At 62.6% G+C, this 93,285-nt stretch carries 87 protein-coding genes and 1 tRNA gene (1 of these 88 cut by a window edge); 44 read left to right on the forward strand and 44 right to left on the reverse strand.

Translation table 11 applies throughout. The features are described from left to right. On the reverse strand, window positions 1-937 hold the start of the coding sequence (locus tag DRB19_RS05300; RefSeq protein WP_114184998.1) for a heavy metal translocating P-type ATPase. The gene continues 1,595 nt to the left of window position 1, outside the view; the window shows 937 of its 2,532 coding nt (coding positions 1-937); it begins with the start codon at window positions 935-937; its stop codon lies off the left edge, out of view. Window positions 938-1,113: 176 nt separating this feature from the next. Then, a complete protein-coding gene (locus DRB19_RS31460) occupies window positions 1,114-1,242 on the reverse strand; it encodes a hypothetical protein (RefSeq protein ID WP_276330600.1) in 129 nt (42 codons plus the stop codon). Between the two features lie 316 nt (window positions 1,243-1,558). On the opposite strand from DRB19_RS31460, the gene DRB19_RS05305 reads away from it, so the two are divergent. The 4 genes from DRB19_RS05305 (at window position 1,559) to DRB19_RS05315 (ending at window position 4,024) form a co-directional block, all read left to right on the forward strand. Then, window positions 1,559-2,371 (forward strand): endonuclease/exonuclease/phosphatase family protein, encoded by an 813-nt coding sequence (locus tag DRB19_RS05305; RefSeq protein ID WP_174799959.1) that lies wholly within the window; start codon window positions 1,559-1,561, stop codon window positions 2,369-2,371. A gap of 87 nt (window positions 2,372-2,458) precedes the next feature. Continuing rightward, entirely contained in the window at window positions 2,459-2,803 is a 345-nt protein-coding gene (locus tag DRB19_RS31035; RefSeq protein ID WP_245439286.1) for a glutathione S-transferase N-terminal domain-containing protein, read from the forward strand. After that, a complete protein-coding gene (locus DRB19_RS31040) occupies window positions 2,764-3,114 on the forward strand; it encodes a glutathione binding-like protein (RefSeq protein ID WP_245439287.1) in 351 nt (116 codons plus the stop codon). Before DRB19_RS31035 ends, DRB19_RS31040 begins: the two co-directional genes overlap by 40 nt. 112 nt (window positions 3,115-3,226) lie before the next feature. Next, complete coding sequence (locus DRB19_RS05315) at window positions 3,227-4,024, forward strand: glycosyltransferase family 2 protein (RefSeq protein WP_114184999.1); 798 nt, start codon at window positions 3,227-3,229, stop codon at window positions 4,022-4,024. A 249-nt stretch (window positions 4,025-4,273) separates the two neighbouring features. Here DRB19_RS05315 and DRB19_RS05320 read toward each other — a convergent pair whose 3' ends face one another. Next, window positions 4,274-4,627 (reverse strand): RidA family protein, encoded by a 354-nt coding sequence (locus DRB19_RS05320; RefSeq protein ID WP_114185000.1) that lies wholly within the window; start codon window positions 4,625-4,627, stop codon window positions 4,274-4,276. A gap of 199 nt (window positions 4,628-4,826) precedes the next feature. On the opposite strand from DRB19_RS05320, the gene DRB19_RS05325 reads away from it, so the two are divergent. The 3 genes from DRB19_RS05325 to DRB19_RS05335 all read left to right on the forward strand — a co-directional run bounded on the left by DRB19_RS05325 (window position 4,827) and on the right by DRB19_RS05335 (window position 6,282). Next, window positions 4,827-4,917: transfer RNA gene (locus DRB19_RS05325), tRNA-Ser, on the forward strand. 478 nt (window positions 4,918-5,395) lie between these two features. Then, window positions 5,396-6,040 carry a Crp/Fnr family transcriptional regulator gene (locus DRB19_RS05330; protein WP_114185001.1) on the forward strand — a complete coding sequence of 215 codons (645 nt, stop codon included), beginning with the start codon at window positions 5,396-5,398 and terminating at the stop codon, window positions 6,038-6,040. Next, window positions 6,037-6,282, forward strand: a complete 246-nt coding sequence (locus DRB19_RS05335) for a hypothetical protein (RefSeq protein ID WP_114185002.1) — start codon at window positions 6,037-6,039, stop codon at window positions 6,280-6,282. The genes DRB19_RS05330 and DRB19_RS05335 overlap by 4 nt, the downstream gene beginning before the upstream one ends. A 168-nt stretch (window positions 6,283-6,450) precedes the next feature. On the opposite strand, the gene DRB19_RS05340 is transcribed toward DRB19_RS05335, so the two are convergent. Further along, the gene (locus DRB19_RS05340) at window positions 6,451-6,762 is read right to left on the reverse strand and encodes a hypothetical protein (RefSeq protein ID WP_114185003.1); all 312 of its coding nucleotides are present in this window, start codon (window positions 6,760-6,762) and stop codon (window positions 6,451-6,453) included. A gap of 153 nt (window positions 6,763-6,915) precedes the next feature. After that, the gene (locus DRB19_RS05345) at window positions 6,916-7,191 is read right to left on the reverse strand and encodes a GNAT family N-acetyltransferase (protein ID WP_114185004.1); all 276 of its coding nucleotides are present in this window, start codon (window positions 7,189-7,191) and stop codon (window positions 6,916-6,918) included. 135 nt (window positions 7,192-7,326) lie between these two features. Here DRB19_RS05345 and gph point away from each other — a divergent pair, with 135 nt between their 5' ends. Then, complete coding sequence (gph, locus tag DRB19_RS05350) at window positions 7,327-8,016, forward strand: phosphoglycolate phosphatase (RefSeq protein WP_114185005.1); 690 nt, start codon at window positions 7,327-7,329, stop codon at window positions 8,014-8,016. 84 nt (window positions 8,017-8,100) lie between these two features. On the opposite strand, the gene DRB19_RS05355 is transcribed toward gph, so the two are convergent. The 4 genes from DRB19_RS05355 to DRB19_RS05370 form a co-directional block, all read right to left on the reverse strand. After that, window positions 8,101-9,174 (reverse strand): amidohydrolase family protein, encoded by a 1,074-nt coding sequence (locus DRB19_RS05355; RefSeq protein WP_114185006.1) that lies wholly within the window; start codon window positions 9,172-9,174, stop codon window positions 8,101-8,103. Window positions 9,175-9,247: 73 nt separating this feature from the next. Next, on the reverse strand, window positions 9,248-10,048 hold the full coding sequence (locus DRB19_RS05360; protein ID WP_114185007.1) for an ABC transporter permease: 801 nt from the start codon (window positions 10,046-10,048) through the stop codon (window positions 9,248-9,250). Window positions 10,049-10,066: 18 nt separating this feature from the next. Beyond that, window positions 10,067-10,879 (reverse strand): ABC transporter ATP-binding protein, encoded by an 813-nt coding sequence (locus DRB19_RS05365; protein ID WP_114185008.1) that lies wholly within the window; start codon window positions 10,877-10,879, stop codon window positions 10,067-10,069. Window positions 10,880-10,895: 16 nt separating this feature from the next. Beyond that, window positions 10,896-11,936, reverse strand: coding sequence for an ABC transporter substrate-binding protein (locus DRB19_RS05370; RefSeq protein ID WP_162815594.1), 1,041 nt, complete (start codon window positions 11,934-11,936; stop codon window positions 10,896-10,898). 367 nt (window positions 11,937-12,303) lie between these two features. Here DRB19_RS05370 and DRB19_RS05375 point away from each other — a divergent pair, with 367 nt between their 5' ends. Both DRB19_RS05375 and DRB19_RS05380 read left to right on the forward strand, forming a co-directional pair. Further along, complete coding sequence (locus tag DRB19_RS05375; protein WP_114185010.1) at window positions 12,304-13,011, forward strand: TetR/AcrR family transcriptional regulator; 708 nt, start codon at window positions 12,304-12,306, stop codon at window positions 13,009-13,011. Between the two features lie 194 nt (window positions 13,012-13,205). After that, window positions 13,206-13,652, forward strand: coding sequence for an OsmC family protein (locus tag DRB19_RS05380; protein ID WP_114185011.1), 447 nt, complete (start codon window positions 13,206-13,208; stop codon window positions 13,650-13,652). A gap of 18 nt (window positions 13,653-13,670) precedes the next feature. Here the strand turns inward: DRB19_RS05380 and DRB19_RS05385 are convergent, their stop codons facing one another. Next, the gene (locus DRB19_RS05385; protein ID WP_114185012.1) at window positions 13,671-14,150 is read right to left on the reverse strand and encodes an opioid growth factor receptor-related protein; all 480 of its coding nucleotides are present in this window, start codon (window positions 14,148-14,150) and stop codon (window positions 13,671-13,673) included. An 86-nt stretch (window positions 14,151-14,236) separates the two neighbouring features. Further along, window positions 14,237-14,410, reverse strand: coding sequence for a hypothetical protein (locus DRB19_RS29770; RefSeq protein ID WP_162815595.1), 174 nt, complete (start codon window positions 14,408-14,410; stop codon window positions 14,237-14,239). Between the two features lie 287 nt (window positions 14,411-14,697). Between DRB19_RS29770 and DRB19_RS05390 the strand changes: the two genes are divergently transcribed. Genes DRB19_RS05390 through DRB19_RS05410 form a run of 5 tightly spaced genes read left to right on the forward strand, consistent with a single transcriptional unit; the run spans window position 14,698 to window position 19,113 of the window. Continuing rightward, entirely contained in the window at window positions 14,698-15,504 is an 807-nt protein-coding gene (locus DRB19_RS05390; protein WP_114185013.1) for a cytochrome c oxidase subunit II, read from the forward strand. A 43-nt stretch (window positions 15,505-15,547) separates the two neighbouring features. Then, a complete protein-coding gene (gene ctaD, locus DRB19_RS05395) occupies window positions 15,548-17,326 on the forward strand; it encodes a cytochrome c oxidase subunit I (protein WP_114185014.1) in 1,779 nt (592 codons plus the stop codon). Then, complete coding sequence (locus tag DRB19_RS05400; RefSeq protein ID WP_114185015.1) at window positions 17,323-18,027, forward strand: cytochrome c oxidase subunit 3; 705 nt, start codon at window positions 17,323-17,325, stop codon at window positions 18,025-18,027. Before ctaD ends, DRB19_RS05400 begins: the two co-directional genes overlap by 4 nt. Before the next feature lie 16 nt (window positions 18,028-18,043). Then, a complete protein-coding gene (locus DRB19_RS05405; RefSeq protein ID WP_114185016.1) occupies window positions 18,044-18,766 on the forward strand; it encodes a heme-copper oxidase subunit III family protein in 723 nt (240 codons plus the stop codon). 11 nt (window positions 18,767-18,777) lie between these two features. Further along, on the forward strand, window positions 18,778-19,113 hold the full coding sequence (locus DRB19_RS05410) for a cytochrome C oxidase subunit IV family protein (protein WP_114185017.1): 336 nt from the start codon (window positions 18,778-18,780) through the stop codon (window positions 19,111-19,113). Window positions 19,114-19,173: 60 nt separating this feature from the next. On the opposite strand, the gene DRB19_RS05415 is transcribed toward DRB19_RS05410, so the two are convergent. Next, window positions 19,174-20,004 (reverse strand): DUF2189 domain-containing protein, encoded by an 831-nt coding sequence (locus DRB19_RS05415; protein ID WP_114185018.1) that lies wholly within the window; start codon window positions 20,002-20,004, stop codon window positions 19,174-19,176. Between the two features lie 274 nt (window positions 20,005-20,278). Here DRB19_RS05415 and DRB19_RS05420 point away from each other — a divergent pair, with 274 nt between their 5' ends. Continuing rightward, complete coding sequence (locus tag DRB19_RS05420) at window positions 20,279-21,694, forward strand: amidase (RefSeq protein WP_114185019.1); 1,416 nt, start codon at window positions 20,279-20,281, stop codon at window positions 21,692-21,694. A gap of 9 nt (window positions 21,695-21,703) precedes the next feature. Here the strand turns inward: DRB19_RS05420 and DRB19_RS05425 are convergent, their stop codons facing one another. Together DRB19_RS05425 and DRB19_RS05430 are read right to left on the reverse strand one after the other, a co-directional pair. After that, window positions 21,704-22,411, reverse strand: a complete 708-nt coding sequence (locus tag DRB19_RS05425; RefSeq protein WP_114185020.1) for a hypothetical protein — start codon at window positions 22,409-22,411, stop codon at window positions 21,704-21,706. Window positions 22,412-22,690: 279 nt separating this feature from the next. Then, window positions 22,691-23,425, reverse strand: coding sequence for a hypothetical protein (locus tag DRB19_RS05430; RefSeq protein ID WP_147021777.1), 735 nt, complete (start codon window positions 23,423-23,425; stop codon window positions 22,691-22,693). Between the two features lie 303 nt (window positions 23,426-23,728). Here DRB19_RS05430 and trhO point away from each other — a divergent pair, with 303 nt between their 5' ends. Further along, window positions 23,729-24,490 carry an oxygen-dependent tRNA uridine(34) hydroxylase TrhO gene (gene trhO / locus DRB19_RS05435; protein WP_114185022.1) on the forward strand — a complete coding sequence of 254 codons (762 nt, stop codon included), beginning with the start codon at window positions 23,729-23,731 and terminating at the stop codon, window positions 24,488-24,490. Further along, complete coding sequence (locus DRB19_RS05440) at window positions 24,483-24,704, forward strand: SlyX family protein (protein ID WP_114185023.1); 222 nt, start codon at window positions 24,483-24,485, stop codon at window positions 24,702-24,704. The genes trhO and DRB19_RS05440 overlap by 8 nt, the downstream gene beginning before the upstream one ends. Window positions 24,705-24,710: 6 nt before the next feature. Here DRB19_RS05440 and DRB19_RS05445 read toward each other — a convergent pair whose 3' ends face one another. The 3 genes from DRB19_RS05445 to DRB19_RS05455 form a co-directional block, all read right to left on the reverse strand. Further along, window positions 24,711-25,544, reverse strand: coding sequence for an ABC transporter permease (locus DRB19_RS05445; RefSeq protein WP_162815598.1), 834 nt, complete (start codon window positions 25,542-25,544; stop codon window positions 24,711-24,713). A gap of 5 nt (window positions 25,545-25,549) precedes the next feature. Then, window positions 25,550-26,497, reverse strand: coding sequence for an ABC transporter permease (locus tag DRB19_RS05450; protein ID WP_114185025.1), 948 nt, complete (start codon window positions 26,495-26,497; stop codon window positions 25,550-25,552). Window positions 26,498-26,713: 216 nt separating this feature from the next. Further along, complete coding sequence (locus DRB19_RS05455) at window positions 26,714-28,195, reverse strand: ABC transporter substrate-binding protein (RefSeq protein ID WP_114185077.1); 1,482 nt, start codon at window positions 28,193-28,195, stop codon at window positions 26,714-26,716. Between the two features lie 207 nt (window positions 28,196-28,402). On the opposite strand from DRB19_RS05455, the gene DRB19_RS05460 reads away from it, so the two are divergent. Beyond that, the gene (locus DRB19_RS05460; RefSeq protein WP_114185026.1) at window positions 28,403-28,615 is read left to right on the forward strand and encodes a DUF4287 domain-containing protein; all 213 of its coding nucleotides are present in this window, start codon (window positions 28,403-28,405) and stop codon (window positions 28,613-28,615) included. A gap of 92 nt (window positions 28,616-28,707) precedes the next feature. On the opposite strand, the gene DRB19_RS05465 is transcribed toward DRB19_RS05460, so the two are convergent. Genes DRB19_RS05465 through DRB19_RS05475 form a run of 3 tightly spaced genes read right to left on the reverse strand, consistent with a single transcriptional unit; the run spans window position 28,708 to window position 32,584 of the window. Further along, window positions 28,708-29,457: an SDR family oxidoreductase gene (locus DRB19_RS05465; protein WP_114185027.1), complete on the reverse strand. Its 750-nt coding sequence runs from the start codon at window positions 29,455-29,457 to the stop codon at window positions 28,708-28,710. Between the two features lie 31 nt (window positions 29,458-29,488). Next, window positions 29,489-30,961, reverse strand: coding sequence for an aldehyde dehydrogenase family protein (locus DRB19_RS05470; protein WP_245439288.1), 1,473 nt, complete (start codon window positions 30,959-30,961; stop codon window positions 29,489-29,491). A gap of 12 nt (window positions 30,962-30,973) precedes the next feature. Beyond that, the gene (locus tag DRB19_RS05475; RefSeq protein WP_114185028.1) at window positions 30,974-32,584 is read right to left on the reverse strand and encodes an ABC transporter ATP-binding protein; all 1,611 of its coding nucleotides are present in this window, start codon (window positions 32,582-32,584) and stop codon (window positions 30,974-30,976) included. 210 nt (window positions 32,585-32,794) lie between these two features. On the opposite strand from DRB19_RS05475, the gene DRB19_RS05480 reads away from it, so the two are divergent. Then, window positions 32,795-34,222, forward strand: coding sequence for a coniferyl aldehyde dehydrogenase (locus DRB19_RS05480; protein WP_114185079.1), 1,428 nt, complete (start codon window positions 32,795-32,797; stop codon window positions 34,220-34,222). Between the two features lie 3 nt (window positions 34,223-34,225). On the opposite strand, the gene DRB19_RS05485 is transcribed toward DRB19_RS05480, so the two are convergent. Beyond that, window positions 34,226-36,274: a sensor histidine kinase gene (locus tag DRB19_RS05485; protein ID WP_114185029.1), complete on the reverse strand. Its 2,049-nt coding sequence runs from the start codon at window positions 36,272-36,274 to the stop codon at window positions 34,226-34,228. A gap of 107 nt (window positions 36,275-36,381) precedes the next feature. Here DRB19_RS05485 and DRB19_RS05490 point away from each other — a divergent pair, with 107 nt between their 5' ends. Next, window positions 36,382-38,190 carry an ABC-F family ATP-binding cassette domain-containing protein gene (locus tag DRB19_RS05490; protein WP_114185030.1) on the forward strand — a complete coding sequence of 603 codons (1,809 nt, stop codon included), beginning with the start codon at window positions 36,382-36,384 and terminating at the stop codon, window positions 38,188-38,190. 203 nt (window positions 38,191-38,393) lie between these two features. Here the strand turns inward: DRB19_RS05490 and DRB19_RS05495 are convergent, their stop codons facing one another. Continuing rightward, a complete protein-coding gene (locus tag DRB19_RS05495) occupies window positions 38,394-39,125 on the reverse strand; it encodes a tellurite resistance TerB family protein (protein ID WP_114185031.1) in 732 nt (243 codons plus the stop codon). A 102-nt stretch (window positions 39,126-39,227) separates the two neighbouring features. Then, window positions 39,228-40,250 carry a fumarylacetoacetate hydrolase family protein gene (locus DRB19_RS05500; protein ID WP_114185032.1) on the reverse strand — a complete coding sequence of 341 codons (1,023 nt, stop codon included), beginning with the start codon at window positions 40,248-40,250 and terminating at the stop codon, window positions 39,228-39,230. Window positions 40,251-40,330: 80 nt separating this feature from the next. On the opposite strand from DRB19_RS05500, the gene DRB19_RS05505 reads away from it, so the two are divergent. The 4 genes from DRB19_RS05505 to DRB19_RS05520 all read left to right on the forward strand — a co-directional run bounded on the left by DRB19_RS05505 (window position 40,331) and on the right by DRB19_RS05520 (window position 44,542). Beyond that, window positions 40,331-41,419: a TRAP transporter substrate-binding protein gene (locus DRB19_RS05505; protein ID WP_162815599.1), complete on the forward strand. Its 1,089-nt coding sequence runs from the start codon at window positions 40,331-40,333 to the stop codon at window positions 41,417-41,419. Between the two features lie 160 nt (window positions 41,420-41,579). Continuing rightward, window positions 41,580-42,077: a MarR family winged helix-turn-helix transcriptional regulator gene (locus tag DRB19_RS05510; protein WP_114185034.1), complete on the forward strand. Its 498-nt coding sequence runs from the start codon at window positions 41,580-41,582 to the stop codon at window positions 42,075-42,077. Further along, complete coding sequence (maiA, locus tag DRB19_RS05515; protein WP_114185035.1) at window positions 42,074-42,700, forward strand: maleylacetoacetate isomerase; 627 nt, start codon at window positions 42,074-42,076, stop codon at window positions 42,698-42,700. Before DRB19_RS05510 ends, maiA begins: the two co-directional genes overlap by 4 nt. Before the next feature lie 567 nt (window positions 42,701-43,267). Beyond that, the gene (locus DRB19_RS05520; protein WP_114185036.1) at window positions 43,268-44,542 is read left to right on the forward strand and encodes a porin; all 1,275 of its coding nucleotides are present in this window, start codon (window positions 43,268-43,270) and stop codon (window positions 44,540-44,542) included. A gap of 147 nt (window positions 44,543-44,689) precedes the next feature. Here DRB19_RS05520 and DRB19_RS05525 read toward each other — a convergent pair whose 3' ends face one another. Together DRB19_RS05525 and DRB19_RS05530 are read right to left on the reverse strand one after the other, a co-directional pair. After that, window positions 44,690-45,571 carry an alpha/beta fold hydrolase gene (locus DRB19_RS05525; RefSeq protein ID WP_114185037.1) on the reverse strand — a complete coding sequence of 294 codons (882 nt, stop codon included), beginning with the start codon at window positions 45,569-45,571 and terminating at the stop codon, window positions 44,690-44,692. 39 nt (window positions 45,572-45,610) lie between these two features. After that, window positions 45,611-47,668: a lytic transglycosylase domain-containing protein gene (locus DRB19_RS05530; RefSeq protein ID WP_245439289.1), complete on the reverse strand. Its 2,058-nt coding sequence runs from the start codon at window positions 47,666-47,668 to the stop codon at window positions 45,611-45,613. Between the two features lie 186 nt (window positions 47,669-47,854). Here DRB19_RS05530 and dapA point away from each other — a divergent pair, with 186 nt between their 5' ends. Both dapA and smpB read left to right on the forward strand, forming a co-directional pair. Next, a complete protein-coding gene (gene dapA / locus DRB19_RS05535) occupies window positions 47,855-48,739 on the forward strand; it encodes a 4-hydroxy-tetrahydrodipicolinate synthase (protein ID WP_114185038.1) in 885 nt (294 codons plus the stop codon). Between the two features lie 5 nt (window positions 48,740-48,744). Further along, window positions 48,745-49,218 (forward strand): SsrA-binding protein SmpB, encoded by a 474-nt coding sequence (gene smpB, locus DRB19_RS05540; protein ID WP_114185039.1) that lies wholly within the window; start codon window positions 48,745-48,747, stop codon window positions 49,216-49,218. A gap of 140 nt (window positions 49,219-49,358) precedes the next feature. Here smpB and DRB19_RS05545 read toward each other — a convergent pair whose 3' ends face one another. The 9 genes from DRB19_RS05545 to rpoZ all read right to left on the reverse strand — a co-directional run bounded on the left by DRB19_RS05545 (window position 49,359) and on the right by rpoZ (window position 60,372). Further along, window positions 49,359-50,015 carry a LabA-like NYN domain-containing protein gene (locus DRB19_RS05545; RefSeq protein ID WP_114185040.1) on the reverse strand — a complete coding sequence of 219 codons (657 nt, stop codon included), beginning with the start codon at window positions 50,013-50,015 and terminating at the stop codon, window positions 49,359-49,361. 243 nt (window positions 50,016-50,258) lie between these two features. Beyond that, entirely contained in the window at window positions 50,259-50,843 is a 585-nt protein-coding gene (gene pyrE / locus DRB19_RS05550; protein WP_114185041.1) for an orotate phosphoribosyltransferase, read from the reverse strand. Window positions 50,844-50,928: 85 nt separating this feature from the next. Then, complete coding sequence (locus DRB19_RS05555; RefSeq protein WP_210207440.1) at window positions 50,929-52,047, reverse strand: NADH:flavin oxidoreductase/NADH oxidase; 1,119 nt, start codon at window positions 52,045-52,047, stop codon at window positions 50,929-50,931. A 236-nt stretch (window positions 52,048-52,283) separates the two neighbouring features. Next, a complete protein-coding gene (locus DRB19_RS05560) occupies window positions 52,284-53,411 on the reverse strand; it encodes a cache domain-containing protein (protein WP_147021865.1) in 1,128 nt (375 codons plus the stop codon). A 21-nt stretch (window positions 53,412-53,432) separates the two neighbouring features. Continuing rightward, a complete protein-coding gene (locus DRB19_RS05565) occupies window positions 53,433-55,406 on the reverse strand; it encodes a glycosyltransferase family 2 protein (RefSeq protein WP_114185043.1) in 1,974 nt (657 codons plus the stop codon). After that, window positions 55,407-56,612 (reverse strand): HlyD family secretion protein, encoded by a 1,206-nt coding sequence (locus DRB19_RS05570; protein WP_114185044.1) that lies wholly within the window; start codon window positions 56,610-56,612, stop codon window positions 55,407-55,409. Window positions 56,613-56,924: 312 nt separating this feature from the next. Beyond that, window positions 56,925-57,626: a gamma-glutamyl-gamma-aminobutyrate hydrolase family protein gene (locus tag DRB19_RS05575; RefSeq protein WP_114185045.1), complete on the reverse strand. Its 702-nt coding sequence runs from the start codon at window positions 57,624-57,626 to the stop codon at window positions 56,925-56,927. Window positions 57,627-57,632: 6 nt separating this feature from the next. Then, complete coding sequence (locus DRB19_RS05580) at window positions 57,633-59,792, reverse strand: RelA/SpoT family protein (protein WP_114185046.1); 2,160 nt, start codon at window positions 59,790-59,792, stop codon at window positions 57,633-57,635. A 172-nt stretch (window positions 59,793-59,964) separates the two neighbouring features. Then, window positions 59,965-60,372, reverse strand: coding sequence for a DNA-directed RNA polymerase subunit omega (gene rpoZ / locus DRB19_RS05585; RefSeq protein ID WP_114185047.1), 408 nt, complete (start codon window positions 60,370-60,372; stop codon window positions 59,965-59,967). A gap of 165 nt (window positions 60,373-60,537) precedes the next feature. Between rpoZ and fabD the strand changes: the two genes are divergently transcribed. From fabD to gmk, 7 genes are all read left to right on the forward strand, one after another. Then, entirely contained in the window at window positions 60,538-61,485 is a 948-nt protein-coding gene (gene fabD, locus DRB19_RS05590; RefSeq protein WP_114185048.1) for an ACP S-malonyltransferase, read from the forward strand. A 10-nt stretch (window positions 61,486-61,495) separates the two neighbouring features. Continuing rightward, entirely contained in the window at window positions 61,496-62,233 is a 738-nt protein-coding gene (gene fabG / locus DRB19_RS05595; protein ID WP_114185049.1) for a 3-oxoacyl-[acyl-carrier-protein] reductase, read from the forward strand. A gap of 235 nt (window positions 62,234-62,468) precedes the next feature. Next, on the forward strand, window positions 62,469-62,705 hold the full coding sequence (locus DRB19_RS05600; protein ID WP_114185050.1) for an acyl carrier protein: 237 nt from the start codon (window positions 62,469-62,471) through the stop codon (window positions 62,703-62,705). Between the two features lie 62 nt (window positions 62,706-62,767). Next, window positions 62,768-64,030: a beta-ketoacyl-ACP synthase II gene (gene fabF / locus DRB19_RS05605; protein ID WP_114185082.1), complete on the forward strand. Its 1,263-nt coding sequence runs from the start codon at window positions 62,768-62,770 to the stop codon at window positions 64,028-64,030. A 94-nt stretch (window positions 64,031-64,124) separates the two neighbouring features. Beyond that, the gene (gene mltG / locus DRB19_RS05610; RefSeq protein ID WP_114185051.1) at window positions 64,125-65,498 is read left to right on the forward strand and encodes an endolytic transglycosylase MltG; all 1,374 of its coding nucleotides are present in this window, start codon (window positions 64,125-64,127) and stop codon (window positions 65,496-65,498) included. Between the two features lie 185 nt (window positions 65,499-65,683). Then, the gene (locus tag DRB19_RS05615; RefSeq protein ID WP_114185083.1) at window positions 65,684-66,571 is read left to right on the forward strand and encodes a YicC/YloC family endoribonuclease; all 888 of its coding nucleotides are present in this window, start codon (window positions 65,684-65,686) and stop codon (window positions 66,569-66,571) included. After that, the gene (gene gmk, locus DRB19_RS05620) at window positions 66,571-67,224 is read left to right on the forward strand and encodes a guanylate kinase (protein ID WP_114185052.1); all 654 of its coding nucleotides are present in this window, start codon (window positions 66,571-66,573) and stop codon (window positions 67,222-67,224) included. The genes DRB19_RS05615 and gmk overlap by 1 nt, the downstream gene beginning before the upstream one ends. Window positions 67,225-67,273: 49 nt before the next feature. Here gmk and rsmA read toward each other — a convergent pair whose 3' ends face one another. From rsmA to lptF, 5 genes are read right to left on the reverse strand one after another with little or no spacing between them, the layout of a single operon-like run. Beyond that, window positions 67,274-68,128: a 16S rRNA (adenine(1518)-N(6)/adenine(1519)-N(6))-dimethyltransferase RsmA gene (rsmA, locus tag DRB19_RS05625; RefSeq protein ID WP_114185053.1), complete on the reverse strand. Its 855-nt coding sequence runs from the start codon at window positions 68,126-68,128 to the stop codon at window positions 67,274-67,276. Beyond that, on the reverse strand, window positions 68,125-69,147 hold the full coding sequence (gene pdxA / locus DRB19_RS05630) for a 4-hydroxythreonine-4-phosphate dehydrogenase PdxA (protein ID WP_114185054.1): 1,023 nt from the start codon (window positions 69,145-69,147) through the stop codon (window positions 68,125-68,127). The genes rsmA and pdxA overlap by 4 nt, the downstream gene beginning before the upstream one ends. Next, complete coding sequence (locus DRB19_RS05635; RefSeq protein WP_114185055.1) at window positions 69,144-71,690, reverse strand: LPS-assembly protein LptD; 2,547 nt, start codon at window positions 71,688-71,690, stop codon at window positions 69,144-69,146. Before DRB19_RS05635 ends, pdxA begins: the two co-directional genes overlap by 4 nt. Window positions 71,691-71,724: 34 nt before the next feature. Then, a complete protein-coding gene (gene lptG / locus DRB19_RS05640) occupies window positions 71,725-72,810 on the reverse strand; it encodes an LPS export ABC transporter permease LptG (protein ID WP_114185056.1) in 1,086 nt (361 codons plus the stop codon). A 2-nt stretch (window positions 72,811-72,812) separates the two neighbouring features. Continuing rightward, window positions 72,813-73,976: an LPS export ABC transporter permease LptF gene (gene lptF / locus DRB19_RS05645; RefSeq protein ID WP_114185057.1), complete on the reverse strand. Its 1,164-nt coding sequence runs from the start codon at window positions 73,974-73,976 to the stop codon at window positions 72,813-72,815. Between the two features lie 195 nt (window positions 73,977-74,171). Here lptF and DRB19_RS05650 point away from each other — a divergent pair, with 195 nt between their 5' ends. The 4 genes from DRB19_RS05650 to DRB19_RS05665 all read left to right on the forward strand — a co-directional run bounded on the left by DRB19_RS05650 (window position 74,172) and on the right by DRB19_RS05665 (window position 78,183). After that, window positions 74,172-75,665, forward strand: coding sequence for a leucyl aminopeptidase (locus DRB19_RS05650; protein ID WP_114185058.1), 1,494 nt, complete (start codon window positions 74,172-74,174; stop codon window positions 75,663-75,665). A 59-nt stretch (window positions 75,666-75,724) separates the two neighbouring features. After that, the gene (locus DRB19_RS05655) at window positions 75,725-76,177 is read left to right on the forward strand and encodes a DNA polymerase III subunit chi (RefSeq protein ID WP_114185059.1); all 453 of its coding nucleotides are present in this window, start codon (window positions 75,725-75,727) and stop codon (window positions 76,175-76,177) included. Between the two features lie 69 nt (window positions 76,178-76,246). Continuing rightward, a complete protein-coding gene (locus tag DRB19_RS05660) occupies window positions 76,247-77,797 on the forward strand; it encodes a S10 family peptidase (protein ID WP_114185060.1) in 1,551 nt (516 codons plus the stop codon). A 5-nt stretch (window positions 77,798-77,802) separates the two neighbouring features. Beyond that, a complete protein-coding gene (locus tag DRB19_RS05665) occupies window positions 77,803-78,183 on the forward strand; it encodes a hypothetical protein (RefSeq protein WP_114185084.1) in 381 nt (126 codons plus the stop codon). A 68-nt stretch (window positions 78,184-78,251) separates the two neighbouring features. Here the strand turns inward: DRB19_RS05665 and DRB19_RS05670 are convergent, their stop codons facing one another. Next, window positions 78,252-79,109, reverse strand: coding sequence for a lectin-like protein (locus DRB19_RS05670; RefSeq protein ID WP_114185061.1), 858 nt, complete (start codon window positions 79,107-79,109; stop codon window positions 78,252-78,254). Window positions 79,110-79,272: 163 nt separating this feature from the next. Beyond that, window positions 79,273-81,153: an ABC-F family ATP-binding cassette domain-containing protein gene (locus tag DRB19_RS05675; protein WP_114185062.1), complete on the reverse strand. Its 1,881-nt coding sequence runs from the start codon at window positions 81,151-81,153 to the stop codon at window positions 79,273-79,275. A gap of 389 nt (window positions 81,154-81,542) precedes the next feature. Between DRB19_RS05675 and DRB19_RS05680 the strand changes: the two genes are divergently transcribed. Beyond that, window positions 81,543-82,229: a Crp/Fnr family transcriptional regulator gene (locus tag DRB19_RS05680; protein ID WP_114185063.1), complete on the forward strand. Its 687-nt coding sequence runs from the start codon at window positions 81,543-81,545 to the stop codon at window positions 82,227-82,229. Between the two features lie 2 nt (window positions 82,230-82,231). Here DRB19_RS05680 and DRB19_RS05685 read toward each other — a convergent pair whose 3' ends face one another. Next, window positions 82,232-82,897 (reverse strand): TetR/AcrR family transcriptional regulator, encoded by a 666-nt coding sequence (locus DRB19_RS05685; protein WP_114185064.1) that lies wholly within the window; start codon window positions 82,895-82,897, stop codon window positions 82,232-82,234. Window positions 82,898-83,036: 139 nt separating this feature from the next. On the opposite strand from DRB19_RS05685, the gene DRB19_RS05690 reads away from it, so the two are divergent. Continuing rightward, complete coding sequence (locus tag DRB19_RS05690; RefSeq protein ID WP_114185065.1) at window positions 83,037-84,230, forward strand: HlyD family secretion protein; 1,194 nt, start codon at window positions 83,037-83,039, stop codon at window positions 84,228-84,230. A 15-nt stretch (window positions 84,231-84,245) separates the two neighbouring features. Then, the gene (locus DRB19_RS05695) at window positions 84,246-85,844 is read left to right on the forward strand and encodes a DHA2 family efflux MFS transporter permease subunit (RefSeq protein ID WP_114185066.1); all 1,599 of its coding nucleotides are present in this window, start codon (window positions 84,246-84,248) and stop codon (window positions 85,842-85,844) included. 79 nt (window positions 85,845-85,923) lie between these two features. Here the strand turns inward: DRB19_RS05695 and DRB19_RS05700 are convergent, their stop codons facing one another. Further along, window positions 85,924-88,008 carry a hybrid sensor histidine kinase/response regulator gene (locus DRB19_RS05700; protein ID WP_162815596.1) on the reverse strand — a complete coding sequence of 695 codons (2,085 nt, stop codon included), beginning with the start codon at window positions 88,006-88,008 and terminating at the stop codon, window positions 85,924-85,926. 333 nt (window positions 88,009-88,341) lie between these two features. On the opposite strand from DRB19_RS05700, the gene DRB19_RS05705 reads away from it, so the two are divergent. From DRB19_RS05705 to DRB19_RS05715, 3 genes are read left to right on the forward strand one after another with little or no spacing between them, the layout of a single operon-like run. Beyond that, window positions 88,342-89,508 (forward strand): ABC transporter ATP-binding protein, encoded by a 1,167-nt coding sequence (locus DRB19_RS05705; protein WP_114185068.1) that lies wholly within the window; start codon window positions 88,342-88,344, stop codon window positions 89,506-89,508. A gap of 3 nt (window positions 89,509-89,511) precedes the next feature. After that, window positions 89,512-90,417 (forward strand): ABC transporter permease, encoded by a 906-nt coding sequence (locus DRB19_RS05710; RefSeq protein ID WP_114185069.1) that lies wholly within the window; start codon window positions 89,512-89,514, stop codon window positions 90,415-90,417. After that, complete coding sequence (locus DRB19_RS05715; protein ID WP_114185070.1) at window positions 90,414-91,217, forward strand: ABC transporter permease; 804 nt, start codon at window positions 90,414-90,416, stop codon at window positions 91,215-91,217. The genes DRB19_RS05710 and DRB19_RS05715 overlap by 4 nt, the downstream gene beginning before the upstream one ends. Here the strand turns inward: DRB19_RS05715 and DRB19_RS05720 are convergent. Next, window positions 91,211-93,016 carry an AsmA family protein gene (locus DRB19_RS05720; RefSeq protein WP_162815597.1) on the reverse strand — a complete coding sequence of 602 codons (1,806 nt, stop codon included), beginning with the start codon at window positions 93,014-93,016 and terminating at the stop codon, window positions 91,211-91,213. The two genes, DRB19_RS05715 and DRB19_RS05720, sit on opposite strands and share 7 nt — an antisense overlap. Between the last annotated feature and the right edge of the window lie 269 nt (window positions 93,017-93,285).

The following is a 93,285-nucleotide window of genomic DNA, read 5'->3' on the forward strand; positions in this document are numbered from 1 at the left end:
TGGCCTGAAGGCCGAGGAGGTGCTTGATCGCCTCGGATGTGCGCCCTTTGGCCTTGGCCTCCAAATACCGCCCCAGCAGGATCAGCGTCACGATAACGGCGGCGGCCTCGTAATAGACGTTGGCCGTGCCCTGCGGGAGCAGGCCCGGCGCTAAGGTTGCCGCTACCGAGTAGCCATAGGCGGCGCCCGTGCCCATCACTACGAGAGAATCCATGTCAGGCGCCCGGCGGATCAGGGACGGGACGCCCTTCCTGAAAAAGCGAAGCCCCGGCCCGAAGAGGACGATCGTCGTGAGGGCGAATTGCAGGTACCAGCTCTCTTGGTGGCCCAGGGTGGCCTGCACCCAGTCATGGATTGCCGGGACGAAGTGGGAGCCCATTTCGAGCGCGAAGACGGGAAGCGTCAGGACAAGTGCGATCAGCAGGGAGCGCCAGAGACTTGAAGTCTCCGCCTCTCGCGCTGCTTGCTGACGATCCGCGTGATCGTCTCCCTGGCGGATCTCCTGGGCTTCGTACCCGGTCGTCTCGACGGCTGCGATCAGCCGGCGCACCGTGTCATGCCCGCCGAGGAAGCGCGCGGAGGCCCGTCCCGTGGCAAGGTTGACGCTGGCTTCGAGAACGCCTGGAACCCGCTTCAAGGCCTTTTCCACCCGCCCCACGCAGGAGGCGCAGGTCATGCCTTCGACGGCCAAATCGACTCTGTCGCTTTGGGGTTCGTAGCCGGCGCGACGGATGGCTTCGTCGACCGCTTCGGGGGCTGCACCGGGTTGCGCAAGAGCCACCGTTGCGCGCCCGGTCGCCAGATTGACGTTGGCGGAAGCGACGCCCTCGACGGACCGAATGGCTTTTTCCACTCGGGCGACGCAGGAGGCGCAGCTCATGCCCTCGATTGGAATGTCGAAGGCCGGTTCCGCATCGGGGCGCTTGTATTCAGCCATGACGAATCTCCTGATTCAACATACTGGCCGATGGTGTGATCCTTCCAATGATGGGAAGGTCAAGTCCTGAATACAAGCATTGGGACGCTGGCTCCCGCTGCCTTCATGGATGGCGGGACAGGGGATGCTCAGGCTGCGGTCGAACGGGAACGATGGGGATCGCTGGAGCGTGTAGTTCAGAGAACGACGAGTGAGACGTTTGCCACAAGCACGATCACGCCTAGGCCGAATTCCAGTCCGACCCAATCCAGGACGCGGGCGATGGTGTCCTCACCAGGACGTTTATAAGGAGCGTAATCAGTCATGTTGTTACGACTTGTGTTCGACTCAGGTACCAAGCTTAAGCATTTCCCTATTAAGGTAAATAAGTCGTTAGCCAAACAGTAATTTAGTCTTAGGTACTATATAACGTACAACAGGCAGACGAAGTCAATTCGAATTCCGTTCGGGATATGACGTAACGTTTTGGGGTAACGACCTGAGAGCGCGGGTGCCGGAACCTTGACCAATCCTGTGTCATTGATCCGGCATGTTCTCACCATGTCCGGGCACGAGGTTCTGACTTGTGCCGCTCGGACTGGCCGCATAACTGTAATCCGTTTCTCAAGCCGGTAATGACCTTTGAAGAACATCGATAAGCAGGGGCGGATCGTTCGAATCCTGACCTACAACGTGCACCGCTGGCTTGGGACGGACAGAAAGGTCTCGCCCGCCCGCATTGCCGATGTCATTGCGTCCTGCGAGCCTGATATCGTTGCATTGCAGGAGGTAAGGGCCGGACGCATCCATGCCGGAGCGTCGGACCAAGCCGTCATGGTGGCGTCCAAGCTTGGCATGGACCTGCATTTTCAGCCGACGATCCGCATGCTTGGCGAACAGTACGGGATCGCCATTCTGTCGCGTCATCCGTCCAATATCGTGAAGTCGGGGCGTCTGCCGACCCTTTCGACGCGACCGGCCTTTGAAAAGCGCTGCGCCTTGTGGGTTTCGGTCGATGTGGACGGGCATCGGGTTCAGGTGGTCAACGCTCACCTGTCCCTCCGTTCCGGCGAGCGTCGCACCCAGGCGGCCGCCCTGTTGGGACCGGACTGGATCGGTCACCCGGACTGCGCTGACCCGGCCGTGCTTCTCGGGGACTTCAACGCGCCGCCCTATTCGAGATCGTATCGCCTTCTGTCCGATCAGATGCGGGACGCGCAGGTGTCGAACCCTGCCGGGGAGCCCCAGTCGACTTTTCATACCCGAGCGCCGGTCCTTCGGCTCGACCATGTCTTCGTAACGAAGTCGGTTGAGGTGGTCGCCGCGGCGCCGGTCCGTAACACGCTCACCCGCGTCGCGTCGGACCACTTCCCCCTGTTGGCGGAACTACGCGTCCACAACACGACCGGCCTTGCCGCCTCCGAGGTGCTAACCCTCGAGGAGGAGCTGCTGTAACTCTTTTGCATTGATGCAAAGGCTCGATTTTCCCTGCACAAAAGCGAGCGTTGCCGCGTAATAATAATTATATTACGTTACGACAAATTGCAAAAGCTGGGGCGGCTACACAGGGGACAGGACACCTCCATAAAGCTTTACTATACCCCTGGGGCCGGCTCCCTCGCGTCGCGGATCGTCGCCTGCGAGGCCGGTCTTCAGATCGATTACGACAAGGTCGATCTGAAGAATCAGACTACTGCGTCAGGGTGCTCCTTCAGCAAGATCAATCCGAAAGGGGGCGTTCCGGCGCTGAGCCTCAACAATGGCGAAGTCCTGACCGAAGCGTCGGTGGTGGTGCAGTTCCTGGCTGACCAAGCGCCCCATGCCCAATTGATCCTTTGGCGGGCTCCATGGACAGGTACCGGGTCCAGGAATGGCTCAATTTCATAAGCACCAAGCTTCACGGCAGTTTCATGCCGCTGTGGAGGCCCGCCAGCTCCGCGGCCGAGAGGCAGTCGAGCATCGATAACCTGTATCGGTTGTTCGGTTATCTGGATGGGCATTTGGCGGACCGACCCTACCTCCTGGGCAAGCAGTTCACAGTTGCGGATGCCTATGGATTCACCGTCCTGAACTGGACGCATTTCCACCGGATCAGCCTCGCCAAACACCCCTGGCTTCTCGCCTACATGAAGCGCGTCGCCGCCCGGCCCGGCGTGAAGGAGGCAATGGGGGCGGAGGGCGTCAAAGCCCTGTGCTGAACGACCTTCGGGCGCGTGAACGGGCTGAGAGCCTGCCTCTTGGCGCGAAGCCGCAGCCCTTGCCACCAGCAGTCTGGACGGCTAGGGAGCCGTGGCGCGGCGCCCTGATCACATGCTTCCACTTTCTGTCTTCATCATCGCCAAGAACGAGGCCGACCGGATAGGGGAGACCATCCGCGCGGTCCGCGACCTGACCGACGATCTCATCGTGATCGATTCGGGCTCGACGGATGGGACGCAGGCGATTGCCGAGGAACTCGGAGCTCGCGTCATCTTCAACGAATGGCCCGGCTATGGTCCGCAGAAACGATTCGGAGAGGATCAGTGCCGCCATCCGTGGCTGCTCAACGTCGATGCGGACGAAGTCGTGCCCCCGAAGCTGGCGGTCGAAATCAGGGCCCTTTTCGCCGGGGGAGAGCCGCAGCGCCAGGCTTACCAGATAGGCATCGCGGAGATCTTTCCCGGAGAGGCGGCGCCTCATCCCTTGGCTTATACCCTTTGGCCGGTGCGGCTTTATCGCAAGGATCATGGCCGGTACTCGCCGTCTCTGGTCCATGATCGGGTCGATCTGCAACCAGGCACAAGGATCGGCAAGCTGAAGGCGGTCATTCACCACCGCTCCGTGCGCTCCCTTGGGGATCAGCTTGCCAAGCTCAACCGTTATTCCGATCAGCAGGCGGTGGATCTCGAAATCAGGCGCGTGTCCATTCCGACTTGGCGGGTGTTCTTCGAACTCCCTGCTGCGTTCATCAAGGCCTATATTGGGCGACGTCACGCCCTGCGAGGAACCTACGGCTTTCTTACGGCGATGAACTACGCGATCTCAAGACACCTGCGGCTCGCCAAGCACTATGAGAAAAAGCGCCTGAACGCTCTGAAAAACGGCGCGAGTCGGAAAGATCGAAGCTGAGCCACGCAAAGAGCCCGAAGCAGAGGCCGCCGAGCGTTAGGATAATCGACAGGAGGAGCCGCTCGACGGGACCGGCTGGCCATCCGGCGACATAATTTTCTCGAATCCGCTCCAGAGGACGTCCGGTCTTCGAAGCTGGGCGACGCTGACGAAAGTCTTGGTCCTGCATTCGGCTCTCCGTGAGAGTTTCTCAGGAAGCCAGACTAGGGCAACGCTTCGCAGCAGCGGCGTGCCGGGGCGCACAGCCCGTCAACAGGCGGCAATGACCTGGATTTCCAGGCGATACTTCGGGTCGGCGAGCTTCGCTTCCACGCAGACACGCGCCGGAGCTTGGCCGGGAACCACCCAGGCGTCCCAGACAGCATTCATCTCGCCGTATGCGGCCATATCGGCCAGCCATATAGTGGCGTGCAGGAGCCGGGACCTGTCGCTGCCAATCTCTCGAAGCGACTGATCGATCTGGTCGAGAATGTCTCTCGTCTGCTCGGAAACGCCCAGGTCCAGGCTCGTCTCGGGGACGTAACCGGAGAAATATGCGGTCTCACCAAGGATCACCAGATCGCTGTACCGGGCTGCAATGCCTATCCGATTGATTCCAGTCACGACGTAGGCCTCTCAAGCTAATGCGGAAGCAGACTGCTTAGCACATCGGCGCTCATGGTAACCGAGGTCGCGCCTATAGGCTCGGGCGGATATCGCCCAAATCCCGCTGATCTAACTACATTCTCCCGAGGCTTTGTTTCTGCCCAAGACCGAAACGGGATTGACCGTGAAACACTGACAGCCTAATTACTCCGCCACCGGAGACGTGGCCGAGCGGCTGAAGGCACTCGTTTGCTAAATGAGCATACCCCAAAAGGGTATCGAGGGTTCGAATCCCTCCGTCTCCGCCATTCAATTTCTCTACCGATATCAGTAGCTTAGCTTGGCGCCCGTCAGGCGTTTTTGTAGCTGCATCGCGGTAACGGCTCTGTAGCAGGGAGCTGTGGACATCACTTCTCGCTCAGCGACGTCCTGCAGCATAACGGGGCGGTACCCGGTTCATGCAGCGTCTTCTGCGAAAATGGTGCTTCGCGGCTTTGCCGGCAGGCGCAAAAACACCAGCAGCCTCATATGGATCGGCTGCCTATGTTTGCTCATGCGCCTGACATAGGTTAATTACAGATGTTTGTTCCAGTACTATAAGTATTTTATCGTCAGACATTAATCTTGGGCTCTGACAGCTGAGAGATGCGAGTGCTCCCGCCTAAATAAAGCGGGAGGGCTGCCGTAGCCAGAACTTCACATCCAGAAGAAAATCCACTCATCCGGAAGCTGGAGAGCATCTTCCCCCTCACAGATGACGAGCGGCAGGCGTTGAGAAACTTGCCAATGCAGATTGCAGTCATCAAGGAGGGGCAGGACGTCGTACGCGAGGGTGATCGTCCCTCTCGGTCCTGCCTGCTTTTGAGCGGCTTTGCCTGCGTGTACAAGGTTACCGGAGACGGCAAGCGCCAGATCGTGGGCTTCAGCATCCCAGGCGACATTCCCGACCTGCAGAGCCTGCACTTGAAGGTTCTGGACAACAGCGTCAGCACCCTCACCCCATGCCAAGTAGGGTTCATCACCCACGACGCGCTGCGCGACATCTGCGAGCGCTATCCCCGGATCACCGTCGCCTTCTGGCGCGAGACTCTCGTCGACGCCGCGATCTTTCGCGAGTGGGTGACGAATGTTGGACGCCGCGACGCCTATAGTCGAATAGCCCATGTCCTGTGCGAGATGCTGGTGCGCCTGAAGGCGATTGGCCTGGCCGAGGATCACGCTTGTGACCTGCCGATCACCCAGGTCGAGTTCGCCGATGCGGTCGGGGTCTCGACGGTTCACGTCAACCGGGTGCTTCAGGATATGCGGGCCGATGGCCTGATCGAGACGAAGGGCACGCAGGTGAGCGTTCCAGACCGGGAGAGGCTGAAGCATGTAGGTGATTTCGACCCGAGCTACCTTCACCTGGAACAAGATCAGGCCGCGGCATGACGCTCACCTTCCAGCCCGTGCGTGTTGTGACCGGCAGCGATGAAGAGGGCCTGCTGGTATTCGATGGGGAGCTGCGGCTTGCGGCGGTGCTGACTTACCTGAGCGAGCAGTACGACGGCATATCCGGCCATTGGTACCTGGAGGCCGGGTTTGGGCGTCTGGACAGGCCGGGCCACCCGACCTTCGCTGATCTGGAAGAAGCCCAGAGGTGGATCAATCAGCATTTGGCAAAGGAAGTCTAAGGGCCTTTCTGCCTAAAGGCGCCTCTTCCCGTCCCATAACCGCCTTCTGCGGAATCCTTAGAATTCGGCGCACCTCTTTGGAGACTCCATCCGCCGCGGTGATATTGCTGCTCGACGTAGATCCATGAGGACAGCAACCTTCCTCCGGGAACGTCTCAGCAGAAGGTCTCAGCGGGAAGCGGACATGCCGGCGGCTTCCGGGACCGGGCTCTTGGTGAGGGTCATCTTGTTCTCGGTGCGGTCGCACGAGACGGTCACGAAGCCGTCGGACGCATTGATCCGCACGGTCTGCAGATCGTCGCTGCTGACGAGAATGACGGGTTCCTCGTCCACTTCCTGCGATGCTTCGGCGATGATGGCCAGGCATTCGGTATAAGGCATCAGAGCCACCCGCGTGTTCGCCGTCTCAGCACGCGCGCCGGCGCTGGCCACGAGGACGCTCGAAACAACCATCAGCAGAATCGCGGATAGAGAACGCATCGACCTTTCCTCCTGGCAGCCAGACATCAACACAACCCGGCTCCTATGGCTGTGTTATGCCGCACATGAAGCAAACGTGCCGTTAGCGAAAGCCGTTCCTGCCGATGATGTCGCAGGACTATATGCACGTCGTTCGGCGACGGCCCCGGTCTCTCAGTCTACGAGGAGGGCGGCGTATTCCGGATGCCGGCTCGCATAGGCGGCCATGAAGGGACAGCGCGCATCCACCTTGCTGCCACGGTTGCGAAGGGTTTCGAAAACCCCCTCGGCCAGTTTCGAGCCAATCCCTTGTCCTGACAGCTCCTTGGGAACTTCCGTATGAGTCAATGCCACCTGGTCGCCGTCGACCCGGTAGTAGGCCACGGCGGTCTCGCCACCTAACGGGAGCTCGAAGCGCTGCGCTGCAGGATTGTCAACGACGTCGCTCATTGCGCGGTCTCCTCTCCAGTCACCGGCATAAAGTGGGGCTATCGGCTCTTCGGGCGCAAGAGGCGTCATGGCGTGCTCCAGCGTTTCGTCCAGCGCCAAGGTGACCCAGCCGCGCAAAAGCCCTAGATAAAATCCATGACATGCCCGGAAGCCATAATCTTCGATCTGGACGGAACCTTGGTGGACAGCGCGCGCGACCTGCAGGACGCAACGAACGTCGTCCTGGCCGAAGAGGGGCTGAGATCGGTTGGGCTCGATGAGATCAAGTCCATGGTCGGCGATGGAGTCGCCAAGCTCGTCGAGCGCGCGGTTGCCGCAGCGGGCGGCGATCCTGGGCGCCTCCCTGTCCTGCTTCCCCGTTTCCTTGCAGTCTATGAGGCCAACGCCTCCCGCCATACCGTCACATATGCAGGTGTGCCGGAGACGCTGGCGGGGTTAAGGCGTTTGGGTCTCAAGCTGGCGCTTGTGACGAACAAGCCCTTCACGGCCACGGTTGAAATTCTCGGCGCGCTCAGCCTCAGGTCCTTTTTCGAGGTCGTCATCGGAGGAGATGCCCTGGCCGAGCGTAAGCCCCATCCGGCCCCTGTTCTGCTTGCCCTGAAGCAGCTTGGCGTCGAGCCGGAGGCAGCGATCATGATCGGCGACAATTATCATGACGTGCAGGCGGCGCGCGAGGCCGGGGTTCGGGCCTTTGCGGTCACCTACGGCTATAGCCACAGGCCTCATGCGGAACTGGGTGCCGAACGTCTCATGGACACTATGGCGGAGCTCGTGCCGCTCATCGAAGCCGAGTTCGCCTTGGAAGTGGCCAGACAGCAGGCCTGAGCTTGCGCGATGGTTGAGTAACCCTCAAAACGATAAGGGCGCCTCCTCGAGAGGCGCCCTTCTCATGAGTTCATGCAGTCGAAGCTAGACATTGAGGCCCAGCAGCCGCGCCGCGTTGCCACCGGCAATCTGGCTGAGAGTCGTTTCGTCCATGCCCTCAACCCCGGCGATGTGACCGACCGGGTTGTACTCGGCCATGTCGTAGGGATAGTCGGTGCCCATCAGGATGTGGTCCGGACCGAACAGGTCGATCAGATAGGCGAGTTGGTGGTACGAGAACACGACCGTGTCGAGATAGACCTGCCTGAGATAGGTGGTCGGCGGCAGGGGAATATCCGCATGAGCGTCTTGGCGCGCGCCCCACGCATGGTCGATGCGGCCTGAATAGGACGGCAGGTATCCGCCGCCATGGACTGCCATCAAGTTCAGCTCGGGGAAGCGCGCGAGCGTCCCGGAGAAGATGAGCTTGTGCAGGGCGAGCGTCGTCTCGAACGGGTTGCCGATGATGTTGTTGAAGTAGAAATCCGTCAGGCGCTGGCCCTGGGTGAAGCCGTTCGGATGCATCATGATGAAGGCCCCGAGCTCTTCCGCCCTGGCGTAGAACGGGCGGAACTTCGGGTCCGAGAGCTCCTGGCCATCGACGTTGGTGAGGATCTGCACACCTTTCAGGCCAAGTTCGCCCATGATGTAGTCAAGCTCACGCACCGCGAGCTCCGGCTCCTGGAGCGTCACCGTGCCGAGGCCGACGAACCGGTCGGGCTTGCGTGAGCAGAACTCGGCCACGCCCTCGTTCGTGAGGCGATGTCCTGTCTCGGCGATCTTGGGGTCGATGGAGTAGTAGCACTGGGGCGGAGCCGGTGCGATCACCTGAACGTCAATTCCCATGGCGTCGAGATCGAGCAGGCGCTTATCGATCTGCGTCATGACGTTGGTGCGGTCTTGATCCTGGAGCTTGTTGATCTCCCGGGTTTGCTCGTTGGCGAAATGCGCAAGCGGAATCCGGCTGAGATCCACGTGCGGCCCTGCATGGGCGGCAGCCTGCGGCACGAAAATATGGGCATGGATGTCGATGGTGGTCGTCGAGGGGCGGCGCGCCCGTCCGTCCGCCGTGTGAATGCGAGCGGCGGTTCGGCCGTAGCGGTTCTTACTTTCGATCATAATACTCGTAGGCTCCGTTCGATGAGGCGAGAAGAAGAGGCAGGGTTGATTCAGGCGGTTGCTCAGCTTCCGGTCACGACCGCTCGCGCCAGAAGATGAATTTGCGGTCCGCCCATTCGAGGAGGAAGAAGCCCGCCGCGCCGATCGTCGCCAGGATGACGATGACCGCGAAGGCGCGATCGATCCGAAGCTGGAAGTTGTAGAGATTGAGCAGATAGCCCAGGCCTTCCTGCGACCCGACGAACTCGCCCACGATCGCGCCGATGACCGCGAAGGTGAAAGCGGCCTGGACGCCCGCGAAGATGATCGGCAATGCGTGCAGGAACGAGACCTTCCAGAAGATCTGCAAGGGCGTGGCCTTCAGGGAGCGCATCAGCTTGCGGGCATCGGACGGGACGGATTCCAGCCCCACCATCGTGTTGATCAGAACCGGGAAGAACGCGATCACCACCGCCATGACGATCTTCGACGTCTGACCGAAGCCGAACCAGGCGATGAAGAGCGGCGCGAAGACGATCTTGGGGATCGCCTGGAAGCCGACCACGAAGGGATAGGCCAAGCGCTTGGCGGAAGGCCAGACCGCAAGGGCGATGCCGATCCCCAGCCCGAGCAGCGTGCCGATGATGAAACCGATGATGATCTCGTTGAACGTAACGGCCAGGTGGCCTGGGAAGAAGGGCTGCTGCATCAGCGTGAAGAGGGCGACAGCCACTTTCGAGAAGGGCGGAAGAATGATCGGATTGACCAATCCCGTCAGGGGAAGAACCTCCCACAGGGCTAGGATGGCGATGCCGATCCCGATGGCACCCAGACGGAAATACCAGTCCTGGCGGCGCTGCGTGGTGTTGTCGGTCCACTGGTCGACGTGTTTCATGACAGGCTCCGATCCAGACTAGATGTGACGCCCGAGAAGGTTGCGTACTTCGAAAATGAGGTCGGCGAAGGCAGGGTCCTTCATGGTTTCGATCTCGCGGGGCCGGGGCAGGGTCACGTCCACGACGCCAGAAACCTTGCCGGGCCGTGGCGTCATCACCACCACCTTGTCGGACAGGAAGACCGCCTCGGTGATGTTATGTGTGACGAAGATGCACGTGATGCCGGCGGATTGGGTGATGCGCATCAGCTCCAGGTTCATCGCCTCGCGAGTGAACTCGTCGAGCGCGCCGAAAGGTTCGTCCATAAGCAGGATTTCGGGCTCATAGGTGAGCACCCTTGCAAGCGCGACGCGCTGCTGCATGCCGCCGGACAATTGCTTCGGATAAGCCTTGATGAAGTCCTTCAGGCCGACGGCTTCGATGACCGAGCGGGCCTTGTCCCGCACCGCCTTTGGATCCATGCCGTAGACTTCCGCCGGCAGCAGGACGTTCCCCTCGACCGTACGCCACGGCAGCAGCACCGCGGTCTGGAACATGAAGCCCATTCGCCGCGACGGTGACGTGATGGCTTCGCCGTAAAGCTCCGCCGTTCCGGACGTTGGCGGAAGCAGACCGGCGATGATGTTGAGCAGCGTCGATTTTCCGCAGCCGCTCGGCCCTACGAAGGAGACGAAGTCGCCCTTGCTGACCGTGATGTTGACGTCGCGAAGTGCCGTGACCGGCCCCTCGGGGAGGCTGAAGATCTTGGAGATCGACCGAGTGTTGATCACGGACCGATCGGAGGCTCCGGCGACCGGAGCCTCCACCAGTTGGAGTTTTGGATTCGGCATCAGCTGAAAGTCTCGTTCACTTGACGGTGTTGCGGTCGAAGTTGTTCATGTCTTTCAGAAGCGAGGAATCCAGCGCCTTCGTGAGATCGACATCACGGGGGAGGGCGCCTTCCTCTTCTTTGCCGGCGCGCAGGAAGTCGTGGTAGTTCTTGAAGCCTTCCGTGTAGTGCGCGCCGATCGGCTGACTCTTCAGCGATTCCGGCGGGGTGGTCAGGGTTTGAATTGCCTGCCAGCCGTACTTGATGAAGTTCTCGTTTTCGAACTCCTCCGGGCCAAGCTTCTTCGCCATGGTGAGCGCGCGGTTCGGGTCGGCCTTCACGTAGGCAATCCCCTTGGCCAAGGCGCGGCCGAAGCGAATGAGTTGATCGCGCTTTTTGTTCAGAACGTCGGCCGTGGTCGCGATGCCGTTGGCTGGGTAGAGCTGCGCATCCGGCGGAAGGATGACGCGCATCTGATGGCCCGCAGCCTCGATCGCCGCCACGTCGAACAAGCTTGACGAATAGGCGTTCACCTGGCCGCTTTGAAGCGCCTGGACGGTCAGCGCAGATCCTTCGCCGACGGGCAGGATCTTCGTATCGTTCTCTCCCAGACCGGCTTTGCGCAGAACCGCGCGAACGAGAGGCACTTCACCACCGGAAAGCTCGGACACGCCCACGCTGCGGCCCTTGAGGTCCGCAATCGTTTTGACGGGGCCGTTCGCGGGCGTCACGAGGGTGAAGATGTTGGCGTATTCATAGGAGAAGATCCAGCGCAGGTCGTTGCCCTGGGCCACCGCATTCAGGAAGGCGCCTGGGCTCGGCAGGGCCGCATCGGCATTTCCGGCGATGAGCTGGCGTAGGGCGGCGCTCGATCCATTGGCGACCTCGAACCGAACGTCGAGGTTTTCCTGTTTGAAATAGCCGAGCTCTTGGGCGATGTAGAATGGATGATATTGTAGAACGCTCTTCACCGGAAGCATCAAGGTGAACTTGTCCTGGGCGTTCGCTGCCATAGCCGGCAGCGTAAGAGCAGCCGCCGCAGCCAGAACCTTCAAGGTCGATCTCAATCTATTGAACATGACGTTCCTCTCCGTTTGGGGCGATATTTTATTTTTGTTGGAGGCATTTCCGACGCCGTCTGGATCGTCGCTCTCGGCCTCGGTGACGCGCCGGTTCATTTCGCGACCGACTATCTGCACCGATCATTCACTTGATGGTTTGATTTATCAAGTGAAAAATAGCATAGTTATCAAACGATAATGAATTGCAGAGGGAACAGAGGCAAGCACCATTGGGCAGCAGCTTTATGTGCAAGCCATTTCGTTGCAGATGATATATCGTCTGCTTGAGGTTCGGAGCCTTGGCTGCTTGGCTTCCGAACCGGAGAAGATATACGGGGCTGGAACCAGGGTTTGTGTCGCCGGGCCCGTCACCTGATGGACTATCATGAAGAAGACCACGACGCTTCCGTCTGCGACCGATGAACCGAAACGCCGGCGGCTGTCGCCCGATGAACGGCGACGGGAATTCATTCGCAAGGCCGTAGAACTCTTTTCCGAGGAAGGTTTCGACGGAGGCACCCGCGAACTCGCCCGCAAGCTCGGCGTCACGCAGCCGCTCCTCTACCGGTATTTCCCGAGCAAGGAAGAGCTGATCAACGAGGTCTACCGCGCGGTTTACATCGACCGATGGGACCCGGGCTGGGACACGCTCCTGGGCGACCGTTCACTGCCGATCCGACCAAGGCTCGAGAAGTTCTACCGTCTTTATACGGATGCGATTTTCACCCGTGAGTGGATGCGGATCTACCTGTTCTCCGGCCTCAAGGGGCTTGAGCTCAATCGGTGGTACGTGGCGATGGTGCAGGACAGGATTCTCGTCCGCATCATCGAGGAATACCGCTTCGAGGCCGGGTTGCCGGCTCAGGAGAGGCCGGCGCCAGCCGAGCTGGAGTTGGCGTGGGTGCTCCATAGCGGCATCTTCTATTACGGCGTGCGAAAATACATCTACGAATCCCCTGTTCATGAGGACAAGGACCGGGTCATCGCGACGGCTCTCGATGTATTCCTTGAGGGTATTTCCCGGGTCTTCGGGACGAACGTGAAGGTTCGGGCCGCTTATGCCCGTCCAAGCGCAGGGGCGTTTTCCCGTTAGGCCGCCCGACTTGCGACGGCGAAGCACACCGCAAGGGGGTGTTCTGTTCGGCCTGACTCCTGTGGTCATGATTGATCCGGCTGCGCGGCACGGCTTTCATTTGCAGCCGCCCCCCTTGAACATGATATGCAGTGGCGCACACCCTTGGGGGTCTGCGAAAGCGCGCCGATGCACGGTGCCGGGAAGGATGGGCAATGAAAGCTCGCGTTAAATTTGTCGATGGGATGACCTTTGTGGGAGAGGCCGGGAGCGGCCACGCAGTCGTGATGGACGGTGCGCCGGAATATGGCGGCCGCAACATCGGCATCCGACCCATGGAGATGCTGCTTATCGGCCTGGGCGGATGCACAGCCTTCGACGTGGTTCAAATCCTCCGCCGTGGGCGGGAGGACGTTACGGATTGCGTGGTGGAGGTCAGCGCGGAGCGAGCCGAGACGGACCCGAAGGTCTTCACGTCCATTCATATGGAATACAAGGTCGCTGGCCGGAATCTTGCCCCCGCCAAAGTGGAGCGGGCCATTCAGCTGTCGAAGGAAAAGTACTGCTCGGCATCGATCATGCTGGGGGCGGTGGCCACGATCACCCATTCCTGGACGGCGATCGACGATGCGGCGATGCCGGACCTCTTGGCGAAAGCATAACGGCCGCCAGGGTGCGGATCAGCGGTCCCCTGGCGGCTGCGGGTTCATCGCGGCAGCCCAGTAGCGAAGGTTATGCGGACTGATCGGCGATCCAGCGGCCCGGTGGCGCTCCAGAATGACATCATAAAATTTTTGGGCACGCTCCTGACCGGCAAGGAGCCTGAGGCTTTGCAGGATACGCGTGATCCGGAGATGGTTGTGGTCGCTCGAGGCGAGCCACCACTGCGTCGCGCCGTAGAACGCCAGCATGCGCTCGGCGGCGCGGCGGAGATTGACCTGAGCTTTTTCGTCCGCCCGAATGCCGCCGATCTCGTCCAATGTCAGAACAGGAGCGGACGGTTGAGCGGAACTGCGCGTCGGGAGCGGGAAGAGCCATTGGACGTAGTCGTGAACCTGCTCAAGCTTCTCGTCGGAGAAAGCCAGAACCTCATCGATGCTGCGGTTGCGGCCATCCGGCCCGGCACCGGCCAGATAAGCATGGAGTGGACCCGACTTCATTCATCCATCTTGTTTGGTTGACAAAAGCCCCGCCTGAGCGGGGCTTCCTTACAGGTACGAGCTTAGCCGGTCAGTCGGCCGCTGCTCTATTTAGCGCCGATTATTTCCTTCGCGGGTGCCTCGGCAGGGCTCTTCTGAGCGCCCTCTTTGGCTTCGCGCAGCATATTTCCGATAGTTTCCGACTGTTTCGTCTGCTGCTCCTTGGATGGGGCTGCCTTGGCTTTCTCGTCGGAGAGGAAAGACCTTCTGTCATGGCACATGGGAATCCTCCATCGGTGCTCATCAAGCCAACACCCTCGTCGCGAGAATCGTTCCGTCAAATGGGGGCTTTCCTCCACGAACGGCAGTGCGGCGACACAGGCGCGCCTCTCGGCCCCTCGATTGACAACTTGGCCGGTCGGGGGGATCATAAAAACGTTACAGCCGGCACTCGCACCGGCGCGAGCCTTCGCGGGCTCAAAAACACTGACGTGAACTAGAGACGGGGTCTAAGAAGAGTCGCCTTTTCATTCGTATCCGAAGCCTTGCGGCAGGGATGGAATAAGAGATGGCTATCGTACTCGCACTGGTTCTGGTCGCCGTTGGCTCGGTGTTGTTCCACCTTGTGAGCCCGTGGTGGTGGACGCCCATTGCCTCGAACTGGGGCTATATCGACGACACCCTTATCGTGACCTTCTGGATCACCGGCGCGGTTTTCGTCGCCGTGGTTCTGTTCATGGCCTATTGCGTCTTCCGCTTCCGACACAAGCCTGGGCAGCGGGCGCATTACGAGCCCGAGAACAAGCGGCTGGAATGGTGGCTGACGGTCGTGACGGGAGTCGGGGTCGCGGCGATGCTGGCGCCCGGGCTGGTGGTCTGGAACCAGTTCGTCACGGTGCCCGAGGACGCAACCGACGTGGAGATCGTGGGGCAACAGTGGCAGTGGAGCTACCGCCTCCCTGGGCCGGATGGCCGACTAGGCAAGTCCGATACCCGAAACATCACCCCTGAAAATCCTCTCGGCCTGAGCAAGGACGATCCCAACGCGCAGGACGATGTGGTCATCGAAGGCGCGGAATTACGGCTGCCGCTCGGCAAGCCGGTGAAGGCCTTGCTCCGCTCTATCGACGTTCTGCACGATTTCTATGTCCCGGAATTCCGCGCCAAAATGGATCTGGTTCCCGGGCAAATATCCTACTTCTGGCTCACGCCCACCCGAACCGGCACGTTCGAGGTTCTTTGTGCGGAGCTCTGCGGCGTAGGTCATCCGCAGATGCGCGGCACTGTCGTGGTCGAGACGGAGGTTGCTTACCAAAACTGGCTGAAGGAGCAGTCTCAACGCACCTTTGCGCGGCTGAACGCGCCGGAGAAATAGAGGACGGCCCAACACGAAAGGTCGCAAGGAGAGGAAGCGCGCAATGGTCGATGTTCCACTGGGCCCAGCCGGTCTTGTTCCACCGGCGGAAGTTGAAGACGTCGAACTCTATCATCCCCATAGCTGGGTCACGAAGTACGTCTTCAGCCAAGACGCCAAGGTCATCGCCATCCAGTACTCGGCCACCGCACTGGCGGTTGGTCTCATCGCCCTGGTCCTGTCGTGGCTGATGCGCCTCCAACTGGGATTTCCCGGTGTCTTTTCGTTCATCGATGCGAATGCCTATTACCAGTTCATCACCATGCACGGCATGATGATGGTGGTTTACGTGCTGACCGCCCTGTTCCTCGGCGGCTTCGGCAACTACCTCATCCCCCTGATGGTAGGGGCTAGGGACATGGTGTTTCCCTATGCCAATATGCTGAGCTTCTGGCTCTACCTGCTGGCCGTATTGGTGCTGGTCGCGAGCTTCTTTGCACCCGGCGGACCCACAGGTGCGGGTTGGACTCTCTATCCGCCGCAGGCCATCACGTCCGGCACGCCCGGGGGGCAGGATTGGGGCATCATCCTGATGCTCGTGTCGCTGATGATTTTCATCATCGGCTTCACCATGGGCGGCCTCAACTATGTGGTGACGGTGCTCCAGGGACGAGCGCGAGGAATGACGCTGATGCGCATGCCGCTCACGGTCTGGGGCATCTTTACCGCCAGCGTCATGGCGCTCCTGGCGTTTCCGGCTCTTTTCGTCGGCGCCGTGATGATGCTGTTCGACCGAGTGCTCGGGACCAGCTTCTTCATGCCGGCCATGGTGGAGATGGGCCAGCAGACCGATCGCAACGGCGGCTCTCCGCTGCTGTTCCAGCACCTGTTCTGGTTCTTCGGCCACCCGGAGGTCTACATCGTCGCGCTGCCGGCTTTCGGGATCGTTTCGGACCTGATCAGCACCCATGCGCGGCGCAATGTCTTTGGATATCGCATGATGGTCTGGGCGATCCTGGCCATCGGTGGCCTCAGCTTCATCGTGTGGGCGCACCACATGTATGTAAGCGGCATGAACCCTTATTTCGGGTTCTTCTTCGCCACCACGACCCTCATCATCGCGGTGCCTACGGCCATCAAGGTGTATAATTGGGTCCTGACCCTGTGGCGCGGCGACATCCACCTGACGGTTCCGATGCTGTTCGCCCTCGCGTTCATCGTCACGTTCCTGAACGGAGGCCTGACGGGCCTGTTCCTAGGCAACGTGGTCGTAGACGTGCCCTTGTCCGACACGATGTTCGTCGTGGCGCATTTCCACATGGTGATGGGTGTTGCGCCCATCCTGGTGATCTTCGGGGCAATCTATCATTGGTACCCCAAGGTGACCGGGCGCATGCTGAACGACACACTCGGCAAGCTTCACTTCTGGGTCACGTTCCTCGGAGCCTACGCGATCTTCTTCCCCATGCACTATCTCGGCCTGATCGGCATGCCGCGCCGGTATCACGATGTCGCGGACTTCGCCTTCATTCCCGCATCGGCTCACACGCTGAACGCCTTCATCACGGTCGTGGCGCTGATCGTCGGCGCGGTCCAGCTCGTGTTCCTGTTCAACCTGATCTGGAGCCTGAGGCACGGGCGCGAGGCCGGCGGCAATCCCTGGCGGGCGACGACCCTGGAATGGCAGACGCCCACGACACCGCCACCCCACGGCAACTGGGGCAACGAAACGCCCGTCGTCTATCGCTGGGCCTACGATTACAGCGTGCCCGGCGCTAAGGAAGACTTCCTGCCGCAGAACCATCCACCGATCGCTCCTGCGACGGCAGGGGCCGCTCCATGAGCATTATCATCCTCTTCGTCGGCCTGCTCGCCCTTATCGCCGGATGGTGGCTGGCGCGGCAGAGGCTCGCGGCCAAGCCGTGGCTGGAGGAGGGGGCTCTTGGCGAGTTTCCCGGCACGGAAGCGACAGCGCTTCCGGCAGTGAAAGTTGGCTTGGGAGTCTTTCTTGCCGTCGTCGGAGCCCTGTTCGCGCTTTTCCTGAGCGCCTATTCCATGCGCATGGGCCTGGAGGACTGGCGCAGCATTCCCACCCCGGGCCTCCTGTGGCCCAACACCGGCATGCTGATCATGAGCAGCATCGCCCTGCAATGGGCCAAGGTCTCCGCCGATCGTGACGACGCGGACGTGACGAAAGTCTGTCTCGTGGCCGGCGGCGTCTTCGCGGCTGGGTTCCTGATCGGCCAACTGCTCGTGTGGCGGCAGTTGAACGCGTCGGGCTACTTTTTGGCCGCAAACCCAGCCAACGCCTTCTTCTACCTGATCACCGGCCTGCACGGGCTGCACATGCTTGGCGGTCTTGTTGCGTTGGAGCGGACCATCGAGAAGGCTTGGCGCGGCGGCGCCACGGATCAGGTGCGGCTGAGCGTCGACCTGTGCGCCATGTATTGGCACTTCCTGCTCTTGATTTGGCTGATCCTGTTCAGCCTTCTGACCGGCTGGGCCGACCAATTCGTCGAGATCTGTCGCCAGTTGCTGACTTGAAAACGGAGGGCTGTCGATGACGGACCATGCGTTGACGGATGCGGGCGGAACGCTCTCAGGGCCGAACAACCTGAGAAGCATTGCAACAGACCTGTCCTCGGATCAGCGCGCCTTCAAGAACGTGCCCTGGGGAAAGGCCATGATGTGGATCTTTCTCCTGAGCGACACCTTCGTGTTCAGCTGCTTCCTGATTGCTTACATGACCGCCAGGATGTCCACGACCGTGCCATGGCCCAATCCCAGTGAGGTGTTCGCCCTCACCATCGCGGGCACGACCCTGCCCCTCATCCTCATTGCCATCATGACCTTTGTGCTCATCAGCAGCAGCGGCACGATGGCGATGGCCGTGAATTTCGGCTACCGACGGGACCGCAGGAAGACCGCGATCCTGATGATGCTGACCGCGCTCCTCGGTGCAGCCTTCGTGGGCATGCAGGCTTTCGAGTGGACCAAGCTGATCCACGAGGGTGTTCGCCCCTGGGGCAATCCTTGGGGCGCGGCTCAGTTCGGCTCAAGCTTCTTTATGATCACCGGTTTTCACGGCACCCATGTGAGCATCGGGGTGATCTTCCTTCTCATCGTGGCCAGGAAGGTGTGGCGCGGAGATTACGACACTGAAAGGCGCGGCTTCTTCACCAGTCGGAAGGGCAATTACGAAGCGGTGGAAATCATGGGTCTCTACTGGCACTTCGTCGATCTGGTTTGGGTATTCATCTTCGCGTTCTTCTATCTTTGGTGAGAGGCACCGCCATGGCGCACGCGACGGCACAGGCTCACACGCAACAGCACCCGATCAAGCTGTATCTGGTGATCTGGGCATGGCTCTTCATCCTGAGCGCATGTTCGTACTTGGTGGATTATTTCCAACTCCAGGGGTATCTCAGATACTCTCTCATCATTCTCTTCATGATGCTGAAGGCAGGCCTCATCGTCTCGGTGTTCATGCATATGGCCTGGGAGCGGCTTGCCCTGGTTTACGCCATCCTGGTTCCCATCGCGGCCGTTCTGGTCTTCGTGGCGATCATGGCGCTGGAAGCGGACTACACTCTTCTGAGCCGCTTGGTTTTCTTCGCCACCGGGTCGTAGAAAAGCCGGCCCCATGGGAATGGAGCCGGCCCATGCCTTGGCTGAGGGCGTTGCCAGGCTTCAGCGCGGCATCGAGGACGGGACGTCTGCCATTGAATCCGGGTCCACCACGCGCCGATAGAGATGCCAGGTGGCATGGCCCAATACTGGCATCGCGATTGCCAGACCGACGAAGAGCGGCAGTGAGCCTACGAGAAGCGCTGCCGCCACGATCAGGCCCCATGCAGCCATCACGAGCGGATTGACCAGAACCGCCTTGATGGAAGTCTGTATCGCCACGGCCGCGCCCACATCCCGGTCCAGCAGAAGCGGGAACGAAATGACGCTGATGCTGAGAACCACCACGGCGAAGACGAAGCCTAGCACATTGCCTGCAAGGATCAGGGTCATTCCCTGGGGCGAGGTCAGAACGTCGTTGATGAACTGGGAATAGGAAGAAGGCACCGCATATCCGAAGAGCGATTGGTAGAGCATTCGGGCGGTGGTCAGCCAGGCGAGGAAGATCACCAGCAGCAGGACGCCCAGCGCCGCGATCGAGGGAATCGACGGCGACTTCAGCACGTCGAATGCATCCTGCCAGCTGGTTTCCATCCCAAGTTCGCGGCGGCGGCTGATCTCATAAAGGCCGATTGCCGCGAAAGGACCCACCAGCGCGAAGCCCGTGGCCAGGGGGTAGAGGAGAGGAAGCGCATTGTTGCTGAAGGTCAGGGCCGCAAGGCATACGCCGGCGATCGGATAGATGAGACCGAGAAAGACCAGATGGGATGGCATCGCCATGAAGTCGTCGAGACCCCTGGACAAGGCCTCCCGAAGGTCGCTGAGACCGATCTTTCGTACGACCGGATGGGCAGGTGTTTCGTTCGCGCCGGCGATTACGTGGAAATTGGCCATACCGTTCCTCCAGAACCGATGGGTGTCGGTTACGGGTCACGGTGATGCCGTGCTTGACGGCCGGTCACGCGAAACCGTGAACCGAACTCACCTCGACTATACGCCCGTAGGTTGGAATTGTCGCCCCGGTGCATATTCCCATCCGATTTACATCACGGGAAGCGTGGCCGCATGCCGCCCATGCCTCGAAAGACGTTTACGCTCCAATGACGATGAAGCAGCATGGGCCGGAATCAATTCGTCATGCCTGCAACGAACCTGAAGAGGCCTGGACTTGAGCACGCAATCGTCCTCACATCGGGAACCCGCCGCCGATCTGGCCGACTGGTCGGGCTCGGACCTGCTCGACGGCTTTGCCCGAAAGCAGGTCTCCCCGGTGGAGGTCGCGAAGGCAGTCATCGCGCGCATCGATGCTTATGAGCCTCGGCTCCAAGCGCTCTATGCCTATGATCCCGAGGCTGCCCTCGCAGATGCAAAAGCCTCCGAGGAGCGCTGGATGCGCGGCGAGGCAAGGCCCCTCGACGGCATTCCAACGACCATCAAGGAAAACATCGCCACGAAGGGCACGCCGGTGCCTTTGGGCACCGCCGCCCGCGCCCTCGTTCCAGAGGAAGAGGACTCCCCGCCCGCCGCCCGACTGCGGGAGGACGGCGTGGTGATCATGGCCAAGACGACCATGCCGGATTACGGGATGCTGTCATCCGGGCTTTCGAGTTTCCATCCACTCGCGCGCAACCCGTGGGACCTGTCCAAGAATCCCGGCGGCAGCTCGGCCGGAGCCGGAGCCGCTGCTGCGGCGGGCTATGGACCGTTTCATATCGGGACGGATATCGGCGGCTCGATCCGCTTGCCGGCCGGATGGTGCGGCGTGTTCGGATTGAAGCCGAGCTTCGGGCGCATTCCCATTGATCCGGCCTATTACGGCCGCGTGGCTGGACCCATGACCCGCACCGTGCGCGATGCCGCGCTGATGATGCGGACCCTGTCGCGGCCGGACGTGCGCGATGCCATGAGCCTGCCAGCGCATGATTTGCCCTGGCTCGACCTCGACATCGACGTGAAGGGCCTCAGGATCGGCGTCATGATGGAGGCAGGCATCGGCATGCCGCTCGATCCGGAGATTCGCGCCTGCATCGAGAGAGCCGTCGAAGTCTTCGAAGAGGCGGGAGCCGAGATCGAGCAGATTCCGCCCTTCGTGACTCGTGACATGCTCAATGGCCTCGACGTCTTCTGGAGGCAGCGGGCGTGGATGGATATCGGAGCGCTGTCCGAGGAGCAGCGCGCACTCGTGCTTCCTTACATTCTCTCATGGGCGGAGGGCGGCAAAGCCTTGTCGGGGGCCGAGGTCTATAACGGCATGAACCAGATGATCGTCATGCGGAACGCCGCGATTGCCGCTACTCATCGCTTCGACTTCGTACTCTCGCCGGTCGCGCCGGTTCCCGCCTATCAGGCCGAACTCGCTTCCCCGATCCACGATCCCGAGGAACCGTTCGAGCATATTGGCTATACGGTCGCGTTCAACATGTCGGATCAGCCCTCGGCGTCCGTCAATGCGGGCTTCACCAACTCGGGGCTGCCCATCGGCCTGCAGATTACAGGCCGACGGTTCGATGACATGGGAGTGCTGCGTCTCAGTCAGGCCTGGGAGACCATGTGTCCGTTCAAGCGACCTTGGCCCAGGCTCTGATATAAGGCTTCAGAATGGCTGGGCGGTTCGAATGAGCGTGGAACCGGTGGTCTCGACAGGGTAGGCCCTTCGGACCTGGTTGACGAAAGCCGTCAGGCTGCTGGGGCCGCCATCGTCAGACGCCAAACGCGACAGCATACTGTTGTCGAAGGGTTCTTCGTGAACCGAGCCGTCCGTCATGATGATCGTCTTGATGCCGGATTCCGCATCGAAATAGACCGATTTCACCATGGGTGTCGCAAGGGTCCCGGCCTTCACAAGTGCGATCGCAGCAGCAGACGACGCCGCTGCCGCTACAGGGCTGGGCTTCGGACGGGGCGGCTCCTGCGCCAGAGCGGCTGTCTGCAGCTTCTCCTTGGCGTCTTTCTTGTGCTGGTTCTCGCGGGCGGCTCTCGGGGTTCCGGCGCTCGCCGCGCTCTTCCCGGTGACAGCCTCATCAATCTTCGATTGGCTCTCCGCAGCATCACGCTGTGCTTGCGATCCGAAAAGGGACACGAGGGGGTTCTTGGCGCGTTCGGCCTCGGCCTTTGCCTTGGCGTCTGCGGCTTTGGCGGCCTCGATCCGCTTGCGTGCCGTCGCCACTTGCTGACGGTTGTTTGTGCTGTACGAGTATCGCTTGCCGTTGATCTCGTAGGTAACCTTCTTTGCTTCGACGCTCTGGACCGTTATTCCTAAGGCAATCGCCGTTGCCCCAATCAAAGCGAGTTGCTTTTTCATCGTTACGCCGAGCCTCCTGATCGTTAGGACTCGATTAACGACGACCGCGGCGCTTAGCGCAAGATTGGGAACCCTAACTATTATTCACTACTACTTATGGCGTGTAATAGAGTTTCTAGAACGCAGTAAGGGCCCAAGAAATACTTCGAAATCATTAGGAAATGGTGGCTGTTTGCTTGCTCGAAACCTCTTCAAATCGGGGCTGCGGTTCCTCCTGTATAGATGTCTCCGAGCGCTTAACCTGTCGGCTGATTTTGGCCTTAATGAAGGATTTTTCGCTCATTCGCGTGGCTTCGCCGGTGCCGGGGATGCCTCCTGACGAGGGGCGGCCGGTGGGGCGATGGGCGTGGTGGAGCCGGTGGTATCTCCAGGGGAGGATTTGCGGAATCCATTGAGGTACGCGGTCAGGCTGCTACGGCCGCTCTGGTCTGCGAGGCTCGACAGGATGTTGGTGTCGAATGGCTCCTCGTGGATCGAACCGTCCGTCATGATCACGGTCTTGATGCCTGATTCTCCGTCGAAGGAGAGGGATTTGACCACAGGCTTCTGTGACGCCTGGGACGGCGCCGGATCAGTCGCATCATCGGCCGACGCAGTCTTGGCGGGCGCGTCCTTGGTTGGCTCATCCTTGGGGGCCTGCGGTGCAGACGAAACGGCCTTTTCCTCTGTCGAGGTGGGGTTTTGATCCTCCGCCTGCTTCTTCGGTTGCTCCGTCTTGGCTGCCTTGGCGGCGCGCTGGCGCATTGCCTCGGCGGCTTTGTCCTGCTCGGCAATCAGCTGGTCGAGGCGAGCCTTGGCTTCAATTGCTTCCTGTTGGGCTGGCGAACCGAAAACCGACGCAAGGGGATTGGCGGTGCGCTCAGCCTCCGCCTTGGCTCTGGCGGCATCCGCCGCGTTTGCCGCATCGATCCGTTTGCGCGCGGTCGCGATCTGCTCAGGGTCCGAGGTTTCGTAGGAATAACGCTTCCCGTTGATCTCGTAGAAGACCTTTTTTGCTTCGGCACGCTCAGCCATCACTCCCAAGGCAAGAGCGGAAGCTCCAAGAATTGTAAATATCTTGATCATTGTCGCGTTAAGATCTCCTGATTAGTTAAGTTCAATTAGAGAATATGGCGACCGTATGACGCAACGTAATCTCATTTAATATTTAAGATACTCTGCCGTGTTATTAATAAATTAACTTCTAGATTAGTTTCAGTGTTCAACATTACTCAGGGTCGTAGGAAGTAAAGCATCTGCAGCAAAGACATTCGGGCTCCGTCCCGTAGCTCTTTGCCGGGTTTTCCGAACGCCGCGAGACTGATAGACCCCACAGCCATGACGTATAAAGTTGCCGCCCTCTATCAATTCGTCTCGCTTCCGGACTTTCAGGATCTGAAGGAGCCGCTTCACCGCCTGTGTGCCGACCTCGGGATCAGGGGTACCCTTCTCCTGGCTCACGAGGGCATCAACGGCACCGTTGCGGGCCGTCCGGAAAGCATCGAGGCGTTCGTTCGCGAGCTGACGAGCGGCGCACTGTTCGGCGGCCGCCTCGACAATCTTGAACTGAAATACTCGTCGGCCACCGAGATGCCGTTACGACGCCTGAAGGTCCGTCTCAAGAAGGAGATCGTCACTCTTGGCGACCCGAACGTGGACCCGACGGAGCGGGTCGGGGCTTACGTGGCGCCCGCGGACTGGAACGCACTTCTCGAAGCGCCCGATGTGGTGCTGATCGACACCCGCAATGATTTCGAGGTGGAGATGGGCACGTTCGAAGGCGCGATCGATCCCAGGATCAAGAGCTTCAGCGAGTTCAAGGACTTTGTCGGAAGCAACCTCGATCCGAAGACGCACAAGAAGGTCGCCATGTTCTGCACCGGCGGCATCCGGTGCGAGAAGGCGAGCGCCTACATGCTCTCCCGAGGCTTCGAAGAGGTTTACCACCTCAAAGGAGGCATCTTGAAGTACCTGGAGGACGTTCCCCAGCCCCAAAGCCGGTGGAAGGGAGATTGCTTCGTGTTCGACGAGCGCGTCGCCCTGGGACATGGCCTCCGGGAGCGTTCGATGGAACCAGCCGCGGATGGGTCCGATGAGTGAGGTCGAGACCCTTGGCGCCCGCATCGATGCGCTGGAAATGCGCATCGCCTATCAGGACCAGACAATCGAGGACCTGAACCAGACCGTCGTAGCGCAGTGGAAGCAGATCGATGCGCTGACGCGGCAGATCGCCAGTCTGGCCGACCGCATCCTCGAGGCGGAGGACAACGCGGGCGGCCGAGGGGCTCCGGAGCCACCGCCGCCCCATTACTGACCCGGCTCAAACCGGCACGTCCCGCCCCCGCAGGGTCGGGTCGAGCGCGTCGCGCAGGCCGTCGCCCAGGAGATTGAGGCCGAGCACGGAAAGCGCAATCGCCACGCCCGGCGCGATGGCCAGGTGAGGGGCCTGCGACAGATAGGTTTGCGCGTCGCTGAGCATGCGGCCCCAGCTCGGGTTTGGCGGGCGGACACCGAGGCCGAGATAGCTCAGTCCCGCCTCCGTCAAAATCGCGAGGGCCAGCTGGATAGTCACCTGCACGATAAGGGCGCCTGCGATATTGGGGATCACGTCTTCCCACGTGATGCGCAGCGGATGCTTACCTAGAGCCCGGGCCGCCGCGATGTAATCGAGGGTCCAGACCTGGAGCGCGACGCCTCGGGTGACCCGGGCGAAGACCGGAATATTGAATACCGCAATCGCCAGCACCGCCGCGAGCGGCCCGGAGCCGACAAGGGCCCCGATCATGATGGCGGACAGGACCGCCGGGAAGGCAAACACCACGTCCGACACCCGCATGGCGATCTCGTCCGCGACGCCTTTCCAGGCGGCTGCCGCGCAGCCGATGGCCGTGCCGATGGCAGCCCCGAGGAGAACGGCGGGCCACGCGATCGCGAGGGAATTCCAGGCCCCCACCATCAGGAGCGAGGTTACGTCCCGGCCGAAATGATCCGTACCGAGAAGACCTGCCTCGAGAGGCGCCTTCAGTCGGAGCGCAATGCGCACACGGGTTGGGGATTCGGGCGTCCAGAACAGGGATATCAAGGCGGTTGCGATGAGGAGCGTCGTCAGGATTCCGCCCACCAGGAGGGCCGGATTCCAGCGCAGGCGCAGGATTCCTCTCATGGTCGGCTCCTCAGACGCGGATCGAGAATGGCGTAGCCGATATCGACCACGAAATTCACGACGATCACCAGGCCTGAGAAGATCAGCACGATGTCCTTGATGACCACGAGGTCGCGCTGGTTGAGCGCCTGATAGGCGAGGCGGCCGAGACCCGGAAGGTTGAACACGTTTTCGACCAAGATCGCGCCGCCGAAGAAGAACGAGAGCTGGAGCCCGAGGATCGTCGTGACGGGAATCAGCGCGTTGGGCACCACGTGCCGGCGCAGGGTCGCGCCCTTGTTGACGCCCTTCGCCCGCGCGGTGCGCACGAAATCCGCTCCGATCACTTCAAGCGTTGCCGACCGGGTGACCCGGGTCAGCACGGCCGCTTGCGGCAGAGCCAATGCGACAGCAGGCAGGAGGAGCGCCTGAAGGGCAGGGCCGATCCCTGCGTTCCACCCTGGAAAGCCGCCAGCAGGGAACCAGCCGAGTCGGGTGGCGAAGAACAGGATGAACAGGAGGCCGATCCAGAAATTCGGGACCGCCACACCGAGCTGGCTGAACACCAGCACGGCCCGATCCACGGGCCCGTCACGCCGCGCCGCCGCCGCGACCCCGAGGGGCAGGGCAAGCATCGTCGAAATCAGGATTGCCAGCAGGCTGAGCGGCAGGGTCACGACCATGCGCTCGCCAACAAGCGTCGACACCGGCATCTTGTAGGTGATAGACGTGCCGAGATCCCCGCGCAGGATGCCGCCGATCCAATGGAGATAGCGGACCAAGGCCGGCTGATCGAGGCCAAGCTCCTGGCGCAATGCAGCCAGCGTATCCTCGCGGGCGGCTGTACCCAGCATGATGGCCGCCGGATCGCCCGGCAGCACTTCCAGGATCAGGAAGATTGCAAGCGATACGGCGAGTAGGGTGACTGCTAGCGAAACGAAGCGCGAAATGACGAGACGCAACATGAGTTCTAGCTGGCTTCCTTTCCCTCCCCCTTGCGGGGAGGGGGAGGGGGAGGGGTGGGGGTCGGACGACCGGGTGAGAGGTTGTTAAGTCAGGAGCTGTATCGGCATCCACGCTCGCTGCTCCGACTTTACGACCCCCACCCTCGATCCCTCCCCGCAAGGGGGAGGGAAGAACTGCCCAACGATGTCGCGCTCACAGAGGCGCGCCGCTTCCCGTCATTCCGACCAGGTGACTTCAGTGACGTCGTTCGACGGCACGGGCGAGTTCTCCCACAGGCCGTTCAACTTGGCGTTCCAAACCCCAAGTTTCGGCAGTTGGAAAAGGAAGAGGGCAGGAACATCCTCTGCCAGGATCTTCTGAGCTTCAGCATATTTGGCAAAGCGCGCCTTCTCGTCCGTGGTCTTGGCGGCGTCAGCAATCAGAGCTTTGAACTTATCGTTCTTGTAATTGAAGTAATAGTTGTCACGGGCAAAGATATCCATGTCCAGCGGCTCCGCATGGGCCACGATGGTCATGTCGTAATCCTTGCCTCTGAAGACCTCCTCGATCCACTTGGCCGGAAACTCCGTTGGGATGATCTTCAGCTCGACGCCTGCCTCGGCCAGCATGGCGGACAAGAGCTCCGCCGAACGGCTCGCATAGGCCATCTGCGGGGTCTTGATGGTGATCGACAATCCACCTCCATGACCCGCCTCCGCAAGAAGCGCCTTGGCCTTCGCGGGATCGTAAGGAATGACGGCGGTCATATCGACGAAAGCCGGATGGTTCGGCGAGAAAAAGCTGCCGATGGGCTGGCCGAAGCCCGAATAGGCGCCTTCCACGAGGGATTTGCGATCGACCGCATGCATGAGCGCACGACGTACCCGCGGGTCGTCGAAGGGTTTCTTGGCGCTGTTCATGCCGGCGACGATTTCGCCCTCGGTGTTGCCTGCAACAGCCTTGAAGCGAGCGTCCTTCTGGAACTCGCTGAAGAGCTCCGGCGCACTGAGATTGGGGAAGGCATCCAAGTCACCCGCCCGCAAAGCGGCGACTTGCGCCTGCGGGTCGCTGATGAACCGGAACGTCACGGTCTCAAGCTTGGTCTTTTCCTTCTGCCAGTAATCGGGATTGCGGGTCAGCTCGACCCGATCGCCGCGTGTCCAGGACTTGAACTTGAACGGCCCGGTCCCGACCGGGTTCGCCTTGTTGTTCTCCGCCGTCTCAGGCGCCACGATCACCGCGTCGCCCCAACCGAGATAGGTGAGGAAGTTTCCTGAGGTTTCCTTCAGCTTGATCACCACTGTCGCGGGATCGGGCGTCTCGATCGCCTCGATAGGCGCCAAGATCTGCTTCTGGGCATTGGTGGAATTGGGCGCCCGCGCGCGGTCGAAGGCGAATTTCACGTCGGCCGAATCGAAGGCCGAGCCATCATGGAACTTCACGCCCGTCTGCAGGCGGAACGTGTAGGTCAGCCCGTCAGGCGCAACCTCCCAGCTCTTGGCGAGCATCGGCTGGACCTTGCCGTTGCGGTCTATGCGCACGAGCCCTTCATAGAGATTCGCCCAGGTCACTTCGCGGATCGCCACCGGCGCGGCGATGGTCGGGTCGAGCCCTGGCGGCTCGATGGGCATGCCGACGACCAGGGAGGTCTTGGCGGCGTAAGCCGGCGCAAGGCTCACGGAGAACAGGAGGGCGGCGGCCAGAAAGCGCTTCGACATAAGGCGGGATTCCATCCGGTGAATGCGACGGGCCTCAGCTTACGCACTCCAGACCCGGATGGAAGGGGGCTGTCGCCGAAACTCTCCGACGGACTGACTACACCTCACGTCGGCGGCACCGCCCGAAGTTCCCGAACGCCAACTTGCGGTTCGACTGTCGGACGGCGAAAATGGTGCCGGCGCACATCACCTGGAGGATCTACCCCTATGGCTGACGAACCGATCAATGGGCCGGCGTCTTACTTTCCTTCTATCGAGAAGAAGTACGGGCGGCCCATTGCCGAATGGCAAGAACTGGTGCGCAAGCACCTTCCGGCGAAGCACATGGAACTGGTTGCGATGTTGAAGAAGGACCATGGAATGGGCCATGGTCACGCCAACGCGCTGGTGGCCCACACGTTGGCAGCACATAAAGGCTGAGCCGCTCTCCTGGGCTGCCTGCCCGCAAGGTCCAGAAGCAGACCTTGCGAAAAAACAGCATTTCCGGCCATTCGGATTTATAGTTTCACGACCTAGATGCAGCGGCCGCCATCGACCTCCAGCACGACCCCAGTGATCATGCTGGCCTCGTCGGAAGCCAGATACAGGGCCGCGTTGGCGATGTCCTGGGGGGTGGAGAAGCGCCCGAGCGGGATCGAGTTGATGAACTGCTCACGCTTTTGAGGCGTGTCCTCGCCCATGAACGTGGAGAGCAGGGGCGTCTCGCCGGCCACCGGCGCCAGGGCGCAGACGCGGATGCGATTGGGGGCTAGCTCCACCGCCATGGACTTGGTGATAGTGTGAACCGCGCCCTTGGAGCCGTTGTACCAGGTGAGGCCCGGACGGGGACGAAGGCCCGCCGTAGAGCCCACATTGATGAAAACGCCGCCGCCCTGTTCGCGCATTTGCGGAACAGCCGCCTGGGCGAAGAGATAGATCGACTTCACATTGACGGCGAAGACCCGGTCGAACTCGGCCTCGTCCACCTCCAGCATCGGCCGGTTGCGATGGCTGATCCCCGCGTTGTTGATCACGATATCGAGCTTGCCGAAAGCATCGACCGTCTTCTGCACGGCCGCGTTCACATCGGCCGCCTTCGATACGTCGGCCGCGAACCCGATGGTGTCCTGCCCGATGTTCTTCGCTGCGTCCTGTGCGGCGTTCTCGTTGATGTCGACGATGACGACCTTCGCGCCCTCGCGGGCGAATGTCTCGGCGATGCCCAGACCGAAGCCGGAGCCGGCGCCCGTGACGAGCGCCACCTTGCCTTCAAGGCGTTTCATGCTGATCCCCTTCAAGATGGAAGCCGAGTTTTTACCCGTGCGCGATGACGATGGTTCTGGTCGTGGTGAACTCGACGAGCCCTTCGAAGCCCTTTTCACGGCCATGGCCCGAGCGGCCGAAGCCGCCGAACGGCAGCTCGACGCCGCCGCCTGCGCCATAGCAGTTCACGAAGACCTGACCCACCCGCATCGCACGGCCCACCCGGGTCGAGCGCATGGCGTCGCGGGTCCACACGCCCGCCGCAAGGCCATAGGGCGTACCATTGGCAAGCCGGATCGCCTCCGCCTCGTCGTCGAACGGCGTCGCCACGAGAACCGGTCCGAAGACCTCCTCCTGGGACAGGGTGCTCTCGTGCGGCACAGGGGCCAGGAAGGTCGGGGGCACGTAGTAGCCACCCTTCGGAGCATCCGTCGCGATGCCGCCTGCCGCTGCGACGCTCAGACCCTCGCTTGCGGCGCGGTCGAGATAACTCTGCACCCGCCGCTGCTGAGCCTGATTGATCATCGGGCCAAGATCGGGTTCGTGCTCCGGATGGCCGGCCTTCAGGTTGCGGAACCGCTCCGATACGGCGGCGACCACATCGTTGAAGATCCCGCGCTGGATCAGCAGGCGGCTTCCAGCCGAACAGGTTTGTCCGCCGTTTTGAATGATCGCGGTGACAAGGATCGGCAGAGCCCGTTCCAGATCTGCGTCGTCGAACACCACCTGAGCCGATTTTCCTCCCAGCTCGAGGGTGACGCCCACATGGTTCTGGGCGGCGGCGGTCTGCACCGCGGTGCCGGTCTCGGGGCTTCCGGTGAAGGACAGGAAGTCGATGCCGGGATGAGCCGCCAGCGCTGCGCCGGCGCTGCGCCCAAGGCCCGTAACGATGTTGAGCGCGCCCTCGGGAAAGCCGACCTCGCGGGCGAGCGCCGAGACGCGCAGGATGGTCAGCGAGGCATCTTCGGCGGGCTTCACCACCGTGGCGTTGCCGGCCGCCAGCGCTGCGCCCACGGAGCGGCCGAAGATCTGCATCGGGTAGTTCCAGGGCACGATGTGCCCCGTCACTCCGTGCGGCACCCGCTCGACACCGATGAAATGCGAGTTGAGATAGGGGATGACCTCACCGTGCAGCTTGTCGGCGGCGCTGCCGTAATATTCGAAGTAGCGGGCGAGTGCCGCGACGTCCGCCTTCGACTGGCGCAGAGGCTTGCCGTTGTCGCGGCTTTCCAGCGCGGCCAGCTCCTCCGCATGGGCCTCGACCGCAGTGGCGAGCTTGACGAGAAGGCGGCCCCGTTCCGTCGCGGTCAGCTTGCCCCAGGCGCCCTCGAATGCGGCGCGGGCGGCCGTGACGGCGGCATCCACGTCCTCCGGAGTGCCGGAGGCGATCCGGGCGAAGAGGGAGCCGTCGACCGGCGACAGGACGTCGAGCATCGCTCCGTCGGACGAGGCCGTATCGCGTCCGCCGATGAGGTTCTGGTAAGTCATGTTCCGGCCGCCTTGGGCGCTGACCTGATCGTCCACGTTTCCATCCTCCTAGATCGTTCTGTGTGTGCCGGGTACGGCAGCCAAGAGCTGGCGCGTATAGGCGTCCCGGGGGCTGGCGAAGAGTTGCGCGGTTTCAGCCATTTCCACAATCCGCCCTTTTTGCATGACTGCCACGCGGTCGCAGATCTGAGCCGCGACCCTCAGGTCGTGGGTGATGAACAGGATCGCAAGACCGAATTCTTTCTGCAAATTGCGGATAAGCTTGAGAATTTCGGCCTGGACCGACACGTCGAGGGCCGACACGGCCTCGTCCGCCACCAGCACGTCGGGCCGCATGGCGAGCGCCCGCGCGATCCCGATCCGCTGACGCTGCCCGCCGGAGAACTCGTGCGGATAGCGGTCGGCCGCCTGGACCGGAAGACCGACAAGATCCAGCAAGTCTCGCGCCTTGGCGAGCGCCGCCTCGGGATTTTCACCCTGGGTGATCGGCCCCTCGGAAATGATGTGGCCTACCGTTCGCCGTGGATTGAGGGACGCGAAGGGGTCCTGAAACACCATCTGGATGTGCCTGCGCTGCGGCCTCAATTCCCGCTGCGACAGAGCGCTGAACGGCACGTCCCCGACTTCAATCCGACCACCATCGGGCTCGACGAGGCGAAGGACGCAGCGTCCCACGGTGGATTTCCCGGAGCCGGATTCGCCCACGAGGCCCAACGTCTCGCCGCGCCGGATGTCGAAACTCACCGCATCCGCGGCCTGAACCTCGCGCCCTTTCCTGAAGAGGCCGCGCCCGCCATAAGTCTTCGTCAGCCCGTCGACCTTCAGGGAAATCGGTTCCCCCGCCAGGTTCTTCGGGGCAGGGGGCGTTAGCGAGGGCACGGCCGCAAGCAGACGCCGCGTGTAGGGATGCTGCGGCCTTGTCAGCACCTCCTCGGCGGTGCCCTGTTCCACCAGCACCCCATGCTGGAGCACCGCCACCCGGTCGGCAATCTCGGCGACGACGCCGAAATCGTGCGTGATGAAAAGAACCGCCGTTCCCTTCTTGCGCCGCAGGTTGTCGATCAGCTTCAGGACCTGGGCCTGGGTGGTGACGTCCAGGGCCGTGGTCGGCTCGTCTGCGATGAGGAGCTTGGGCTCGAGCGCCAGCGCCATGGCGATCATGACCCGCTGCCTCTGACCGCCGGAAAGCTCATGCGGATAGGCGCGTGCGATCAGCTCGGGATGAGGAAGGTTCACCTCCTCGAGAAGCTCCATGGTCCGCTTGTTGCGCTCTGCCGGGCTCAACAGGCCGTGAGCCCGGAACGTCTCGGAGATCTGGTCTGCAACCCGCATGACGGGGTTGAGCGATGTCATCGGCTCCTGGAAGACTGTGCCGACGTCCCTTCCCCGCACCGCGCACCACTCGGACTCGGTCATCGACAGAAGTTCGACATCGCCGAGCTTGATCGATCCGGACAGAACCCCGATGCCTCGCGGCAGCAAGTCTATGACCGCCATGGCGGTCATAGACTTGCCCGACCCTGACTCGCCCACGACGCACAGGGTTTCTCCGGGCTGGATGGAAAGCGACAGGTCCTTGATGGCGTGCTGGCGGTCCGCGAGGTTGGGCAACCCGAGAGTGAGGCCTTCAATCGACAGCACGGGGGAGGGGCTTGCCATCCGGTTCTCCTGAAGCCTTCGAGACGCCGCCCATCCTCGCCATATGGGCTGCCCCGTCAATCCATCCACATGGGTCCTTGGCGAAAAGGGGATTCTCCTCGGGAGCGGGCCCGCGCGGATCTTGCATCCGGGCCTCGAAGCCGCTCTCGTTGAGAATCGCCCGGCCGCCGCCATATCTTGGCGATGGATTCGGCAGGGCTTTCTCATTTCATGCATGATTCAAGACCAAGTCCCACAGGGGAGCGGCTGTCCGCGTGGCTCGATCTCCAGCGGCGGGCGTGGCTTGATCATGGGCCTCTCTCCGTCGAGCGCCGGGCGGATGCTCTCGATGCGCTTGCGGCTGCGTTGCTGCGCCATGCCGACGCCTTCGCGGACGCTGTCAAAAGCGATTTCGGCCACCGCTCCGTTCATGAAACCAAGCTGGCCGATATCTATCCGGTGATCGCCGGCCTGCGCCACGCTCGCCGGCATTTCCGTCGCTGGATGAAGCCGCGCCGTCGCCCCATCCCTTGGATGTTCAGGCCTGCTTCCGGGCGTGTCGTCTATCAGCCGCTTGGCGTGGTCGGCATCGTCAGCCCCTGGAACTACCCGGTGCAGCTGGCCCTTGCGCCGCTGACGGGAGCGATTGCCGCGGGCAACCGGGTCATGATCAAGCCTTCGGAGACGACGCCTGCGACCTCGGCCCTGCTGGAAAAGGTCGTCGCGGAGGTTTTCGAACCCGACGAGGTCGTCGTTGTGCAAGGTGGTCCCGACGTAGGGCAGGCTTTTGCGGGTCTCAAGTTCGACCACTTGCTGTTTACCGGATCGACGTCCATCGGACGTCAGGTCATGAGGGCGGCAGCCGATAATCTGGTGCCTGTGACGCTTGAACTGGGAGGCAAGTCTCCGGCCGTCGTCGCGCCCGATTATTCCCTTGAGGATGCGGCCCAGCGCATCGCGGCCGGCAAGCTGTTCAACGCCGGGCAGACCTGCATCGCGCCGGATTACGCGCTTGTTCCGCAAGGGCGCGAGGCTGCCTTCGTCGATGCCTTTCGGGCGGCGACAGCGCGGCTCTACCCCACGCTTGCTGAAAACCCCGATTACAGCGCGATCATCAACGACAGGCATTACAAGCGCGTCAGGCATCTCGTGGTCGACGCCCGCGAGCGCGGCGCTGTCGTGCACGAGATCAACCCGGCGCAGGAGCAGCTCGAGCCGGAATCACGCAAAATCGCGCCTGTGGCTCTCACTGATGTGCCCGACGATGCCTTGGTGGCCAAGGAAGAGATCTTCGGGCCGGTGCTACCGGTGATGGCGTATAGCGATCTGGATGCGGCGTACCGCCAGATCAACACCCGTCCGAAACCTCTGGCGTTCTATCTGTTCAGTCACGACAGGGGGACGGTCGACCGGGCGATCGATCGTGTCGTCGCCGGCGGCGTCGCCATCAACGACACGATGCTCCATGCAGTTCCAGATGAGCTGCCCCTTGGAGGCGTCGGCGAGAGCGGCATGGGGGCCTATCACGGTGAGGCAGGGTTCCGCACGTTCAGCCATGCGAAGTCCGTGTTTCACCAGGCTCGCTTCAACGCGGCCGGGATAACCAAGCCTCCCTACGGGAGCCGCATGGATCGCCTGCTGTCCTTCATGCTGCGATAGGCTTCAATTGCGCGCGGGCAGGGGGACGGAGATGTCGTACCGGATCCCGGTCGGCGCGAAGTCGATCGCGACGCTGCCCGACAGCTCTCCCTCGATGCTTCTGCTGATCAGCCGGGACCCGAAGCCCTGGCGCTTCGGCGGCTCCACCGGGGGGCCTCCGGCTTCGACCCAATGGAGATGAAGCTGCAACGGCCCGTCGGCTGTTCCATTGGCGGTCCATTTGAGATCGAGCTGCCCCGTCGGAGTCGCCAGAGCACCATACTTGGCGGCATTCGTCACGAGCTCGTGCAGGACGAGGCCGAGATTGATGGCATAGCGAGCCGGGAGGTTCACCTTCGGGCCTTCAACAATAATCCTGTCATCATAGTTCTTGCGATAGGGCGCCAGTTCTTGCTTGGCGATGTCGTGCAGGTTCGCGTCGCGCCATGCGTTGCGGGTCAGCAGGTCGTGAGTCTTCGACAGGGCGAGCAGGCGCCCCTCAAATGCCTCCTTGAAGTTCGCCGGGCTCGACGCCGAGCGCAGGGTTTGGGCCGCGATGGACTGCACGGTCGCAAGCGTGTTTTTCACCCGGTGGTTCAACTCGTCGAGGAAGAATCGCTGCTGATCCTCGGCCATCTTGCGATTGGTGATGTCCTGGAAGATGCCCACGAAATAAATCGGCTTCTTCTCGGAGTTGAGGAAGACCCGGCCCCGCGAGTTGATCCAGCGGATCTCCCGGTTGGGATGAAGGACGCGGTACTCATCCTCATAGTCACCGCTTCCCTGCGTGGCGGCTCGCAGCTTCTCGAGGGCCCGTTCAAGGTCGTCCGGATGCACCAACGCGCGCCAGTCATCGATGCTCACGGACTTCTGTTCCGGCGGGAGGCCGAGCAGAACAGCGGCTTGGCTCGACCAGCCGCCAATCTTCTTGTGATGATCGTACCACCAGGTGCCCATCTGCCCAGCGTCGAGCGCAAGGCGTGCCCGCTCCTCGCTGGCCTGCAGGGCTTTCTGGCGTTCTGCAACGTCATCCATCAGATCGTTGAATGCGCTGGCCAGGAGACCGAGTTCGCCGGGGCTCCCGGGAAGGTCGATGCGGGCGCGATAATTGCCGCGGCGCCACGCGCGGACCGCATCGGTCATTGTCTCGAAGGGCTTGGTGATGAAGGCGCGGCTGGTCAGCCAGGATAGGGACAGGGTTAGGACAAGCGCCGCGCCGATCAGCATGAAACCGCGCTTCGCCGTGCGGTTGATGGCCTCGAAGGCGGATTTCGACGACAGGCCCGCGCTGATATACAGACCCTTCGGCGGCACGTTGAGAGGGATGTAGCCGACGATGCGCTTGACGCCGTCCTGACTCACCGCCTCGAAGACACCCGGTTCTTCGGCACTGACGTATTTCAGGAAGGCATCGGGGATCGTGGTGCCGACGAAGCGTTCCGGCAACGGCTGCCGCGCCACGATGGTGCCTCTCCGGTCTGAGATCGTGAGCGAGCCGCCGGCAGGGAGAATGCGCTCCTTCAGCTTGTCGCCGAGCCACTGCAAATCGAGAGCAGCCGCTACGACGCCTATGGTCTCGCCATTATCGTTCCAGATCGGCAGGGCCAGGGGAAGAACCGGGCGCCCACTCAGATTTCCCTCGGCGAAATCTGCCGTATAAGCGCCGATCACGAAGCTGTTCTGCGCAATGGTTTCCTGGAAATAGGGCCGGTTGTTGTAGCGTCCGCCATCGACGAACTGTGCCCCGCTGCATTTGACGCCTCCATCGCGGTCGAGGGCAATGATGGCCACGAGATAAGGAACCCGTTGCTGGAGGCTCCGCAGGTAGGAGCTGCACCCGGCAGTGTTGAAGGTTCTGATGGAAGGTATTTCGTCCACGGCGATCAGAAGGCTGTGGATGCCGTCGAAAATGCGCTCGACCTCCGACCCTGCAAGCTTCGCCTGGCGCAGTACGAGGTCGTTGATTTCGGCCTCGCGGGCGCGGCGCAGCGACACCTCTGTGTAGGTCCAGATTACGATCGCGGGCAGAACCGAGATCAATGCGAGGAGAAGCAAGCGCTTCGTAAGAGTCATGCAAAGGTCCAGCTCGTCGAGCGTACAGGATCACAAAGATCGGCGAGCGTCCACCCTGCGGCGAAGGCGGTCTTGCATCTCACGCGTGGAGATGTCACGGAGCCCGGATGGCTCCTCCACTTCTGCTCCTTCAGGATATCGCGCTCACCTTCGGCGGCACGCCGCTGATCGAAAGCGCCGAGTTGTCGGTCTCTCCGGGCGAACGGGCATGTCTTGTGGGCCGCAACGGCTCGGGCAAGTCCACCCTGCTCAAGATCGCGGCCGGTTCCGTGGAGGCTGATCGGGGCAAGCGCTTCGTGCAGCCGGGGGCGACGGTCCGGTATCTGGCCCAGGAGCCCGACCTGGGCGCTTACTCCTCCACGCTCGCCTATGTGGAGGCGGGCCTCGGACCGGGCGATGATCCGTATCGGGCGAGATATCTTCTTGAGCAGTTGGGGCTCACCGGCGAGGAAGAGCCGGCTCATCTTTCGGGCGGCGAGGCCCGTCGGGCGGCCTTGGCTCATGTCCTGGCGCCCGCGCCGGACATCCTGCTGCTGGACGAGCCGACGAACCATCTCGATCTTCCGGCTATCGAATGGCTGGAAAGCGAGCTCAAGAGCCTGCGCTCGGCCATGGTGCTGATCAGCCACGACCGGCGCTTCCTGGAAAGTCTTTCCCAGGCCACCGTCTGGCTCGATCGCGGCATGACCCGCCGTATGGAGCGGGGCTTTGCCCATTTCGAGGCCTGGCGCGACGAGGTTCTGGAGCAGGAGGAGGCCGAGCACCATAAGCTTGGACGAAAACTTGCCTCGGAGGCCGATTGGCTTCGCTACGGCGTGACTGCCCGGCGCAAACGCAACGTCCGCCGCCTCGGCAACCTCCATGCCATGCGGGCGCAATACCGCGACCGGAATCGCGCCGTCGGAACAGTCTCGATGAGTCTCGCGGAGGCCGAGCAATCCGGAACCCTGGTGGTCGAGGCGGAGGGCATTTCCAAGGCTTATGACGGCCGCCCCATCGTGACGGATCTGTCCTTGCGCATCCTGCGGGGCGACCGGCTCGGAATCATCGGCCCGAATGGGGCCGGCAAGACGACGCTGATCAATCTCCTGACCGGTGTTCTTCCACCGGACCAGGGCAGGGTCCGGCTGGGGGCCAACCTGCAGATGATCACCCTCGACCAGCGCCGCATGAGCCTGGACCCGAACGCCACTGTGGCCGAGACCCTGACCGGCGGGCGCGGCGACACGGTACTGATCGGTGGACAGGCCAAGCACGTGATCGGCTACATGAAGGACTTCCTGTTTTCGCCCGAACAGGCCCGCACCCCCGTCGGCGTGCTCTCGGGCGGCGAGCGGAACCGCCTGATGCTGGCCCGCGCCCTGGCGCAGCCATCGAACCTGTTGGTCCTCGACGAACCGACTAACGACCTCGACCTCGAAACCCTCGATCTCCTTCAGGAGATGATCACGGACTATTCCGGCACCGTCATCCTGGTCAGCCACGACCGTGACTTTCTCGACAGGACCGTCAGTTCGGTTCTCGTCTCGGAAGGCGAGGGGCGCTGGCTCGAATATGCGGGCGGCTATTCCGACATGGTGGCCCAGCGCGGCCAGGGCGTTCAGGCACGCTCCGTCGAGAAAGACGCCAAGCCCAAGGCTGAGAAGCCTGCTCCCTCGCAGGCACCCTCGTCGGCGAAGCGCAAGCTCAGCTTCAACGAGCAGCACGACCTCAAGACCCTGCCGAAGCGCATGACCGAGATCGAAGCCAAGGTCGCCAAGGTGCAGGACATTCTGGCCGATCCGGACCTCTATGCCCGCGATCCGGCTCGCTTCCAGAAGGCGATGGACACCCTGACAGCATTGCAATCCGAGTTGGGCGCAGCCGAAGAGCGCTGGCTGGAGCTGGAGATGTTGCGGGAGGAACTGGAAGGATAGATCGCCGCACGGGCCACCGGTCTAAGAAGCCTGACGGTTCAAAGGGGAGGGCGCTTTCGGCTAGAACCGGATCCTCTTTAGATGCGCGATTTTTGCAGCTCCTCGAAATAACGACCGTCGCGAAGAACCTCGCTGCTGCTGCTGCGACCAAAGAAAATGGCCGGGACGAGCCCGGCCATAAGACAGAAGCTTCAGGCCAAAGATCAGGACGCAACCGTCTTGCCGACGGCGTCGACCTGGGTGTCCAGATGGGCGACGAGGTCCCCCGGCAGGTCCATCAGGGCGATCAGACGATCGAGATAGGCTTTCTCCTCCGGCGTGTTGACGTCACCGATCGCCACCCGGGACGCGACATAGAGCTCGGCCGCTTGCTCCTTCGTACGGGGCAGGCGGGCGATCGCAGCCGCATCGGCGGGCTTGGCCATGAGGTCGAGAAGGAAACTCTTTTCGTCGTTGCCGAGGCTTAGCTGCTGGATCTGCTCCTGGATGCGGGCGCTCTCCTGGCTATCCAGATGCCCGTCGGACTTGGCGGCTGAAATCATGGCCTGGACCAGAGCCAAACCCATTTCGTTGCCGTCCTTGTCCTTCTCCTCGTCCAGATGGAAGCCGCTCCCGGCGGGGGGCTGGGACGGCAGATTGGCCTGGTTGGGGTTCGGCATCTGCTTTGTTTTCCAGTCCTCATAAGCCTTGAAGGCCACGCTTGCGAGCACCGCCAGGCCTCCGGCCTTGAGCAGGGATCCGCCGCGAGAACGGCCTGCGCCGGAGCCTAGGATCATGGACAGCAGGGCTCCGCCGGCCAGCCCGCCCATGCCGCCTGGAACCATGGAGCCGAGGCCGCCGGGTTGGCCTCCCATGCCTGGTCGGCCGCCGCCGAAGGGCCCTTGATTGCGGCCCTGGTTCGCCATGAGGCCTTCAAGGATGCTGCCGAGGTTCATGTCCGTTCTCCCTGTCGTGATTGGTTTCGACAGTTTGAGAAAGGCCGGCACCCCAAAGAGTTCCGCGACTGCGGCGCCGATGCCACGCCCGGCGGCGGGGAATCAGGCGATCTGACTGCTATGAGCGGTGACTATCTGCTCGATCGCGCCGAAGATCGAATGGCCTGCCTTATCCTTCATCTCGATGCGGACCGTATCGCCGATCTGCAGGAAGGGGGTCTTGGCCTGACCATGGACGATTGTTTCGACCGTGCGTTGCTCCGCTATGCAGGAATAACCGAGGCCGCCCTCCGCGACAGGCTTGCCGGGACCTCCATCCCGATCCTTGTTGGAGACCGTGCCGGACCCGATGATCGTGCCCGCGCTCAAAGCGCGCGTCTTGGCCGCGTGGGCGATCAGCGTGGGGAAATCGAAGGTCATGTCGACCCCCGCATCCGGGCATCCGAAAGGTCGGCCGTTGATCATCGACCGCAAGGGCAGGTGAAGCTTCCCACCGTCCCAGGCATCGCCCAGCTCGTCCGGCGTGACGGCAACCGGGGAAAGGGTCGAGGAGGGTTTCGCATGGAAGAAGCCGAACCCCTTCGCCAACTCGGCCGGGATCAGGTTTCTCAAGGATACGTCGTTGACCAGGACCACCAGGCGGATTGCTGCGGCGGCCTCCTCACGGCTCGCGCCCATGGGGACGTCCCCGGTGATGACCGCCACCTCGGCCTCGAAATCGATCCCATGCGCCTCATCGGCCACCGGAATCGCCTCGCGCGGTCCCAGGAAGCTGTCCGATCCGCCCTGGTACATGAGCGGATCGGTCCAGAACGATTCCGGCATCTCCGCGCCGCGCGCTTTGCGCACCAGCTCCACGTGATTCACGTAGGCCGACCCATCCGCCCATTGATAGGCCCTCGGCAAGGGCGAGGCGCAATCGTGCTCGTGAAAGCGGAAGGACGGGACGGAGCCATGTTCGAGCTGTTCCGCCAGATCACGGAGCCGAGGCTCGACTTTTTCCCAATCGTCCAAGGCTTGCTGCAAGGTCGGAACAATGAAAAAAGCGTCTGTTGCCCGGGTCAGATCGCCTGAAACGACGACGAGCCTGCCGTCGCGGCCTTGTTTGAGGGAAGAAAGCTTCATAGTCACCGACCGTGTTGTTATGGTTCTCTGAACTTGCAACGGAAAACTTTTTGGGGAAACGCCTAATGACGACAATGACGTTGAAAAGAAGAAGCTTCCTGACGGGAGCAAGCCTCGCAGCGGCCGGTAGCACGGTGGCGGCCCCCGCCATTGCCCAATCCATGCCGGAGATCCGCTGGCGGCTGACGTCGAGCTTCCCGAAATCGCTGGATACGATCTTCGGCACCGCTCAGACCTTCGCCAAGTACATGGCGGAGGCGACCGACAACAAGTTTCAGGTTCAGGTTTTTGCTCCCGGCGAGATCGTCGGCGGCCTTCAGGCCCTCGACGCTGTGCAGTCGGGCGCGGTGGAATGCGCACACACCCCGGTTTACTTCTACATCGGCAAGGAGCCGGCTCTCGGCTTCGGCACCGGCGTTCCGTTCGGCCTGAACGCGCGTCAGCAGCATTCCTGGTGGCACTTCGTCGGCGGCAAGGAAATCATCAACGACATTCTGGCCCGGTATAACGCGATCTCCTTCGCGTGCGGCAATTCCGGCACCCAGATGGGCGGTTTCTTCCGCAAGGAGATCAACACGGTCGAGGACCTGAAGGGTCTCAAGTTCCGCATCGGCGGCCTGGGCGGGCAGGTGCTGGCGAAGCTCGGCGTGGTGCCGCAGCAGCTTGCCCCCGGCGACGTCTATCCGGCGCTCGAGCGCGGCACCCTGGACGCGGCTGAGTTCGTCGGCCCCTACGACGACGAGAAGCTGGGGTTCCTGAAGGTCGCCAAGTACTACTACGCTCCCGGTTGGTGGGAGGGCGGCGCCATGCTGCACCTCGTCGTCAATCAGCAGAAGTGGAACGAACTGCCCAAGCAGTATCAGGCCATCCTGTCCCAGGCTTCCGAGGCCGCGAACAGCTGGATGCTCGCCAAATACGACGCGGTCAACGGACAGGCTCTGCGCCGCATGATTGGCGGCGGAGCCGAGCTGCGCTCGTTCACCCCGCCCGTCATGGAGGCCTCCCTCAAGGCTGCGAATGAGCTCTACGCGGAGCTTTCCGCCAAGAGCCCGGACTTCAAGAAGGCTTACGATTCAATGGTGGCCTATCGGGGCGACGTGCTGCCCTGGTGGCAGCTCAACGAGTACGCCTACGATACCTTCATGATCCGCACCCGCGGGCGCGCTTAAGTCAAAATGGTTCGGCCATGCGCGTGGGACTCACGCGCATGGCCGAACGAAAATGCAGCGTTTTCGTTGCTTCTGTCGGTCGACGACACAGCCAGCCAGTCCGTTGCGGCTGCAACGCATCCGCGGTATTGGTTGCGCCGGCAACGGTTAAGGGGGCGCAATGCAATCCCGTTCGACAGCCCGGAAGGAAGCCTCCCAGGCTCTGGTGGTTCTCGAGGATTTTCTGCCCTACCGGCTCAACGTTCTGGCTAGTTTGACGTCGAATGCGCTCGCGCGGATCTATGCAGAGCGGTTCGGCCTCACGATCCCGGGCTGGAGGGTGATCGCTACTCTCGGGCAATACGATGTACGCACTGCGCGGGATATCGCTGCCCACGGGGTCATGCACAAATCAACGATTTCGCGCGCCGTTTCGTCCCTGGAGCAACAGGGCCTCATCGTTCGCCACCCCAACCAGGATGACAGGCGCGAGGAGTTGCTCGCTCTCACGCCGGAAGGACGTGGCATCTATGAGGCTCTCGCTCCGGAGGCCCTGGCTTTCGAAGAGCGTCTCGTCTCGATACTGACCCGGGCGGAGCAGGACATGCTTGCTGGAATTGTGGCCAAGCTCAGCGGCCATGCGCGATCTCTGGCGGCAGAGGAGAGGAAAGAGGCATGAAGCTCTACACCTATTTCCGTTCATCAGCGGCCTATCGGGTGCGAATCGCCCTCAACCTCAAGGGCGTCGCCTACGAGTCCATGCCGGTGAACCTCCTCAAGGGCGAGCATCGGGATGAGGCCTACCGAGTCGTCAATCCTCATGGCCGTCTTCCGGCGCTGGATCTCGGCGATACGGTCCTCGTCCAGTCTCCGGCGATCCTGGAATACCTCGATGAAGTCTACCCCGAGCCGCCATTGCTGCCGGGCGATCCGGTGCAGCGCGCCAGGATCCGCGCGGTTGCAAGTCTTGTCGGTTGCGACATCCACCCGCTCAACAATCTCGCCGTGCTCTCTTACATCAAGCGTCAGCTGGGCCACGATCAAGCCACGGTGGATGAATGGTACGCGCACTGGATCCACCAAGGCTTCGAGGCCATCGAGACCATGATCGAGCCGGGGCCTTTCGCCTTTGGCCCGCATCCGACGCTCGCCGACATTTATCTCGTGCCGCAGATCTTCAACGCACGACGGTTCAATATCCCGCTCGATGCCTATCCCAACATCGTCTCGGTGGAAGCGGCCTGCGCCGCGCAACCGGCCTTCCAGGAAGCCGCGCCGGCCCGCCAGCCCGACGCGGCCTGACAGGGACTCGTCCAATAAGTCTGCACGATGCTGTGATAGAGCGCGAAGGTGGCCACTGCAGCGTTGCGCTTTAGGCCTCGATTCGACACAGGGCAGGATAGTTCGGCCCCGATTCATGCGTTTGGAACTGGTTTTGCTCCACAGGCAGCAATGTGGTTATTCACAGCCTGACGTTGCGTAACTTTTCTTGTCGGGCCCCGATTCATGGGCAAAGAGTAGCAGGGTCGGCGAGCAAAAGTTGTTTTATCTTAAGGCTTTGTTAGGAAACTGGGTCAATCCTTTACGAAAGGTAAATAGTCCGGGTCTGTATCGTGGCCTTTGTGCAACATGCCTTCGAAAAGCCCACGATCCTGCCCATTTTGCGCCTTCACTCGGTTGTTTGCGGGTTCGTGCTGGGTAATGTGGCTTCAGCGACGGGGGCACCCCGGTCGTGATTTGGTGATTGTCAGCCGCGAGGGCTGAGAGCGCCAAGTCCTAGGGGAAATGGGACGTGTTTTAGGCTTCGCAGAAGCTCTCGAGGCACAAAACCCGGCCCCCCAAGGGTCTCAAAAACTTTGGAGGTCAACCATGAAGCTCGTTAAGAGCCTTCTGCTCGGATCGGTCGCGGGTCTCGCCGCCGTTGCCGGGGCTCAGGCCGCCGATCTTCCCGTCGCGAAGGCTGCTCCCGTTGAGTACGTTCGCGTCTGCTCCACCTACGGTGCAGGCTTCTTCTACATCCCCGGCACCGAAACCTGCCTCCGCGTCGGCGGCCGTGTTCGCGCCGACTATCTGTACGGCGAGCCGATTGACCGCGCTCAGGATGCCATCGGCTTCCGCGCCCGTGGCCGTCTGAACATCGACACCCGCACGGCAACGGCTTACGGCCTGCTGCGCGCCTACATCCGCTACGAGATCACCCGCTCGTCCGGCACGCCGTTCAACGGCGGCGCCGGCACGGTCGGCACCTCTCCCGACATCGCCCAGGCGTTCGTTCAGTTCGGCGGCCTCACCGCTGGTCGGGTCACCTCGTTCTTCTCGAACGGTGACCTGCCCACCGATCACATGGGCACCCTGCGCTTCGACGACGCTCCTGAAGTGAACCTGCTTGCCTACACCTTCTCGTTCGGCAACGGCTTCTCGGCCTCGATCTCGCTTGAAGACGGCATCGAGCGTCGCTCGGGCATCGTGAACCTCGCCACCGGTCTCCCCGAGACCTACGGCGGCCAGCGCGTTCCGGACGTGGTCGGCAACTTCAAGTACACCGGCACCTGGGGTACGGCTCAGCTCTCCGGCGCGGTTCACCAGATCCGCACCAACACGGTTGCTGGCCCGAACGCTGACTTCGACACCGAATATGGCTTCGCCATCTCCGGTACCGTTGGCGTGAACCTGCCGATGCTCGGCGCTGGCGATGCCCTCTGGTTCGCTGCGACCTACGCTGACGGCGCTCCGGCTTACCTGAACGGCGGCCTCGCTGGCTCGGTCATCAGCCCGTTCGCTGCCTTCGAAAACGGCGGCGTTATCCTGGCTGACGGCACCGTTGATCCGGTGACCGGCAACTTCGAGAAGACCCGTGCTTGGGCCATCGCCGGTGGCCTGCGCCACTACTGGACCCCGCAGGTTCGTTCGAACATCTTCGGTTCGTACCTGGACTCGGATAGCCGTCTGGCGTTCAACACGGCAGGTGACTTCCGCGAGTACCGCCTTGGCGCCAACGTGTTCTGGCAGCCGGTTTCCGGCCTGGATCTCGGCGTCGAAGTGATCTACGCGAACGTCGATCTGCGTGGCACGACGGCTCTTGGCTTCCCGCTCCGCGAATCCACCGGCTGGGAAGGCCGCCTGCGCGTTCAGCGCGACTTCTAATCGGCTCAAACCGATTGGTTAGAGGAAACCCCGGTGGAAACACCGGGGTTTTCTTTTTGCCATAAGACCTTTTAGGGAAATGCCGGGTCCTGCCGCCGTTGAAGTCAACTGGCCGGATCGGGTTCGCAATGCTGGAAATGCCTTAGGCTAGGGACTCGCTTCAGCTGCTGCGATTAGCTCCTTGACGGCTGTGACCAGTTCACCCTCGATCGCCGGGGCGTGGCCCTGGTCGGGCACGGTGATGGCGGTCAAGCGCGGATGGCTTTCCCGCATGGCGGCCAGGGTCGAGGCGGCGAACAGGTCCGAATTCGCGCCGCGGATGGCCAGCACCGGGTAGGGGTTAAGTCCGCCAAACAGGGGCCAAAGGTCCGGAAGGGGCATCTCGAGGTCAAGGGCTTCCAGCGTCTTCATCAGATTGGGGTCGTAGTTGAGGACGATCCGATCGCCGTCCTCACGCCAGGTACCCCGCGCCAGCCTTTCCCACTGATCGTCCGTCCAGCGGGGGAATTGGGCATCCGACATCTGCCTCAGGATATGCCCGGCTTCGCTCATTGTCCTAGGACTCGGCAGTTTGCCCACGTAGGAGCGGATGCGCATGAGGCCTTTTCCCTCGAGAACGGGCCCCACGTCATTGAGAACCGCCCCGGCAAGGCATGTCGGCCGGATCGCGCTCAGCGCCATGGTGATGAGGCCGCCGCGCGACGTGCCGACGAAGATCGCTTTTTCGATGCCGGCGGCCGTGAGGACCTGAAGGGTATCGTTCAGTTCGACGCGAACGTCGTAATTCTGCCAGTTCTTGTCCCATTCGGACCGGCCGCGCCCCCGGTAGTCCAGGGCGAGCACCCGGCGCGGCCGGGTTTCATCCTGGCTCAGGGACTCGGCCAATTCGCTGAAATCCGCCGATGTGCGGGCCAATCCCGGAAGGCACACGACCGGAAGAGCATGGGTGGCTTCCGGTCCATAGTCACGGGCGTAAAGCCGCAAGCCATCGGCTGCGGACACGAAAAGATCGCGGTAACGGCCGTTCATTGGTCTTCCTGATATCGCCCCTGGGGCGGCGATCCTGCCTCAATAATCGGGCTGTGTCGCCTCCACCGTCACCGGTGTCGCGCCGCCATCGAGCCGCTGCCTGTATACGAGCAGGTTCTCCATCACGCGCTGAACGTAGTTGCGGGTCTCGTGGAACGGAATGCGCTCGATCCAGTCGACCACGTCCACGTGGGGCTTGCGGGGATCCCCGTAGGCGTCGATCCATTTCTTCACGTTGCCGCCGCCTGCATTGTAGGACGCAAAGGCCAGAATATGGGAGCCTTTCCAGTCCTCCATCAACTCGCCCAGGTGGGCCGACCCGAGCTTGGCGTTGTAGGACGGATCCTCCACCAGCCGATCGAGGTTGAAGCCGACGCCGAAGCGTTGGGCCGTTCTTTTGGCCGTTGCCGGCATGAGCTGCATCAGGCCCCGGGCCCCTGCGCTCGAAACAGCCCGTGGGTTGAAGGCGCTTTCCTGCCGGGCAATGGCATAAACCATCGCGGGCTCGACCTCGTCCCCGACACGCTCGAATTCCGGGATGGCCGAGACAGGGTAGGCATGGACATCGAGCGGGAAGCCGCGCTGCATCGCGATCTTGCCGATGGCCAGAACGGCCCGGGGATTTTTCTCGGCGGATGCCAGGGCCGCCAAGGCGTCGAGGTGGCTCGGATCGGTCAGGCCCTGGGCCAACTCGCTATAAAGACTGAGCGTGAGCTCCGGTTCTTCGATCTGCTGCAGAAGCCGAACCGCCTGAATCGGCGCGAGAGCCTCGAAGGCCCTGCGGCCGTCCCCGGTCAAGGGATCGACGGACCGCAGAAGGATCTTCTGTCCCAGCTTCTCCTTGGAGAGTTGGCCGTAATAGGTCGTGGGGTTGTCCGCCGCGCGCTCGTAGAAAAGCTTGGCGTCCTGGGGGGAGCCGCTGGCCTCCGCCGCACGGCCCTGCCAATAGGCCACGCGCGAGATGGAAATCGGACTGGATGCGGTCTTGGCCACGGTGGCGAAATGCTCAGCGGCCGCCGAAGCGTTATTGAGGAAACGCAGGGCAATCCAGCCTGCGTGGAATTCGGCCTCGATCTGCTGCACCGGGCTTTCCGCCACGTGGTTTCGGGCAACCTCATAAGCCAGTTGGGCGTCGCCCTTATCCAGAAGATCGCGGGTGATCCGGCGCTGCTCCGCCCACCATTCATCCCCGTCGACTCGCGCTTCGTGATCGCGCGGGGCCTGCTTGATGACGGTAGCCGCCTCGATCAGCTTGTTCGACCGGCGCAGGAAGAGCGCCCGGGAGAACATGTAAGAGGCGTCCTTGCGCAAGTCCGCCGGCACGGACCCGAATACCTTTTCGGCAGCCTTTTTACCCTGGAAGCTCCCCATGCGGGCCTTCACCAGGCTCGCATATGGCTTGCCGGCATAACCGGCGGCCCGGGTGGCCGCGCCCCAGTTCTCCTTGTGCAGCAGCCGCTCCATCCGGTAGCGATGGTCGGCCTCGGTCAGAACGCCCGGAAACCGGTCGAGGATGCGACTTTCCATGTCATTGCCGAAAGTGTCCTCCCGCCAGACATGCCTGATCTGGGCTTGGGCCTCCTGGTCGGCCCCATCCGCCTTCAGGGCGAAGGCGAGCGCGATCCGGCCGGAGGCGGACATGGGCGGCTGCGTGGCGAAATAGGCGCGAACCTCCGACGAAGCCTTGCGCTCCGTCAGAAGCGCCTCTTCGGTTCTCCTGCGGGTCTGGCTCGACGCGGGCCAGTCCGGGTAATCCTGCCGGAACGCCATGAGCCGGTCGAACTTCATGGGGATGCCGGCCTTGATGGCGAACCATTCCGCCAGCGCCATCGCGCCGGGCTGGGCCAGCTTGGATTTCAAAATCGCTGCCTCGGTCCAGTCGTTGCCTCGGTAGGCTTTGAAGATCAGCGGCAGGTAGTCCAAATCCCCCAAGGGCTCGCTGAGCGGGACATAGCTGGCCTCGATCGAGCCCGTGACCGCCACATCCGGAAACGGCGGCCGGGGAGGGCCCTCATTCGCCTGAACCGGCAGCATCGAGAGTTGGGCAAGCGCTGCCGACGCCAAAAGGTGCGTAACGAGGCGTGTTCCGAGGCTCATGAAGTCCCCCACAAATCTCTCAAGTGCCGTCGCGAGCATGATTGTGACGACGTTTCTCTTGAGGAAACACTAACTGCCGGGCTAGGACAACAGGCCAAAAGGCAGTTTGCGCGCAAGCGCCGCAGCCCCTATGTGTTAAACCCTTATACTCTCCAGGCCCTGGCGCACCGTTTTCGAGGATTTTTCATGACCCAGTTCAAAGGCTCCATCACGGCTCTCGTGACCCCCTTCAAGGATGGAGCCGTGGACGAGAAAGCGTTCCGGGCCTTCATCAACTGGCAGATCGAGAACGGCACCAACGGCCTCGTACCCGTGGGCACGACGGGCGAGAGCCCCACGTTGAGCCACAAGGAGCATGAGCGGGTCGTCGAGATCTGCGTTGACGAGGCGAAGGGAAGGGTGCCGGTCATCGCCGGCGCCGGCTCCAACAGCACCTCCGAGGCGGTGGCCTTCGCCCGGCATGCGGAGAAGGTTGGGGCGGACGCCGTTCTGGTCGTGACGCCCTACTACAACAAGCCCACGCAGGAAGGCCTTTATCAGCACTACAAGGCCATCAACGACGCCATCGGCATTCCGATCATCATCTACAACATTCCGGGCCGGTCCGTCATCGACATGTCGGTCGACACCATGGCGCGGCTCTACGAGCTCAAGAACATCGCCGGCGTAAAGGATGCGACGGCCAACATGGCCCGCGTCAGCCAGCAGCGAAAGGCCATGGGGCCGGACTTCATCCTGCTCTCGGGCGAGGATGCGACGGCGCTTGGCTTCATGGCCCATGGCGGCCATGGCTGCATCTCGGTCACGTCGAACGTGGCGCCCGCCCTTTGCGCCGAGATGCAGAAGGCCTGCCTCGAAGGCGATTTCGCATCGGCCCTCAAGGTGCAGGATCGCCTCATGCCCCTGCATGAATCTCTTTTCATCGAGACCAATCCGTCCCCCGTGAAGTATGCCGCCTCCGTGCTCGGCCTCATGGAAGACACGGTGCGCCTGCCCATGATCCCGGTCTCGGAGGGCACCAAGCAGGCCGTCCGTTCGGCCATGGTGCACGCGGGCCTGATCAACGCTTGAATGTGATGAAGAACGATCCGAAGAACACGAACCGCGTCGTCGCCGACAACAGGAAGGCGAGGTTCAACTACGAGATCATGGACACCTACGAGGCCGGCATCTCGCTGACCGGAACCGAAGTCAAATCCCTGCGCGAGGGGAAGGCAACCATCGGTGAGGCCTATGCGGGCCCGTCGGGGGACGAGATCTTTCTCTTCAACGCCTATATCCCCGAATACCTGCAGGCCAACCGTTTCAATCACGAGACGCGGCGGCCTCGGAGACTGCTCCTCCACAAGCGCCAGATCAACAAGCTGATCGGCGCGACCCAACGGGAGGGGTTCACGGTGATCCCGCTCAAGATCTACTTCAACGATCGCGGCAGGGCGAAGGTCGAACTCGGCCTCGGGCGCGGCAAGAAGCTCCACGACAAGCGTGAGGCCGAGAAGGAGCGGAGCTGGAACCGGGAAAAGGCCCGCCTCATGCGGGACAAGGGCTGAGAGCCCAACGCAGCTCGATGCATAGACCGTCATGGCCGGGGCAACCCCGGCCATCGTTGCTTAAAAGGCCAGTGCTTGGGTAAGAAACGCGAATGCCCGGCACGTGGCCGGGCATGAAGCGGGCAAGTTCCTCGTGGTCTTTAGACCTCGAAATCGTCGTCCTGCGGCTGACGGATGCCATAACGGCGCTCCAAACCGCCGCTCTGCGGCGGCTGGGGACGGGAGCGCTCCGGGCGCTCATGGTTGTCGCCGGGATTCCGCTGAGGGCGGTCGGAAGGGTCGCGCCCGATCCGGGAGGCCAGCTGCGATAGATCCAGGAACTCGTCGGCCTGACGGCGCAGCTCGTCCGCCACCATCGGCGGCTGGGTGGTCACCGTCGAGGCGACCGAGACGCGGACGCCACGGCGCTGCATGGCCTCCACCAGGGACCGGAAATCGCCGTCGCCCGAGAACAGGACCATGTGGTCGATGTAAGGGGCAAGTTCGAGCGCATCGATGGCGAGCTCGATGTCCATGTTGCCCTTCACCTTGCGGCGGCCGGTCGAGTCGACGAACTCCTTGGTGGGCTTCGTCACGACCCGGTAGCCATTGTAGTCGAGCCAATCGATCAGCGGGCGGATGGATGAGTATTCTTGGTCTTCGACCAGAGCCGTATAGTAGAAAGCTCGCACCAGGGTGCCGCGGCTCTGAAATTCCTTAAGCAAACGCTTATAGTCGATATCAAAGCCAAGTGTTTTCGTCGTAGCGTAAAGGTTGGCTCCATCGATGAAGAGCGCGATCCGTTGTTGGCCTGACATAACTATTCTCTGAGTGGATCCGGCTGGGCTTCGCAAGAAGCCTGTTTAGCAGAGCGGCATCAAAATTCTTCGCAAATGAAATATTTTGCGTGATCGTTTTACGGCGTTTCCAAAAACAGGCGGCTTGAAACCCATCAGATGAGTAAAAAACTGCAACGCCAATAGTAAAACGGCGCTACGTTAATGTGTCAAGTTTATGGCAGGTCACAGGTCAAGTGTTTTGTGAAACAGTAAACAGCTATTCTATGTTCTAAGATTACGACTGCCCGGCTTTACGGCGGGAATCTTGGCTAATTCCGGCGGGAGCTGGTCGGGCGCGTATGCCGGGATGTCGAGTTGCACAAGGGAAACCAGGGGTGCGCCGAGATCCGCCTTGCCGCCCGAGCGGTTGATCAGGCAGGCGGCGCCTACGAGGGTACCGGGATGCTCGCGCAGGGCCGCCAGACATTCGCGGGAGGAAAGGCCTGTGGTGACGATGTCTTCCACCATGACGACCCGGGCCCCTTCCGGAATCGTGAAGCCGCGCCGTAGGACGAAGACACCGTTCTCACGCTCCACGAAGATCGCCTTGCATCCGAGATGCCGGGCGGTTTCGTAGCCGGGCACGATGCCGCCGACCGCGGGCGACACCACATAATCGATGGGCCCGTATGTTTCCTTGATCTTGTCGGCGAGCGCCCGGCACACCCGCTCCGTGCGGGCCGGGTCCTGGAACACGAACATCTTCTGCAGGAAGACCGAGCTGTGCAGCCCCGACGAGAGGATGAAGTGGCCCTCCAGCAACGCGCCGGCGGAGCGGAATTCATCGAGGATGTCGTCTTGGGTCATGGCCTGTATCTCCTGCATGAGCGCTCTTTGGCAGGCGCCTTGACGGGACGCAAGGTCAAAGCTTGGCGATGCCGTTTTTGCCCCCCTAACGCTGCCCGTGCTTCGCGTTCTGGAACAGATCCTTGAACTCGCGCGGTTGCGAGCGCCAGTATTGTTTGGGTGCGCGGACCTGGGCGCCAAGTTTGGCGGCGGCATGCCATGGCCAACGCGGGTCGTACAGCATCGCCCGCGCGAGTGAGACCATGTCGGCCTCGCCGTTGGCAATGATGGCCTCCGCCTGCTCCGGTTCAGTGATGAGGCCGACGGCCATTGTCGGCAAGCCCACCTCCGCCTTGACCCGCTGCGCGTAGGGCACCTGATATCCGGGTCCAAGCTTGATCGCCTGTGCCGGAGAGACGCCGCCGGTCGTCACGTGAACTGCCGCGCAGCCTCGGCTCCTCAGTGCTTTCGAAAGTGCAATCGTGCCCTCGATATCCCAGCCGTTTGGGACCCAGTCCGTCGCGGAGATTCGCATCCAAACGGGTTTCTCGGCCGGAAACACATCCCGCACCGCCTCGAAGACCTCGATCGGAAAGCGCATGCGGTTTTCGAGGCTGCCGCCGTATTCGTCCTCGCGCTTGTTGGCGATCGGCGACAGGAATTGATGAAGCAAGTAGCCATGAGCGCCATGAAGCTCAATGCCGTCGAGGCTGAGCCGCGCCGCCCGCTGGGCCGCCCGGGCGAAGTCGTTTCGAACGCGGTTCAGTCCATCCCGATCAAGTCCCATCGGCGACGCCTCGTGCTCGGCGTGCGGAACGGCAGAGGGGGCCTCGGTCAGCCAGCCCAGGGGTTCGTCAGGGCGGATCTGCGCGCCGCCGTCCCATGGAGTGCGGCTCGACCCCTTGCGTCCCGCATGGGCGAGTTGCACGGCGACCGGGATCGGCGAGTAAGTCCTGACCGCCTTGAGCGCGCGGGCGAGGGCCGCTTCGGTCTCGTCGGAGTAGAGGCCAAGATCCCAGGGGGTGATGCGCCCCTGTGGCGACACTGCCGTGGCTTCGAGGATCATGAGGCCTGCGCCCGACAGGGCCAGATGGCCGAGATGGATCATATGCCAATCGGTCGCCTGGCCGTCCTCGGCCGAGTACTGGCACATGGGCGCGATAGCGATCCGGTTTTGCAGCCGAAGATTGCCAATGCTCAACGGCTCGAACAGGCGACTCATCATTTCACTCCTGCGTCGCGGCGACCGACCAGCGCGGGAAACGACTGTCCGGCGGGTTCAAGGGATGCCAGCAAGTCTCACACGACAGAAGCCGCAACTCGACATCTGTCGACAGGAGCGCCGGGTAACCTTCTCGGATAAAGCGGGAGGCCGCCGCGCTGGGCTTCCCTTGCGGAACATCGCACCGCAAGTTCGTTGGTTCCGCAAGGGGTAGCTTTGCTAATGCGCAGGAAAAGCTCCTAGTTGCCTTTCTGGCGCCGCAGCTCGGTAACTTTGTCGGATGTCTTTACCGGCTGGTACGGCCTCATTTCCCGGGTCTGAAGGTTTGTGAGCGCGGCGCTCAGGCGGGACGCCTCCTGATAGCGGGTTTCCTCGTAAGGCGGCTGGCGGTTGTCGCCGCTCACGAGTTTCTCGGCAAAGCCTGCGAGACGGTTCAAGGGGGTGGCGAGCCATGTGGCGAAGACATAGAACAGCGCCAGCGCAGCGAGCGCTCCGGCTCCGAGCAATACCCAGAACGAACGGATGATCGACCGCGTCGGCGCGAGAACGGCGTCCGCGTCTGCCCGGACGATGATGCTCCAGCCGAAGCTCGGCATGTCCTGGTGCTGAACGGCAGGGACCACGGCCGTGATATAGCGCTTTCCGTCCGGCCAGAGCTCGTCGAGGGAGACGGCGGCCGTTTGCCCGGCCGCAATCGCGGAACCGACCGAGAGGGTCTTGTCCTGGAGATCTGCGGGTCCGGACAGGACAACCCGATTTCGTGACACGAGCAGGAAGTCCACTCCCGGCACCTTCTGGCTTCCAACGTTCTCCTGAACCCATTTCCAGTCGAAATGCGCGCCCAGCGCGCCCGTGACCTGGCCTTCTGCGCTGCGAATGGGTGTCGAGAAATCGACGAAGCGGCGCGGCTCCTTTGACGGGGCCATGAGTTTCGCCAGAAGAACCGCGTCATGCACGTCGGTTGCGGCCGGGCCCTCGAGGCCACGGCGGAACCATGGGCGCTGAGCGACGCTCTGCCCTTCGAGCATGCCCTGGGAGGCGGCGACGACCGTGCCCTCCACGTTCGCGGCGCCAACCCAGGAATAGCGGGGGTCCATGCTGCCCAGGAAGGAGAACTGCCGGCGCAGGTCCTCGGGCTTCTCCATGTCCGCGAGGCGGGCCATTCCCTCCACGTCCCGCCAGAGCTGATGCATGCGCCGTCCGAGCTGTTCCGCGGCAAGTTCGCCAATAACCTGAAGACGATTCGCATTCGCCGTCTCGGCCCGTCGCTGAAACGCATCCGTGAAGATCGAGCCTGCGATCAGGGCCGGGGCGATCATGAACAGGGCGCCGCCGAGAAACACAACGTTCTTTAATTTCAGGGCCATCGAGAAATGCCTTTCGTTCAATCAGCGTGACGACAGAGACCGCATCCAGCCCTTCATCATCAGGACCAGATCGCCTCGCTGCGCGCCTGGCGCAGCATCAACCGTGTGGAGCTTGCGAAGCAGGCCGAGCCGCTGCTCGGGCGTCGGCTGGAGATCGAGCCGGTACCCATCGATCAGCTCGCCGGAAATACGCGCCGGCACATCGCCCACATCATCGAAGGCGATGACGCCCTGCTCGCCCACTGTGAGCCCGGACGGACCCCGCACCCGGGCCTGATCGGCGCCAAGGTCGAGTACCCAAGACCGGAAGCGCCGGCCATCCATGAAGAGCGCGGCAATCTCCGAACCCATCCGCTGCGGCCGGTTCGCGCGCGGCCGCTCGATGCAGGCCAACATGGTGACGCCAAGTACCAGCAGGTTGTAGAGCGTCCAGAATAGGACGACCCGGATGCCTTCGCCGGCCTTGCCGACGTGATTGAAGCCGAAGTCGAACAGGAGGGGGAGGAGGAGCCCGAGAATCGTCAACCCGAACAGGATCGCGAAGGGCTTGAGGATCGGCCACTGGACGACAGTCTTGGTGCGGTCGCCGCCCTTGGCCGTCACCTTGAACTTGTGCGGCCCCTTTGTGAAAAGACCCATCCAGACCGCGCGGGTGATCGGCCACGCCGCCAGGAGCTGCGAGACGTCGTTGAGGACCGGCCAGATCAGGCCGCCCGATATCCAGTTCAGGCTGATGAGAACCGCCACGTAATAGGGGACGTAGTACGAAACGATATCGGGCAGCGTCGCCTCGACCACGATCACGCCGAAGTACCAGTACAGAAGCGGGCAAATCAGACTAATGATGCGGAACGTAAACGTCGTGGTCCAGAAAAGCAGCGAGTCCAGAAGGCTCAAGCGCTCCATGAAGTTCAGGCCGTGCGAGCCCCACGGGGCGTAGACGTTGCGCACGATCTCCATCATGCCGAGGCACCAGCGCCCGCGCTGCACGATGTATTCCTGAAGGCCCTCCGGCGCGAGGCCTTCCGTCAGCGGCTCGTTGAGATAGACTGTGCGCCAGCCGTTTTCTCCCAAGCGGAGGGTCAGCAGGAAGTCCTCAGTAACGCTCTCGGTCGGAAGCCCACCGATGGCCTGCACGGCGGCGATCCGCACCATGGACGAGGTTCCGCAGCAGACTGCGATGCCCCATGCGTCGCGGGCAGGTTCGAGATGGTCGAAGAAGAAGCGCTGCTCGTCCGGATACGCAGCAGCGATGCCAAGGTTATGCTGAATGGGATCGGGATTGAAAAAGTGCTGGGGGGTCTGGACGAGCCCAACCTTCGGATCATGAAAGAGGGCCAGCACCCGGCTGAGGAAGTTGCGGTGAGGAACGAAGTCGGCGTCCAGCACGGCCGCGAAGTCCGGCGCATCCTCGTCCTTCAACCGTTGAGACAGGGTGTAGTTGATGTTGCCGGCCTTGGCGTGGTTGTTGTCCGGCCTCGTCCGATAGCCGACCTCCAGACGCTGGCAGGCTGCTTCCAGCCAGGGGCGGCGTCCGTCGTCCAACACGAAGATTCGGAACGATGGGTAGTCGATGGCCTTGGCGCCGGCGAGGGTGCGCTCGAGAACCTCAAGCTCCTCGTTATAGGTGGCAATGTAAATGTCGATCCTCGGCGGGGGCTTGTCGCCCCACCATTTCAGGTTCTGGTCCACTTCCTCGTGCCGTTCGCGCCTGCGGGTGAGGATCAGATAGGCAAGCGTCGAAGAGGCCAGCGTCAGCGCCTCGATGGTCACGAAAATCCATCCGAAGACAGCGTCCACCAGGGATCCGTTGGATGGCACTGTTTCGGTGATGCGCCAGTAGATGTAGCGCCAGCCGAGGAACGCGGTCATCGCCAGAAGAAAGACGCGCAGTCCCCCGCTGGGCTTGCTGCCGGTGGACAGAAGCATGAGCGCAAGCCCCACCACGATGGCCGCCCCGGCATAGCTCGAGAGGTATGTGTCCAGCGCGAGCATCTAGAAGCCGAAGCGCCCCAGGGCCTGCCGCATGCTGGCGAGGGGCCCTCCGGAGAAGATGACGCGACCCGTGCGTCCGACCGAGCAGGCGAGCTCCGGGTTGTTTGCCAACTCGGGTACGGTCAGCGTCACGTCGAACCGGGTAAGGTGCTCGGGGCTCGGGCCAATGGCGAGATTGCTGTAAAGGCTCGATGCGCCCGATCCGCCCAAGCGGGTGATCGTGGCGTTGAACACGCGGCTGTCGCCGTTGAGCCGGAACTGGGCCGGCATGGCGATCTTCAGCCTCGCATAGAGCGACTCGCTCACGCTTGCCGTCACCATGACGCTCGAGCAATCGACGAACTTCACGAGATCCTGACCGCGGTTGACGTGCTCGCCGTTGCTGGCGAGGAAGTTCCAGACAATCCCGGGCTGCTGGACATTGAGGTCAGCCGAGGTCAGCCGGTTCACCCTGAGGCGTTCGGCGGAAATCTGCTCCGCGCTCTGCTTGAGGCGCAGGTTGATCTGGCCGGTCTCGGCCGCAAGCTCGGCCAGGCGCAGATCGAACTCCCGGATCCGCTGCGTCGAAAATGGAGCGTCGTTGTAGGAATCGCCGATGAAGACGCCGTTCTGGGCCGAGGACAGCTCCGTCGTCAGGTAATTGGCGCGCGCGCGCGAGCTCTCGATTTCCTGCTTCGCGACATCGAATTCCGCCTTGGCCCGATCGAGAGTGATGGCCGTCTGGACGCCGCGGTCGCTGAGCTCGGTGGTGCGCTTCAAAGCACTTTCGGCCTCACGCAAACGGGCCGCCGCCGAACCCTGGGTGGCCTGAGCTTCGGCGATGCGGGCCTGGATCTGCCTGATCCGTCCCTCCTGGTAGTCCTTCGCCTGCGCCTGAAGCACCTTCCTGGCTTCACCCACGGCTGCCACCTGAGCCTTGATGCGCCCAAGATCCGCCTCGAGGGAAGACCGGGCTCGCTCGAGATCGATCAGCCGGGCCGTATCGAAGCGCTCGTCGGTAATGCGCGCGACGGTCTCATCGTCGGATACCCGTGCCCCAATATTGCGGATCGTGAACTCGATCTGGCCTTCGACGGGGGCCCGCAGGACCGTGGTCCCGGCATTGATCGTGGCGTCGGCGCTTGTTCCAGAGAGGTGCTCGCCGACGACGATATAGAGCCCTCCGAGGAGCAGTATCGCTCCCAGAATAATACGGATTCGTTTCATTTCTTCTTCAGCGAGGTTCCTCTGGATTTAGCTTCCAGCAGGTTGTTTCAAAGCACGGCTAAGCGTTAGCAAAGGCTGATAGCATAACACCTTTGGACGAACTAGAGTTCGCCGGGTTTAAACTTGAATTGAATATATTCTATTGGATAGCCAAGTATTGCTTGTGCGCGTTCAGTAAAAATCATGCACCCGCAAGGCCTTAGCCTTAGCTTTGCGGTTTCATGCAGCGATGCACCATGCTCGGCGGGCGATGAAGTAAAGATCCTTGGTTCTGAAATATCGTTCTATATTCAGCAGTTCGCCGAAACCGGCTTAGATTGGTTCGCCGGCTGCTTCGACGAAGGCGCCGAAGAGGCGGTTTCCCGGATGCTCTTGGGCCGCGAAGGCCTCCTGGTGCCACTGAACGCCGATCGCGAAGCGCTTGCCTGGCACCTCGATGGCCTCGATGACGCCGTCCTCGGCATGAGCGCTGGCGACGACCGAGGGGGGCAGGCTCACCACTGCTTCCCGATGGAACGTATTCACGGCAATCTCAGGCCGGTCGAGGATGCGCGACAAAATCGTGCCCGGCTGGATGGAGACCGGATGCAGGGCTCCGCGCCTGTCATGATCGAGAATGTCGGGGCCGAGCGACCGGACATCGGGCGACAGGCGGCATCCAGTGAGAGCGGCCAGGATCTGCATTCCGTTGCAGATGCCGAGCACCGGCTTGTTCCTGTCGAGAAAGCCCTGCATGAGCGCCTGCTCGATTTCAAGGCGCTCCGAAAACGGGGAACGGGAGGCTTCTCCATCCTGATACCAGGCATCCGGAAAGGCAAAGCGGCCGCCAACGCTCAGGAACCCGTCGAACTCCTCGATGACCGGGTCGATCATGTCGCCGAAATAGGGAATTCCGAAGGGCAGGCCGCCGGCCCGTTGGACGGCGATGAAATACCCCTTGGTCATGTCATAGCGGGTGCCGTCCACGCTGGTGTTCTCGTCCATGATGACGGCGATGCGGGGCCTCCGGGGCACGGCGGCTTACCCTGTGACCCGGTCCACGCGGCTCACCACGCGTTTTGCGCGCAGCTCCGCGATGATCGCATTGAGATGCTTCAGGTCCCACACGGTCAGGTCGATGGTGACGTCGGTGAAGTCCTGCGTCCGCCGTCGCATGTTCACGTTGTCGATGTTGCCGTCGTGGTCGGCGATGACCTGGGCGATCTGCGCTAGAGAGCCCGGCTCGTTGATGGATTGGAGCTTGATCCGCGCCGGAAAGCGCTGGGGGCCGGATTCGAAGTCCCAGCGCACGTCGATCCAGCGGTCCGGTTCGTTGTCGAACGCCGCCAGGGACGCGGACTGGATGGGGTAGATGGTCACGCCTTCGCCCGGCGTCAGGATGCCGACGATTCGGTCGCCCGGCACGGCTCCCCCTTCGGGCGCAAAGCGGATCGGCATGTCGGCATTGAGGCCGCGAATGGGAATGCCGCTCGACGCGCCGTCTCCCGAGCCGTCCTTGCCGCCGCCGTTGGGCTTGTCCGACCGGACCATGCCGTCGCCGCCCTTATAGTCGGGATAGACGGCCCGCACCACGTCGCCCGAGAACATTTCGCCCCGGCCTACGGCGGCCAGCACGTCCTCCAGGGAGGCCCGCGCCAGACGGGGCAGGGCCCCTTTGAGCTTGTCGTCGGCGAAGGGGCGGCCGGCACGCTCGAAGGCCCGTTCCAGGATCTGGCGGCCGAGGCCGGTATATTGACGCCGCACAGCTGTCCGGGTCGCCCGGCGGATGGAGGCGCGCGCCTTGCCAGTGACCACGAGGGATTCCCAAGCGGCCGGAGGCGTCTGCCCGTCGGCGCGGACGATCTCCACCTCGTCGCCGTTCTGCAGCTCCGTCAGCAGGGGGGCGACGCGGCCGTTGATCTTGCAGCCCACCGCCGTGTTGCCGACATCCGTGTGAACCGCATAGGCGAAGTCGATGGGTGTCGCGCCCCGGGGCAGGGCGATGAGGCGGCCCTTGGGCGTGAAGCAGAAAACCTGGTCGTGGAAGAGTTCGAGCTTCGTGTGCTCGAGAAACTCCTCCGGATTGTCGCCTTCGGCCAGGAGGTCGATCGTTCGGCGCAGCCATTGATAGGCCCGGCTCTCATTGGCCAGACGGGAATTGTCGTTGACGCCTTCCTTGTAGAGGGCATGGGCCGCGATGCCGTGTTCGGCGACCTGATCCATCTCGTCGGTGCGAATCTGGAGTTCGACGCGCTGGCGTCCGGGCCCGATCACCGTGGTGTGGATGGAGCGGTAATCGTTCTGCTTCGGCGTCGAGATATAGTCCTTGTAGCGCCCGGGGACCATCGGCCAGGTGGTGTGGACGATCCCTAAGGCTCGGTAGCATTGGTCGGTGGTGCCGACGATGATCCGGAAGCCGAAAATATCGGAAAGCTGCTCGAACGAGACGGACTTGCGCTCCATCTTGCGCCAAACCGAATAGGGCCGCTTCTGGCGGCCGCTCACCTCGGCGACGATGCCCTGGGCTTGCAGCTTGGCGGTCAGATCCCGCTCGATCTCCTCGACCAGTTTCTCGGCCTTGGCGGTGACTTCCCGCAGGTGCCGGGTGATCGCCTCATAGGCTTCAGGGTCGAGGTTCTGAAAGGACAGGTCTTCCAGTTCCTCGCGCATTTCCTGAATGCCCATGCGGCCGGCAAGCGGCGCATAGATGTCGAGGGTTTCCTCGGCGATGCGCTTGCGCTTCTCCGGCGGCATGAACTGGAGCGTGCGCATGTTGTGCAGGCGGTCGGCGAGCTTCACCAGCAGGACCCGCACGTCGTCCGCGATGGCGAGCAGGAGCTTGCGGAAGTTCTCGCCCTGGGCGGCCCGCTTCGACACGAGGTCGAGACGCTTGATCTTGGTGAGGCCGTCCACCAGAGCGCCGATCTGCGGTCCGAAGGTCTTGTTGATTTCTTCCAGCGTCGCCTCGGTGTCCTCCACGGTGTCGTGGAGGACGGCGGCCGCGATGGTGGCCTCGTCGAGCTTGAGCTCTGTCAGGATCGCCGCCACTTCCAAGGGATGGCCGAAGAACAAGTCGCCGGAAGCACGCTTCTGGTTGCCATGGGCCATCATGGCATACACGTAAGCGCGGTTGAGAAGCGCCTCGTCAGCCGAGGGGTTATAGCGCTTGACCCGCTCGACAAGTTCATACTGGCGCATCATTCGGCGGCCATCTCCTTTGCCACCGGCTTTAGGCGGCTGAAGTTAAAAAGATATTGTGGAACAAAGGTGAACCGCAAGGCTTCCCTTTGCCTCATTGGCCGTCTCCATGGTCCTATAACGAAAAAGCCCGGCTTAAAGCCGGGCTTTCGTCCAAAATATTTTGTCGTGCGGCTTATTCGCGGTCGTCCTCGTCCGCGCTGCTGCTCGGGGGCACGAGGCCTTCCAGTCCGCGGAGCAGGTCTTCCTCGCTCATGCGGTCGAACTGGACGTCCGTGTCGTTGTCCTTGCTGGCCGTAGCGGCCGCGGCGGTGTTGCCGAGCAGCGGAACGGTTTCGGCCTCCGGCTCGTCCACCTCGACGTACTTTTGCATCGAGTGGATGAGCTGCTCCTTCAGGTCGTCGGGAGCAATGGTTTCGTCCGCAATCTCGCGGAGAGCCACCACGGGGTTCTTGTCGCGGTCGCGGTCGATGGTGAGCGGCGAACCTGAGGAGATCAGGCGCGCCCGGTGGCTGGCGAGCAGCACGAGCTCAAACCGGTTGTCGACCTTGTCGATGCAGTCTTCGACGGTCACACGAGCCATGAAGAGGCTCCTTCTTGAGTTCGAAAATATCGGAAGACCGGCTGGATACACGGGTTAGCGCGAGAAAACAAGGGGATAGGCTGGGTCAGAGTCGGGCCGTTGCGCTTGACTTGGACGTTTGACGATGCGAGTCCCGCCCAAATTTCAACAGAACGGCACTTTGACATGAAGCGCGCATTCATTTTCCCCGGACAGGGAAGCCAGTCGGTCGGGATGGGCAAGGCCCTGGCCGAATCCTTTCCTCAGGCCAAGGCCGTGTTCGACGAGGTGGATGACGCCCTGTCGCAGAAGCTCTCGAGCATCATGTGGGAGGGGCCCGCGGAGGACCTTACCCTGACGGCTAACACCCAGCCGGCCCTCATGGCCGTCAGCTTGGCCGCGATCCGGGTCCTGGAGGCAGAGGCCGGCCTCGACCTCAAGCGGCATGCGGACTTCCTGGCCGGGCATTCCTTGGGCGAGTATTCGGCTTTGGCGGCCGCGGGCAGCCTCTCGATCGGAGACACGGCCCGCCTGCTGCGCATCCGCGGCAACGCCATGCAGAACGCGGTGCCGGTGGGGCAGGGCGCGATGGCGGCCCTGTTGGGGCTCGAGTTTGATGCAGCCCTGGAGGTTGCCCACGCGGCAGCTCAAGGAGAGGTCTGCGATGCGGCCAACGACAACGGCGGCGCGCAGGTGGTCGTGTCCGGCCACAAGTCGGCGGTCGAGCGGGCTGTTGCGATCGCCCAGGAGAAGGGCGCCAAGCGCGCCGTGATGCTGGCCGTATCCGCCCCCTTCCATTGCGCCCTCATGCAACCCGCCGCCGACGCCATGCGTGACGCGCTGGCGAGGGTGACGGTCAATGCACCGGTCGTCCCGGTCGTGGCGAACGTGGAGGCGGCTCCCATCACCGATCCGGATGCGATCCGCAGCGCCCTGGTCCGGCAGGTCACCGGCACCGTCCGCTGGCGCGAAAGCGTGGCCTACATGGCGTCCCAGGGAGTTGAGGCCTTCTATGAGGTTGGGCCCGGCAAGGTCCTGACCGGCCTCGTGAAACGCATAGCCGCGGGAGCATCCGCCGTCGCCATCGGGTCGCCGGACGACGTGACCGCCTTCAAAGCCTCCCTGCAAGGGTAAGGAGCCTCAAATGTTCGGTCTTTCCGGCCGTAAGGCCCTCGTCACCGGCGCCACCGGCGGCATCGGCGGCTCCATCGCCCGGGCGCTGCACGCCCAGGGTGCGACCGTCGCCCTGTCGGGCACCCGGCGCAGTGCCCTGGACGAACTGGCCGCCTCCCTGGGCGACCGGGTCCACGTGGTCGAGGCGAACCTGTCCGATAAGGATTCCGTCGAAGCCCTTGTGCCAGCAGCCGAAAAGGCCATGGACGGCCTCGACATCCTGGTCAACAACGCCGGCGTGACCAAGGACAACCTCTTCATGCGCATGAAGGACGAGGAGTGGGACACGGTCATCGCCGTGAACCTCACCGCCTCGTTCCGGCTCTCCCGCGCGGCCGTGAAGAACATGATGCGCCGGCGCTACGGCCGGATCATCAATATCGGGTCCGTGGTGGGCTCCACCGGCAATCCGGGGCAGGGGAACTATGCCGCGTCCAAGGCCGGCCTCATCGGCATGACGAAGGCGCTGGCGGCCGAGGTGGCGAGCCGCAGCATCACGGTGAACTGCGTGGCGCCGGGCTTCATCGAGTCGCCCATGACCGATGTGCTGAACGAGAAACAGCGCGAGGGAATCCTGGGCACGATCCCCATGGGCCGCCTCGGCCAGGGCGGGGAAATCGCCTCGGCGGTGGTTTATCTCGCGTCCACCGAAGCCGGCTACGTGACGGGTCACACCCTGCACGTGAATGGCGGAATGGCCATGTTCTAAAAGGGTTTGAGAGCCCTTTCGGAATTTGTCTGCAGAACCCGGCGGACCCCTCGCCAGAGCCGATAAGCTTGTGTTAAGCATGTGCTCGATTTGGTCGGAGGGGTTGACCAGCGCTCAAAAATGCGGCTTTGCACGGCGCAAGCCAGCCGCTCCAGCGTTGTCAGCCGGACAGCTGATCCAATTTTGATTTCTTGACCCGCCCAATCCTGAGGCGGCAGCCACTGAGGAAAGAACGATGAGTGACGTCGCTGATCGCGTGAAGAAGATCGTTGTCGAGCACCTGGGCGTTGAAGCCGACAAGGTCACCGACAATGCCAACTTCATCGACGACCTGGGCGCAGACAGCCTCGACACCGTCGAGCTCGTTATGGCGTTCGAAGAAGAGTTCAACGTCGAGATCCCGGACGACGCGGCTGAGACCATCGTGACGGTCGGCGACGCGATCAAGTTCCTCGAGAAGAACGCGGCCTAAGCGCCAAAGGGCGTCGGGTGAACCATCCGACGCCCGATTTCTATTCAATGGCAGGAAACATCATGCGGCGTGTTGTGGTCACGGGTCTTGGCATGGTCACCCCGCTCGGTTGCGGGGTCGAAAAGACTTGGTCTCGAATTCTGGATAGCCAAAGCGGCGCCAACAAGATCAGCGGTTTCCAAATCGACGATCTGGCCTGCCGGATCGCCTGCCAGATCCCCCTCGGCGATGGTTCCGACGGCACCTTCAATGCTGACCAGTGGATGGAGCCCAAGGAGCAGCGCAAGGTCGATCCCTTCATCGTCTATGCGATGGCGGCCGCCACGCAGGCCCTCGACGATGCCGGCTGGAAGCCCACCACCTACGAGGACCAATGCGCTTCCGGCGTGCTGATCGGCTCCGGCATCGGCGGCATCGGCGGCATCTATGAAGCGTCCCAAACCCTGATCGAGCGCGGCCCGCGCCGGGTCTCGCCCTTCTTCATTCCCGGTCGCCTCATCAATCTCGCGGGCGGTTACGTGTCCATCGAGCATGGCCTCAAGGGCCCGAACAACGCGGTCGTGACAGCCTGCTCCACCGGCTCGCACGCCATCGGCGACGCGGCCCGCCTCATCGCGCTCGGCGATGCGGACGTGATGGTAGCCGGCGGCACGGAATCCCCCATCAACCGCCTGTCGATCGCCGGTTTCGCGGCCTGCCGCGCTCTCTCGACCAATTTCAACGACGATCCGACCCGGGCGTCGCGCCCCTACGACAAGGACCGTGACGGCTTCGTTATGGGCGAAGGCGCGGGCATCGTGGTGCTGGAAGAATACGAGCACGCCAAGGCGCGCGGGGCCAAGATCTATGCCGAGGTCATCGGCTACGGCCTGTCGGGCGACGCCTACCACATCACCTCGCCGTCCGAGGACGGGGACGGGGCCTATCGCTGCATGTCCGCCGCCGTCAAGCGGGCGGGAATCTCGCCCTCCGAGATCGACTACATCAACGCCCACGGCACCTCCACGCCGCTCGGAGACGAGCTTGAGCTGAAGGCCGTGGAGCGAGTCGTCGGCAATGCGGCCGGCAAGCTCGCCATGTCGTCGACCAAGTCGGCCATCGGCCATTTGCTTGGAGCAGCCGGCTCCGTCGAGGCGATCTTCTCGATCCTGGCCATGCGCGACGGCATCGTGCCGCCAACGCTCAACCTCGACAATCCGTCCGTTGAAACCGCAATCGACCTCGTGCCGCACACCCCGAAGCGCAAAGAGGTCAACGTGGCCCTGTCGAACTCCTTCGGGTTCGGCGGCACCAATGCTTCTTTAATCTTCCGGCGGGTATCCTGATCCTGCGGTTACGCGTTACGGCTTTTCGCCATAATCCCGATTAGGGTGTCGAACGGACGGCATAACTGCCGATCGACACCAGAAAAGCAGCGTGATGTTCGGCAGAAAAAAACATACTCTCATGTCGTCGGTTGAAGCTCAGCAGGACGAGCAGCAGCCGCGTCTTTCTCCGAAGTCCCCAAGCGAGGCAATCAAGCCCATGGCGGCTCCGCCACCGCCGCCGCGAATTCGCCGCCGGCGTGGCGGCATGCTGTCGATCCTCAGCGGCCTCTTGACGCTCTTCATCGCTTTTGCCATTGCGGCCATTTTCGGCTTCGGCATGCTGAACAGCGAGGTGACTTCCAAGGGTCCGCTCCAGAACGACAAGGTCGTTCTGATCCCGAAGAATACCGGCACGGGCGAGATCGCCGGCATCCTCAAGCGCGAAGGAGTGATCGAACAGCCCCTGCTGTTCGAGATGTACTCCCTGATCAATCGTCAGCGCGGACAACTCAAGGCCGGCGAGTTCCTCTTCAAGGCCGGCACGAGCATCGACGAGGCCATCGACACCCTGGTGCAGGGCAAGGCGATTCTGCACTCCGTGACAGTGCCGGAGGGTCTGACGAGCGAGCAGATCGTCTCTCGGCTCTACGAGAACGAGATCCTGACCGGCGAGATTGCCGAAACCCCGCGGGAGGGCACGCTTCTTCCCGACACCTACAAGTTCGAGCGTGGCACCACGCGCCAGCAGATCGTCAACAACATGCAGGCGGCGCAGCGCCAGGCCCTTGCCCAGATTTGGCAGCGCCGGTCCCCCGAACTGCCGGTGAAAACCGCCCAGGAATTGGTGATTTTGGCCTCCGTGGTCGAGAAGGAGACCGGTCGTGCCGACGAGCGCACCCGGGTCGCAGGCGTCTTCATCAACCGCCTCATGAAGCGCATGAAGCTCCAGTCCGATCCTACGATCGTGTACGGCCTCGTCGGCGGCAAGGGCACCCTCGGCCGCGGAATCATGCGCAGCGAGATCGAAACCGCCACGCCCTACAACACCTACGTGATCGAAGGACTGCCTCCGGGTCCCATCGCCAATCCCGGCCGCGCGGCTCTCGAGGCGGTCGCGAATCCGTCGCGGACGAAGGACCTCTATTTCGTGGCCGATGGATCAGGCGGCCACGCTTTCGCCGAGACCTACGAACAGCATCAGCGCAACGTGGCGCGCTGGCGGCAGGTCGAGAAGACCCGAGCCACGACCGAAGCGCCGGACGCGGTGGATCGGGTCGAACCCGACAGCGAAGGTTCTGTTCCGCCCGGCACGTCGGGCGGCCTTGCGCCAGACCTGCGTGGTTCCACCGAGGTGGTGCGCGGAGGCCCGCGACAGGGGCGCGCCCGTGGCTTCGACGCCAGCGAGGGGACCGACAAGGATCCTCTCAAGAACAAGACGTTCGACCTGAGCACTCCCAAGAACGTTCCTGTCTTGCGTGAGCCGTAGAGCATCGGACGAGCGTACGGGGCTCATTTTGGGCCCACTCCAAGCTTTCGATCGGAACCAGCGCATCGTTGTACCCGCAACACTGGGTCCGCTTTCGCACGATCCTCCAGCAACCATCGCTGCTTGTGGCTGAGGCGGGCGGCCAGTATGGTCGCGCCAACTTTTCAGTGCCGAGGTTCAAGCGCATGGCTATTGCGAGCATGACCGGCTTCGCCCGCGAAGCCGGCGTTACGGGTCCCTATCAATGGGCCTGGGAGATCAAGACCGTGAACGGACGGGGCCTCGAGGTCCGCGTACGCACACCGTCCGGCCTCGATTCCGTCGGCGAGGAGGCACGCAGCCAGATCCTCAAGGCTTTCACCCGAGGGCAGGGGCAACTCAACCTCACGCTCGCCAAAGCCTCGTCTGCCCCGAAGCTGCGCGTCAACCAGGAGGTTCTGCACTCACTCATCGAGGCCGTCGGCAGCCTGACCCTGCCGGCCAATGTGCAGCCCGCTTCCCTTGATGGACTCCTGACCGTCCGCGGCGTGGTGGAACTCGATGACGATGCCGTCGATCCCGCGCAGGACCAGGCTCTCGTGGAGGCGCTCAAGGCCGGAATCCGCCCCTTGATCGATGATCTCAAGGCTGCACGGCGGGCCGAGGGGAAGGCATTGGCGGCCGTGCTTCTCCAGCACCTCGATTCCATCGCTCACCTCGTGGACGAAGCGGATGCCGCGCCGGCCCGCAAGCCCGACGCCATCCGGGCCCGGCTGGAGGCTCAGATCGACGAACTGCTGGAAGGGAAGAATGCGCTTGATCCTGCGCGCCTGCACCAGGAGGCAGTTCTGATCGCCGCCCGCGCCGACATCCGCGAAGAACTCGACCGGCTGCGCGCCCATGTGGAGGCGGCCCGGACGATGCTCCAGGATGGCGGCGCTGTCGGGAGGCGGCTCGATTTCCTGTCTCAGGAGCTCGGGCGCGAGGCCAACACCCTGTGCGCCAAGGCCAATGACGTATCCCTGTCGCGGATCGGGCTTGACCTGAAAGCCGTGATCGAACAGTTCCGCGAACAGGTTCAGAATGTGGAGTGATGGAGTTGAGTGCAGTGGAATTGAAGCGGCGTGGGCTCTTGCTGATCCTGTCGTCTCCGTCGGGGGCGGGCAAATCCACCCTGACGCGCAACCTCGTCCGCGAGGACCGGGGGATCCGCCTGTCGATCTCGGTCACGACCCGTCACAAACGTCCGTCCGAGATCAACGGCGTCCACTACAATTTCATGGAGAGCGTGCCCGATTTTGAGGAAATGCGGGACCGTGGCGATCTTCTCGAATGGGCGCAGGTGCACGGAAACTACTACGGCACCCCGCGCAAGCCCGTCGAACAGGCCCTCGCCCGGGGCGAAGACATGATGTTCGACATCGACTGGCAGGGCACAAAGCAAATCGTCGAGAAGATGCGCTCCGATGTGGTGAGCGTGTTCATCCTCCCGCCCTCCATGGCAGAGCTGAAGGCAAGGCTGGAGCGACGGGCCGAGGATACGCCCGAGGTCATCGCCCGCCGCCTGCGCAACGCGCGGGACGAGATCGCCCAGTGGCAGGCCTACGACTACGTTCTCATCAACGACGACCTCGACCGCACCTATGGCGACCTGAAGGCGATTCTGGCAGCCGAGCGCCTGCGCCGGGAACGGCAGGTCGAATTGGAGGGCTTCATCGACGGCCTCTTAGCAGTGCCGGCGGAATAGGACCGAACGGCTGCTCGAAGCATGCGCTCAATCGGCGAAGGCAGGCGTGCTATGACGCTTTGATGCGATCGAGGGCGTTGGCCAAAGCAACATAGCCCTCGACGGGCACGTTCTCGGCACGTGTGGTCTCTTCGAGGCCAGCGGCGGTGATCATCGCAGACGGGTCGGGCGTGACGGATTTGAGGCTCTGGCGCAGCATCTTGCGCCGCTGTCCAAAGGCCGCACGGGTAACCGCCTCGAGCGCGCCGATCCGGCAGGGCAGGGGCTCCGGCTTGGGCGTCAGGTGGACGATGCTCGACGTGATCTTGGGAGGCGGCACGAAGGCCGAGGGCGGCACGTCGAAGAGGATGCGCGCCTCCGTCCGCCAGCCACAGAGCACGCCCAGGCGGCCATAATCTTTCGGGTCGTTTTCGTCGGCGACAATGCGCTCCGCCACCTCGCGCTGGAACATTAGCGTGAGCGAGCTCCACCACGGCGGCCAGGCCTCGCCGGTGAGCCAGCCGGTCAGCAGGGCTGTGCCGACATTGTAGGGCAGGTTGGAGATGATCCGGGCCGTGCCCTCGCCGATCAAGGGCCTGGGATCGAACGCAAGGGCGTCCGCCTCGATGACCTCCAGCCGACTAGGATAGTGCGCGGCGATTTCCGCCAGCACCGGCATGCACCGGGCATCCCGCTCGATGGCGATCACCTTCCGGGCGCCAGCCGCCAGGATGGCGCGGGTCAGGCCGCCGGGGCCGGGGCCCACCTCGACCACAGTGGCGTCTTCGAGGGAGCCCGCCGAGCGGGCAATCCGGCTCGTGAGATTGAGGTCGAACAGAAAGTTCTGACCCAGCGATTTCCTGGCCATGAGCCCGTGGGTGCGAACAACGTCCCGCAGGGGCGGCAGATCGTCGATCTGGCTCATGGGCCGGCGTGCCCTGCGCCCAAGCGCGCCGCAAGCCTGAGCGCAGCCATCAGGCTGTCGGGCCGCGCAATGCCCTTTCCGGCAATGTCGAAGGCCGTGCCGTGGTCCGGCGACGTACGCACGAAGGGAAGGCCAAGGGTCACGTTGACCCCCTCGTCGAATGCGATGGTCTTGATCGGGATCAGCGCCTGATCGTGATACATAGCGAGCGCCGCATCATAGCGTCTGCGGGCGCGGGGGTGGAACATGGTGTCGGCAGGCAGCGGCCCTGAAGCGTCGATGCCCTCTGCACGCAAGGTCTCGATGGCTGGGGCGATGATGGTGCTGTCTTCGGACCCCATGGCTCCGTTTTCCCCGGCATGCGGATTGAGGCCGGCGAGGGCCAGGCGCGGATGAGGAATGCCGAACCGGTCCTTCAGTTCCCGCGCCACGATCCGAGCCGTCAGAACGATCAGCTCCGGGGTCAGGGCTGCGGGTACAGAGGACAACGGGATATGCACCGTGACCGGAACAACCGCCAGTTCTTCGCTCCATAGCATCATGACCGGGTGAGGGGGCGGGCCTCCCGGCTCCGCTGCCAGGGCCGCCAGAAACTCCGTATGGCCCGGATGGCGAAAGCCCGCCTCGTAGAGCACATGCTTTGCGATGGGATTGGTGACAAGCGCTGCGGCGCGGCCATCGCGGACCAGCTGCACGGCGGTCTCGATGGATTCGATCACGGAATGCGCATAGGCAGGATCGGGCTTGCCCGGGATAGCGGACACAGCAGCCTTAAGGGGAATGACCGGCAATGCCCGGTCGAAAACCGAGCGCGCCTCAGCCGGTTCGACCGAAGCGATGGGAACATCCCATCCTTGTGACTGTGCCACGCGACCGAGATGATCCGGATCGGAAACAACCGCGAAAGGCGGCAATGACACCTCGTTCCGTTTCAGCCAAGCGCTGAGGGTCAGCTCGGGACCGATCCCGCCGGGATCGCCCTGGGTCAGCAGGAGAGGGACCTCACAAGGACCCGTCACTGAGCCGAGACGCCCTCTTGCCCCGTGTCGGATCCACCGAGGTTCTGGTTGAACTCGACCTCACCGAGGGTGCGCAGCTCGAGGCGGAGCAGGACGGTATGGTTCCGGTCCCTTTCGCCCGACGTGACCGCAAGATCGCGCGGCGCCACCGAGTAGTTGATCGAGAAGGTCGTGCACTCGTCGATATATCCCAAGCCCAACGACATGGAGCTCACATAGGCAGAATCGGTGCCGTTATAGACCGCATTCACCGGATCGAGAGCGTACTGAGTAGCAAATGTATCGCGCGCCAGGAGGTAGCGGTCGAGATCGAGGAGGACGGAACCCGACACATACCAGTTCGGGGTTACGTTCCAGCGCGCGCTCGCCAGAATGCCTTCGCGACGGTGGTCGAAGCCCATCTGCGGCTGAGCCTCATAGCGGGCATAGGTGAGCGAGGTTGAGAATGGCAGGTAGGGGGCGAAGTTCGCCGTCAGGCCTGCCTCGATGCGATTGATCCCGAAATCCTCCTGGTCGAACCGCGCACGCGTCACGAAGGAGAAATTCGCGTTCGGGGCAATCTGGAACCGGCCCACATAATCGGACGCTCGGGAATCGAGCCCTGAATCCGGGCCGACATTGGCCAGGTCGCCCTGCCGGAAGGAGTTGCGCCCGGCGAGCTGGTAGGATTGGCCGAACAGCAGGTTCGCGTAGAAGCCGTCGGCACCCGTAACGGTGTATTGAAGGCCCACATTGGCCCGCACGCCGCCTTCGGCGCGGTCGTAGCCCGAGAACTTGTCCCAATCGAACAGCGAGGTGTCGTCGAACACGAGGCTTTGGGCGTCTTCGTTCGGCAGGTGGCCGATCCGGGTCTCGTTCGGACGGGCGATCACCTGCGCGATTGGCTCCAGGATCTGCGTGCCAGAGGTGCCGAGATCGGCCACGAACGGGAACCGGTATTCCAGGCCGATGGCCGGCATGGCGCGGAACATGTAGTCGTCGTCCCCGCCGAGGAAGTTCGCAAGCTCGATGTTCTGGTAGCCGTTGAAATCAGGAGCGATCCAGAATTGATCGGCGCGCAGATAGGCGAACGGCGTCCAGACCTGGCCCGCCGGATCCACGAATTCGCGCCGCCAGGACACGTTGACCGAGGCGCGGGAGGTGGAACCACTGATGCCGCGAACCAGGCACGAGCCACGCTGGAAGATCGCGCAGGTCTCATAGAGCCCAAAGAGATAGGTCTGCTGCTCCGGGATTTCCTGGAACTGTGCCGCTTCACGCGACAGGCTCGTCACGTTCACGTCGATGGAGAGTTCGCCGCCGAAGGCCTCGGGCGTGACGCGCTTGTTGTAGTCCAGCACCGGATGAACAACCGGCTGCTGCTTTTGCCAGTCGCTGGTCGAGAGGCCTTGGAAATAATAGCCTCGAACATCGAAGAACGAGCGATCGCCCTGGCCCTGCAGGAAGATGGTCGAAATCGATTCCTTGACGTAGAGCGAGCTGAGGCTTTCGCTGCGGATGCGATAGTTCGACAGGAACCACTTGTCGGACAGCAGCGCGATGTCCCAGCCCCATTTCCAGTGCTGGTTGATGTTGAACACGCCGGTCGATTCCAGCGAGCCGCGATGTTCGCGATCTCCTGCCCCATATGGGCCGGGTAGGAACGCGTCGGAATCTAGCTGCGAAATGCCCGCGGCGCGGATGTTGTAGGCGCCGGTTTCGAGGCGGTGCCGCCACTCGACTTGGCCCAGGAGGCCCTGCCGACTCAGGACGGTGGGCGACACGGTCAGGTCGTAGTTGGGAGCAATCGCCCAGAAGAACGGAACCTGCAGCCCGACGCCGAGGCTCGACGAATAGACGTAGCGCGGGGCAAGGAAGCCCGTCTTGCGCTTGACCGTCGGATCCGGCGTCCAGAAATATGGCATGTAGGCGACCGGAAGACCGAAGATCTCTACCGTCGCGTCTTCGTAGTAGATCGTCTGCTCGCTATTGTTGTGAATGATCTTGGCGGCCCTGACCTGCCACAGCGGAGGCCTCTCCGGATTGTCCTGGCAGGGCTCGCAGGCCGTGTAGGTGCCGCGTTCGAACGTTGTCGTTTCGCCTTCCGAACGCTCGGCGCGCGGCGACGAGAAGCGGGTGGTCAGCGGCCGGCCTTGGTCCACGCTGGTTTGAACTACCCGCAGGGAGTTGATGAAGCCGCTCTTGAAATCGTCCGTCAGCTCGAATCGGTCGCCGGTGACGATCGCGCCGCTCGCATCGGTCAGGCGCGCATTACCCTCGGCGTAGACCCGGCCGGTATTGCGGTCATAGGTGACCCGGTCGGCCTGAAGGGTCCGACCCTGATAGTTCATCTGAACGTCGCCGGAGGCCGCGATCGTGTTGGCGTCGTTGTTGTAAAGGATTTCCTTGGCGTCGACGAGAAGCCGATCCTGTCCCGAGCCGGCCTGAGCTTTGGCGCCGATCGATTCGTTAAGGGTTTGCGCAAGGGCAGGCACAGACCCGGCGGCACAAAGAAGCGCCACCGCGACCGCAGACATTGCGATCGTTGCCTTGACCCTTTCCATGCCCACTCCCCACCGAGCCCCGTGTCGAGAACGGTCAGCCGTCCTCTTGGTACAACAGGGCCAAAGTCCCTAACAAACTGCCTACTACAGCAGGAAACCAGGCAGCAACAACCGAACTGATGATTCCGGCTGCCCCAAGCTCTACCATTAGTTCCGTCGCGACATAAAGCATGAAGCCGGCGGCGACGCCACCCAGAACCATTGCCGCTACACCGCCAAATCGAAAGAATCTTAACGACACGGAGGCCGCGACGAAAACCATTGCAATGAAAAGCAATGGGCGGGCCAGGAGCACGTCGTAATGGAGCCGGTAGGCTGTGGTATTTATGTCAGCCTGCTCCATTCTTTCGATGGTTTGCTTGAGGTTCCAGAACGGAACCGCGTCAGGGGCGATGAAGCTCTGCTTCACCTGGGTCGGCTCGAGGCTGGAGGCGACCACGAAGCGGTCGTAGGAATGCGGCTCTTCGGTCGCACTGAGGACCCGGGCCTGGGCGAGTTCCCAGAAGCCCTCATGCAAGGTCGCTTCCTTGGCCTCGATTCGGTGCGAGAACGCGCCCGCGGGATCGAAGGCATAGACGGTCACCCCGGTGATCGTCGCGGTGTTGTTGATCGACCCTTCCGCGCGGAAGATGGCCTGCCCGTCCGTACTCTTCTGGCGGATCCAGATCGGCTTTTCGCTCTTTTGTGCGGACGTGCTGAAAACACGGGATTCCAGGTCGGAAGCGTGCTGCTTCAGCATGGCCGAGACCGGATTGTAGACCATGATCGACAGAAGCCCGATCGCAAGAGCCACGAAAAGCCCCGGCTGGAGGAACTGCCATGCGGAAATCCCGGCCGCCCGGGCAATCACCAGCTCGAGCTTGCGACTGAGCTGGAGGAGGGCCGCCATGCTGCCGAACAGGATAGCGAATGGCATGACCTGCTCAGCGATGGACGGTGTCCTGAACAGGGCGAGCTGAGCGATCACGCCCGGGGTCGCGCCCTCGGTGTCGCCGGCCCGGCGCATGAGTTCCACGAAATCGAGGGTGTAGATCAGGGTAAAAACGGTCGCGAAGACGAGAAAAATCGTCTTCAGGAACTGCCTGGAAAAATAACGCCCGAGCGTTGCGCCGATCAGCATGCTCAAGCCTTCTGAGAGTTCGAGGGACGGGACGGGAACGCGATGCGGCCTAACAGGGCGCCGGCCTTGGCCCTGATCGACCTGAGGGTCGCGCCTTGCAGGATCAGCATGAGGGAGATCGCGATCGCCAGGAGGGGAATGCCATAGACGGCGACGACCGCCGCCGGTGTTCGCACTACGGCGCTCGAGGCCGCGAAGCCGGCAATTCTCAGCACGATCACGCCAACGACCGCAGCCGCGATGGAGAGGCCGCGCCCTTGACGGGTCGTCCGCGGATCGCCCAGGGCCGCGAAGGCGATTGCCACCATGGCCAGGGGATAGAGCCACGACGAGAGCCTGTCATGCAATTCGGCCCTGAACCGGCCCGGCTGCATCTGGTAGAAAGTTTCGGCCTTGTCCGGAAAGATCAGCTGGGTCGTACTGCGCTCGCGCGGCTTGTAGGTGATTGTACTGTCCTCGTTGTTGAAGGCGTTCAGATCGACCGCGTAACGCTCGAAAGCCACGATCGAGGAGTCCCGACTGTTCGGCTCCTTTCTCTGAATGCTTCCCTTCTCGAGGACCAGATAGGCCTGCCCGTTGTTCTCGACGGTTTGGCCGCGCTCGGCCAGGTACACGACCACCTTGTCCTTGTTGCGCTGGTCTTCCATGAAGATCCCCAGCAGAGCGTCGCCCGACCGCTCCCGGTAATGGAACGTGATGCCGTTATCGAGGGTGATGAACTGGCCTTCCTTGGCCATGGTTGCGACGAAATCCGCGCGGATCTTCGTGACGAGATTGCGCATCTCCTGGAAGCTCGCCGGCATGACGTAAACGGTGATCATGCCCACCGCGAGGCACACGAAGGCCGCCAGGGTGAGGAACGGTCTCATGAGCCGCAACGGCCGCATTCCTGCGGCGCTCATGACGATCAGCTCGGAGTCGCTGTTCAGTTTGTTGAGCGCGTAAAGGGTCGCGATGAAGAGGGCGACCGGCGAGATGACGCTGATCAGTGCCGGCAGGGACAGACCCGTGACTGTCAGAAAGATGAGCACTGTCTGTCCCTTGCCGGTGAGGAGGTCCAGCTCGCGCAAGGCCTGCGTGACCCAGATGACCCCTGTCAGGGCGACGAGGCATGAGACGAAGGCCGTAAAGGCGTTTCTGAGGATGTAGCGTTCGAGAAGGGTCATGAAGCCTTTCGCCTTTGGGCATTCCGGCCCTGGGTACCTTGTCACATGAACACAGGCAAGGCCGGCCCGTTTGCCGCCAGCTTGAGAATATGCGCATCCGCGGTAAAGCCCGCGTGATCCGGCGTCTGATTTGCTGTATGTCACCAAGTCGCAGCCGGCGGAGCCGGCCACCTACAGCTCAATTGAGAGGGTTTCATGGCTGACAGCCTCAAGATCGATTTTCAGGCGCATGGCGCGGTCGGCGCAGGGGATCTCATTGTTTTCGTAGGCGAGAACCTCAAACCGACCCCTGCCGTCGCCAAGCAAATCGGCCCGAAGGCCGTCGACCTCATCGCCAAGGCAGCGGCCGCCGAGAACTTCAAGGGCAAGGCAAAGTCTACCATGAGCATTACGGCCCCGTCCGCCCTGCCGGTGGACCGGCTCGTCGTGATCGGCATGAGCGGCGAGAAGGAACAGTCCAAGATCGACTGGGCTCAAGTGGGCGGGATCGTCGCCGGCAGGGTGACCGGAAAGGCCGCGACGGCTGTCCTGGACATCCCAGGCGTTGACGTGACCCCTGAGGCGGTCTCGGACATGATCCTCGGGATCCACCTGCGCAGATACAGCTTCGACCGCTACAAGACCAAGAAGGACGAGAACGGTGGCAACGGACCGGTCCGGCTGACTCTTACCGTAGCCGACCCGGCAGCCGTCAAAAAGGCCGTCAAGGCGCGGGAAGGTGTCGCGACCGGGGTCATCATGGCCCGCGACCTCGTCAACGAGCCGCCGAACGTTCTCGGGCCCCGGGAATTCGCCGCCCGCGCCGAGGCCCTGAGCAAGGTAGGTGTGGAAATCGAGGTTCTCGACGAAAAGGCCATGCAGAAGCTGGGCATGCGGGCTCTTCTCGGCGTCGGGCAGGGCTCTGTCAGGGGAAGCCGCGTTGTGGTCATGCGCTGGAACGGCGGCAAGGCATCGGACAAGCCGGTCGCCTTTATCGGCAAGGGCGTGGTGTTCGATTCCGGCGGCATCTCCATCAAGCCCGGCGGCGGCATGGAGGACATGAAGGGCGATATGGCCGGAGCCGCCTGCGTGGTCGGCCTCATGTACGCTCTTGCCAGCCGCAAGGCCAAGGCGAACGTGGTAGGGGTGATCGGCCTCGTGGAGAACATGCCCGACGGCAACGCTCAGCGCCCCGGCGACATCGTCACCACCATGTCGGGCCAGACGATCGAGATCATCAACACGGACGCGGAAGGCCGCCTCGTGCTGGCCGACGTGCTCTGGTACGTGCAGGACCGGTTCAAGCCGAAATTCATGATCGATTTGGCGACCCTGACTGGCGCGATCCTGGTGGCGCTCGCGCAGGAATATGCGGGCCTCTTCTCCAACAACGACGAGCTGGCCCAGCGCATTACGGCCGCCGGTCAGGCGACCGGGGAGCGGGTCTGGCGCATGCCGATCGGGCCGGAATTCGACAAGATGATCGAATCGAAGTTCGCCGACATGAAGAACACCGGCGGCCGCCACGGGGGCTCCAGCACGGCGGCGGCGCTTCTCCAGCGCTTCGTGAACGACCTGCCTTGGGCCCACCTCGACATCGCCGGTACCGCAATGGGCTCGCCGCAGACCGATATCAACCGGGGCTGGAGCTCCGGCTGGGGTGTGCGCCTGCTCGACCGCCTGGTGCGTGACAACTACGAGACCCGCTGATGGAAGCCGGACAAGACTTGTCCGCCATTGTCCTCTGGCGCAGCGGAATGTGAGCGCCGATGGCGGAAGTCCTTTTCTATCACCTCCAGAACCAGCCTCTGGAAGCCGTTCTCCCGATGCTCCTGCAGAAGACGCTGGAGCGGGACTGGCGGGCAGTGGTCCAGGTCACGACCGAGGAGCGGCTCGCTGCCCTCGACGACCACCTCTGGACCTTTACGGATGAAAGCTTTCTGCCCCACGGCACGGATCGTGAGGCCCATGCGGCGGATCAGCCCATCTTGATCACGCTCGCCGGCCAGAACCCGAACGGAGCCTCCATCCGTTTTCTCGCGGAAGGCGCCGACCTGCCGGAGGATATCGCGGCCTATCAGCGGATCGCGATCCTGTTCGACGGCAACGACGTCCAGGCTCTCGCCCTTGCGCGCGATCAGTGGCGCAGAGTGAAGGAGGGCGGCCATGACGCGACCTATTGGCAGCAGGACGAGATGGGCCGCTGGCAGCGCAAAGCCTGAGGTCACCCGGATGTGACTTGGCACAGGCCGCTTGTGTCCCATTTGCTGGGGGCCATGAGGATGTCCACTATGATCCGGATCTCGCGTCTGTCTCTGCTCGCCGCACTGTGCCTATCCGTCACGATGCCCATTGGAGCGCAAGCTCAGGAGGCGAGGGGACGGGAGCAGGCAGCCGAGCGGCAGGAGCCGCGCCGTCCCTCTGAGCCGCAGCGCCTGCCGGCTGAATCCGTTACCCGTCACACCATTGAGCTCCCCGGCCGCACGATTCGCCTAACCGCGACTGCCGGAGCCCTGACCCTGACCGATCCTCAGGGAGCGCCGCAGGCCGAGATCGGATTCACGGCCTATGTCCGGGACGACACCGAAGCGGCCACGAGGCCTGTCACCTTTGCGGTGAATGGAGGGCCCGGAGCCTCCTCGGCCTATCTCAACCTTCTCGCCATCGGACCCTGGCGGCTCCCGCTGGATGGACCGGCCATTAGCCCGTCGGCTCCGCCGAACCTGGTCCCGAATGCCGAAACATGGCTCGATTTCACGGATCTGATTTTCATCGATCCTCCAGGAACGGGCTATAGCCGCGTCCTGGGCGGCGATCAGGTGCGGGAGCGCTTCTATTCGGTCCAGGGTGACATTGACGGTCTTGCGGCCGTCATCATGCGCTGGCTCAAGGAGAAGGATCGCCTTCGGTCCCCGAAGTTCTTCGCGGGCGAGAGCTATGGCGGGTTCCGGGGGCCGCTGCTGGCGCAGAAGCTTCAAAGCGATCAGGGCATCGGCTTCAGCGGGCTGGTTCTCGTCTCGCCGGTTCTGGATTTCGCCTGGATCGAGCATGACGCCAGCGAAGCCCTGGCCAATTCGGCGCGGCTTCCATCGCTTGCCGCCGCCGCCTTGGCCCGCAAGGGCCCGGTCACCCGGGAAGCGCTGCGCGACGTCGAGCGCTATGCATCGGGCGAGTATCTCGTCGATCTGATCAGAGGGCCACGGGACAGGGAGGCGGTGGAGCGGGTCAGCCGGCGAGTGGCCGAGCTGACAGGGCTCGATCCCCAGCTTACGCGACGTCTCGCCGGGCGCATCGACATGCGCACGGTGCAGAAGGAACTGCGACGCGACGAACAGCAGATCGTCAGCGCCTACGACACGGACGTGGCGACCGCCGATCCCAACCCGAATTCCAATACCGGTCGGTTCGAAGATTCGGTGCTCGACGCTATGACGGCGCCTCTCACCAGCGCCGTCATTCATCACCTGACCACGACGCTGAACTATAAGACGGAGGGGCGATACAATCTCCTCAACGGATCAGTGAACGGGGCGTGGCGCTGGGGCAACGGCCGACAGGCCCCGGAGAACCTGGAGGAGTTGCGGCAGGCCATGGCTCTCGACGGGAATCTGCAGGTTCTCGTCGTCCATGGTTTTACCGATCTGGTGACGCCCTATTACGCGTCTCAGCTTCTGATCGACCAGATGCCTGAGATCGGTCCCCAGCAGCGTTTGGCGCTCAAGGTTTACGAGGGCGGCCACATGTTCTATTCGCGCCAGGGATCGCGCCAGGCTTTCCGGGCCGACGCGCAGCGGCTCTATGAGGATGCCCTGCGGGCGCGGGCGACGGATAACAAGGATTGAACAGCATGCGTTTAGACGTCGTATCGGCTCTGGCTCTCGTGACGCTCGGACTGGCGGCCTGCAACAGCGGCCAGTCGGAAGCTCCGGTCGTCGCAACGGCTCCTCCCGTTGCGAGGCCGGCCGCACCCACGGGCCCGGTCATCGACGGCCCCACGCTCGGGCCGGACGGACGCTGCACGGTCACCGGCTTCGGCACCGCGACAACCATCGAGCCCGGCATCAGCGAGTGCGACCTCGTGCGCCTCAAAGGCAAGGCTGCCACGGACGTGCTGGTGGGCGAGAGCGGCAAGGGCCAGCGCGAGGTTCAGGTGCTCTATTCGGAGCCCGGCGGACGCGAGCTGTATTTTTTCGTCAACAACCGGCTCGACCGGATTGTGAGGCCTTAATCCCTTTTGTCGATGATTCTCTTCGGACTTGAAGAAAGGGCTGGCCGATGAGCCAGCCCTTGCGGTTTTTAGATCACGAGAAAGTCCGCGCCTGTCATCTTGAGGTTCTTGCTCAGGGTTGCGAACTGGATCTGGGCTTCAGCTCCGTCGCCGTCCGCGTCATAGAACAGAGCCCCTTTCTTACTGTCGTAGATGATCCGATCATCCGCATCGTGAGCGCCGGAGCCGGTGTGGAATGAGTCGACTGACAATTTCCCAGGCGCTAAAGACTTAAAGACCGCATCGTCCAGGCGAATAGTATCGTCCTTCACGTTGAAGTCCGTGACCTTGTCGAGGTTGGATTTTCTGCTCAGCTTCGTATTAAAAACGAAGGCGTCCTTCCCCTTGCCACCGGTCAAGATGTCGTTGCCGCCCAACCCCATAAGGGTATCGGCTTTGGTTGTGCCGATAATCTTGTCGGTGCCGCTGCCGCCAGCAATGCCGTCATATTCGATGAGGGAAAAGAGGCCGTTCGTGACGTCGACATCGTTCCATTCGCCGGCTTGCCCGAGGTTCCCTTTCGACTTGGGCCATGCCTCGAGCCCGATCGCCGCCCCATCCTGATCTTGGTAGTCGTCAGGTTCTGCACGGCCCCATTTGCTATATTTCAGCGAGCTGCCATCGGCCCAGTGCCACTGACCCTCTTCGGCAAAATCTGAGGCCCCAATCCAAACGTATTCTGCCCCTCCGCCGTCCGGTGCGATGTAGTGCTTGGACCAGCTCGCAGATTCCTTCATGAGAAAATTGAAAACAGCCGAATTCTCTCGTGCTGAGTCGATCTTTACGAGATGACCACCCTTGGCCTCGGCATTCGCTTCGGCGCTGAACCAGTCCAAAGCCTTAGTGACGACAAGATACGTGTGCCCACCGAAGTTGAGCTTTGCCATTTAAACCCCCAGTTTACCTATAGTAAGGCCGTGCTTACATACTGGGCTCGGGGCTTAGCAATGGGCTTCATGTGCGGATTGCGAGTTTGCAACATGAATGTTTTTTGCGGCTTGCCTCTGATGCTGAGGTTTTGTCACTGACCCGGGTGTGGAGCTGGGGCCACTAAGCTGTTGCCGTCTCGATCTCCTCGCTGAGCGCCAGCCATTCCTCCTCGACGGAGGCAAGCGTTTCGGCGGCTTCGGACCGCATTTTCGCCAATTCGGTAGCTTTAGCCGGGTCCTTCTGGAAAGCGGTTCCGTCGGCAAGCGCCGCATCCACCTTGCCGATCACGTCTGTGAGCTTCGCCATGCGGGCCTCAAGGCCTTCCAGCTTCTTGCGCAGGGGGGCGAGCGCGACCCGGCGTTCCGCTGCCGCCCGGCGCTCATCGGTCCGGGACGGGGAGGAGGGGCCTTGCGGTTTGTCGGAGCGCCGCTGCGGCTCAAGCTCTCCGGACAGGACGAGTTGGCGGTAATCGTCCATGTCCCCGTCGAAGGGCTTCACGGTGCTGCCGCCGACGACCCAGAGACGGTCGGCGCAGGCTTCGATGAGGAAGCGGTCGTGGCTCACGAGGATCACCGCGCCCGTATAGTCGTTGATCGCCTCCATCAGCGCGGTGCGGCTGTCGATGTCCAGGTGGTTGGTGGGCTCGTCGAGGATGAGCAGGTTGGGGCCGTTGAAGGCAGCCAGTCCCATGAGAAGCCGCGCCTTCTCGCCACCCGACAGGGACGAGACGGGCGTATCCGCCTTCGCGCCCGCAAAGCCGAACCGGGCCGCTCGTGCACGGACCTTCGCCACCGGGGTATCGGGCATCCGCGCCGCGACATGCTCATAGGCGGTGGCGCTCGGGTTGAGCTCGTCCACCTGATGCTGAGCGAAATAGGCCACGTCCATCTTGCCCGGCCTGCGGACGTCGCCCTTCAGCGGGGCAAGACGTCCGCCAAGGAGCTTGCAGAAGGTCGATTTGCCGTTGCCGTTCGCCCCGAGGAGCGCAATCCGATCATCCGGCTGAATCGTCAGGTTCAGCCGGTCGAGGACGACCCTGTCTCCGTAGCCGACGGCCGCGCTCTCGACCGCAATCAACGGTGGCGCAAGCGGTCGCTCCGGTCCCGGCAGGTCGAAGGGCAGGACATCATCCTCGACGATGGTGGCGATGGGCTCCAGCTTCGCCAGCCGCTTGACCCGGGACTGCGCCTGACGGGCCTTCGAGGCTTTGGCCTTGAAGCGGTCAACGAAAGCCTGGAGGTGTTTTCGCTCCGCCTCCTGCTTGGCCTGCATCTTGGCCGTCAGCTCGCGCTTCTCCGCATACTGCTTGGCAAACGACGTGTAGCCCCCGCGATAGATCGTGAGCTTTCCTCGGTCGAGATGCAGGATGTGGTTGACGCAGGTGTCGAGCAGTTCCCTGTCGTGGCTGATGACCAGCACCGTGTGGGGGTAGCGGTCGAGGTACTCGTAGAGCCAGAGCGTGCCTTCGAGGTCGAGGTAGTTGGTCGGCTCGTCGAGAAGCAGAAGATCGGGTTCGGCGAAGAGCACCGCCGCCAGGGCCACGCGCATTCGCCAACCGCCGGAGAACGATGAGCAGGGCCGGTTCTGCGCCTCTGCGTCGAAGCCGAGGCCGTGCAGGATGGCGGCCGCTCGCGCCGGAGCGGAATGCGCGCCGATATCGGTCAGGCGCGTCTCGATCTCGGCCCGGCGAAAGCCATCGGCGGTCTCGGCTTCCGCCAACAGCGCTGCCCGCTCCTTGTCAGCTGCCAGCACGACCTCGACCAGGGTCTCCGGACCGCCGGGCGCTTCCTGGGCGACCGCGCCGATCCGCATGCCGCGGGGCAGGGCAATGTCGCCTGTTTCCGGCGAAACCTCGCCCTGGATGATCCGGAAGAGGGTTGTCTTGCCGGCGCCGTTGCGCCCGACGAGACCGACTTTGCTGCCTGTCGGCAGGGCGAAAGTGGCCCGATCGAGAATGATCCGGTCTGCGATGCGATAGGTCAGGTCGTTGACGTGAAGCATGGTGCCTTTTGGCTTCTGAGGCGGTCCCTGGCAAGAAGGATGTTCGTCTCTCGCGGGGCATGCGTGGATGACGCAGATCCCCAGGTCCCGGTGACCTGCGAGCATGTCGAACCCTGCGGTTCGATGAATGGGCGCTCCCAGCCGTGACGCATTTGTCATCCCAACTGATCGTGACAGTCTGAGGATCGGCTTGTGGTTGGGCACGCGAGGTGAGGCCCGATTAGCCCCGGCCCGCAGGGATCGTAAAAATCCATCCTTTATTCCCCGCATGAAGGTGGGGCTCGAGATTGGTTCCTGCTTCCCTTTTACAGGGGAGTGGGCGACAATTTGCAGCAAGCTTGACCGTAAATGTAATAATGTTATATTAAGACGGCAGTGGGAGAATGAAAATGTCGCGACTGTCCGGCGTTTTGCTCTTCAAGGGGCTGCCGATCGATCTGGCTCCCTACGAGGCCCGATCGAAATGGCGGCGCTTCGATCCGGAAGAGATCCTGGTCGATTTCGACGAACTCTCGACCGACGTCTATTTCCTCCTGGCTGGTGATGTGCGCGTTCTCATGCGCACGGCGGCCGGCAAGGAGGTCATCCTCGACGAGATGCGTCCCGGCGAGCTTTTCGGCGAGCTTGCCGCCATGGACGGGATCAAGCGCTCGGCCAACGTGACCGCGCTCACGCGGGGCGAAACCTGCGTCATGCCGGCTTCCGTGTTCCGCGAGATCGTCTTTTCCTATCGCGACGTGGCCGACCGGCTGTTCTGCCTCATGTCGTCACGCATCCGCGAACTCAATGCCCGCTTCATGGAGCAGACGGTCCTCGACCTGCGGCACCGGCTCTACTCGGAGCTGCTGCGGCTCTCCAGCCCGCGCGGCGAGAGAATCGGCGAACGGGTCATTACGCCTCCACCCTTCCATCACATCATGGCGGCGCGCATCGGCTGCCGACGCGAGCAGGTGACCCGGGAATTCACCATGATGTCTCAGGAGGGCCTGATCGAGCGCACGAGAGGAGCCCTCATTCTGCGTCAGCCCGACATCCTTCAGGCCCGCGTAGCGGAAGCCATGCGCGAGGAAGCCTGAGCTCAGCGCCCGTCCGCCGGCCCATAGGCCGCGAAGAAGACCCGGATGGCGTTCTCCACCGTGCGGGTGATCTGCTCCTTCGTGGGCGGCTCGCCAACCGCAAAGAGCAGACGCCGCACCAAGGCCGATCCGCACAGGTCGAGAAAATGCTGGGCCGCCACCTCCGTGTCGGAGATGGTCAGGCGGCCGGCTTTCGTTTGGGCGTCCAGATAGGCCTTGAGCCGGGCAATGCCCTGGCACGGTCCGGCCTCGTAGAAGGCCTGGCCCAGGCGCGGGAATTTCTCCGCCGCGCCGATGACCATCCTGACCGAGGAGATGTGCTCCGGCGTGCCCATGCGGGCCAGATAGGTATGGCCGAGCCTGGTCAACGCGGCGCGCACGTCCGGATCATCCGGGTCGAGCTTGAAGAGCACCTCCGCCAGACCGCGTTTCTCCTCGATCGTCAGAGCCTCGAACAGCTTTTCCTTACTGTCGAAATAGACATAGAGGGTGCCCTTCGAGACGCCTGCGACCTTAGCGATCTCGCCCATGCTTGCGCCATCGAAGCCGTGTGCGAGGAACACCTGCCGGGCGCCATTCAGAATTTGCCCGCGCTTGGTGCAGTCGGCACACCCTTCCGTCGAGGAGGCCGAGGTCTGCGTGCGAGCGATATCAGCTATGTCGCTCATGTGCGTTTCGTCACCTTTCAGTCATTGACCGAACCGTTCAGTCAACTCATATAGGCTACATAGTGATCATAGAGCAACGCGGCAAGGAAGCGACTGAACTTTGCAGTCGGACACTTCATCACGCGGGCAGAGGGTGCAGATGGCTTACCGGGAAGAGTTCAGTCGAGGCAGCGGCGACGGGGCTGCGCCTGTCCTGGAAAACAACACGCCGGATCCGACCGTGGAGCAGCCAGCCGTGGATGCTCGGCAGGCTGCGGAGCCCAACGCCAATAGAAAGATCGGCAAGAAGCCGATCATTCTGGCCGTTCTTGCGGCCGCGCTGGGCTTCGGCGGTTATGAGGGCCACCAGTGGTGGACGAATGGCCGCTTCATGGTGTCGACCGACGACGCCTATGTTCAAGCGGACATCACGGTTCTTTCCGCCAAGGTGTCCGGCTACGTGACGTCTCTTGCGGTATCCAACAACCAGAGCGTCAAAGCCGGCGACCTGATCGCCAAGATCGACGACGGCGATTATCGCTTCGCTCTGCAGTCCGCCAAGGACAAGCTCGCCACCCAATCGAGCACCGTGGCGCGCATTGGCCGCCAGATTGAAGCTGGCAAGGCGTCGGCCGCCCAGGCCGAGGCTCAGGTCGCCGCCGCGCGGGCGGATGCCGAGCGCGCCGAGGCCGACTACAACCGCCAGCTTCAACTCTCCCGTTCGGACTATACCAGCAAGGCCACGCTCGAGAACGCCAAGGCAGCGCGGGACCGCGCCGACGCGAACGTAAGAAGCGCCCAGGCGGCCCAGGCGGCCGCGGCGGCGAATGTGGAGGTTCTGTCGGCCCAGCGGACGGAGGCCCAGCGCGTGGTGGCCGAGCTTCAGACGACCGTCGAGAAGGCGGAGCGTGATCTCTCGTTTACGGAGATCCGGGCGCCCTTCGACGGCGTGATCGGCAACAAGGCGGCCGAGGTCGGCACCTTCGTCCAGCCCGGTGCCCGTCTTGCGGCCCTCGTCCCGCTCACCAGCGTGCATGTGGACGCCAACTTCAAGGAAACCCAGCTCGCTTCCCTGAAGCCCGGACAGCAGGTTCATATCGAGGTGGATGCCTTCCCGGATACCGACATCGTCGGAACCGTGGAGAGCGTCGCACCAGCCTCGGGCGCGGTCTTCAGCCTGCTGCCGCCCGAGAATGCCACCGGCAATTTCACCAAGATCGTCCAGCGTGTTCCCGTGCGGGTCACCGTCAGCGAGGAGATCGCCCAGAAGGGGCTTCTGCGTCCCGGCCTGTCGGTGGTGGTCAGCGTGGACACGCGCACCGAGGCCGCACCAGCAAAGACGGCCCAGCGCTAAAAGGTTTAAAGCATCATGGCCGCTTCAGCCGCCATCACGAGCAAGCCTGCAGGCTCTGCGCCCGCAGCGGCGTCCGCGCCGCTCGACCGGCGCAGGACGTTCGCGTTCTTCTGCATGGTCTTCGGCATGTTCATGGCGATCCTGGACATCCAGATCGTCTCGGCGTCGCTCGCCGAAATTCAGGCCGGCCTTTCGGCATCGTCGGACGAAATCTCATGGGTGCAGACGAGTTACCTGATCGCCGAAGTGATCATGATCCCGCTGTCCGGGACGCTCTCGCGCGTGCTCTCCACGCGCTGGATGTTCGTGATTGCTTCAGGCGGCTTCACGCTCATGAGCTTCATGTGCGCCACATCGACCTCCATCGAGGAAATGATCGTCTGGCGCGCGCTCCAGGGCTTCATCGGCGGCGGCATGATCCCGACAGTCTTCGCCTCAGCCTTCACGATCTTCCCGCCGGAGAAGCGCCCCGTCATCTCGCCGATCATCGGCCTCGTGGCGACGCTAGCGCCCACTGTCGGCCCCACCATCGGTGGCTATCTGACCGACCTGTTCTCCTGGCACTGGCTGTTCCTCGTGAACATCGTGCCCGGCATCTTCGTGACGATCTCGACCTATCTGCTGGTCGATTTCGACGAGCCTGACTGGAGCCTGTTCAAAACCTTCGACTGGGCGGGCCTCGGCTTCATGGCGGTGTTCCTCGGCAGCCTTGAGTTCGTCCTGGAGGAGGGGCCGATCAACGATTGGTTCCAGGACGAACTCGTCCTGATCCTGACGGTGACGTGCGTTGCCACCGCCATCGGGTTCTTCTACCGCGTCCTGACCGCCAAGTACCCGATCGTGGATCTGCGGGCATTTTCCGACCGCAACTTCATGGCGGGCTCGGCCTTCAGTTTCGTCATGGGCATCGGCCTCTACGGCCTGACCTATCTCTACCCGGTTTATCTCGGACGCGTGCGCGGCTACTCGTCCCTACAGATCGGCGAGACCATGTTCGTGTCAGGCGCGTGCATGTTCCTGATGGCGCCTGTGGCCGGCATCCTGTCGCGCAAGCTCGATCCCCGCGTCATGATGGCGATTGGCTTCGCGTCCTTCGCGTTCGGCACATGGCTGATTACGGGACTGACCAAGGACTGGGACTTCTGGGAGCTGTTCGTGCCCCAGATCTTCCGCGGCGTCGGGCTGATGATCTGCATGGTGCCGATCAACAACATCGCGCTGGGCACCTTGCCGCCGGAGCGGATCAAGAACGCATCGGGCCTCTATAACCTGACCCGGAATCTCGGTGGCGCGGTGGGACTGGCGCTCATCAACACGATCCTAAACGACCGTACGGATCTCCATCTCCAGCGGCTGCGGGAGAGCGTGAACTGGGCCCGCTCGTCGGCGGTCGAAACCCTCAACACGATGACTATGGGCTTCCAGAGCCTCGGCTCCGATGCCGGTCAGGCAGCCCTTAAGACCATCTCCAACATGGTCCGACGAGAGGCTCTGGTCATGTCCTTCGCCGACGTGTTCCTGTTGTTGACGTTCCTGTTCCTGGCGCTGATCCTGGCACTGCCGTTCATCCGCAAGCCGCGCGCTGCTCCGGCCGGAGGGGGCGGGGGGCACTAGTGCAATGATCCCAAAAGTGGTTTCCACCTTTGGGGTCCACCCTATGCCCAACTTTGGAAGCGGCACACCCGACGACACGCTAGTGAGAGCTCGATCCTCGATTGACCCCGGCCTCGACGGAGGTCGCTTGCATCGCCTTCTGGATGCTGCTGCGCAGCGCAGAGATGTCGTAGGGTTTGCGCAGGATCGGGAAGCCTTCGTCCATGGCCGTTTGAGTGACATTGCTGTAGCCCGTGGTCAGAAGGATGGGCAGGCCGGCATCTTGTTCTTTGATGGACCGGGCCAGATCAACGCCGTTCAGAAGCCCCGGCATGACGATATCGCTGAACACGAGATCGAACCGACTGCCTTTGCCCAGGAGCGCGAGAGCCGCGTGAGGATCGGCCGCATGAGTGACCCGATAGCCGAGTTCCTCCAGATTTGAATGAGTAACCTCGGCGATCTCCAGGTTGTCCTCCACGAAGAGAATGTGTCCGATTCCGTCACGACGCGGCATAGCGGCTTCGGACGCTGTTGCTTCGACCGCGCTCTCCTGCGTCCGGGGCAGGTAGAGGGTGATGACTGTGCCTCGCCCAGGTTCGCTGACAGCCGTTGCGGTCCCGCCCGATTGTCTTGCGAATCCGTATACTTGGCTCAATCCGAGACCGGTGCCCTTGCCGACTTCCTTGGTCGTGAAGAACGGTTCGAACACATGCGGCAGAAGATCCGCGGGTATTCCTTCGCCCGTGTCGCTCAGGCTCACGGCGACGAATTCGCCGCTGATGCCGATGATGCCTGGATCGGTCAGGTTGACGTTCTGAGCCGCGATCGTCAGCCGTCCGCCGTTTGGCATGGCGTCACGCGCATTGACGGCGATGTTGAGAACGGCAAGCTCGAGCTCGCTCAAATCTGCCTTGATGTTCCATAGGCCATCCGCGAGCTTCAGGTCGATGGCAATATCTCCACGCAGAGACGATCTGAGCATATCCTGCAGATCCGGCAGCCGATGGGACAGATCGACGGCGGTGGGCTCGTGGGTTTGCCGGCGGGAGAAGGAAAGGAGCTGGCGAGTCAGGCTCGCTCCGCGGGTTGCGGCATTCTCGATAGCGTCGAGCGACCGCTTCTGGCGGTCGCTGACCGGGTGCCGCCGCATGCGATCGACGTTGCCTTTCACCACCATCAGCAGGTTGTTGAAATCATGGGCTATGCCGCCCGTGAGTTGGCCAACCGTTTCCAGCCGTTGCGCCTGCTTGAGGGCGGCCTCGGCGATTTCCCGCCGGTCGACCTCCATATAAAAGCCGCGGGTGCGCCGGAGGGCATAAAGACTGAGGCCAAAGAGGACAAAGGTGGCCGGGATGCCGAAGGCGAGATGCCCTCTCATGCTCGACCACCACGCACGCCAGATCGCCCCCGTCTCGACCCCGACCTGGACATAGACCGGATAGCCCAGAATCCGGCGATAGCCGATGCGGCGCTCGATGCCGTCGATCTGCGAGACGCTGGTAAAAACCCCCGCCTCAGGCTGGCTCCGAATGGCCTGTGCGAAGCTGCTTTGGGCATTCAGGCGAAGCGGTTCGCTACCGCGTGACGGGTAGCGCGCCAGAAAACTGCCGTCGGCACGGACAAGCCTGAATGAATCCGCGATGCCTCGCGAGATCCTGGCGTAGAAGTCTCGGAAGTGCTCCGGCAGGACCGAGATGGCTATCACCCCGTTGAACGCGCCATCTGGGCTCAACCGACGTTGGCTGACGACGAAAAACCGAGTGTTGCCGATCCGCGCCGTAATCGGCTCCCCGATATAGGTTTGTCCTGCGCTTTCCTTTTGGACGCGGAAGTAGTCGCGGTCAGAGTTGTTGAGCTGGCGCGGAACGGGAAAAATCGTGCTGGAGACGAGGGGATGGCCATCCCGGTCGAATGCCCAAATCGCCTCCACCTGCGGAAGAGCATTTTGGGTCTGCTTGAGGCGGCGCTGGAAGCGCGCCTCCTCGGCACGGATCCCCTCGTCGGAGACACCATGAAACACTTCGTTCACTTCGGCGATGGTGCGTTCGATGGTCTGGAACGCCTTGAGCGTATGCTCCTGGAGAACATCCAGCGCCCGGTCGATCCGTTCTTTGGACTGAGTATAGATGAGGTGGTAGTTGGTCCAAGCGGTGTAGGCGAAGAAAAGAGCCGGCCCGACCAAACTTGTGACAACCAGTACCTGGAGAGGCAGAAAGAAGTTTTTGCCTCTTGGCTTTGCACGCGGCACGAGTGAAGCCCTTTTACGCTGACGGGATGCTTCGCCAGTCTGGACGACAAGCTGAAGCTTGGCGGGAGAAAACTCAACCGTGCCTAACGGACGAAATGCAGATTAGTTCCTGCCAGGCGCGCGAGCGTCGATCGCAGGTCCGTTTGCACGATACCTTACCGTTAGGGAACTGCCTGAGATGTTTAGGTTTTAGACGGTTGTTCTCGGGGCGCGGACATCCTAGGTTGCCGCCTTCACTTCTCCGTACAGGTTGGAAGCACTAACATCTTGCCTCGCCCCCCGAAATTCGCCTCCGTAGGAGCCGTCCGCCGCTCCTTCGCCCCCTGGGCCGACCCTGACGCCAAGCCGCTCATCCGCTTCGAGAACGTCACCAAGCGCTTCGGGGATGCCATTGCGGTCAACGACCTGTCGCTGGACGTCTTCGAAGGCGAGTTCTTTTGCCTCCTCGGGCCCTCCGGTTGCGGGAAGACCACCCTCATGCGGATGCTGGCGGGCTTCGAGCATCCGAGCGAGGGCCGGATCACGCTCGCGGGACAAAGCCTGGCTGGGGTGCCGCCCTATCGCAGGCCCGTGAACATGATGTTCCAGTCCTACGCCCTGTTCCCGCACATGAGCGTCGAGAAGAACATTGCCTTCGGGCTTAAGCAGGACGGTCTGCCGAAGGATGAGATTGCGGCGCGGGTCGGCGAAATGTTGCGCCTGGTCCAGCTGGAGCGTCTCGCCAAACGCTATTCGAGCCAGCTTTCCGGCGGCCAGCGCCAACGGGTGGCGCTGGCGCGAGCACTGGCCAAGAAGCCCAAGGTGCTGCTCCTCGACGAGCCCCTCGGCGCCCTCGACAAGAAGCTGCGCGAGGAGACCCAGTTCGAGCTGATGGACATCCAGCACGAGCTCGGCATGACCTTTGTGGTCGTCACCCACGACCAGGAGGAGGCCATGACCATGGCCGATCGCATCGCGGTCATGGACCATGGTCGCATCGTTCAGGTGGCGACGCCGGGCGGGATCTATGAGCAGCCCAAGACCCGTTTCATTGCGGAATTCGTCGGCGACGTGAATATTCTGGAGGGCAACGTGCTCGGCCAGGAGAACGGCCTCTGGCACGTGCAGACCCCCTCCGCCGAGGCTCCTCTCACCATCGACGATCCGGACGAGGTGCTTCACTCCGGGCAGGCCGTCGCCATCGCCGTGCGCCCGGAAAAGATGGTGATTCAGCGAAACCCGCCAGGTCCTGGAGCCGTCAACGTGCTCACTGGCGAGGTGTGGGACATCGGCTATCTCGGTGACTGGACGGTCTATCGGGTTAAGCTCGCCTCGGGAGCCATCCTGCGGGTGACGCTGGCCAACAGGTCCCGGTTCGTGGAGAGCCCCATCGACTGGGATGACCAGGTTTATGTCACCTTCGCGCCGGATGCGGCCGTGATCTTGGCGGAATAAGTCATGACCCGGCGCCCCTTTGCGAGAAGGCTGACGGACGGCCTCGTGCCGGTCATCCCCTATCTCTGGCTCGGCATCTTCTTCCTGGTGCCGTTCCTGATTGTCCTCAAGATCAGCCTCTCGGACCCGGCCGTGGCCCAGCCGCCCTACAAGCCGGTCTTCGAGTTGAGCGACATCGTGAGCTTCTTCCAGGGCCTGGACCTGGAGAACTTCGAGGTTCTGGCAGGCGACGACCTCTATCTCAGCGCGACGCTCTCATCGGTGCGGATCGCGGCGCTCTCAACGGTCCTCCTGCTCCTCGTGGGCTTTCCCATCGCCTACGGGATTGCAAGGGCGCCGGCACGGCATAGGCCGCTGCTCGTCGCCCTCGTGATCCTGCCGTTCTGGACCAGCTTCCTAATCCGCATCTATGCCTGGATCGCGATCCTGAAGCCCGAGGGGCTGCTCAACCAGGCGCTTACCGAACTGGGTGTGATCACGGATCCCGTCCATATCCTGAACACCGAAACCGCGGTCTATATCGGTATCGTCTACGCGTATCTGCCGTTCATGGTGCTGCCGCTCTACGCGTCCCTCGAGAAGATGGACGATACGCTCCTCGAAGCAGCTCTCGATCTCGGATCGACCCCGTGGCGCGCGTTCTGGACGATCACGGTGCCGCTCTCAATGCCGGGGATTATCGCCGGCTCGCTACTGTGCTTCATCCCGGCTGTCGGCGAATTCGTCATTCCGGATCTGCTCGGCGGGTCCGAGACCTTGATGATCGGGCGTCAGCTCTGGAGCGAGTTCTTCTCCAACCGGGATTGGCCGTTGGCGTCCGCCGTCGCGATCCTGCTTCTTATCATTCTCGTTGCCCCCATCGTGGTCTATCGCGATGTGGAAGCCCGCCGGGTGGAGACGCAGCGATGACGCGCCGCCTGAGCCTCTTCAACGTGACGTCCCTGGTGATCGGCTTCGCGTTCCTGTACCTGCCGATCCTGCTGCTCGTGGTCTATTCCTTCAACGCGTCGCGCCTCGTGACGGTGTGGGGCGGATTCTCGACCCAATGGTATGGCGCGCTGTTTCGCAACGAGGCGCTGATGGAGGCGGCGTGGGTGACCTTGCGCATCGCACTCCTCTCCGCGAGCCTGGCCACCGTCCTCGGCACGCTCGCAGCCTTGGCGCTTACCCGCTACGGGCGCTTTACAGGCCGCACGCTGTTCACCGGCATGGTCTATGCGCCGATGGTCATGCCCGAGGTGATCACGGGTTTATCGCTGCTTTTGTTCTTCGTGGCCATCGGCCTCGACCGTGGGTTCTGGACCATCACGCTCGCCCATACCACGCTCACCATGTGTTTCGTCACAGTGGTGGTGCAGTCGCGCCTGATGACCTTCGACCGGTCCTTGGAGGAGGCCGCCATGGACCTCGGCGCGCCGCCTCTACGCACGTTCTTTTCCGTGACGCTGCCGCTGATTGCGCCGTCCATCGTGGCCGGGTTCCTGCTCGCCTTCACCCTGTCCTTGGACGATCTGGTGATTGCGAGCTTCAACACGGGCCCCGGAGCAACCACCCTGCCGATCCGGATCTACAGCCAGGTGCGCCTCGGCCTGTCGCCGGAGATCAATGCCGCTTCGACCATCCTCATCGGAATCGTCACGCTCGGTGTCGTCTCAGCCACTGTGCTGAGCAAGCGCTCGCTTCTGCGTTCGCAACGGAACGCTCACTGAGCGTTCACGATGGGCTGCAGAGAGGATTGCGGCAGGCGGTCGGGCCCGAAAAGGGGCTTTGCGGCTCCCGATCGCTGGATCAGCGATCGGGCATCCGGCGTCACGGTCACGTTGTCCCAGCCTCCGTTGACGTCGAACAGGATCGACGGGGAGGGGTTCTGAGCCGGGGCGGATACATCCGCCTTGAGGTTCAGGGTCCGGTCCACCAGGGAAACCTGACCCGCCAGGGTGGTGAGCAGGCTTGGCGAGGCCAGGCGGGCATCGGCAATCTCGCCCACTCCGTTTTTCACCAGAATCTGTGCCTGAGCCTGATCGAACGGTGTCCGTCCGCCTCTCCAGTTGAGGGAAGCCAGGAGCGGACGCTTCTCCAGCCTGCGAAGCGCATCGTCCAGGGCAAGGCCGATGAGTTCGCCTTCCTGGATGGTGATGGTCGAGCGCCCCTGGGCCCGGCGCATCATTTCGGCCGGGGTCTCGCCCGTTCCCTCCAGGAGAAACTGCCCCTGGGCTCGTCCGGTAATCCAACGGGCCTCTCCCATGAAGCCCAGGAAGGCCGCCATGTCCACCCCATCGAAGGTGCCCTGGCTCCTGAACTCGGCTACCCCTTCGCGGGTCGCGACGGACAGTCGGCCCTTGAGGGTGCCCTGATGCAGGTCTGCCCGCCCGATTGAGGCCTCGATCGAGCCTGGCCGCACGAGGACGCTGGCCGCCATGTTCTCGACGCGAACGCGGCCGAGATGGGCCGTTGTGGCGGAGAGGCGAAGGTCGAGATCCTTACCGGTGACCGGGTCGAGCTCGATCCCTTCCTCGCTCCAGGCGCCGGATGCGACACGGGCCTGGCTGAACGGTCTGAAGAAATTCGACAGATCCAAACTCTCAGCCGCCAGCGTGCCCGTGATGACGGGCCTCTCGCCATCTAGGCGAATGGCCATGGTTCCCTCGAGCTGGTCCGTTCCGAGGGTCACGGCGACCGACGGCCAGGTCACCCGGCGGCGATTGAGGGAGACGTCACCCTTGATCGATAGCGCCTGCACCAACGAGCCGAGCGGCAGCTTGATGCCGCTCCAGCGCGTGAAATTCCGGACCGAAGTGGCGTGGATCTGGCTATCGCCGGTAATCCGGGCGTCTCTGCCAAGTTGGGCCTCCCCAGTGAGGGCAAGCCAACCGGTCGGAGCCGACAGGACCAGCGAGACAGGGCTCAACTGCTCGGAGGCCAGGAGATCCGGACGGAAGGAAGCCTGTTCGATGGTGATCGTTTCCCCATGCCATGAAGCGGAGCCCGCAATGGACAGAGGAGTGCCCGGGCCGCTCCACTGAACGAGCGCATTCACCTTGTCCAGGCTCGCGTCATCGACGTCGACCATGGTCAGGGACGACGACGTCAGGATCAGGCGCGTGGCCGGGGAGGCCGCAGCGGGATCTACCAGCAGCTTGGCCCAGTCCTGGGAGCGGAAGGCCTCCTGGGAGGTCTCGATTCTGGTATCGCTGAGGGTGATTTCCTTCAGCTCGATCCGGCCGATGAACAGCGGCAGAAGGTGCAGCTCGCCCCTTAAGATACCGCCTTTCACCTTCGCGGTTTCACGGGGAAAGGCGAGATTCACGTCTTCGAACTTGACGCGCGGCGTCGGCAGGATCGCAAACGTGCTGCGGCCTCTCACTTCGAGATCGAGACCGTAATGGTATTTCAGGTGCTCTGCCACGCTGCGCGAGAGACCGCTGCCCGAAAGCGTCCAGGGAGCGGCAGCCGCCCCGAGGACGGCGAGCGCGATCAACGCGATGAGAAAGACGACGCGGCGGGACATGAAGCGAATCGAGACCTTAGAACGCGCCTTGCCGGCGGTGGTGGAGGTGGGCCTCGGAAGCAATCCGGCGCCACAGTTGGAGGATTCCATATATTCATACGAAGGGATTGTCTAAATTGAGGCTAGGTTGCAGGGTGACGGAAGACCGCGCCGAAGCGGTGCGACATCAGGGACGGCGTCAAGAGAGGGGTTAATGGACAAGGTTTACAAGGATGCAGGTTCGGCCATGGCCGGGCTCGTCAAGGACGGGATGACCATCATGGCCGGCG

This window comes from Microvirga aerophila (genome assembly GCF_003332305.1).
GTDB lineage: Bacteria > Pseudomonadota > Alphaproteobacteria > Rhizobiales > Beijerinckiaceae > Microvirga > Microvirga aerophila.

Bases quoted from the DNA above. Each gene is read 5' to 3' on its own strand.
- DRB19_RS31460 (WP_276330600.1), bottom strand. From the start codon at position 1,242: ATGACTGATTACGCTCCTTATAAACGTCCTGGTGAGGACACCATCGCC.
- DRB19_RS31040 (WP_245439287.1), top strand. From the start codon at position 2,764: ATGGACAGGTACCGGGTCCAGGAATGGCTCAATTTCATAAGCACCAAG.
- DRB19_RS05315 (WP_114184999.1), top strand. From the start codon at position 3,227: ATGCTTCCACTTTCTGTCTTCATCATCGCCAAGAACGAGGCCGACCGG.
- DRB19_RS05330 (WP_114185001.1), top strand. From the start codon at position 5,396: ATGCAGATTGCAGTCATCAAGGAGGGGCAGGACGTCGTACGCGAGGGT.
- DRB19_RS05335 (WP_114185002.1), top strand. From the start codon at position 6,037: ATGACGCTCACCTTCCAGCCCGTGCGTGTTGTGACCGGCAGCGATGAA.
- DRB19_RS05340 (WP_114185003.1), bottom strand. From the start codon at position 6,762: ATGCGTTCTCTATCCGCGATTCTGCTGATGGTTGTTTCGAGCGTCCTC.
- DRB19_RS05345 (WP_114185004.1), bottom strand. From the start codon at position 7,191: ATGAGCGACGTCGTTGACAATCCTGCAGCGCAGCGCTTCGAGCTCCCG.
- gph (WP_114185005.1), top strand. From the start codon at position 7,327: ATGACATGCCCGGAAGCCATAATCTTCGATCTGGACGGAACCTTGGTG.
- DRB19_RS05355 (WP_114185006.1), bottom strand. From the start codon at position 9,174: ATGATCGAAAGTAAGAACCGCTACGGCCGAACCGCCGCTCGCATTCAC.
- DRB19_RS05360 (WP_114185007.1), bottom strand. From the start codon at position 10,048: ATGAAACACGTCGACCAGTGGACCGACAACACCACGCAGCGCCGCCAG.
- DRB19_RS05365 (WP_114185008.1), bottom strand. From the start codon at position 10,879: ATGCCGAATCCAAAACTCCAACTGGTGGAGGCTCCGGTCGCCGGAGCC.
- DRB19_RS05370 (WP_162815594.1), bottom strand. From the start codon at position 11,936: ATGTTCAATAGATTGAGATCGACCTTGAAGGTTCTGGCTGCGGCGGCT.
- DRB19_RS05375 (WP_114185010.1), top strand. From the start codon at position 12,304: ATGAAGAAGACCACGACGCTTCCGTCTGCGACCGATGAACCGAAACGC.
- DRB19_RS05380 (WP_114185011.1), top strand. From the start codon at position 13,206: ATGAAAGCTCGCGTTAAATTTGTCGATGGGATGACCTTTGTGGGAGAG.
- DRB19_RS05385 (WP_114185012.1), bottom strand. From the start codon at position 14,150: ATGAAGTCGGGTCCACTCCATGCTTATCTGGCCGGTGCCGGGCCGGAT.
- DRB19_RS29770 (WP_162815595.1), bottom strand. From the start codon at position 14,410: ATGTGCCATGACAGAAGGTCTTTCCTCTCCGACGAGAAAGCCAAGGCA.
- DRB19_RS05390 (WP_114185013.1), top strand. From the start codon at position 14,698: ATGGCTATCGTACTCGCACTGGTTCTGGTCGCCGTTGGCTCGGTGTTG.
- ctaD (WP_114185014.1), top strand. From the start codon at position 15,548: ATGGTCGATGTTCCACTGGGCCCAGCCGGTCTTGTTCCACCGGCGGAA.
- DRB19_RS05400 (WP_114185015.1), top strand. From the start codon at position 17,323: ATGAGCATTATCATCCTCTTCGTCGGCCTGCTCGCCCTTATCGCCGGA.
- DRB19_RS05405 (WP_114185016.1), top strand. From the start codon at position 18,044: ATGACGGACCATGCGTTGACGGATGCGGGCGGAACGCTCTCAGGGCCG.
- DRB19_RS05410 (WP_114185017.1), top strand. From the start codon at position 18,778: ATGGCGCACGCGACGGCACAGGCTCACACGCAACAGCACCCGATCAAG.
- DRB19_RS05415 (WP_114185018.1), bottom strand. From the start codon at position 20,004: ATGGCCAATTTCCACGTAATCGCCGGCGCGAACGAAACACCTGCCCAT.
- DRB19_RS05425 (WP_114185020.1), bottom strand. From the start codon at position 22,411: ATGAAAAAGCAACTCGCTTTGATTGGGGCAACGGCGATTGCCTTAGGA.
- DRB19_RS05430 (WP_147021777.1), bottom strand. From the start codon at position 23,425: ATGGCTGAGCGTGCCGAAGCAAAAAAGGTCTTCTACGAGATCAACGGG.
- trhO (WP_114185022.1), top strand. From the start codon at position 23,729: ATGACGTATAAAGTTGCCGCCCTCTATCAATTCGTCTCGCTTCCGGAC.
- DRB19_RS05440 (WP_114185023.1), top strand. From the start codon at position 24,483: ATGAGTGAGGTCGAGACCCTTGGCGCCCGCATCGATGCGCTGGAAATG.
- DRB19_RS05450 (WP_114185025.1), bottom strand. From the start codon at position 26,497: ATGTTGCGTCTCGTCATTTCGCGCTTCGTTTCGCTAGCAGTCACCCTA.
- DRB19_RS05455 (WP_114185077.1), bottom strand. From the start codon at position 28,195: ATGTCGAAGCGCTTTCTGGCCGCCGCCCTCCTGTTCTCCGTGAGCCTT.
- DRB19_RS05460 (WP_114185026.1), top strand. From the start codon at position 28,403: ATGGCTGACGAACCGATCAATGGGCCGGCGTCTTACTTTCCTTCTATC.
- DRB19_RS05465 (WP_114185027.1), bottom strand. From the start codon at position 29,457: ATGAAACGCCTTGAAGGCAAGGTGGCGCTCGTCACGGGCGCCGGCTCC.
- DRB19_RS05475 (WP_114185028.1), bottom strand. From the start codon at position 32,584: ATGGCAAGCCCCTCCCCCGTGCTGTCGATTGAAGGCCTCACTCTCGGG.
- DRB19_RS05480 (WP_114185079.1), top strand. From the start codon at position 32,795: ATGCATGATTCAAGACCAAGTCCCACAGGGGAGCGGCTGTCCGCGTGG.
- DRB19_RS05485 (WP_114185029.1), bottom strand. From the start codon at position 36,274: ATGACTCTTACGAAGCGCTTGCTTCTCCTCGCATTGATCTCGGTTCTG.
- DRB19_RS05490 (WP_114185030.1), top strand. From the start codon at position 36,382: ATGGCTCCTCCACTTCTGCTCCTTCAGGATATCGCGCTCACCTTCGGC.
- DRB19_RS05495 (WP_114185031.1), bottom strand. From the start codon at position 39,125: ATGAACCTCGGCAGCATCCTTGAAGGCCTCATGGCGAACCAGGGCCGC.
- DRB19_RS05500 (WP_114185032.1), bottom strand. From the start codon at position 40,250: ATGAAGCTTTCTTCCCTCAAACAAGGCCGCGACGGCAGGCTCGTCGTC.
- DRB19_RS05510 (WP_114185034.1), top strand. From the start codon at position 41,580: ATGCAATCCCGTTCGACAGCCCGGAAGGAAGCCTCCCAGGCTCTGGTG.
- maiA (WP_114185035.1), top strand. From the start codon at position 42,074: ATGAAGCTCTACACCTATTTCCGTTCATCAGCGGCCTATCGGGTGCGA.
- DRB19_RS05520 (WP_114185036.1), top strand. From the start codon at position 43,268: ATGAAGCTCGTTAAGAGCCTTCTGCTCGGATCGGTCGCGGGTCTCGCC.
- DRB19_RS05525 (WP_114185037.1), bottom strand. From the start codon at position 45,571: ATGAACGGCCGTTACCGCGATCTTTTCGTGTCCGCAGCCGATGGCTTG.
- DRB19_RS05530 (WP_245439289.1), bottom strand. From the start codon at position 47,668: ATGAGCCTCGGAACACGCCTCGTTACGCACCTTTTGGCGTCGGCAGCG.
- dapA (WP_114185038.1), top strand. From the start codon at position 47,855: ATGACCCAGTTCAAAGGCTCCATCACGGCTCTCGTGACCCCCTTCAAG.
- smpB (WP_114185039.1), top strand. From the start codon at position 48,745: ATGAAGAACGATCCGAAGAACACGAACCGCGTCGTCGCCGACAACAGG.
- DRB19_RS05545 (WP_114185040.1), bottom strand. From the start codon at position 50,015: ATGTCAGGCCAACAACGGATCGCGCTCTTCATCGATGGAGCCAACCTT.
- pyrE (WP_114185041.1), bottom strand. From the start codon at position 50,843: ATGACCCAAGACGACATCCTCGATGAATTCCGCTCCGCCGGCGCGTTG.
- DRB19_RS05555 (WP_210207440.1), bottom strand. From the start codon at position 52,047: ATGATGAGTCGCCTGTTCGAGCCGTTGAGCATTGGCAATCTTCGGCTG.
- DRB19_RS05560 (WP_147021865.1), bottom strand. From the start codon at position 53,411: ATGGCCCTGAAATTAAAGAACGTTGTGTTTCTCGGCGGCGCCCTGTTC.
- DRB19_RS05565 (WP_114185043.1), bottom strand. From the start codon at position 55,406: ATGCTCGCGCTGGACACATACCTCTCGAGCTATGCCGGGGCGGCCATC.
- DRB19_RS05570 (WP_114185044.1), bottom strand. From the start codon at position 56,612: ATGAAACGAATCCGTATTATTCTGGGAGCGATACTGCTCCTCGGAGGG.
- DRB19_RS05580 (WP_114185046.1), bottom strand. From the start codon at position 59,792: ATGATGCGCCAGTATGAACTTGTCGAGCGGGTCAAGCGCTATAACCCC.
- rpoZ (WP_114185047.1), bottom strand. From the start codon at position 60,372: ATGGCTCGTGTGACCGTCGAAGACTGCATCGACAAGGTCGACAACCGG.
- fabD (WP_114185048.1), top strand. From the start codon at position 60,538: ATGAAGCGCGCATTCATTTTCCCCGGACAGGGAAGCCAGTCGGTCGGG.
- fabG (WP_114185049.1), top strand. From the start codon at position 61,496: ATGTTCGGTCTTTCCGGCCGTAAGGCCCTCGTCACCGGCGCCACCGGC.
- DRB19_RS05600 (WP_114185050.1), top strand. From the start codon at position 62,469: ATGAGTGACGTCGCTGATCGCGTGAAGAAGATCGTTGTCGAGCACCTG.
- fabF (WP_114185082.1), top strand. From the start codon at position 62,768: ATGCGGCGTGTTGTGGTCACGGGTCTTGGCATGGTCACCCCGCTCGGT.
- mltG (WP_114185051.1), top strand. From the start codon at position 64,125: ATGTTCGGCAGAAAAAAACATACTCTCATGTCGTCGGTTGAAGCTCAG.
- DRB19_RS05615 (WP_114185083.1), top strand. From the start codon at position 65,684: ATGGCTATTGCGAGCATGACCGGCTTCGCCCGCGAAGCCGGCGTTACG.
- gmk (WP_114185052.1), top strand. From the start codon at position 66,571: ATGGAGTTGAGTGCAGTGGAATTGAAGCGGCGTGGGCTCTTGCTGATC.
- rsmA (WP_114185053.1), bottom strand. From the start codon at position 68,128: ATGAGCCAGATCGACGATCTGCCGCCCCTGCGGGACGTTGTTCGCACC.
- DRB19_RS05635 (WP_114185055.1), bottom strand. From the start codon at position 71,690: ATGGAAAGGGTCAAGGCAACGATCGCAATGTCTGCGGTCGCGGTGGCG.
- lptG (WP_114185056.1), bottom strand. From the start codon at position 72,810: ATGCTGATCGGCGCAACGCTCGGGCGTTATTTTTCCAGGCAGTTCCTG.
- lptF (WP_114185057.1), bottom strand. From the start codon at position 73,976: ATGACCCTTCTCGAACGCTACATCCTCAGAAACGCCTTTACGGCCTTC.
- DRB19_RS05650 (WP_114185058.1), top strand. From the start codon at position 74,172: ATGGCTGACAGCCTCAAGATCGATTTTCAGGCGCATGGCGCGGTCGGC.
- DRB19_RS05655 (WP_114185059.1), top strand. From the start codon at position 75,725: ATGGCGGAAGTCCTTTTCTATCACCTCCAGAACCAGCCTCTGGAAGCC.
- DRB19_RS05660 (WP_114185060.1), top strand. From the start codon at position 76,247: ATGATCCGGATCTCGCGTCTGTCTCTGCTCGCCGCACTGTGCCTATCC.
- DRB19_RS05665 (WP_114185084.1), top strand. From the start codon at position 77,803: ATGCGTTTAGACGTCGTATCGGCTCTGGCTCTCGTGACGCTCGGACTG.
- DRB19_RS05670 (WP_114185061.1), bottom strand. From the start codon at position 79,109: ATGGCAAAGCTCAACTTCGGTGGGCACACGTATCTTGTCGTCACTAAG.
- DRB19_RS05675 (WP_114185062.1), bottom strand. From the start codon at position 81,153: ATGCTTCACGTCAACGACCTGACCTATCGCATCGCAGACCGGATCATT.
- DRB19_RS05680 (WP_114185063.1), top strand. From the start codon at position 81,543: ATGTCGCGACTGTCCGGCGTTTTGCTCTTCAAGGGGCTGCCGATCGAT.
- DRB19_RS05685 (WP_114185064.1), bottom strand. From the start codon at position 82,897: ATGAGCGACATAGCTGATATCGCTCGCACGCAGACCTCGGCCTCCTCG.
- DRB19_RS05690 (WP_114185065.1), top strand. From the start codon at position 83,037: ATGGCTTACCGGGAAGAGTTCAGTCGAGGCAGCGGCGACGGGGCTGCG.
- DRB19_RS05695 (WP_114185066.1), top strand. From the start codon at position 84,246: ATGGCCGCTTCAGCCGCCATCACGAGCAAGCCTGCAGGCTCTGCGCCC.
- DRB19_RS05710 (WP_114185069.1), top strand. From the start codon at position 89,512: ATGACCCGGCGCCCCTTTGCGAGAAGGCTGACGGACGGCCTCGTGCCG.
- DRB19_RS05715 (WP_114185070.1), top strand. From the start codon at position 90,414: ATGACGCGCCGCCTGAGCCTCTTCAACGTGACGTCCCTGGTGATCGGC.
- DRB19_RS05720 (WP_162815597.1), bottom strand. From the start codon at position 93,016: ATGTCCCGCCGCGTCGTCTTTCTCATCGCGTTGATCGCGCTCGCCGTC.